The sequence below is a fragment of the Microcoleus sp. K5-D4 genome (assembly GCF_036704575.1).
GTDB lineage: Bacteria > Cyanobacteriota > Cyanobacteriia > Cyanobacteriales > Microcoleaceae > Microcoleus.
Genome location: NZ_JAUBSD010000006.1, coordinates 1 through 109,524 on the forward strand (window position 1 = coordinate 1; position 109,524 = coordinate 109,524).

General features: G+C 45.1%; 97 protein-coding genes. 54 read left to right on the forward strand and 43 right to left on the reverse strand.

The features are described from left to right. The 3 genes from QUA77_RS03375 to QUA77_RS03385 all read left to right on the forward strand — a co-directional run. A partial coding sequence (locus QUA77_RS03375) for a hypothetical protein (protein ID WP_333449268.1) occupies positions 1–265 on the forward strand: 265 nt, incomplete at its 5' end. Positions 266–556: 291 nt separating this feature from the next. Further along, positions 557–1,912, forward strand: coding sequence for an ATP-binding protein (locus QUA77_RS03380; protein WP_333449269.1), 1,356 nt, complete (start codon positions 557–559; stop codon positions 1,910–1,912). Between the two features lie 108 nt (positions 1,913–2,020). Continuing rightward, the gene (locus tag QUA77_RS03385) at positions 2,021–3,397 is read left to right on the forward strand and encodes an ATP-binding protein (protein ID WP_333034730.1); all 1,377 of its coding nucleotides are present in this window, start codon (positions 2,021–2,023) and stop codon (positions 3,395–3,397) included. Between the two features lie 191 nt (positions 3,398–3,588). On the opposite strand, the gene QUA77_RS03390 is transcribed toward QUA77_RS03385, so the two are convergent. Next, positions 3,589–4,389 carry an ion transporter gene (locus tag QUA77_RS03390; RefSeq protein ID WP_333034732.1) on the reverse strand — a complete coding sequence of 267 codons (801 nt, stop codon included), beginning with the start codon at positions 4,387–4,389 and terminating at the stop codon, positions 3,589–3,591. 25 nt (positions 4,390–4,414) lie between these two features. On the opposite strand from QUA77_RS03390, the gene QUA77_RS03395 reads away from it, so the two are divergent. The 3 genes from QUA77_RS03395 to QUA77_RS03405 all read left to right on the forward strand — a co-directional run bounded on the left by QUA77_RS03395 (position 4,415) and on the right by QUA77_RS03405 (position 7,538). Next, complete coding sequence (locus QUA77_RS03395; protein ID WP_333449270.1) at positions 4,415–6,319, forward strand: pentapeptide repeat-containing protein; 1,905 nt, start codon at positions 4,415–4,417, stop codon at positions 6,317–6,319. Between the two features lie 241 nt (positions 6,320–6,560). Further along, complete coding sequence (locus tag QUA77_RS03400) at positions 6,561–7,118, forward strand: hypothetical protein (RefSeq protein WP_333449271.1); 558 nt, start codon at positions 6,561–6,563, stop codon at positions 7,116–7,118. Positions 7,119–7,193: 75 nt separating this feature from the next. Then, positions 7,194–7,538 carry an NAD(P)H-quinone oxidoreductase subunit M gene (locus tag QUA77_RS03405; protein WP_333068257.1) on the forward strand — a complete coding sequence of 115 codons (345 nt, stop codon included), beginning with the start codon at positions 7,194–7,196 and terminating at the stop codon, positions 7,536–7,538. Between the two features lie 205 nt (positions 7,539–7,743). Here the strand turns inward: QUA77_RS03405 and QUA77_RS03410 are convergent, their stop codons facing one another. Continuing rightward, a complete protein-coding gene (locus tag QUA77_RS03410) occupies positions 7,744–8,100 on the reverse strand; it encodes a hypothetical protein (protein WP_333059072.1) in 357 nt (118 codons plus the stop codon). Between the two features lie 923 nt (positions 8,101–9,023). Here QUA77_RS03410 and QUA77_RS03415 point away from each other — a divergent pair. Further along, positions 9,024–11,315 carry a protein phosphatase 2C domain-containing protein gene (locus QUA77_RS03415; protein WP_333449272.1) on the forward strand — a complete coding sequence of 764 codons (2,292 nt, stop codon included), beginning with the start codon at positions 9,024–9,026 and terminating at the stop codon, positions 11,313–11,315. A gap of 179 nt (positions 11,316–11,494) precedes the next feature. Continuing rightward, entirely contained in the window at positions 11,495–12,220 is a 726-nt protein-coding gene (locus QUA77_RS03420; RefSeq protein ID WP_333034743.1) for a glycosyltransferase family 25 protein, read from the forward strand. A 249-nt stretch (positions 12,221–12,469) separates the two neighbouring features. On the opposite strand, the gene QUA77_RS03425 is transcribed toward QUA77_RS03420, so the two are convergent. The 12 genes from QUA77_RS03425 to QUA77_RS03480 form a co-directional block, all read right to left on the reverse strand. Further along, on the reverse strand, positions 12,470–13,165 hold the full coding sequence (locus QUA77_RS03425; protein ID WP_333034744.1) for an LPS assembly lipoprotein LptE: 696 nt from the start codon (positions 13,163–13,165) through the stop codon (positions 12,470–12,472). A 292-nt stretch (positions 13,166–13,457) separates the two neighbouring features. Further along, complete coding sequence (locus tag QUA77_RS03430) at positions 13,458–13,823, reverse strand: DUF1823 family protein (protein ID WP_333449273.1); 366 nt, start codon at positions 13,821–13,823, stop codon at positions 13,458–13,460. A gap of 149 nt (positions 13,824–13,972) precedes the next feature. Continuing rightward, positions 13,973–15,004, reverse strand: coding sequence for a type I glyceraldehyde-3-phosphate dehydrogenase (gap, locus tag QUA77_RS03435; protein ID WP_333449274.1), 1,032 nt, complete (start codon positions 15,002–15,004; stop codon positions 13,973–13,975). A gap of 451 nt (positions 15,005–15,455) precedes the next feature. Then, positions 15,456–15,767 carry a P-II family nitrogen regulator gene (locus QUA77_RS03440; protein WP_223300725.1) on the reverse strand — a complete coding sequence of 104 codons (312 nt, stop codon included), beginning with the start codon at positions 15,765–15,767 and terminating at the stop codon, positions 15,456–15,458. A gap of 1 nt (position 15,768) precedes the next feature. Then, positions 15,769–16,740, reverse strand: a complete 972-nt coding sequence (locus QUA77_RS03445) for a sodium-dependent bicarbonate transport family permease (protein WP_333034751.1) — start codon at positions 16,738–16,740, stop codon at positions 15,769–15,771. Between the two features lie 209 nt (positions 16,741–16,949). After that, a complete protein-coding gene (locus QUA77_RS03450) occupies positions 16,950–17,684 on the reverse strand; it encodes a glutathione peroxidase (RefSeq protein WP_333034753.1) in 735 nt (244 codons plus the stop codon). 230 nt (positions 17,685–17,914) lie between these two features. Beyond that, on the reverse strand, positions 17,915–18,556 hold the full coding sequence (locus QUA77_RS03455) for a Uma2 family endonuclease (RefSeq protein ID WP_333449275.1): 642 nt from the start codon (positions 18,554–18,556) through the stop codon (positions 17,915–17,917). A 42-nt stretch (positions 18,557–18,598) separates the two neighbouring features. Next, positions 18,599–20,461 (reverse strand): tetratricopeptide repeat protein, encoded by a 1,863-nt coding sequence (locus tag QUA77_RS03460; RefSeq protein WP_333449276.1) that lies wholly within the window; start codon positions 20,459–20,461, stop codon positions 18,599–18,601. After that, the gene (locus tag QUA77_RS03465; protein WP_333449277.1) at positions 20,451–24,545 is read right to left on the reverse strand and encodes a tetratricopeptide repeat protein; all 4,095 of its coding nucleotides are present in this window, start codon (positions 24,543–24,545) and stop codon (positions 20,451–20,453) included. Before QUA77_RS03465 ends, QUA77_RS03460 begins: the two co-directional genes overlap by 11 nt. Positions 24,546–24,569: 24 nt before the next feature. Next, complete coding sequence (locus tag QUA77_RS03470) at positions 24,570–27,374, reverse strand: tetratricopeptide repeat protein (RefSeq protein WP_333449278.1); 2,805 nt, start codon at positions 27,372–27,374, stop codon at positions 24,570–24,572. Between the two features lie 276 nt (positions 27,375–27,650). Next, positions 27,651–28,514 carry a calcium-binding protein gene (locus QUA77_RS03475; protein ID WP_333034760.1) on the reverse strand — a complete coding sequence of 288 codons (864 nt, stop codon included), beginning with the start codon at positions 28,512–28,514 and terminating at the stop codon, positions 27,651–27,653. A 255-nt stretch (positions 28,515–28,769) separates the two neighbouring features. Then, the gene (locus tag QUA77_RS03480; protein ID WP_333449279.1) at positions 28,770–28,976 is read right to left on the reverse strand and encodes a hypothetical protein; all 207 of its coding nucleotides are present in this window, start codon (positions 28,974–28,976) and stop codon (positions 28,770–28,772) included. Positions 28,977–29,378: 402 nt separating this feature from the next. Here QUA77_RS03480 and QUA77_RS29260 point away from each other — a divergent pair, with 402 nt between their 5' ends. Further along, positions 29,379–29,507, forward strand: a complete 129-nt coding sequence (locus QUA77_RS29260) for a transposase (RefSeq protein WP_445242180.1) — start codon at positions 29,379–29,381, stop codon at positions 29,505–29,507. A 323-nt stretch (positions 29,508–29,830) separates the two neighbouring features. Here QUA77_RS29260 and QUA77_RS03485 read toward each other — a convergent pair whose 3' ends face one another. Beyond that, entirely contained in the window at positions 29,831–30,010 is a 180-nt protein-coding gene (locus QUA77_RS03485) for a hypothetical protein (RefSeq protein ID WP_333034761.1), read from the reverse strand. A 1,651-nt stretch (positions 30,011–31,661) separates the two neighbouring features. On the opposite strand from QUA77_RS03485, the gene QUA77_RS03490 reads away from it, so the two are divergent. After that, on the forward strand, positions 31,662–31,859 hold the full coding sequence (locus QUA77_RS03490) for a hypothetical protein (RefSeq protein ID WP_242724634.1): 198 nt from the start codon (positions 31,662–31,664) through the stop codon (positions 31,857–31,859). A 702-nt stretch (positions 31,860–32,561) separates the two neighbouring features. Beyond that, positions 32,562–32,762: a hypothetical protein gene (locus QUA77_RS03495; protein WP_333056545.1), complete on the forward strand. Its 201-nt coding sequence runs from the start codon at positions 32,562–32,564 to the stop codon at positions 32,760–32,762. A gap of 148 nt (positions 32,763–32,910) precedes the next feature. On the opposite strand, the gene QUA77_RS03500 is transcribed toward QUA77_RS03495, so the two are convergent. Beyond that, positions 32,911–33,660: a pentapeptide repeat-containing protein gene (locus QUA77_RS03500; protein ID WP_333449280.1), complete on the reverse strand. Its 750-nt coding sequence runs from the start codon at positions 33,658–33,660 to the stop codon at positions 32,911–32,913. A 54-nt stretch (positions 33,661–33,714) separates the two neighbouring features. Between QUA77_RS03500 and QUA77_RS03505 the strand changes: the two genes are divergently transcribed. Continuing rightward, positions 33,715–34,227 carry a phosphoribosyltransferase family protein gene (locus QUA77_RS03505; protein WP_333449281.1) on the forward strand — a complete coding sequence of 171 codons (513 nt, stop codon included), beginning with the start codon at positions 33,715–33,717 and terminating at the stop codon, positions 34,225–34,227. A gap of 229 nt (positions 34,228–34,456) precedes the next feature. On the opposite strand, the gene dxr is transcribed toward QUA77_RS03505, so the two are convergent. Continuing rightward, positions 34,457–35,647 (reverse strand): 1-deoxy-D-xylulose-5-phosphate reductoisomerase, encoded by a 1,191-nt coding sequence (gene dxr, locus QUA77_RS03510; protein ID WP_333449282.1) that lies wholly within the window; start codon positions 35,645–35,647, stop codon positions 34,457–34,459. 127 nt (positions 35,648–35,774) lie between these two features. Here dxr and QUA77_RS03515 point away from each other — a divergent pair, with 127 nt between their 5' ends. Both QUA77_RS03515 and QUA77_RS03520 read left to right on the forward strand, forming a co-directional pair. After that, the gene (locus tag QUA77_RS03515) at positions 35,775–37,358 is read left to right on the forward strand and encodes a DUF2079 domain-containing protein (protein ID WP_333449311.1); all 1,584 of its coding nucleotides are present in this window, start codon (positions 35,775–35,777) and stop codon (positions 37,356–37,358) included. A gap of 9 nt (positions 37,359–37,367) precedes the next feature. After that, the gene (locus tag QUA77_RS03520; RefSeq protein ID WP_333449283.1) at positions 37,368–38,804 is read left to right on the forward strand and encodes a DUF2079 domain-containing protein; all 1,437 of its coding nucleotides are present in this window, start codon (positions 37,368–37,370) and stop codon (positions 38,802–38,804) included. A 49-nt stretch (positions 38,805–38,853) separates the two neighbouring features. Here the strand turns inward: QUA77_RS03520 and cas6 are convergent, their stop codons facing one another. Beyond that, complete coding sequence (gene cas6 / locus QUA77_RS03525; RefSeq protein WP_333449284.1) at positions 38,854–39,978, reverse strand: CRISPR-associated endoribonuclease Cas6; 1,125 nt, start codon at positions 39,976–39,978, stop codon at positions 38,854–38,856. 311 nt (positions 39,979–40,289) lie between these two features. Here cas6 and QUA77_RS03530 point away from each other — a divergent pair, with 311 nt between their 5' ends. From QUA77_RS03530 to QUA77_RS03565, 8 genes are all read left to right on the forward strand, one after another. Further along, positions 40,290–40,652: a ferredoxin-thioredoxin reductase catalytic domain-containing protein gene (locus QUA77_RS03530; protein WP_172186333.1), complete on the forward strand. Its 363-nt coding sequence runs from the start codon at positions 40,290–40,292 to the stop codon at positions 40,650–40,652. A gap of 147 nt (positions 40,653–40,799) precedes the next feature. Beyond that, entirely contained in the window at positions 40,800–41,213 is a 414-nt protein-coding gene (locus QUA77_RS03535) for a DUF309 domain-containing protein (RefSeq protein WP_333449285.1), read from the forward strand. A 276-nt stretch (positions 41,214–41,489) separates the two neighbouring features. Then, on the forward strand, positions 41,490–42,020 hold the full coding sequence (locus tag QUA77_RS03540; RefSeq protein WP_333449286.1) for a hypothetical protein: 531 nt from the start codon (positions 41,490–41,492) through the stop codon (positions 42,018–42,020). After that, positions 42,021–42,158: a DUF433 domain-containing protein gene (locus QUA77_RS03545; protein WP_445302056.1), complete on the forward strand. Its 138-nt coding sequence runs from the start codon at positions 42,021–42,023 to the stop codon at positions 42,156–42,158. Further along, a complete protein-coding gene (locus tag QUA77_RS03550) occupies positions 42,155–42,298 on the forward strand; it encodes a hypothetical protein (protein ID WP_333034778.1) in 144 nt (47 codons plus the stop codon). Before QUA77_RS03545 ends, QUA77_RS03550 begins: the two co-directional genes overlap by 4 nt. Positions 42,299–42,419: 121 nt before the next feature. Then, positions 42,420–42,890 carry an LptA/OstA family protein gene (locus QUA77_RS03555; protein ID WP_333034780.1) on the forward strand — a complete coding sequence of 157 codons (471 nt, stop codon included), beginning with the start codon at positions 42,420–42,422 and terminating at the stop codon, positions 42,888–42,890. A 173-nt stretch (positions 42,891–43,063) separates the two neighbouring features. Further along, positions 43,064–43,792: an LPS export ABC transporter ATP-binding protein gene (gene lptB / locus QUA77_RS03560; RefSeq protein WP_333034782.1), complete on the forward strand. Its 729-nt coding sequence runs from the start codon at positions 43,064–43,066 to the stop codon at positions 43,790–43,792. Positions 43,793–43,873: 81 nt separating this feature from the next. Next, positions 43,874–45,040: an LptF/LptG family permease gene (locus QUA77_RS03565; protein ID WP_333059050.1), complete on the forward strand. Its 1,167-nt coding sequence runs from the start codon at positions 43,874–43,876 to the stop codon at positions 45,038–45,040. 177 nt (positions 45,041–45,217) lie between these two features. Here the strand turns inward: QUA77_RS03565 and QUA77_RS03570 are convergent, their stop codons facing one another. Next, the gene (locus tag QUA77_RS03570; protein WP_333449287.1) at positions 45,218–46,585 is read right to left on the reverse strand and encodes a hypothetical protein; all 1,368 of its coding nucleotides are present in this window, start codon (positions 46,583–46,585) and stop codon (positions 45,218–45,220) included. A 463-nt stretch (positions 46,586–47,048) separates the two neighbouring features. Between QUA77_RS03570 and pgl the strand changes: the two genes are divergently transcribed. From pgl to QUA77_RS03600, 6 genes are all read left to right on the forward strand, one after another. Then, complete coding sequence (gene pgl, locus QUA77_RS03575; protein ID WP_333449288.1) at positions 47,049–47,768, forward strand: 6-phosphogluconolactonase; 720 nt, start codon at positions 47,049–47,051, stop codon at positions 47,766–47,768. Between the two features lie 206 nt (positions 47,769–47,974). Further along, positions 47,975–48,763 carry an FHA domain-containing protein gene (locus tag QUA77_RS03580; RefSeq protein WP_333034786.1) on the forward strand — a complete coding sequence of 263 codons (789 nt, stop codon included), beginning with the start codon at positions 47,975–47,977 and terminating at the stop codon, positions 48,761–48,763. 82 nt (positions 48,764–48,845) lie between these two features. Continuing rightward, on the forward strand, positions 48,846–49,337 hold the full coding sequence (locus QUA77_RS03585) for an FHA domain-containing protein (protein WP_333034787.1): 492 nt from the start codon (positions 48,846–48,848) through the stop codon (positions 49,335–49,337). Between the two features lie 55 nt (positions 49,338–49,392). After that, positions 49,393–50,130: a PRC-barrel domain-containing protein gene (locus tag QUA77_RS03590; protein WP_333034788.1), complete on the forward strand. Its 738-nt coding sequence runs from the start codon at positions 49,393–49,395 to the stop codon at positions 50,128–50,130. A 280-nt stretch (positions 50,131–50,410) separates the two neighbouring features. Continuing rightward, a complete protein-coding gene (locus QUA77_RS03595) occupies positions 50,411–50,860 on the forward strand; it encodes a hypothetical protein (RefSeq protein WP_333449289.1) in 450 nt (149 codons plus the stop codon). Then, positions 50,857–51,309 (forward strand): FHA domain-containing protein, encoded by a 453-nt coding sequence (locus QUA77_RS03600; RefSeq protein ID WP_333034790.1) that lies wholly within the window; start codon positions 50,857–50,859, stop codon positions 51,307–51,309. Before QUA77_RS03595 ends, QUA77_RS03600 begins: the two co-directional genes overlap by 4 nt. Before the next feature lie 141 nt (positions 51,310–51,450). Here the strand turns inward: QUA77_RS03600 and QUA77_RS03605 are convergent, their stop codons facing one another. Beyond that, entirely contained in the window at positions 51,451–52,029 is a 579-nt protein-coding gene (locus QUA77_RS03605) for a DUF1997 domain-containing protein (protein ID WP_333034791.1), read from the reverse strand. 208 nt (positions 52,030–52,237) lie between these two features. On the opposite strand from QUA77_RS03605, the gene pheA reads away from it, so the two are divergent. Both pheA and QUA77_RS03615 read left to right on the forward strand, forming a co-directional pair. Beyond that, the gene (gene pheA / locus QUA77_RS03610; RefSeq protein ID WP_333034793.1) at positions 52,238–53,164 is read left to right on the forward strand and encodes a prephenate dehydratase; all 927 of its coding nucleotides are present in this window, start codon (positions 52,238–52,240) and stop codon (positions 53,162–53,164) included. 50 nt (positions 53,165–53,214) lie between these two features. Then, complete coding sequence (locus QUA77_RS03615; RefSeq protein ID WP_333034794.1) at positions 53,215–53,856, forward strand: pentapeptide repeat-containing protein; 642 nt, start codon at positions 53,215–53,217, stop codon at positions 53,854–53,856. A 33-nt stretch (positions 53,857–53,889) separates the two neighbouring features. Here QUA77_RS03615 and QUA77_RS03620 read toward each other — a convergent pair whose 3' ends face one another. From QUA77_RS03620 to rpsL, 7 genes are all read right to left on the reverse strand, one after another. After that, a complete protein-coding gene (locus QUA77_RS03620) occupies positions 53,890–54,828 on the reverse strand; it encodes a PspA/IM30 family protein (protein WP_333034795.1) in 939 nt (312 codons plus the stop codon). A 213-nt stretch (positions 54,829–55,041) separates the two neighbouring features. After that, entirely contained in the window at positions 55,042–55,683 is a 642-nt protein-coding gene (locus QUA77_RS03625; protein WP_006632192.1) for an LON peptidase substrate-binding domain-containing protein, read from the reverse strand. A 408-nt stretch (positions 55,684–56,091) separates the two neighbouring features. Beyond that, positions 56,092–56,409 (reverse strand): 30S ribosomal protein S10, encoded by a 318-nt coding sequence (gene rpsJ, locus QUA77_RS03630; RefSeq protein ID WP_006632193.1) that lies wholly within the window; start codon positions 56,407–56,409, stop codon positions 56,092–56,094. A 189-nt stretch (positions 56,410–56,598) separates the two neighbouring features. After that, on the reverse strand, positions 56,599–57,828 hold the full coding sequence (gene tuf / locus QUA77_RS03635) for an elongation factor Tu (protein WP_333034796.1): 1,230 nt from the start codon (positions 57,826–57,828) through the stop codon (positions 56,599–56,601). Between the two features lie 101 nt (positions 57,829–57,929). Further along, positions 57,930–60,002: an elongation factor G gene (gene fusA, locus QUA77_RS03640; RefSeq protein WP_333034798.1), complete on the reverse strand. Its 2,073-nt coding sequence runs from the start codon at positions 60,000–60,002 to the stop codon at positions 57,930–57,932. A 345-nt stretch (positions 60,003–60,347) separates the two neighbouring features. Next, on the reverse strand, positions 60,348–60,818 hold the full coding sequence (gene rpsG, locus QUA77_RS03645; RefSeq protein ID WP_006632196.1) for a 30S ribosomal protein S7: 471 nt from the start codon (positions 60,816–60,818) through the stop codon (positions 60,348–60,350). A 145-nt stretch (positions 60,819–60,963) separates the two neighbouring features. Beyond that, positions 60,964–61,344 carry a 30S ribosomal protein S12 gene (rpsL, locus tag QUA77_RS03650; RefSeq protein ID WP_006632197.1) on the reverse strand — a complete coding sequence of 127 codons (381 nt, stop codon included), beginning with the start codon at positions 61,342–61,344 and terminating at the stop codon, positions 60,964–60,966. A 455-nt stretch (positions 61,345–61,799) separates the two neighbouring features. Here rpsL and QUA77_RS03655 point away from each other — a divergent pair, with 455 nt between their 5' ends. Both QUA77_RS03655 and QUA77_RS03660 read left to right on the forward strand, forming a co-directional pair. Beyond that, positions 61,800–62,003: a hypothetical protein gene (locus QUA77_RS03655; RefSeq protein WP_333449290.1), complete on the forward strand. Its 204-nt coding sequence runs from the start codon at positions 61,800–61,802 to the stop codon at positions 62,001–62,003. 218 nt (positions 62,004–62,221) lie between these two features. Next, a complete protein-coding gene (locus QUA77_RS03660; RefSeq protein ID WP_333034801.1) occupies positions 62,222–63,076 on the forward strand; it encodes an Npun_R2479 family HD domain-containing metalloprotein in 855 nt (284 codons plus the stop codon). Between the two features lie 156 nt (positions 63,077–63,232). On the opposite strand, the gene QUA77_RS03665 is transcribed toward QUA77_RS03660, so the two are convergent. The 6 genes from QUA77_RS03665 to QUA77_RS03690 all read right to left on the reverse strand — a co-directional run bounded on the left by QUA77_RS03665 (position 63,233) and on the right by QUA77_RS03690 (position 68,097). Then, positions 63,233–63,748 carry a transcriptional repressor gene (locus QUA77_RS03665; RefSeq protein ID WP_333034803.1) on the reverse strand — a complete coding sequence of 172 codons (516 nt, stop codon included), beginning with the start codon at positions 63,746–63,748 and terminating at the stop codon, positions 63,233–63,235. 142 nt (positions 63,749–63,890) lie between these two features. Continuing rightward, positions 63,891–64,160, reverse strand: coding sequence for a hypothetical protein (locus QUA77_RS03670; RefSeq protein WP_333034805.1), 270 nt, complete (start codon positions 64,158–64,160; stop codon positions 63,891–63,893). A gap of 63 nt (positions 64,161–64,223) precedes the next feature. Further along, complete coding sequence (locus QUA77_RS03675; RefSeq protein ID WP_445302055.1) at positions 64,224–64,676, reverse strand: hypothetical protein; 453 nt, start codon at positions 64,674–64,676, stop codon at positions 64,224–64,226. A 593-nt stretch (positions 64,677–65,269) separates the two neighbouring features. Continuing rightward, complete coding sequence (locus QUA77_RS03680) at positions 65,270–66,007, reverse strand: response regulator transcription factor (RefSeq protein WP_333034951.1); 738 nt, start codon at positions 66,005–66,007, stop codon at positions 65,270–65,272. Positions 66,008–66,603: 596 nt separating this feature from the next. After that, positions 66,604–67,566, reverse strand: a complete 963-nt coding sequence (locus QUA77_RS03685) for an FTR1 family protein (RefSeq protein ID WP_333449291.1) — start codon at positions 67,564–67,566, stop codon at positions 66,604–66,606. Between the two features lie 96 nt (positions 67,567–67,662). Next, entirely contained in the window at positions 67,663–68,097 is a 435-nt protein-coding gene (locus QUA77_RS03690; protein ID WP_333034807.1) for a ferritin-like domain-containing protein, read from the reverse strand. A 703-nt stretch (positions 68,098–68,800) separates the two neighbouring features. On the opposite strand from QUA77_RS03690, the gene QUA77_RS03695 reads away from it, so the two are divergent. From QUA77_RS03695 to QUA77_RS03715, 5 genes are all read left to right on the forward strand, one after another. Beyond that, a complete protein-coding gene (locus tag QUA77_RS03695) occupies positions 68,801–68,959 on the forward strand; it encodes a hypothetical protein (protein WP_333449292.1) in 159 nt (52 codons plus the stop codon). A 330-nt stretch (positions 68,960–69,289) separates the two neighbouring features. Further along, positions 69,290–69,439: a hypothetical protein gene (locus tag QUA77_RS03700; RefSeq protein WP_333034808.1), complete on the forward strand. Its 150-nt coding sequence runs from the start codon at positions 69,290–69,292 to the stop codon at positions 69,437–69,439. Between the two features lie 79 nt (positions 69,440–69,518). Beyond that, positions 69,519–70,448: an energy-coupling factor ABC transporter permease gene (locus QUA77_RS03705; RefSeq protein WP_333034810.1), complete on the forward strand. Its 930-nt coding sequence runs from the start codon at positions 69,519–69,521 to the stop codon at positions 70,446–70,448. Then, positions 70,441–71,097, forward strand: coding sequence for an energy-coupling factor transporter transmembrane component T (locus QUA77_RS03710; protein ID WP_333059027.1), 657 nt, complete (start codon positions 70,441–70,443; stop codon positions 71,095–71,097). The genes QUA77_RS03705 and QUA77_RS03710 overlap by 8 nt, the downstream gene beginning before the upstream one ends. A gap of 181 nt (positions 71,098–71,278) precedes the next feature. Next, positions 71,279–72,013, forward strand: a complete 735-nt coding sequence (locus QUA77_RS03715) for an ABC transporter ATP-binding protein (RefSeq protein ID WP_333449293.1) — start codon at positions 71,279–71,281, stop codon at positions 72,011–72,013. Positions 72,014–72,110: 97 nt separating this feature from the next. On the opposite strand, the gene QUA77_RS03720 is transcribed toward QUA77_RS03715, so the two are convergent. Further along, complete coding sequence (locus QUA77_RS03720) at positions 72,111–73,115, reverse strand: ion transporter (protein WP_333449294.1); 1,005 nt, start codon at positions 73,113–73,115, stop codon at positions 72,111–72,113. Between the two features lie 241 nt (positions 73,116–73,356). Between QUA77_RS03720 and QUA77_RS03725 the strand changes: the two genes are divergently transcribed. Further along, entirely contained in the window at positions 73,357–74,364 is a 1,008-nt protein-coding gene (locus QUA77_RS03725) for a 2-hydroxyacid dehydrogenase (RefSeq protein ID WP_333034818.1), read from the forward strand. A 196-nt stretch (positions 74,365–74,560) separates the two neighbouring features. Then, a complete protein-coding gene (locus tag QUA77_RS03730; RefSeq protein ID WP_333034820.1) occupies positions 74,561–74,998 on the forward strand; it encodes a CAAD domain-containing protein in 438 nt (145 codons plus the stop codon). Between the two features lie 161 nt (positions 74,999–75,159). On the opposite strand, the gene aroA is transcribed toward QUA77_RS03730, so the two are convergent. Beyond that, entirely contained in the window at positions 75,160–76,515 is a 1,356-nt protein-coding gene (aroA, locus tag QUA77_RS03735) for a 3-phosphoshikimate 1-carboxyvinyltransferase (RefSeq protein ID WP_333034821.1), read from the reverse strand. A gap of 427 nt (positions 76,516–76,942) precedes the next feature. On the opposite strand from aroA, the gene QUA77_RS03740 reads away from it, so the two are divergent. Then, on the forward strand, positions 76,943–77,446 hold the full coding sequence (locus tag QUA77_RS03740; RefSeq protein ID WP_333034823.1) for a hypothetical protein: 504 nt from the start codon (positions 76,943–76,945) through the stop codon (positions 77,444–77,446). A 118-nt stretch (positions 77,447–77,564) separates the two neighbouring features. Here the strand turns inward: QUA77_RS03740 and QUA77_RS03745 are convergent, their stop codons facing one another. Next, positions 77,565–78,044 (reverse strand): hypothetical protein, encoded by a 480-nt coding sequence (locus QUA77_RS03745; RefSeq protein WP_333327756.1) that lies wholly within the window; start codon positions 78,042–78,044, stop codon positions 77,565–77,567. Between the two features lie 142 nt (positions 78,045–78,186). Between QUA77_RS03745 and QUA77_RS03750 the strand changes: the two genes are divergently transcribed. The 3 genes from QUA77_RS03750 to QUA77_RS03760 all read left to right on the forward strand — a co-directional run bounded on the left by QUA77_RS03750 (position 78,187) and on the right by QUA77_RS03760 (position 80,324). Next, positions 78,187–78,864, forward strand: a complete 678-nt coding sequence (locus QUA77_RS03750; RefSeq protein WP_333449295.1) for a hypothetical protein — start codon at positions 78,187–78,189, stop codon at positions 78,862–78,864. Positions 78,865–79,101: 237 nt separating this feature from the next. Further along, positions 79,102–79,401 (forward strand): putative quinol monooxygenase, encoded by a 300-nt coding sequence (locus QUA77_RS03755; protein ID WP_333181891.1) that lies wholly within the window; start codon positions 79,102–79,104, stop codon positions 79,399–79,401. Between the two features lie 116 nt (positions 79,402–79,517). Further along, positions 79,518–80,324: an MOSC domain-containing protein gene (locus tag QUA77_RS03760; RefSeq protein WP_333449296.1), complete on the forward strand. Its 807-nt coding sequence runs from the start codon at positions 79,518–79,520 to the stop codon at positions 80,322–80,324. A 12-nt stretch (positions 80,325–80,336) separates the two neighbouring features. Here the strand turns inward: QUA77_RS03760 and QUA77_RS03765 are convergent, their stop codons facing one another. From QUA77_RS03765 to QUA77_RS03775, 3 genes are all read right to left on the reverse strand, one after another. Beyond that, positions 80,337–81,164 (reverse strand): Uma2 family endonuclease, encoded by an 828-nt coding sequence (locus QUA77_RS03765; RefSeq protein ID WP_333449297.1) that lies wholly within the window; start codon positions 81,162–81,164, stop codon positions 80,337–80,339. Positions 81,165–81,204: 40 nt separating this feature from the next. Next, positions 81,205–82,074: a calcium-binding protein gene (locus tag QUA77_RS03770; RefSeq protein WP_333449298.1), complete on the reverse strand. Its 870-nt coding sequence runs from the start codon at positions 82,072–82,074 to the stop codon at positions 81,205–81,207. A gap of 74 nt (positions 82,075–82,148) precedes the next feature. Next, a complete protein-coding gene (locus QUA77_RS03775; RefSeq protein ID WP_333449299.1) occupies positions 82,149–83,822 on the reverse strand; it encodes a methyltransferase domain-containing protein in 1,674 nt (557 codons plus the stop codon). 50 nt (positions 83,823–83,872) lie between these two features. On the opposite strand from QUA77_RS03775, the gene QUA77_RS03780 reads away from it, so the two are divergent. The 7 genes from QUA77_RS03780 (at position 83,873) to QUA77_RS03810 (ending at position 98,828) form a co-directional block, all read left to right on the forward strand. Then, positions 83,873–88,690 (forward strand): glycosyltransferase, encoded by a 4,818-nt coding sequence (locus QUA77_RS03780; protein ID WP_333449300.1) that lies wholly within the window; start codon positions 83,873–83,875, stop codon positions 88,688–88,690. Positions 88,691–88,985: 295 nt separating this feature from the next. Continuing rightward, positions 88,986–89,735 carry a peptidylprolyl isomerase gene (locus QUA77_RS03785; RefSeq protein WP_333034840.1) on the forward strand — a complete coding sequence of 250 codons (750 nt, stop codon included), beginning with the start codon at positions 88,986–88,988 and terminating at the stop codon, positions 89,733–89,735. A gap of 132 nt (positions 89,736–89,867) precedes the next feature. Continuing rightward, complete coding sequence (locus QUA77_RS03790; protein ID WP_333449301.1) at positions 89,868–92,876, forward strand: peptidase domain-containing ABC transporter; 3,009 nt, start codon at positions 89,868–89,870, stop codon at positions 92,874–92,876. A 52-nt stretch (positions 92,877–92,928) separates the two neighbouring features. Next, positions 92,929–94,935, forward strand: a complete 2,007-nt coding sequence (locus tag QUA77_RS03795) for a chromosome partitioning protein ParA (protein WP_333059008.1) — start codon at positions 92,929–92,931, stop codon at positions 94,933–94,935. Positions 94,936–95,188: 253 nt separating this feature from the next. After that, positions 95,189–97,006 carry a hypothetical protein gene (locus QUA77_RS03800; protein ID WP_333449302.1) on the forward strand — a complete coding sequence of 606 codons (1,818 nt, stop codon included), beginning with the start codon at positions 95,189–95,191 and terminating at the stop codon, positions 97,004–97,006. A 15-nt stretch (positions 97,007–97,021) separates the two neighbouring features. After that, positions 97,022–97,771 (forward strand): glycosyltransferase family 2 protein, encoded by a 750-nt coding sequence (locus QUA77_RS03805; protein WP_333449303.1) that lies wholly within the window; start codon positions 97,022–97,024, stop codon positions 97,769–97,771. Beyond that, a complete protein-coding gene (locus tag QUA77_RS03810) occupies positions 97,764–98,828 on the forward strand; it encodes an NAD-dependent epimerase/dehydratase family protein (protein WP_333034848.1) in 1,065 nt (354 codons plus the stop codon). The genes QUA77_RS03805 and QUA77_RS03810 overlap by 8 nt, the downstream gene beginning before the upstream one ends. An 84-nt stretch (positions 98,829–98,912) precedes the next feature. Here QUA77_RS03810 and QUA77_RS03815 read toward each other — a convergent pair whose 3' ends face one another. Next, positions 98,913–99,602: a methyltransferase domain-containing protein gene (locus QUA77_RS03815; protein WP_333449304.1), complete on the reverse strand. Its 690-nt coding sequence runs from the start codon at positions 99,600–99,602 to the stop codon at positions 98,913–98,915. Between the two features lie 49 nt (positions 99,603–99,651). On the opposite strand from QUA77_RS03815, the gene rfbC reads away from it, so the two are divergent. The 4 genes from rfbC to QUA77_RS03835 all read left to right on the forward strand — a co-directional run bounded on the left by rfbC (position 99,652) and on the right by QUA77_RS03835 (position 104,158). Further along, positions 99,652–100,197, forward strand: a complete 546-nt coding sequence (gene rfbC, locus QUA77_RS03820; RefSeq protein WP_333449305.1) for a dTDP-4-dehydrorhamnose 3,5-epimerase — start codon at positions 99,652–99,654, stop codon at positions 100,195–100,197. A gap of 2 nt (positions 100,198–100,199) precedes the next feature. Continuing rightward, positions 100,200–101,072, forward strand: a complete 873-nt coding sequence (gene rfbD, locus QUA77_RS03825; protein WP_333034852.1) for a dTDP-4-dehydrorhamnose reductase — start codon at positions 100,200–100,202, stop codon at positions 101,070–101,072. Positions 101,073–101,294: 222 nt separating this feature from the next. After that, positions 101,295–103,091: a hypothetical protein gene (locus QUA77_RS03830; RefSeq protein ID WP_333449306.1), complete on the forward strand. Its 1,797-nt coding sequence runs from the start codon at positions 101,295–101,297 to the stop codon at positions 103,089–103,091. A gap of 92 nt (positions 103,092–103,183) precedes the next feature. Next, complete coding sequence (locus QUA77_RS03835; protein ID WP_333449307.1) at positions 103,184–104,158, forward strand: glycosyltransferase family 2 protein; 975 nt, start codon at positions 103,184–103,186, stop codon at positions 104,156–104,158. Positions 104,159–104,308: 150 nt separating this feature from the next. On the opposite strand, the gene QUA77_RS03840 is transcribed toward QUA77_RS03835, so the two are convergent. From QUA77_RS03840 to QUA77_RS03850, 3 genes are all read right to left on the reverse strand, one after another. Next, positions 104,309–106,141 (reverse strand): DUF6798 domain-containing protein, encoded by a 1,833-nt coding sequence (locus QUA77_RS03840; protein WP_333449308.1) that lies wholly within the window; start codon positions 106,139–106,141, stop codon positions 104,309–104,311. 12 nt (positions 106,142–106,153) lie between these two features. Then, the gene (locus tag QUA77_RS03845) at positions 106,154–108,304 is read right to left on the reverse strand and encodes a hypothetical protein (protein WP_333449309.1); all 2,151 of its coding nucleotides are present in this window, start codon (positions 108,302–108,304) and stop codon (positions 106,154–106,156) included. 111 nt (positions 108,305–108,415) lie between these two features. Further along, entirely contained in the window at positions 108,416–109,438 is a 1,023-nt protein-coding gene (locus QUA77_RS03850; protein ID WP_333449310.1) for an SGNH/GDSL hydrolase family protein, read from the reverse strand. Positions 109,439–109,524: the final 86 nt, after the last annotated feature.

Sequence of the window (109,524 nt, forward strand, 5' to 3'; positions counted from 1 at the left end):
TCTGGCTTTTCGCTCATCTGACTACATTACCATATTTTTCGGCTCTCTGCGGAACTATTTTTTACCTGAATCCTTACCATCCGAAGAAAGCGAATCGGTTGCCGAACTTTCTTTGGCCTGGGCCCTAGTCTTGACAATTGGAGGCTGCAAGCCTCTTGGACGATGGCTAATCCGAACCCTCGAACCCTCGAAGGAGGCCCGTATATTCACTTATAACCTACTCGCGGTTCTCCAATTCCCTTCTATCACTAGAACAATGGTATAATTTATCACAATAATTCGTTATAAATATTAAACATTTTCCGAAAACACGCGATCGCAGGTATATCATGGTAAAAAGTTTACAGCAGAGTTCAGTAAGTTCCACAAAAGCTTCGATCGTTTAATATTGACTTAGAAACAAAATCTTTAGCAGACAATGCTACTGCGATCGGGTTTTCCCATGGGGTGCTGTTGTAATTTCACAAATGAGCAACTACCCGCTACAAATAACCCGTTACGAATTAATAGCAACTTAAGTTGTTCATGAATACAATTTTTAACAGGGGTTTCATCTATGTTTGCTGTGCGTGAGATTAGCTCGGAGTTATCAGTGTTGCATATAGCTGAAATTTGTACTTGGAACATCTCCTTAGAATCAACTCTCCTAGACCTGCCACTCTACAACTGCCAAATTGAATTAACTCAACAGGCAAAAGAAGTAGCCCAGGCTTTTGAACAAAATTCCATGCTTCCCGGCGTCATTTTGACAGAGGGGGGTAATTTTGTTGGCATAATATCCAGGCGTCTATTTTTTGAAAAAGTTAACCGCCGCTACGGATTAGAAATGTTTTTCAAGCGACCCATAGAGGTATTGTACAAGTTTTCCAAGCCAGAACCGCTGGTACTTCCCGGCAGTAAATTAATAGTAGAAGCCGCCCAGGAATCGCTTTACAGGTCAGGAGAATTAATTTACGAACCCGTAGTAGTGGAAATAGCCCCTCAGACCTACAAGCTGTTAGACGTACACCAATTAATGGTCGCTCAATCAAGAATCCACCAATTAACAAATAAGTTACTCCACAAACAAACCCAAGCCAAACTCATCCAAACAGAAAAAATGGCGAGTTTGGGGAGGATTGTAGCAGAAGTAGCCCACGAAATCAGAAATCCGCTGAACTGTATTTGGGGAAATTTAACTTTTCTGCTGTCCTATTTTGAACACTTGCTCCAGCTAATGTCGCTTTATGAAGAAGAATATTCGGCACCGTGTGCCCGAATTGATGCCCTTAAAAAAGAAATTGAATTTGATTTTTTACAAGAAGATTTGCCGATCACCTTAGAAGGGATGGAGTTGGGAGCCTCGCAATTGCTAAAAATAGTTAACGGGCTGCACCACTTCTCTCACATGGACGAGACAAAACCAGCCGAGACAGACATTCACGAATGCGTGGAGATGACGCTGTTAATTTTGAAAAACCGCTTTAAAAACAGCATAGAAGTGGTTAAAAATTACGGCGAACTGCCGCTAGTTAGTGGCTACTCCGGTCAGTTGAGTCAGGTATTTTTGAATTTGTTAGTTAATGCTCTAGACGCCCTGACAGACTACGCAGCCGATCGAGAAATACACACCCAGTGCGGGGACAACTGGCAGCCCCAAATCGAAATTACCACTAAAGTTATAGAAACCGAACACGGCAAGAGGGCCGCAATTTGCATTGCCGATAACGGGCCCGGCATTGCCCCAGAAAATCACAAGCAGATATTTGAAACCTTTTTTACCACTAAACCAGCAGGCAAAGGCACCGGTATGGGGCTGGCTATCTGCAATCAAATCGTCACAGAAAAGCACGGCGGCCAACTGAGAATGCGATCGCAACCAGGTAAGAACACTGAATTTGAAATTCTCCTGCCTATAGTTGGCACAACATGATTAACTCAAGAATATTCTCGGTTGTTCGCTCCTGCGGTGAAATGATAGGGTAGCTTAGTAGTAGGTTCTCATTTCACTTTCCCAGCGTTTCGGCAACTAAAAGTTCCAGTGGCAAATAAATTCAGTTCCAAACTCCTTGGCCCTTCACTCTCCGAAGGCAGCCATCAAGACCTTTCCCTAGAGTCTACCCTCTGGGATTTGCCCCTGTATGACTTTCAGGTAAAATCGAGCTGCTTGGCCGTGGCAGTTGCCGAAATGTTTGAACAGCATCCCCTAGTGCCGGGGGTCGTCTTGATGGAAGCAGGAGAGTTTGCTGGCATGATATCCCGCAGGCAACTGCTGGAATATTTGCTTAAACCCCAAGGCCCAGAGCTCTTTTTGCACCTGCCGCTGAAAGTTCTCTACAGTTACGCTCGCGTCGAAATATTATTAGTCGCAGAGAGTACAACGATTTTGGCAGCAGCCCCGCAAGCTCTGCGTCGATCGCCCGAATTGCAGGCAGAACCGATCGTCGTCCAAATAGACTCCCAATCTTACCGACTCTTAGACCCTAACGCACTAAACATCGCGTACTGGCAAATTCGTGGCATCGAAACTCAAGTCCGCTACGAAAGAGCCCAAACTCAAATGATTCAAAGCGAAAAAATGGCTAGTTTAGGGCGTTTAGTCAACGGAGTAGCCCACGAAATTTTAGATCCGGTAGGCTTTATTTGGGGGAATTTAACCTACGTCACCGACTACAGCAAAAACTTGATGGAGTTGCTCTCAGCTTACGACGCATACTGTACTGACCCCCCACCGGAAATAGCACGGCTCAAGGAAGAGATAGACTATGACTTTTTGCAAAACGATTTCCTCCGAACTGTTGCCAGCATTAAAGCCGGAGCCGAACGGTTGAGCAAGTTGGCAAGCAGTTTGCAAAACTTCTGCCACATCGACGATATTTATCCCAAACCCACCGACTTGCACGCCAACATAGACAGCATACTTTTGCTGCTCAAAAGTCGTTTGACCCGGGAAATCCAAGTAGTGAAAAACTACGGCTACCTGCCACCAGTGCCATGCTATGCAGGACAGCTAAACCAAGTATTTATGAATATCTTGACCAATTCTATTCATACGTTAATTAACGAAGCAGTCGGTCAAGAATTGGCCAAAGAGTTTAAAGGTGGAGGACTCAAAGACTTCGATCGCCAGCCTAAAATTGAAATCACCACTCAAGTCTGCTGTCCCGAACCTGCGGCGGATTTAGACAAACTTCATGTTCGCTGGGTGTCGATTTGCATATCAGATAACGGGCCAGGAATGTCACCTAGCAAGTACAAAAAAATCATTGAATCATTCTCTACGGAAAAACGCGCCCTCAAAGAAACGAGTTTAGCAGTTAGCTATCAAATTGTGACGGGCAAACACGGCGGTGCGTTCAGAATGCGATCGGAGTTAGGCAGAGGCACTGAATTTGAAATTTTGTTACCCTTGGCTTAAAGAAGGAAGAGGGAAGTTCGGCAACGGATTCTGTAACGGATTCTGTAACGGATGTAACGGATGTAACGGATCTCAGGAAGAAGGAAGAGGGAAGAAGTTACAGTGTATTCCTGATTTATGAAGTATAGGACACGGCAATGCCGTCTCCCTACCCATTATCTGTACTGCACTCAACAGTCAACACTCAACAGTCAACCATTCTCTAATTGACTGCCGCACATTTTACAAAATCTAGCATTAGCATCGTGTACAGACCAACCGCAACCTTTACAAACAGCTTCTCCGTGATTAGCACTTTTAACTAAGTGTTTAATCAAATCCCCCAATTGCCAAGGAATTAGAGCAATTCCCGTCAAAATCATCAAAATAGTCAGAAAACGACCGGATTCCGAAATCGGAGTAACATCGCCAAATCCCACGGTGGTCATGGTGACAACCGAGAAATAAACAGCATCCAAAAAAGTTCCAAAACTTTCGGGATTAGCCGGATGTTCGACTTGATAAATTAAACCAGAATAAACAAAAATTATTGCCAGCAAAGTAAACAAAATTCGAGCAAAAATCACCCCATCTTCGCTGCTGATGCGGAAAATAGAAATTTTTAATTCCAGAAAGCGGATGAGTCGGAGAATCCTAAACCAGCGGAAAATTCGGATAAAACTAACGTTGACAAATCCCAGTAAAAATGGTAATATTGCCAGCAAATCAATAATTGAAAAAAAACTAAAAATAAATTTAACTCGATTTTCGGCACACCATAGTCGCAATAAATACTCAAACACAAAAACAACTAAAAGCGCTGTATCGAGAGTTTGCAAATTAATTCTAACAGTTTCCGAAATCGGGTAAGTTTCGGCGATGAAGCTGGTCGAAGATAAGAGAATTAGTCCGGTAAGAGTTAAATTGACGGTTCTGCCAATTGGGGTTTCGATGTCTTCGAGATAAAATCCAATTTGCGATCGGGTTAACATAGATGAGATAATTAATACCATTTATGAGGTAAGGGAATTATCGCATATGAGTATCGAATTAACTAAGGGTGAAAGGTTCAATCTTTCTAAAGAAACTCCTAATTTCAGTAAAATTGCGATCGCCCTGGGGTGGCAAGTCAGCCAGACAGCCCAAAACTGCGACATTGACGCATCTGTTTTTATGTTAGCGGCGGACGGTCGCATTCCCGATGAAAAGTATTTTGTATTTTACAACAATCTGACATCGCCGGACGGTTCGGTGCGGCATTCGGGAGACAGCAGGAATGGACAAATTGAGGGAGATGATGAGACGGTTTATCTGGATTTGAGCAAAATTAATTCGGCGATTCAGGAAATTGTGTTTGTGGTGACTATTCACGACGGACAGGAAAAAAATCAAAGTTTTAGTCAAGTTGAAAATGCTTTTATCCGGCTTTACAATTCAGAGACTCTTAGCGAATTGGTTCGGTACAATTTAAATCAGATATTTTCGCAAGAAACGGCTTTAGAATTTGGACGTTTGTATAAGAAGAATGGCGAATGGAGGTTTCAGGCCGTAGGACAGGGATATAATGCTGGGTTGCAAAGTTTTGTAGATAAGTATTATGTTGAAAATGCGGTTGAGAAAAGCTCGAATGCTGATGAGAAGGTTGATGATGCTGAGGTTGTGAGGCGGTTTAGCGATCGGGTCGATCGGTTATTGCGCGAAGAGGCGATCGAGGAGACAGCGATTCCAGCATCTAGCGAAGCGGTAGAACAGTCGGCTGCTACTGCTGCGAATGCGGATACTGCGGAATCTGAGGAAGAGGCAAAAATAGATGATTCTGCACTAGAAAATCTGGAACCAGCGATCACTGCTGAAGATTTTTGGCAGCGGTATAATAACAAAGAACGAAATTTTACTGGAGTTAATCTAGCAGGAGTAAATCTGAGCAGAACAGTCCTGAGTCAGGTCAACTTTAGTAGGGCTAATCTAAGCGGTGCAGAACTTTCTGAAACAAACTTATACTTTTCTAACCTGAGTGAGGCAAATTTATGTCATGCAAACCTTCACCAAGCCAATCTCAGTTCAGTCAACTTAGAAAAAACACAATTACTAAATGCAAATTTAAGTGAAGTAAATCTGTCTAATTCAAACCTAAGTGAAGCTAATCTGAGTGGGGTAAATCTCAGTAAAGTTCATTTGTTATTGGGGACAAACTTCAGCAGGGCAAACCTCAGTAAAGCAAACTTAACAGGGTTGAATTTGAGGGAAGCAAAATTGATGAAGGCTGATTTGAGTAATGCAAACCTAAGTGATACTAACCTATTAAAGGCAAACCTTGAAGGGGCAAACCTTGAAGGAGCAAAACTTCAACAAGCACTTTACAACGCACAGACTGTCTTCCCCAGAGGCTTTGACCCTGTTAAAGCAGGTGCTTGCTTAATTGATTCTAATGCTTCACTGCAAAGAGCCAACCTAGCTGGTGTTGACTTGAGTTATGTCAACCTGAGTCAAGCTAACTTGAGCGGTGCAAATCTAAGTAATGCCAATTTGGATCGTGCAAACCTCCTGCAAGCTAATTTGAGTAACACCAACTTAAGCAGAGCAATTCTGAGTAGCGCCAACCTCATTGCGGCAGACTTGCACGGGGCGAATCTGAAAAGTGCACGAACAGATTCTGCAAATTTTAGTGGTGCTAATCTGACTAAAATTAATTTGGTTGGTGGAGAGCTTCACTGTAATCTAAGCGGGGCAATATTAAGTGAAGGAAATCTCTGTGGAGCTAATCTTAGTTACGGCAATTTTAGTGGAGCCGACTTAACTTCGGCAGACTTGCGCGGGGCAAATTTGCAGAATACAAACCTAGAAAAAGCCAACCTAAAGGGAGCGAACCTAAGTGGGGTGGTAAATCTGGAAACGGCAAAACTCGCAGGCGCAATTATGCCAGATGGCACAATTCACGAATAAATTCGATCGCCAATATTAAACAGCAAGATGGACAATGTATTTGTTTCAATTTAACCGAAAGTCCGCCAGGGAATGAATTCCCATGCTAATAGTAAAAGTCTTCTGAAGAGGACTAATGAGTTCTTCAGTCATCATAGCGAGGACTTTTGCTATGAGGCAGGGGTTTAAACCCCTGCCGGACTGAGGGAAATAGCGTTAAATTGACACCAATGGTGTGCATCGCCTTCCATAAAAATAAAGTATGATGAGTGTGAAATATCAAATACATAGATTGTCGATGAATGAATCGGACACAGAAATAATAGCATCTACCCTCAGATGGATGACGGAGTTTGTCGAGTTACCGCATCCAGTTTTCAGCGATTTACCGATTTGTCCCTTCGCTAAAAAGGCACGCTTGACCAATCAAATTTTATTCAAAATCGAGCGGTTTTCAGCCCTGACTGAGTTCGATCGCGATTCTGCCATAATGAAATCCATTTATGAATTTTACAATTCGGAATTTGAAATCATGGTAGTAATTAATCCCGAAAAAACAGCAATTAGTGCGCCAGAAACTAAAGAATTGATAGACAAACTCAATAATCAGATTTCAGAATTGGGCTTGCTGGCTTTTCACATCCATCCCGAAGAAGATTTTAATATTGACGGGCTTCATACTAGGAGGATGCCGTATCCGGGCTTCACGGTTCAAGTAAATTCTAAGCTGAAGCCAGCTTCCGATGCTTTAGAGAAAACTGAATATTACAAAAATTGGACTGCCGAACAACTAAAATATTTCGGGATTCCGAGAAATTGACGATCGCCCGCCCTCCCCGCGCATCTCTGTGCCATTACAATAAACTCAGCAAAAAATCTTTACACATAAGAACTCATGCAGCTTAAGTCAACAACCCGGCATATTCGCATATACACCGCCATCCTCGAAGATAACGAACTCGTACCCAGCAACGACCTTTTGACCCTCGACATTGACCCAGATAACGAACTTAACTGGAACGACGAGTCAGTCAAACAGGTATATGCCAAATTCGACCAACTCGTAGACGCATACGAGGGCGAAGACTTGACCGAGTACAACCTCCGCCGTATCGGTTCGGAGTTGGAACACTTGGTACGATCGCTCCTCCAAAAAGGCCAAATCAGCTACAATCTCAACAGCCGCGCTGTCAACTACAGCATGGGATTGCCTCAAGTTGATTCCAAAGTTCACCTGTAAGGGCGATCGGGCGATCGGCATTTATGTCAACTTAAGATTGAAACCCATAATAAATGTCGCTTGTAGCTGAGTTTCGATCCCTCCTACTTCTCTTAATCAGGGGAGTACGGGGGGAAAAGAGGGTTCTGTTTTGTCTCTCGCTTTGGGGATTTAGACTTGGATATAGAGGAAAGGTGGAGATGGGGAGAATTGGGAAAATCTGCTTTTATTCTTCTTCCTGCTTGTTTCTGACTCCTGACTCCTGACTCCCGGCTTCTTCCTTCTTCCGACTGCGATCGGACTTCTCCCCCGCCTCCCCAGCATCAACCGGAGAATTTGGAACGCGATCGCGTTCCAAAAACTGTTTAACTGCAAGTTGGCGGTTGGTCATAAACTGACCCCAAGCGCCGGGAAACAGCCCATCCAAGGTTTCCACCAGCGCCCAAACCTCAAGATTCATCACTTTGTAATAAAAACTGTGAGAATGTTGAATGCTAGTGAGTATTTCGTCTATTTCAACAGCAGGCGGCAGCTTCGGATCGGGCAAATTCTTGGGAAAGGCGCTGGGCTCATGTGGGGGCATGGTTAAATACTCAACAGCTTGCAGAGGCCGGTCAGTCGATTTTAGATTTTAGATTTTAGATGGACTCCACAGATGAATCTGGGGGCTTGAACTAATATCTAATTTTTTTTGCTCTCCACGACTCCTGTCGGGGGCTTGCGTCCCTCAGTAGATGTGAGATGTGAGATTGTCGATTTTATACTTTAGATGGACTCCACAGATGAATCTGCGGGCTGGAACTAATATCTAATTTTTTTTGCTGTCCACGATTCGTGTCGGGGGCTGGCATCCGTCAGTCGATTTTAGATTTTAGATTTTAGATTGACTCGACAGATGAATCTGCGGGCTTGTATCCGTCTTTGGGTAGGGTTAAATTTAACTTCTGTTGCGAAACTAGGGTGCGAGGCACAGATGACCCTTCGCGAGAAAACCGACAATTGATATTTATTTATACCTGTCGGCTCAGGTGATTTCTACCTAGCAGCATCATACCATTATAGTTAGTCTAAAATGTCAATTCCCTTGAGTGCTGCGATTTCTTCGGAAATGGCCACTATCAGGAATATGCTGAAAACAGCGTGATTTCAAGCCGAGGACTTGGGCCTCGCGCGATCGTCTAACTCTGAAAGCTCCTAGCAAAATTCATCGGCGGGTTAACAAAATGGTAGACTATTTGTGTCAGTACAAGACATTAAAACCTACCCCTGGACTGGGGGAAAGTCACGCCTAAAACATTGTCAGGAGATATCACTACGCACACAACAGTGGAAACGTGGTGAGCCCGGGAACCTGAAAAATCAGGATATTAGGACTGCGAAGTCTTAAGAATCTCCGTCTGTTGAGAAAGCGGGGGTGTCAAATAATCGCCACGTATCAACCCGTCGAGGTTCAATCGCTAAAATAGTTCAGATCAGCACGCTTGCCCAAAGGCGTCAGGAACCCTTATGCAAAACTCTGTGGCAAAACACTACTTATGGGCTTTAGGTGAAGGGATCAAAGGGTGTAAGCCAGGCGATCTGATCGCTGGTCGCTACTTGGTCAAGCGCGATCGACTTCTTGTCGATACTCAACCCGAACACTTGCCAGAACTGCCCGATGAGATTCCGAGTGTTGTCACTCCTTATCTGAGACTGTTTGCCTATCAGTTGCACGTACCTCAAGTATACGGCCTGGTATCGTCCAAGATGAGCAAGCTATCGGGAGATATCTGGCTGCTGGAAAACGGGCCTATTTTGAAGGTGACGGAATCTTTAATGCCGGAATTGGCCGACTCCTGGAAAGGAGCGGCAGCGATGCGCCAGCTCAATTGGCTGTGGCAAATGGCCCAGTTGTGGCAGCCGTGTATCGCTCAGGGCGTGGCTTCGACGCTGCTGACTCCGGAACTGCTGCGGGTGGAAGGGCAATTGGTGCGGTTTCTGGAATTGCAGCCCGATCGCAAACCGCCTCATTTGTCGCAGTTGGGCAAATTGTGGCAGCAGTGGCTCGAAGATGCTCACCCAACTATTGCCAATTTTTTGAGGCAACTTTGCCAGCAAATGGTTGCCGGTCAAGTGCGCCACGGCGAACAACTGATGGGCCAATTGGATAAAGCTTTGGCAAAATGTGGCAAATTGTACGATCGTCACGTTGAAATTGCCACGGGCACGGATGTAGGCAGATCCCGCGCTCACAACGAAGATGCTTGCTATCCGCCCAGCGGTACGCTGTTCGCAGGAAAGCCTGGTGCGGAAGCTTGCGCGATCGTCTGCGACGGTATCGGTGGACAAGACGGCGGCGAAGTCGCTTCGGAAGAAGCAATTGGTGTGCTGCGCGATAAGTTGCAGCAAATGCCCCTACATCAAGCTAATTGGGACCCGTTGAGCCTGACTTCCAAGTTGGAACGGGCGGCTTGTGCTGCTAACGACAAGATAGCCAGTCGCAACGACAGCGAACACCGCCAAGGCCGGCAGCGGATGGGAACTACCCTAGTTATGGGTTTAGCCCACATTCACGAACTCTACGTCGCCCACGTCGGAGACAGTCGGGCTTACTGGATTACCCGCACCGGCTGCTATCAAGTTACTCTCGATGATAATGTGGCTTGCCGCGAGGTGCGTTTGGGCTACTCTCTCTACCGGGATGCTTTGGAACAAGTGGCCGCCGGAGCTCTGATTCAAGCTTTGGGGATTACTTCGTCCAACACTTTGCACCCGACTGTGCAGCGTTTTCCCGTGGATGAAGACTGCGTTTTGCTGCTTTGTTCCGACGGTTTGAGTGATAAAGACCGGGTTGAGGAATGTTGGGAAGCGGAGATTTTGCCAATTCTCGACGGTAGCATTAATTTGGGTAAGGCGCGCGATCGACTGATTGATATTGCTAATACTAGAAACGGTCACGATAACGTCACTGTTGCTTTAATTCACTGTCAAGCACATTTGAGGGAAGACGGCAATACTTTTACAGAACTGTCTGTCGCACCTTTAGATACGCCGATCGAACTAATTTCCGACAGCGAGGATTTGCCAACGGATTTGAATGAGCCGACAAGCCCTGGCGATGGGAATTCTGAAGGAAAAACGCAGTTGTTACAGCCGGAAAAAAGCAAAAGTTTATTTTCGCTGCTGCTGAAAATTTTATTTTTATTAGGATTAGGGGGTGTATTTGCTTATTTTTTCATCCCTCCGGTGGGTCGCGCGATCGATACTGCCGGGGAGTCGATTTTCGGGAAACGGGGTTTAATTAATGCTGGAAGGACGCCGGAGAAAACAGTTGAATCTGTAGCTTCTCCTGTCCAATCTTTAGAAACAGGAGCGTTTATAGAGATTAAAAGTTCTGCGGCTGGGGAAGTGGGAAAAGAGGGCGATCGCTTGGATTTGCGAGGTGCAATCGGTGAGTTGACTGTCAAAGGAACAGTCCCAGCCGGCAGCGTTTTGCAGGTGACAAACAAACAGCTTACGCCTCAAGGCAATTGGCTGGAATTGAAAGTTTGTTCGCTTCCTGAAATAGTGCGATCGAACTCTCCGAAACCCGAGTCAAATAAAGATTTTTCTACTGTTTCAAAACCGACACTGAATCCATCTCCCGCTGTGGCAACTCTCTCGCCTTCCCCGGCAGTTAAGCCAACAGTTGAAGTAGAAAGCGCCAAGCTGCAACCGGGGGAAATCGGATGGATTCAAGAACAAGCTGCTGTTTCTAAAGTAGTCTCTAACCTAGTATTAAACCCAACTCAACAGGGGAAATGCGTTGCTTCTGACTGAAATCCAAATGCTAATTAAACTCTCATTGCTAGATTTTGCAGAGGGGATTTGAGTAAGTTTGAGAAAAAGGAAGATACCTCTTGCTAAAGATGGAGGAATTTAAGGCAGACAGAGACTTAAATTGAAATCGGAGTCCAGCCAGCCGAAGATTTATCAAATTCTTGATGCCAGAGCGAACTATGACGAAAATCACAGACTATTTCCAGGGAGTTTATGCGGTAAATCTACCTGAGAGGAAAGATCGACGCCAGCTCATAGTCAACGAATTAGAGGAAGCAGGAATGCCCCTCACGCCCCATAAAATTGAGATATTTCCCGCAATCCGCCCCGACGAAGCTGGAGGTTTCCCCAGCATTGGGGCGAGGGGATGCTTTTACAGTCACTTAGCTATCCTCAAGCAGGCAAAACAGCAGGGATTGAGCAATATCCTGATTGTAGAAGACGACCTAGAAATTTCACCAAAGTTAAGAGCACACCAAGCTGTTATCGTCGAACAACTGTGTCAGCAAGATTGGGATTTCGTCTACTTCGGACACGTCGAAGAGATTGAACAAAAGCCTCCTGTCGCCCTCGTGCCCTTTTCTGAGGAGGTGATGACAACTCATTTTTACGCTGTAAATGGCAGGATTTTCGATCGCCTCCTGCGGTTTCTGGAAGAACTGCAACAGCGACCTCCGGGACATCCCGACGGCGGCCCGATGCACCTCGACGGAGCTTATTCTACTTTCCGAGCTCAAAATCCTGATGTTGTCACCTTGATTGCTTCTCCAAACCTGGGGTGGCAAAGGAGTTCTCGTAGCGACATCTCTCCTAATGCCTGGTTTGACCGTGTACCTGGGGTCTGGCAATTGGCAGGTGCAGCAAGAACAACCAAAACATGGCTGAAGCGTAGCCTTTCTACTTAATTGAGTTCGAGTTTAAAATAGTTTACTCAGCTCGAATCTGTGAGCACAATTGTCCGGAAAATAATTAATACCAAATCCGGGTTTATTACTCCCTTGATGAAGGAGGGGGTTGAAACCTTTTAACCTCAAACTATACAAATAAAGTCTGCCGGAGTTTACGCGACACGACGTAGGCTCGGACAGAGTAAGAGATCCAGGAAATATTTATGCCGGATTTGGTATCAGCATATTTGATAGGATGCTTGATTGCTAACCTAATTTCTTAGATACCTCTGCAAGTTTAGTCACCATTTGTGAGACGGCTTTGTCAACTGCCGCGCTCAAAAGTGACTCTTCATTGCTGCTGCCAGAATTGCCGCTGACACCTCTGACAGAAATATTAGAATCGCTTTGATCGGCTTCTCCTACTGCTTTGGCAGTGGCAAGAATATCTCCCGAAGCTGTACCGATTAACCGCACATCTATTTGAACGGTAGCTTTGGTTTTTTGTGAACCAGCGCCGATTCCCATGAAACTGCCGCCGCCGGATTGTTTGTCGATATTAAACTTGGTAATGGTGCCGATGAGCACGGCGTCAACTCCTAATTGTTTGCCAATTTCGGCTGCTGTGCCGGCATCCATCGCACCGCTGCGGTTTTGCTGTTTGAGCACTTGTTCGAGTTTGCTGCGATCGACTACTGTATAAGTGCCGTTGTTGACGAGTTCGTTGATTAGCAGTTCGCTGATGCCTTTGGCGGCGCCGACTCCCCGGTAGGAAGTGTAATAGCTGTTGGTGGTGCCGTAGTCGAAGTCCATGACGACTAGGCGCTTTTTGGCAGTAGCTTGGGCGAGTTGGGTTGCGGGTTGGGTGGTGGCTGGTGTGGCGATCGCATTGACTGAAACGCCTGCTAGCATTAGGGTAACGAGGGAAATGCTGGTTAAGCGAGATATGGTGGTTGTTTTCATAAAGCTTACCTCACAGTAGTTTTGTGCCGACTCTAGGATACTTTACGGAACAGCCCGATGTCAGGGTTGGGGGTGAGGATGTTGAAATTGGAGGTTTTTAGTGTTTTTTGACTTTCAACAGGCTTAATTTTGGTTAATTAACCGCAGAGGACGCAGAGAACTCAGAGAAAGAAAGGAAGAGTTTAATCAAGGTTCCAATCCTTAATAGGGATTTAGGCGTTTTCCTGCCAAAAAATCTCATATCTCTGTACTGTAACGGTGGCAACAACCGCACAGCCATCCAAAATTCCTCTTACACCCCAGATTCGATAAAACCCATCAACCAATTAGCCATCGTCGCCCTGCGAGTCTGTCTCGGCCCAAATTCCCCAATTTTATAGCCTTTAAAGCCCAATTTTTCCTTCAGCAACTGCTTGTTTTCTGGAGGGGTCGATCGAGTCAATTTCACTGTCGCGGGCCTAGAATCGATAAAATCGGGCGGTTCCGGGTACTCTTGCCGCCACTCGGCTGCAACACCTGCACTTTTCCACTTGCCAGTCTCGGCATCCCAGCGGTAGCCCAGATACTGCCAAACTAATCGGTTGACGGCAGCATCGTCGATTTCTTCGTTGAGAATAGCCCAAATAGTTTCGTTATTCAGCGGTGGTAATTCAGACATGAGCGCGATCGAATCGGAAATAAAAAAAGTTTAACTCACATTAAATAATATTATCAGAAACGGGCAAGATGCCCGTTCCACAAAAAATCATAGGAATTTGTTTGTGGGGTGGACACGCCAGCCCGCCCAAAATGCCACACCCCAAAAAATTAATTATTCAAAATTCCGTCTTTCTCGGCCATAGACAGCATTAAGTCAATCACCCGACTAGAATAACCCCACTCGTTGTCGTACCAGGAAACCACTTTGAAAAACTTTGAATTCAGTTCAATTCCCGCACCTGCATCGAAAATGCTCGATCGCGCGTCGCCCTGAAAATCTGTCGAAACCACTGCATCCTCAGTATATCCAAGAATGTTTTTGAGTTCGCCCTCTGAAGCTTTTTTCATTGCCTCGCAAATTTCTTTATAGCTAGTTTCCTTCGCCGTTTTGAAAGTAAGGTCAACTACAGACACGTCGGGAGTTGGCACGCGCAAAGCCATTCCCGTCAATTTTCCTTTCAATTCTGGCAAAACCAAAGTAACAGCTTTTGCTGCACCGGTCGAAGATGGAATAATATTTTGAGCCGCACCGCGTCCTCCCCGCCAATCTTTTTGGCTGGGGCCGTCTACAGTTGGTTGAGTAGCTGTCATTGCATGAACTGTAGTCATTAAACCTTCTTCCAAACCGAAGTTATCGTTGATAACTTTGGCAATTGGTGCTAAACAATTTGTCGTACAGCTAGCATTAGAAACAACCGTATCTTTTGTCGGGTCAAATTTGTGGTGGTTGACGCCGACTAGAAAAGTTGGAACTTTTTCCGGGTCTTTTGTCGGTGCTGAAAGTATTACTCGTTTTGCTCCCGCCGTCAAGTGTTTTGATGCGCCTTCAAAATCTGTAAACAATCCGGTAGATTCTACAACATAATCTGCGCCGGATTTACCCCAGGGCAATTCGGCAGGATTTCTAATCGCTGTACATGGGATAAAATTGCCGTCAACAACAATCCCATCTGGTTTGCTTTCAACTTCGCCGTCGTAAATGCCGTGGGTGGAGTCGTATTTGAAAAGATAAGCCAGGTTTTCTGGCGAAACTAAGTCGTTAATGCCGACAAATTCGATGTTGGGGTTTTTGATGCCGGCACGCATGACTAGCCGTCCGATGCGACCAAATCCGTTGATGCCAACTTTTAATGCAGCCATGTTTAAACTCCTATTGAAAATCTCGTTAGTCGATCGGGCGATCGCCTGTTGTGGCTTAGAATTTACCACGCTAACGGATTTTGGCAACTGATTCTTTTCTATCTCTTAAGAATTCTGAATTCTGCCCTGGCTGGGAAGGGCAATTAATCCTGAAATGACCGCTGACTAATGGCTAATGGCTGCTTTTTGTCAAATTGTAAAAGTGCTACAATAGACAGAAATTATTTTCAAAATTGCCTTTTTAAAATCACGCTAAAGTAATAATAAAAAACTTATCCAAAAGCCGAAACGGATTGGCCTTATCACCAGTGGCGATTGTCGGAACCAAAGCCTAGGATTAAAGTCGCAGATACGCGCAAGGACACGGCAATGCCGTGTCCCTAAACATATGGTGTAGAATCTATGTGTAGCTCAATTTTTCCGCATTGGTATAATCACCAATAACTAATGACTACCCGACGCACCTAGTAATTAGCAATTCCACCGCATCTGAAATAAAACACGACCCACCAAATTTATTGAGCACGGGTCTAATGTTTTCTGCAACTGCTGAAACTTGAGCTGGGGAACAAAAAGCAAGCACATAAATGTTATCCAGCGCCGTCATTGATGAATCACGGGAAACGTGATCCCTAGTGCTTTTTCCAGCGACATCACGAATCACCGAATAACCGGGTACGCCTGCTTTATCTAAACCGTCTAAAATCTTGCCGAGTTCTACTGAGTGGGCTATGATTTCTACTCTTTTGACTGACTCCATCATCTCACCTCCAAAACATATTGATTCCGTATAGATACAGGGGAATGCCTACAATGATATTAAATGGAAATGTCACTGCTAAGGCAGTTGAAATGTAAAGACTTGGATTCGCTTCGGGAACAGTTAGGCGCATGGCTGCTGGTACTGCTATATAAGAAGCACTCGCGCACAATACGGCAAACAGCAAAGTGTCTCCCTGCGGCATTCCGATTAATTTGGCTATTACCAAAGCAATTACTGCATTGACTATCGGAATTAGGATTGCAAAGCCGATCAGAAAAATTCCTGCTTCTTGCAAATCTTTAATTCTGCTAGCGGCAACCAGCCCCATGTCTAGCAAGAAAAAAGTCAGAACTCCGTAAAACAAGTCTTGAGTAAACGGACTCATAACTTCCCAACCATGTTCTCCTGTCAGTACGCCCATAATTAGGCTGCCAATCAGCAGAAAAACTGAACTGTTTAGGAATGCTTCTTGCAACACTTCGGGCCAAACTATTTCGCGTTTTCCTTCTTCCCCGCCAAATATACTGACTAGAATCAGACCAACTATAATTGCTGGGGATTCCATTAATGCTAGCGCGGCTACCATGTAACCGTCAAAGTCGATCCCCTGTGCTGTGAGGAAGGAGGTTGCGGTGATAAATGTGACGGCGCTGATGGAACCGTAGGTGGCTGCGATCGCCGCGGCATTGTAAGAGTCGAGTTTTATCCTCAGTATGAAAAAAGTATAAATTGGTACTAGCATTGACATCAGCATCGCTGCCAAAATTGTCAGGGCGATTTGCTGGTCAATTCCGCTTTTGGACAGTTCGACGCCACCTTTAAATCCGATCGCAAACAGCAGGTACAGCGAAAACAGTTTGGGGATGGGCGCTGGAATTTCTAAATCAGATTTGAGAAAAATTGCCAGCATTCCCATGAAAAAAGCTAATATTGGGGGATTTAAGATATTTGACGATACTAAACTCAAATCCACGATCGGTCACTCCCTTTTCTTGCGTTTTTAATATTACTTCCCCAGTAATTGTTGCACGAGAATGGATCAATAGACCGATCGAACTTTTTGACTCCGAAGCTTGATTACGCTAAATACCCTCAAATACGGCAAAGCCGCACAGTACGCACCGTACAACGAGTAAGGTGTGCACTGTGCGCCCGCAGGCTAAGTATTGTTGTTTAACTTAACTAAGCAACTGCCAAATAAGACTCTAGCGCTTCGGAACCACCGATCAACTTGCCGTCGATAAATACTTGCGGCACAGTTGTAGCCCCAGTTACAGCCCGGAGCGATCGAGTTGTGATATCTCGACCCAAGACGATTTCTTCATAATCCAAGCCCTTTTGACTCAGCATTGCCTTAGCCTTAGCGCAGAAGGGACAGCCCATTTTTGTAAACAGCGAAACTACCTTCGGCTTGGCTGCTGCAGAGTTGATGTAGTTGAGCATCGTCTCGGCATCGGACACTTTGAAAGGGTCGCCCGGTTCCTCTGGCTCAATAAACATTTTTTCAACCACGCCATCTTTTACCAGCATCGAATAACGCCAAGACCGCTTCCCAAAGCCTAAATCTGTTTTGTCTACCAGCATTCCCATGCCTTGAGTAAACTCGCCGTTACCGTCGGGAATTAACGTCACATTGTCTGATTCTTGGTCTTTGGCCCACTCGTTCATCACAAAGGTGTCGTTGACGGAAATACAAACGATTTCATCTACGCCGTTTTCTTTGAAAACTTTGGCCAATTCGTTGTAACCGGGGAGGTGCGTGGACGAACAAGTGGGAGTAAAAGCTCCTGGCAGCGAGAAGACTACTACGGTTTTACCTGCAAATATATCATCGGTGGTGACATCGACCCACTGGTTGTCTTTGCGAGTGCGAAAGGTGACTTTGGGTACTCTTTGACCTTCTTGGTTCGTCAGCATGATTTTAAATTTTTGGGTACTTGGGTTCAATTCCTTTGCTTATTATAGCGTACTCATAACGAGTATGAGTTGTCAAGGGGAGGCGAGTTTTTTTCTCGGACTGGGGCGCGCGCGAGCTCAGTTCATTGTCTTTGCGACGATAGTTTGAATCATAGTCCGAATCAATCTCGCGGCGCGCGCGAGCTCAGTTCATTGTCTTTGCGACAGCTAGCAGATTTAAAACTTGCTGTTTAAGTAGGTCGGCAATTCTGTCTCCATTCCTTTGCTGCTGCTAACGGGTGAGGATTTTTTACACATTCTGTCAACATATCGATATTAATTCCCGGTAGCAATTCGCTTTGTGTGATTAATTCATAACCGCAGTTGGACACGAATTCAACCGGATTTTCTTCTCGCAAATGGTAGATAGAAAATCGGTCATTTCGCCAGAACCAAACCTCTCGCACATTCAACCTTCTATACAGTTCTAGTTTATTGATGCTGCCACTGGTAACAATCACTTCAATTACCAAATCTGGAAATTCTTTATCTGTGCCAATACAGTAAGCTTCATCCGGTTCCGTACCGCCACTTTTTTCCTCTTGTCGCAGAGTTGTAGACCCAAAAGGAAAATATTCGATGTCAGCTTCTACAAAGTAAATTTCCAGCAGATTTCCAATGCCAGTTTTGCGACTTTCATGGCGGCGAGAAGGCGACATAATTTCCAAAACTCCATCTAAATAAGTCACTCGATATCCCGCCGCATCTCCTATTCGATTTAGCAGTGTTTCGTATTGTTCCCAGTTGGCGCTATCGGTAATATAGCGATCTTCAGGATCTTGGCGTTGGAGTGCTTGTTCCTTAAGTAGCGTATCTAGCTCGCTCGTCAGCATCGGTATTACCTCCTTACAAGTTGTTCTAATCTTAGCTCAACTTTATTCCCAATCAAACTGCCTTCCCAAATATTCCTCTAATTCCTGATTGTAAGGTCGGAAATAATCGCTCAACCTGTCGCAAACCGATTCATTTACCCGCTGATAAGAACCAGGATTAGCATTTTGGTACTCAGACAATTGATATTCCGGCAAATCTAAAAATTCTAAAACCTGCTGGACTATAGCCGCCGCACCTGCATAAAAATCTTCACTTTTCAAAATTAACAACTGTTCTCTAGGAAAGAAAGCCAGCCAGTTTTTAATAAATTCTATGTACCTACCGCGAGCTAAATAATTCCCCGGTTCCTCGCCGATGATGTATTCTGGATTTTGACTCAACCGTTCAATTTCATCGCTAATTACCCGATCGAGCGATCGCGCTTCCCAGTTTAAGCCAGTCAAGCGGTAAAATTGAGAAATCGCCCGATCGACCGGATTTCGCAACAGTACAATCAGTTTAGCCTCTGGAAACAGCCTGTAGAGCCGTTCCGGTGCTTCCCGAGAGTCAAAATAGCTCGGACTTGCTTCGCCCGTCAAAAATTGCTCTCCCGGAGGCATTGGCGGAAAATGAGCCAAATACCAATCAATTCCTCTGTCAAAGTGCCACGAAAAAAAATCCATCTCCTTTTTAATCGGAGTCAAAATTTGCGGGTGTTTGGATAAATAAGTATACAGAGAAGTCGTCCCGCACCGCTGAGAACCAATAATTATAAAGTTAGGAACTTTGACTGATTTTAAGTTCCAATTTTGTATAACAGGCATCTTGCCTGTATCTGCTTGTGGAACAGGTATCTTGCCTGTTCTCTTACTAATAAGAGATGCAAAACTTTGTTTGTAACTGACAGTTCGATAAAAATCAATCGCCTCTGGAACTTTACCTTGCCTCGTTAAAGCTTCTCCCAAATTCAGATAAGGCCAAAAAGCCTCCGGTTGAGCTGCAACAACTTCGCGGCACAAGTTCTCAACTTCATCTAGCTTGTTTTGCCTAACAAAAACTTCCCACAAATTGTAATAAAACCACCAAGGAATATCGGGATTTATTTCTATAGCTTGGAAAAATGCCGCCGCCGCTTCCTCCCAATATTTTTGGTGGCTCAGAACAGCACCTAAATTATAATAAGACCAGCAATCATCGGGTTTTTGGGCGACAGTTGCGCGAGATGAGGCTAATGCGCGATCCTCTTCGATGGCTGCGCTAACGCACTTTTCTTGCTGCTGCAACAAATCCTCTAATTTCGCGGAACTTATTGCACAACTCGGTATATTTGTCAATAGCAACTTGTAAAGAATTATTGCGCTCTTTGGGCGATCGTACTTGGCTAAATTCTTTCCTAACTGCAAATAAAACTCCCAATTTTCCGGTGTAATTTGCAATTGAGATTGTTCTAACACTAAATTTAAATCCGACTCTGTTTGTCCGAGAGCGTATCCCAACTTCTCGTAAATTCCCGGCAAATCTCCGTCAATTTCAATAGCTTTTAAATACGTAGCGATAGCTTCATCCCACTGTTTTAGCTTAGTTAAAGCATCGCCTAAATTGCAAAAAGACCAAGCAAAATCCGAGTTGAGTGCAATCTCGCAGCGGTAAGCAACAGCAGCCTCTTCCCATTGCTGAAGTTTCAGCAAAGCATCGCCCAGGTTGTGATAAGACCAAGAAAAATCTGGATTTAACTCAACAGCTTTTTTGTAAGCAGCGACAGCTTCCTCCCATTTTTCAAGTTTCTGCAAAACATCGCCCAAACTGTGATAAGACCAAGAAAAATTAGGATTTAATTCAATAGCTTGTTTGTAAGCAGCAACAGCCTCATCGAACTGACCGCTTTCTTGCAGGGAATTACCCAAATCGTGGTAGTCATTGTCCATGCAAAACTCCTGCAACAGTCATTAATTTTTCCAGCGAGTTCAAATTCAACTGCATATCTTTATGTAAGGGTTTGATCGGAGTTCCATCATCAACCAAATCGCCAATTAAATAGTAATGTTCCAAACCGCATAAATTGCTAATCATCCAATAACAATACGGAACGTAAAGGGGAGAAAAAATCTCAATTACCTTAGTTCCTGGACTGCAAAAAACTAGATTAGTCAATCCCCCTCCGTGAGGTGCGACAACGACTTTAGCAGCAGCCAAACATGATGCTTGTTCCGCTACAGACATTGTTTCCAATTTGACACTGCGAAACCCAAATTTTTCTAAGTATTTAATTACTTCCTCATCGTTGACGATTCGCCTATATGATGCTTGTTGGCGGCTGATATAAATTCGCTCTGAATAGTCTGTGTTTAGTGGCTGTTGTTCCTTTAAAAATGTCTGTTTGAGGTATTCACACTTCCATTTAGAAACAGCTCCCGATCCGTTATAAGATATTGAGGGAACTATTAATCTATCTGCTGTAATGTGTAAATTGCAGCGACTTTCTAAAAGTTTATCTTGAGAAATTCCTAAAGTATTTAAAGTTTCTGCTTGATAGGAAGAATCCGAGGCATTGACAACAAACTTATCTATAGTTTCTATCAATCCGCTCCGCTGCAAAAGGTCAAATCGCGTAATCACATCAAACATCCAATGAAAATAAGCAGCTCCCCCCCAGCGAGCAGATAAAAAAGCTACATTTCCATCGACGTGTTCAGCGGGAGGCAATTTGTCGGAAGTGATTACCAATTCCGCACAACCCATTGAAATGTCAGCAACAAGTTTATTTTCTGAAGTAATGACGGCGCTAGTCACAACATCTGCCCAAGCTCTTCCTTTTGGCAATACGGCAACAAAAGCTTTTCTTGAATGACTTTGATGTTCCCAGAATCTACGGCTGCTATCGATTGTTTTGGAATCAGATAAATTGATTTGACTCGCAGGATGGATGTCAATGCAGGTGAGGTTAGGATTGGATTCTGCTGCAACGGTCAAATCTTCTGTAAATCCACAGTATTTTTTGAGAATACTTAAGGGTAAATTTTGATTACTGCATTTTGCCCGATCGCTCTCATCGCCTTCTCCTTGTTGTTCCAGAGCATAACCTATATTATCGTAAGCTTCAAACAAATCGGGTTTAATTTGCAGGGCTTGAACTAAATTAGTGATTGCAAATTCCCACTGCTGTTTTGCAAGGAAACTCAAACCCAATCCTTCGTAACACCAGCAGGATTTGGGTTCAAGATTGATGCCTTTTTCGTAAATGGCGATCGCCCTTTCTAATTCCCCTTGATTCCGCAGTGCATCACCCAACTTTTTGTACAGCCAACTATGATCGGGTTCTAGCTCAATAGCACGCTCAAAAGCCCCTGCTGCTTCAAACCAATTTTCTTGTAATTCCAGAACTTCCCCCAAACTATTGTACAGCCAACAATCATTGGGGTTTAATTCAATAGCTTTGCGGTAAGCCGCCGCCGCTTCTTCCCAATTTTCCCGTGCAACCAAAGCCCTACCTAATCTCTCGTAGGACCAACAGAAATCGGGATTGAGTTCAACTAACTTGTGGTAAACAACAGCAGCTTCCTCACACTCAGAAAGCTCCATCAGCACATCGCCTAAATTGTTGTAAGTCCAACAAAAATCTGGATTTAACTCAATAGCTTTGCGGTAAGCAGAAGCGGCTTCCTCGTGTTGCTCAATCGCCTGCAAAGTTTCCCCCAAAAAGTGGTAAGCCCAACTAAAATGAGGGTTGAGTGCGATCGCCTGTTGGTAAGCTGCCCTAGCTTCGTCAAATAGTTCTTTCTTTTGCAAACTTTTACCCAACTTTTGGTAAGTTAAGTAGTTGCCAGACTTTATTTTAATAGCTGTTTGATAGCGGGCTATCGCCTCATCCAAATAACCGGAGTTCGTCGCAATATCCCCCAACTTTTCCCAACCCAGAGACAACAGAGTTTGCTCTTCGCCCAAACTTTGATTGCCGATTTTTTTGACAATCAGTTGATAGCCTTTATGTACAACTTCTAACTGACTTCCAAACATCTCCAAAAAAACATCTATCCCAATTTTAGTATCTTGCTCCGGGCTGTCGGGAAACGTAAACTCGTAATCATCAAAAATCATCAATCCCCCAACTTTCACCAACCTCCAAGATAAAATCGCATCTTGCAGAGCACTGGTAGGTTTGTGACAGCCGTCAATGTAAGCAACATCGTAATATTCCGAAGCCAAATTAATTAACAAATCTTGAGAGTAACCTTCTAATTCAATTACCCGATCTGCTGCTCCCGTTTTAACAATATTGCCCTTAAAATGTTGTTGAAAATACAAATCAATACAAGTAATCTTTGCCGTCGGATGAGTTAAAATATTATCCAGCAGCCAGCAAGCAGACATTCCCTGAAAACTGCCGATTTCCACAACTTGAAAATCCGCAATTCCGGTAAATTGCTGCAAATGCCGTTGCCAAATAGGAATATTGTGGGTAAACCAATCTTGGGTAAATTGATAATCTTTCGCGGCACACTCAGGCCAACCCCTCAATTCGCTCGCTTTTTGGTGGCAAATAATTGCTTCTTCTAATTCCCCTAATTGCGGTAAAATATTTCCTAAATCGTTGTAAGGCTTAGAATTTGTCGGCTCGATTTCTATTTGGCGGCGGTAAGCGGCAATTTGTGCGTACAACTCCTGTTGTTTCGCCCGAACATCATTGAGTTGGGCGACAACTTCTGCAGCATTGGGTTCAATTTGCAGTGCCATGCTATAAAATACGATCGCACCTTCCAACTGCTTCTGTTTTGCTAAACTATTGCCTAAATTTATATAAAATTCTGCTCCATCTAACTCAATTCCCAGCAATTTGTGGTAATTTTTCCCGCTTGCAAGTACCTCAATAGATTGACAATAAGTTGCGATTGTGCTGTCTAAACCCGATTCGCTCCGCTTCCGCAAAACATATCCCAACCGCTGATTAATTCCCGTCAAATTCGGCTCCATCTGAACCGCGTGCAGGAAAGCAGCCACAGCTTCATCCCAGGATTGTTCGCAGGTGAAGGCTATTCCCAAATTGACATAAAACCAAGGAATATTTGGATTTATTTCAATAGCTTTGCGGTAGCAACTAATAGCTTCGGGCCACAGTTGTTTTTGAGCCAAAGCGTCCCCTAAGCAATTGTATGCCCAGTAAGAATTATCATTGATTTCCAGAGTCTGACGGTAACATTTAATGGCTGCATCAAAATCCTGTTTTTGCGCGAAAACATTACCTAAACCCACGTAAGCACGAGCGTATTTTGGGTTGAGTTCGAGGCTTTTGTTGTAACAGGCGATCGCCAGATCGAATTCTCCTCGCTCCGCCCAAGTTTTACCCAAACTGTGGTAAGATTCAAACGAATTTGGATTGATGGCAATGGCTTGTCGGTAATTGGCGATCGCCTCATCCCACCGCTTCTGACCAACCAGCATTTCTCCCAAATTGTGATAAGCTGTTGCTAGGTTGGGATTTAACGCAATTGCTCGCGAATAACATTCAATAGCGCGATCGAACTTTCCCAATTCAACCAAACTATTTCCCAGAGTGACGTTTTCCTCAGCAGTTGCCCAATTCGGCTCGATATTAAAAGCTTGATACCAACAGTCTGCCGCCTCTTCTCGCTTCTCTAACTGCGTCCAAATTCTCGCCAACTGCCGATAAACAGCAGCAAAATTCGGCGCTAGTGAAATTGCTTTTTCACAATTGGCGATCGCCTTTTCCCACTGTTTCCCCTGAGAATACAAACTGCCGAGATTAGCATAAACTTCCGGCAAATTTGGATTGCGATCGATCGCCGATTCATACCACTGCTTAGCTTGCTCGATTTCACCTCGAACCTGCATCACCTTTCCCAGCGTCTGGCAAGCTGCAGCCAAATTCGGTTCAATTTTCAACGCTGACTCGCAAGCAGCAACTGCCTCATTCAACTTTCCTTCGGCTAAATAAACTTCTGCTTGCCGACTCAAATCAACCGCTGCCTTTTCCATCTTCTCAATCGAGGGCATAATTAAACTTACTCCAGACACCAACTAACCCAAACCCACCACTTCAACCATCCTTTTCAGCGAACTCAAGTTCACTAAAATATCCTCAGTCAGCGAATTCTGATACATCAACTGTCTAATAGGATAGCATTCAAAAGCCTCCCCCGCTAAAAAGTAATGTTCCAACTGCAAATATTGACTGATTCCCCAGTAATAATGGCTGATATAGTGAGGCGACACTAACTCAATTACTTTAGTTCCCTGGCGACTAAAAATCGTATTTGTCAAGCCGCTGCCGTGGGCTGCCACTATCACCTCAGCGTGGTAAAAATGAGCTATTTGCTCTGCCAAAGACAGGGACTCAGGTAAAATAGAAACAAAGCCAAAGTTCTCCAAAACCTCAACCACATCTTCTTCGTTCAAAACTCGTCGATATCTTGCTTTGCTGCGGCTGATATAAATCCGTTTTGGATAGCTAGAACTAGGTATAATTCCCTGGAGAAACTCGCGCCTCAAAAAATCCATCGCCCACCCAGAAGGCCAGCCCAAATATCCCGGAAAAGACGGCACAATTAACTCTGTTGCTTGTATGTGAGGCAAGCGATCGCTCTCCAAGACTTTCTCTTCGGGAATGCCCAAAATTCTCAGACTTTCCCGCTGAAATTGGTGCTGACAACTATTCACCAAAAACCAATCAATTTCCGCCAAATCCCTACCGCTGTGCCGCAGCAATTCTATCCTCGGCAAAACGTCAACCATCCAGTGAAAATAGACATTTCCAGACAAACCAGAAAGCACCGCGACTCTGCCGTCAATTTGCTTGAGAGGCGGGAATGATTCTAAATTAAAAACGCTGTGTTTTCTAATATCATGCTTTTCGCATCCAGGTAAAAACCCCGGATAATCTCTCGACACATCACCCAACAAATAATTGTCAGGAGTAATTACAGCGATCGCCTTGCAAATCAGCCAATAATTTTCCTGCGGCACAATCCAAACTCGCCCGTTGGGAATTGCAGCCACAAAAGTCTTGGGCGACTGCACAGGTATCGGTTGCGCGTTGGACAAACGGCAAACTCCCCAACCCAAATGCACCGGATCGAACCACTTAGAAAGTCGCTGCAAACACAGCCCGCAAGTTAACCCGGTACAATCGGAATTTGCCAATTTGGAATTGGAGCTCGCAAATTGGGAATTCGGAATATTTTCGGGACTTGCTTCTGGTACAGATTTCCAAACTATTTCCACATAATTATCTGCATCCAACTTAGCCTTAACCAGCCAATCCCAACTCGATAAATAAATACCGTGAGGATGTTTTATAGAAGTGCTATCTGGCAATATAAAACTCTGTTTTTTCCACTCTTTCTGGTCTCCATACCCATGCAATTGCAACTCTAAAACTTTTTGATAATAATCGAGCGCCCGTTCCCAGCGCCCCTGTTTTTCCAGCAGTTTTGCCAACTCAAAATAAACCTGCGGTAAAGCAGGTTGAATCGTCAAAGCCATGTGGTAAACTGCAATTGCTGCACTGAACCGCTTTTGCTGGGCTAATGAATTTCCCACCCGCCAGTAAATCTCTGCATTGTGTGGCTGAATTTGCAAAGCTTTTTGATAATAAACGGCGGCAGATTCGTGTCCGCCGTACTCTGTTAAAGCATTTCCCAAATGCAAGTAAATTTCGGCTAAGTTATCGCAAATTTCAGCAATTGGTAATTGGGCATTTGGCATTGGGCATTTGGCATTGGGCATTTGGCATTGGGCATTGGGAATAGTTTCTTTTTCTTCCTTCTTCCCTCTTCCTTCTTCCTTCTTCCTTCCAGTTAGTGCTGTGAGAAATCGATCGCACGCAGCGATCGCCCTTGACAATTCATCATCTTCTACCGCCGCCACTCTCCGCCTTTGTGCCAAGCGGCAGTAAGCCTCAACAAAATCAGGCTTCAGAGCTATTGCCTTCTCAAAATAAGGCATGGCTTCCGCCACTTGACCCAAAACCATCAAAGAAAATCCGGCATCTGTATAGGCCGAAATATAGTCGGAATTGAGATCGATCGCGCGATCGAAACAAGCAAGCGCCGCCGAATGTTCCCCCTGTAATTGCCACGCTTTCCCTAGATTGTAGTGAGCCAAAACCATGTCCGGCTCCAACTCAATAGCTGTGAGGTAAGATGCGATCGCCCGATCGGGACTTTTGTCCAGCAAGGCTTGACCCAAATTATTGTGCAGCGTCGCCCAATCCGGCTTAATCTCGATCGCCCGCTGGTAAACTTCGATCGCCTCAGCAGCCCGATCGTCCTTGAGCAAAATCACACCCAGATTGCTGTAAGCTTCCACGTAATCCGGCTTCAGAGCAATCACCTGTCGGTAGGTATCCATTGCCGCTTCGAGCTGACTATTTTCATCTAAAACCACAGCCAGATTGTAGAAAGCATTGAGATAATCGGGTTTTTTGCCGATCGCATTTCGGTAACAGTTGATCGCCCCCAACAAATTACCCTGATTGTGAAAAATATTTCCCAAGTTATAATGAAGTTCCGCCCAATCTGGTTTCAAATCCAGAGCTTTTCGGTAGTGAAAAACCGCCTCATCCAGCCACGCATAGTCGCTATAAAGTTGACCCAAATAAGCATGAGCCAGAAAAAACTGCGGCGAAATCTCCAAAGCTTGCACAAAAGCGTCTCTTGCGGCCGTCGGATCGCCTTGAGCTTCGAGAATTTCGCCTAAAGTCGTGTAAGCCGAGGGCGAAAACGGTTGAAGTTCGATCGCCTTTTTGCAAAACTCGATCGCCTCAGTTAACTTCCCCCGGTTCAAATAAATTTGGGCTTGCCGGATATATTCTTCAGTGCTCATTGCTAGCCAGCAGTTGCGGTTTCTTTACCGCTTCAGTAAAACCTAGAAATTCTAATTTAAAAACTTTGTATTTATATTTTGCCCCATCGGGCGATCGATTAATTTTATCAATAACTGTCGATCAATTTTTTTTACGGCCCCTGCTTTAGTTCCTGCATTGAATATTTCAACCTCACCCCGCTTGTAGCAGAGTGAGGTTGAAATCCTTTAAAACTACCGGCTTTGTGATAACCGCCCCGAATCTTATCCGGTGCCGCCCCACAACAGCCAGTTGTTTTAGAACAACTCGAAGTTGTTCGAGGTAATCGTCAGGCCAGGCTGCAACTGAGCAATAGTTAGCACTCCGCTGGTGCCGTTGAAGTACAACGCACCGCTTGTTGGGTCGTAGACTAACTTGTTCGTCGTGCCTGTTCCTGGAGTAGCTGCGTTGAAACCCGAAACGACGACAAACTCGCTTGCCTCGAGGCCGCTACCCAAACCAGCGAACACACCGCCCTGTTTCAAGCGGATCTTATCTTCGCCTGGGGTAAAGTCAGTGATCGTGTCTACGCCATAATCGCCACCGCTGGAGAAGAAGTAGAACGTATCGCTGCCAGCACCGCCGGTGAGGACATCAGCGCCTCTGTCGCCAGAGATAAAGTCATTGCCCGATCCGCCATTGACAGTATCGTTTTCTTTACCGCCGAACAGGCTGTCGTTGCCGTCGTCGCCGCTGACAATATCGTTGCCTCGGCCACCAAAGACTGTATCGTTGCCACCGCCACCGAGTACGGTGTCGTTGCCGTTGTCGCCAGAAACCAAGTCATTGCCATCACCGCCGTCTACGAGGTCATCCCCTTTACCAGCAAAGATCCGGTCGTCGCCGCTGCCACCAGCTACAACATCGGCGCCGCTGCCTGAAAAGATATTATCGTTGCCGCCGCCGCCGCCGATACTGTCATTTCCGCCTCCGGAAATAATCAGGTCGTCGCCACCGCCACCAGCGACGGCATCAGCGCCCGCAAAAGTCAGGATGATATCGCTGCCTTCGCTGCCGTTCAACCTGTTGCCGCTGGCGATGCCGATAACGGTTGAGCCAGTGCCACCAATACCACCTGATAGTGAACTTGCTGGCTGTGTTGGATTAGTTACCTGTGTCATTTACACTCCTCCTAAAAGATCAATCATTTTTCTACAATACACTTTTCCCTCCAAAGGGATTCAATAAATGAAACCGGACATCGGTTGAGACCCTAATTGACCCGGCTGCTATAAGCTGTCATGTAATTTAATTTGTCAGCAGCGAGCCTCGGAGCGCGAGTTGAATCCTGTATTCGTTGAGCAGCAAATCTCGGTTGTTTCCTGCTTTTGACTCTCGACTCCACCACTGCCTCCTCTAACACGAAAATATTCCACTTAAACGTTTGCGAGTTTACCATAATGACCGTCGATATGGCTAGTCATTATTAAAACAATACCCGGAAGATACACAGAGACCATTTTTAATCGGAGTATGCTCTCAAGATTGAGAAGTTGCACCGGGTCTTTGGCACTGTCGATCGCCGGAGAGTTCGATCGCCCGCAATGGGGCTGGAACTGAGCGGCGATTTCTTTTAAGTACACTGTAGTTGACCAGACTTTTGATTTTCGCCAATAGTTCCCCAGAAATCAAAATTTTTTAACTGGCTTTGAAAGCAAGCCCGCGCACGCTGGAGGCCGTATTTAATCAAAAGTGCGTCCCAACACAGTCCCGGACGGGCTTTTGAGCCTCAGCACCTGGATGTTTCCAGCCAAATCCCTCACGATTAATGCAGGATTAGGGCTAAAAAACCCAGTTTTTCAACCCTAATCCGTCATTTCAACCATGAGCCGCATCCATCCGGACAACAGACAATGCAGCGATCGTCTTTTGGTGAAGTTGGAATCAACGGTGAGCTGGTAGATTTGTGACGGTACTGTCACTAGATTTTAGATTTTAGATTTTAGATTTAGTCCACAGATGAATCGCAGTTATCGGTTGGCGCAATTGTAGTGATGGATACTTTACCTGTTCATAATGCTGAAGCCGTCATTTTTTTGATGGTATCTATCGTCGGCTCCCAAGTAAAGTTATTACCTCCATACTCGCCGGATTTATCTCCCATCGAGTTGTAGTGGGCAAAAATCAAAGCGATTTTCCGTTCTGAAGCATATCCACCTTCAAATCTTCTTGATGAAGCGATTACTAAAGCTATTAATGCTCTTACTGATGAAAATGCTTGACGATCCTTTCATCACTCTGGTCTCTTTTGAGAACCAATTAATATAGTTAATTTTTGTGGTACATTCGATGGCTAATACCTGTGATTGAAAATATTAAGTTTTTAGCAAAGAGTTTTTTACTAATTGTGGTTAACTTCGAGCTGAGCATTAACGAGCAGCAAATTTCCAGAAATTTGGTTCGGCATTCATTCAGAGAAAATATCTACAATTTATTCCTAGCGGTGTGCTTCTAGTTGCGCTGGTGAGGCGTTGGAATTACTATGGCTGTCGTACTTGTAGATGTGAGCGTCACTCTCGAAAATATAATTGATGGAAGTAGCTGCATAGTATGTCAGCGCTAGCAGCGACAATAGATTAAGAACTCTATAAATTGGTTTCTCAGATACTTCGTTCATTTTGACTCCTACTTTCTATGCAAATAACGAATTTGGATACCGTGACGGCACTTTTTTTTAGAAGTTCCCAAACATCTCGTACCTCTAAAAACTTAGCTGGCTCCCGTTATACACTCCTGATGCCCGATCGCCAAAAATAAGTCGTACTTGAGATTTGAAAGAGTTTTTGTTGCCTATTTCATATTGCAGTCTCTGCCTTGAATTGTCTATCTAACTGCGGTAAGAGTTAGGCATTTTGGACGCAAACGAACTCTACAATTTCCTGTTTAGAGCTACTAAGATTTGAAGAAAGGGAGCTCGAAAAGCTTAAAGGGCAAAGAGCCTAGCTGTTTTTCCACGCCTGGCCAGGATTTTCCCACCTTCGATGAATGGTACGCAGCGGCCAGAAGTAATCAAAATTCTTAAGTTGGTCAGCGGCAGGCGAAAATATGTCTGAAGTTATATTTTTGCAAACAACAGGCCATGTTACATTACATATTAATTTTGAGCTTGGTTGAGGTGGCAGATAATTTTTGAATAAAAAAATATTGTGGTCGCTGTCCGACAATTTCGGTCTGACAGTTGTGCCTGAACAATTTTGACTGAGTCGCACCATTAATTCACAATGTCACCGAAGAAAATTAGGTATCAGTCGATTGGATACTTCTGCGTGAGACGTTCGGCGAGCCCTGAGTTAATCTCGCTCAGTTGAACGATTTTAGATTTGAGATTTATTCAACAGAGGAATCGGAGAGCTTGAAGAAAAGCCTAAAATTAAGGGCTGCTGCCGACTGCTGTAGGAAACTTGTATCCGTTTTTGGGCGGGATCAAAAAGCAGAAGGCAGAATTTGATAGCGGTAAAAAAATACTGTTTTAGGATTCAGATTTTTTATTGGATTCTACCTTCTAGCTGCATTTTTTTTACAATTAAAAAGATAAATTACTCGCTGCCAGGAGCGATGGACGCAGAATAATTTAGGACGAGATAAGCGACTTTGTTGAAGCTAGTTACTTCCACAATTTATTAGAATTCTTGCTCGCATTGAGCTGTTTTTACCACAGACTTTTTGCTGGTAATTTGCAAAAGGGATAGGGGCAGAACAACAGGCCAAAACAGAGGCCCCATTATTAAGGCTATCCAAGATATCACGTCTTTTTTAGATGTGGCTGTATCATTCCAAAAACTTTTGAACCAAACAAGAAAAACGATTAAGGCAATCGAAAAGTAGCTAATCATTATCATTTTTTTACCTGCCTGTCTGTCTATAGATGGGATAGAAGTATTTATAATTATTATATCTCAGGGTGTGGCTCGCCGATCGCAACTTTATGCCCTGAGCTGCAACCTGCAAGTGTCTAAAACCCAAAGTTTCACAGCTATCCAAGTCCAGAGCCTGCGATGTAGAGCGGACTTACTCCCGCTGCGCGGCGGTTTTGGGTTCTCAAAGCCTTGCGTTCAGAGCTTTTCGAGGTTTTGTCAAACCTTGAGGATACCACCCAAATTATAGCTTATGCGATCGAGATCTGTGGTTTTATGTGATTTAAATCACTTATAATGGCAGACTTTGGTCACAAATCGAGCCGAGAACGATCACACAGCTTAGCCGACTGCAATCACCCTACTCTTTTCTCAAATGCTCGATATTATAATAGTCGAGTTCAACGAGATTTCATGCAAGCTCTGACTTTAAAATCTGATCGAGCGATCGCTGAACTGTTCTATCAAGTCACCCATTCAGGCAATCTGACTCGCACTCAAAGCCACGGATTGCGGGAACTCTGCCAAAGCGCTCTCAGCGAAGACGCCAGAGATGCAGTCAACCGCCTGCTGCACGCCATCCGCCGCGGATGGGTCAGGATTTCCGATTAGTCTCCTCACACAAGAAGTTGAGATTAGTATTTCTACTTTCTCTCCTGTCAAGCTTTGCCAACAATAAGATTTTCGTGAGTAGGTCGCTCCATTAACACTCTCCCAAAAAAATTGTACTGCGATCAAAAAGCTCGACCCGGTTTCTTGAAGAAGCCGGGATTTTTGATTTGAAGCAGCCAGTCGATTTGAGATTTGAGATTAGAGATTTGAGATTGACTTCACAGATGAATCTGGGAGCTTGAACTAGAGCTTAAAATTGGGGGCGGATGGCCCCTCCTGTCGGAAACTTGTATCGGTTTTTTAGCGGGTTATTAAGTATATCCACGGAACAAAGACCACACCAAGAAACTAGGTAAATCTAGGTAAAAGCGGGTTTATAAACACCGTCAAAGTTTTACGTTGAATTAAGCCAAGCGATTTAGCTAGCAGTCATTAGTAATCTATTAATAGACAAATATTAACAAATTTGTCACAGTCTCTTGACAAAAAGTAGAGATTTCGGAGTTGCCAAAAGCGAGGACTCGGGACAGAGTTGGTGTTTCAAGTAGCAGGGCTATCGAGGACATATCCAATTCCCTAGTCCGGCTGACACAAATCACTCATCAAGAGCCAATGGATCACATTTACTCCCGTAGTTGAATCACATAAAAATTGGGAAAATCAGTCAATACTGTCAAGAGTGAGTTCAAAAAAAAACACATGATGACAACCCAAACGCTTTTACCTCAATTTACTATTGCAGAGCTAGTCTTTCAGGTATATCACTCCGGTCTGCTGACTCCCACTCACCGACAACAGCTCAAGACAGCCCTGTTAAATGACTGTCTTACCGAAGAAGATCAAACAGCCATCAACCGCTTGCTCCACGCCGTTCGCCGTGGCTGGCTGAAAGTTGTAGATTAAAGTCGGTTCTAAATTTTTTGCCACTACTCTTTAAATGCACTGTCACTTAAAGGCAGAATTAAATCCCCTTAAAAAAATCAGGCATTAGCCTAAATGTAGGGTGCGCCACAGGCACCCTGCCGTTTTAACTTCTATTTTCTCAGCTTATTTAGTCAGAGATTGTGCCGTCAGGCATCATCGCCTCTCTCAGATTGGCTTCATCCAAATTTGTCCCGCGCAAAGAAGCTTGATGCAAGTTTGCTCCCCGGAGATTTGCTCCCTTAAGGGAAACTCCGCTCAAATCTGCTTTATGAAGATTTGCACAGCTCAAGTTAGCTCCGCTCAAATCGGCTCCCTTCAAATCAGCTTTTTCCAGATTTGCTTCCGTCAAATTAGCCCAACTCAGATTTGCTTGAGTTAGGTTAGCACGGCTGAGGTCAGCTTGTGTTAAGTTCGCATCCGTTAAATTTGCTTTGCTCAGGTTGATTCCGCAAAGCTTTACTTCTGTCAAGTTTGCACCTTGCAAGTTAGCGTTAACTGCATAAACTTGAATCAAAATTGCCCCCTGAAGGTTTGCATCTCTCATGTCTGCACCCCTGAGACTCGCCCCCGTTAAATCGGCCCCGCTGAAGACGACACTCCGCAAGATGGCTCCGCTCAAGTTCGCTCCCACCGCCTCGCATTCGCCAAAATTAGCGGACATGAGGTTGGCTTGGGAGAGGTTGGCTTGGCTGATATCTGCTTGATACAGATTGGCTCTGTAGAGGGTGAGACCGATCGAATTTGCACCTTTTAAATTAGCGTGACTCAGGTCAATATCGCGCAAATTTGTCCTTGACATATGGGCACCGCTCAGGTCTACTTTGTGAAAAACCCGTTCTCCGGCTGCATACCGTCTGAGAAGTTCATCTGCATCCATGTCATTTTCCCCAAAATAATTAATAATACCTTTGATATTTCAATAATATTAGGAATGAGTGACCTTTACGTTTCTTGGCCTGAGTACCATCGGAAAATTGAGGATTTGGCTGTAAAAATTGAGGAATCTCAGTGGAAATTCGATCGAATTGTCTGTCTGGCGAGGGGAGGGCTGCGGGTTGGAGATACTCTGTCACGGATTTTCGACAAACCTCTGGCGATTTTAGCGGCCTCGTCCTATGGTGGGGCAGAGGGAAATGTCCGGGGTGCGATCGAGTTTGCCCGCGATTTGACAATGGTGGGCGATAATTTGGGCAGCCACATTCTTCTGATTGACGATTTGGTGGATTCGGGAATTAGTTTAGAGCAAGGTATCGCTTGGCTCAAGAGTCGCTACGGCGAGAATATTCAGGAAATTCGGACTGCTGTGCTTTGGTACAAAGCTTGTTCTGTTGCAAAGCCGGATTATTATGTAGATTATTTGGCTGAGAATCCTTGGATTCACCAACCGTTTGAAATGTACGAAAAAATGAGTGCGGCTGATTTGGTGGCGAAAGTTGGGAGTTAGTCAATAAAAGACTAAAATCAGGTCAAATTTTTATAGGATTTTGCCGATATCTTGCACTTTTTGGCATAGTCCGCCAGGGGTTTTTAACCCCTGTCTCATAGCTAAAGTCCTCTGAAAGAGGACTGGATATTTATCAAGGTTGGGCAGTCGGTTTCAACCGACTTTAGCTATGAGACGGGGAATTAATTCCTCGGCGGGCTTGTGGCTAAGTGCAAGTCTGCTGATACAATTAGCGAATCGAAAGAATACGATCGCCCAATTCCATACTATCTGCCAAAACTTCCTGCCGCGCCCACCTATCCGCGGCCAAAATATCCTCTAAACCAGGACTTTCACAGTTATCGGTTTGATGTTTGTCGCACGCCTTCTCAATCAACTTTGGAATATCCAAAAACTGAATCTTCTCCTGCAAAAATAGCGCTACTGCCTGTTCGTTTGCCGCATTCAGCACCGCCGGCATCGAACCGCCCGCACGTCCAGCCGCATAAGCCAACTGCATACAAGGATACTTTTCGTGGTCTGGTTCTCGGAAAGTCAAATCCCCAGCTTTTACCAAATCCAGCCGTTCCCAATCTGTATGAATTCGCTCCGGCCAAGACAAAGCGTAAAGCAGCGGCAAGCGCATATCCGGCCATCCCAATTGCGCCAAAACTGAGGTATCTTGCAGCTCAATTAACGAGTGAATTATGCTCTGGGGATGAATGACAATATCAATGTCGTCATAATCCATTCCGAATAAGTAATGAGCCTCAATGACTTCTAATCCTTTATTCATCAAAGTAGCAGAATCGATCGTGATTTTCTGCCCCATAGACCAATTCGGATGTTTCAAGGCATCGGCTACTGTTACTGCGGCTAATTTGTCGATCGGCAAATCTCGAAAAGAACCGCCCGAAGCAGTGAGAATAATTCGCCGCAACCCGCCAACCATCACACCTTGCAGGCATTGAAAAATTGCTGAATGTTCCGAGTCAGCAGGCAATATTTTAACACCGTATTTTTCGATTAAGGGGTTGACAACGGGGCCCCCTGCGATTAATGTTTCTTTATTTGCTAAGGCGATATCTTTGCCTGCTTTGATAGCCGCAATTGTTGGCAGCAAACCGGCACAGCCAACTATGCCCGTGACGACGGCTTGAGCGTCACCGTATTGAGCAACTTCGACAACGCCTGACTCGCCAGCAAGTAAAATAGGTTGAGGGTCGAGATCTGCGATCGCCTCCTTCAATTCCAGTAATTTATCTTCGTCGCAAACCGCGACAATTTCCGGTCGAAACTGACGAATTTGCTGGGCGAGCAACGTTACATTTCGTCCGGCGGTTAACCCGACAATCCGAAATTGATCGGGGTATTGAGCTACAATATCCAGAGTCTGAGTGCCGATGGAGCCTGTGGAGCCGAGAAGAGTTATTGCTTTCACAATTTTTTAATGTTTTGTGGATTATTCTAATATTACGATTGCGGGGATAAAAATTAGTGGTTAACTATTGCGTGGAAAGCACATTCGATGGAATCATATTTTGAGTGACCACCTAGTGCCAGATTTCATGCAGAATAGGGAAAATTTTGCTGATGACCGTGAGGACATCAGTGTCTCGATCGCCGAAAATATAGAGGAAGGTCGATCGCAGCTACCGTCGAGTTTGGTTTGGGCGATGGCTACTGCTGCGGCAATTTTCTTTTTGTGTAGCAGTTTACGGCACGCTTTATTCCAATCAACTGCTTTCGATTTGGGAATTTTTGACCAAGCAATTTACTTGATCAGCCAAAACCAAACGCCTTTTTCTTCTTTAATGAGGATGCATATTTTGGGCGATCACGCAGCGGTAATCTATTATCCGCTAGCTTGGCTGTACAAAATTTACCCGAATGTGCATTGGCTGCTGTTGGTACAAGCAGTTGCATTATCCCTGGGGGCTTGGCCTACGTGGAGTTTAGCGCGTTTGGCAGGTTTAAATCAAGAACAATCGCGTGCGATCGCATTGATTTATTTGCTCTATCCCGTGGTATTTAACATCAATTTATTTGATTTTCACCCGGAAGTAATCGCTTTACCCGCACTTTTGGCAGCAATTTTGCCAGCGCGTTTAAATAAAATTGTGTGGTTTTGTACCGCTATTGTGTTAGTTCTCAGTTGCAAGGCGGTTTTGTCCCTAACCGTTGTTGCTATGGGTTTCTGGCTGTTTTTTTGCGAAAAAAAGCAACGGTACGGGGCGATCGCACTTTTGCTAGGTGCAGCTTGGTTTTTGATAGCTTCCCAGAAAATCATCCCCTTCTTTAGCGGTAGCGAAGTCGCTGGAGTCGGGCGCTACAGCTATTTAGGCAAATCCGTACTAGAAATTATCATCAATCTCATATTAAAACCACAGTTAGTATTAGGAAAAATCCTTTCATTCGATACATTCAAATATTTATTTCTCCTCACCTTACCTGTGATTTGGCTGCTATTGCCATTTTCCGGCAAACTACGCCTAAAATATTTAACCGCCCTAATTCCTGCCATCCCTACCCTGCTGATAAATATCCTCTCTGACTTGTCATTTCAACGCAGTTTAGCCTATCAGTATTCAGTGCCTGTAATTCCATTTTTATTTTTAGCAGTAATCGCGAAGGAAGAAACAAGGAACAGGGAAGAAATAAAAGGCAATCAGGAAGAGGATAAAGCAAATAAGCAACATTTTTTAACATGGGTCAATCTGCCACAATTTAAAAACTTCCGAATTTCTCAACTTTGGCAGGGAATTCAACTGCCGAGAATCATGATAATTTGGTCATTACTAATTTTCCTATGTGTGGGCGAATATAAAGATTTTTATCTGTACATAAATCGACTGGATACCTGGCAAGCTACACGCGAAGCAGTCGCACAAGTTCAACCGCAAAGCAGTATTTTAACAGATAATAGACTTGCCCCTCACTTTACCCACCGACCCATAGTAAAATTGCTGTCACAAATTTCGCCCCAAACAAATTTAGCTGAATTTCAATACATATTATTAAACCTGCGCCATCCCTGGCCTGATACTGAAAAACTTGGTGCTACGTTAGCAAATAAACTTAAAACTTCTCCCGATTTTAAATTAACTTATCAAAAAAACGAAGTCCTGCTATTTAAACGAAGGGCTGATTAAACCAATAAAATGCTAACTTTAAAATCCCTAAAATCTCATCCAGTATTTTTAATGATTGTCGTGACAACGATAGTCTTATTTGCCGCCAGCAGCGCGCGGCACGCTTTGTTTCAGTCAACTGCATTCGACTTAGCAATTTTTGACCAAGCAATTTATTTAATCTCCCAAAATCAAACGCCATTTTCCTCTTTAATGGCAATAAATATTTGGGGGGATCACGCTGCTTTTATTTTCTATCCCCTAGCTTTACTTTACAAAATATATCCAGATGTTCACTGGCTTTTTTTAGTGCAAGCTGTTGCCCTAGCTTTAGGCGCTTGGCCGAGTTGGAGTTTGGCACGTCAAGCCGGATTAAATAATAGCATATCTTGGGCGATCGCCTGTACTTACCTCCTCTATCCATTAGTATTTAATGTCAATCTCTTCGACTTCCACCCAGAAGTCATTGCTTTACCAGCACTGCTAGCAGCAATCTTAGCCGCGAGGCTCAATCAAACCTTGTGGTTTTGTGCTGCTATTGTATTAGTTTTGAGCTGCAAAGCCGTCCTATCTTTAACTGTGGCTGCGATGGGTTTGTGGCTGTTGTGTTTTGACAAAAAACGTAATTGTGGGTTCATAGCTCTCTTTCTAGGCGCGGGTTGGTTCCTAGTAGTTACTCAGGCAGTTATACCGTATTTTAATCAGGGAAGAGAACACGCGGCAATTGGGCGATATCAATATTTGGGCAACTCAGTTTTGGAAATTGCTATTAATTTAATAGTGAAACCAAATCTAGTTTTAGGGCGTTTATTTTGTTTAGAAACTTTGGAATATTTAGCCTTATTGCTATTACCAGTAATTTGGTGGCTGTCCCCGCGTCATCTGTCATCTTTAATTAGTGCTGTGCCGATGTTGGCGATGAATATTCTTTCCGATCGCCCCGCTCAGCGGGATTTAGTTCATCAATATTCTGTGCCGATATTGCCGTTTTTGTTGGTTGCCGTAATTTCCAGTTTAGCAGCTAGCAATCAGCAAAAGGGAAAGACAATATTTGATAGATTGCCAATTCCTAATTATCCATTGCCTAGAGTCATTGTAATTTGGTCGTTGATTTCTTTCTTAGCTTTAGCGAAATACGGCTATTTTTGGACTATTTATTTAAATGGGATCGACACTTTGCCAGCTACCAGAGAGGCAATTTCTCTTGTTGAAACCAAAGGCAGTGTTTTAACAAATGTTCAGATTGCTCCGCATTTAGCGCACCGCCCTGTAGTAAGATTAACTCAGGCTAACGCGCCGCCTGCAAATCTCGCAGAATTTGATTATGTATTGCTGAACCTCAGATATCCTGGCTGGATGAGCGATCGAGCTTTTGTGGAAAACCTCATAACTCAACTAAAAAACAACCCTCAATTTCAACTAAAATATCAGCGAGACGACATATACCTATTTACTAAGAGTCATTAGTCAGCAGTCATCAGTCAACAGTCAACAGTCAACAGTCAACAAGTTCCCGCTAATCCTCCACTTTCAAAGCCCTTCTTGCCAACTTCACGTAAGTTTTCACAGTTTCATAAGGCATTTCCAAATCAGCAGCAATATCAAACAAAGATTCCCCCAATTCCCGGCGCCCCAAAATCGTCGCCCAAGTTTCCGCAATCTCAGCAGCGCGACTTCCACCTTTACGCTTTCTCAGTGCCATAAACTTCTTTGTCAATTCATCTATTCGCGCCCCCAAGACGCTTTGTATTGACACTTCAGGTAGGGCTTCTGTCAACCATTGTGTTCGCGTTTGTCCCAATCCAAAAGTTGTTTTGTGGCCAGTGCCGCAGTAAGGCGCTAACCGCCCCAAAGCATAAAATAATTGTACAAAATCAGGACGATTGTGAGCCGATCGCCCTAGCCCAAATTCCACAGCCCCAGTGAACCCAGTTACCATGCCTTTTTTGCCCGCCGCTACCTTTTGCGACTCCAAGTTGTGGCGGCTAATAATTGCATTTTCATCAATCCAATTCAAAAATTCTGTTTGGTCAAATTTTACCCCCGAAAAATTATTCCAGTTACGCAAATAGCTGTGAAAAACATTTTCGGGAACTGGCAGAGGGAAGTGATGGCCTTTGCTACGAAAGCTTGTAGGAGTCACAAAACTAAGTTTAATGGTTGGGAAAAATGGGGGTTCTGCTGTTAATAATTGCTCATAAGTTGTGGGTGCAAAAGCAATATCCCAAGACCGAATTAGCAGCGGAGCATTTCGCAAATTTATCTCTTTGGGCAAATTTTGCAGCCACTGACTCAGCCACTGCACTACGGGCTTTGAAAGTCCTGTTACGTACCAGCGATAAATGCGATCGCCCAAAAGCTGAAATTCTTTGCCACCAGGGAGCAAATCACCTTCCAATCCCGAAATAGTAAAGGCTTTTTCTGACTGTTCATCGTGCAAAAGTTGTGATAAATCCGGGTCAGTTTGCTGTACTTGACCTAAAAACCAAGCGTGCAAACCTATAGCATACTGCGCGTACAGATAGCTAGCAGCGCGGGGAGTCAATTCCAACACTAATCCGACTAACTCAGTGTCAGCCGGCCAAATCAGCCCAGAAAGAGGAGATTTTTTGCTGTGGGTGCGGTTCGGGGAAGTTGCCATCAGATGCCGTGCCTATAGCCGTCACAGAAAGAGTGCCGTGCTATCTTATCCGATTTTAATCCCCTTTGGGGGATGATAGTTGAGGGCGAGCGATCGCCCAAATCTTTTGGCAGCTCCAAAAACCAGGTCTGCCGCAAGTTTGCCGCACCCTCCGGGATAGACAAAAACCACTAAAAAACCAACAACCTAAAACTCAATCTTTGTCAAGGTTTTCTTCCTTGTAACTAAACAGAAATATACCAGTGTTTAAAATCACATTCTGCGCTACAATTGTCAAAAGCTCGTAGCATCCTCAACTCCGATCCTAAACTATGAACACAACAGAAAAATCTAAACTCTCCAACGAAAAAACTTTGGAGGCGATGAAGAATTTCTCCGAAACCTACGCCAAGCGCACGGGAACTTACTTTTGTTCTGAACCTTCCGTCACTGCTGTCGTGATAGAAGGACTAGCAAAACACAAGGATGAACTAGGCGCTCCCTTATGCCCTTGTCGCCATTACGAAGATAAAGAAGCCGAAGTAAAAGCCGCCTACTGGAACTGTCCCTGCATTCCCATGCGCGAGCGCAAAGAGTGTCACTGTATGTTATTTTTGACGCCAGATAACGATTTCGCTGGAACTAATCAGGAAATTGGAATGGATCAAATTCAAGCTGTGAGAGATACTATGTAATCGGTTAAGTAGGCGGTCGTGAAATGGCAGTAGTTTTGAAAATAAGTCGGAATTTTTCCTGTTTTTAAGACTTAGCTATTAAAAAACAATCGATCGCCGCCTACTCAAACACACATCCGCCATCGAAAATACCCAATCTCCAATCGAATGACAGAGGAAATGCCGAGCGAGTTTTGGCAAGGTATCGAACAGTTTAATAGTCAAGACTTTTATGATTGTCACGACACACTAGAGGCTTTGTGGATGGAAGCTGGCGACCCAGAAAAAAGATTTTATCAGGGAATATTACAAATTGCCGTCGCGCTTTATCACTTAGGAAATCACAACTGGCGCGGTGCAGTAATCTTGCTGGGAGAAGGAATAAATCGGCTCAGTTATTATCAGCCTAGTTATGCTGGAATTGCTGTTGAAGACTTGCTCGGACAAAGTGCTAAACTTTTGATCGCTTTGCAACAAGCAGGGCCGGAAAAAGTTGCTGAATTTGTACCTTTATTAACAGGTGCAGAAGTTGCAGGCTTGCAATTGCCACGAATTATTAAACTAAAACCAACTTCAATATGAGCAGGCTGGGGGAGCGAATTCGATCGAGAAAAGGAGATTCCGATCGGAGTAAGAAGGGGTTGACATACATGAGCAACCTGCCGTATTTTTAGGTCATTTTATGTATTTACCGCATTTGCTAGACAATTATAAGTTATATCATGTCCGGTTGAATAGTTATCATACTTTTGTCCGACCAGGCCAGTACAGGATTTATTAGTAATTAACCTGACTTGATATTAGACCTCGATTCTTCGGTGATGTGGTAAGTCCAGAGAAACATATAGGAGTGTTTTCATGAGTGGTGTGAGAAAGCAAGCTTGCGCGATCACCCTGTCCATTTTGGTTTTGTGGGGCGTAACATCAATTGTGACTAAATTTTCTGCTCAATCCGAAATGGCGGTACCTGCTTTAGCTTCAAACATTATAAGAATCGAAGACGTAAACGATAAAAAAACAAGGAGGCAAAACCAAATTCCTGAACTGCCGAATATTGATGCAGTTGATGTACTTGAGGCAGGATACTTTCCTTCAAAGTCAGGTGATTTGATAACATCAAGCCGCACCGTCACACTTAAAGGAGAGCTAGCACAGCAAGTAGCACATCTATGGCGACAACTAATACCGGGTGACTCGGCACGTTGCCACACACCAGCATTTGGGTTGCGTTTTTACTTCAAAGAAAAGTCTGTACTACAGGCATCGATGTGCTGGCACTGTAACAATATGTATCTATGGGAAAAGAGCAGCAAATCTCTCTATGGTGTAGATATGGACCAGCCTTCTGCTCAGAAACTGTTTTCTTTGTTAGAAAAAATTATGAAATAAATTTTAGAGGATCTTGCAGGTGGTATGACAGAAGCAGAAATTCTAGAGGATTTTTCAGAGCTTACATTTGAAGATATTAAAGCCTGTCTTGCTTTTGCTGCCGATCGTGAGAAAAAGTTATTTGTGGCATCGCTGTGAAACTACCAGCTTATGCGTTGTACATTGAGAGGCTGCCCGAAACTTCCCGATCGCCGAAACCGTCAAAAAACTTGCAAATCCAGCAAATTAGCTTTCGCAGGCAAACAGGCAAAGAAAGTGCTGCTGTCTTGCTAGGATAATTGGTTGAGACTCTCAGGTAAGTCGATCGACCTCACGGGAATCTTTCTGGCCGTTAAGATAAAATACCTAACTGGAGATAATACCCTTCAGCAATTTCACAAATATTGAGGCTCCAAGCTTATGATGCCCTCCGCTAAACTACTCAATTCCCGACTATTCAAAGGATTATCGCTGCTTTTGCCCCTGACTCTGGCAGGCGCGATCGCCTCTCCCACCTACCCGCAAGCCGGGCCGCCCCGCACTCTGAGTGTGCGATCGGACATTCAAGAAGCCGACTCCAAAACCGGCATCGTGACAGCCCGCGGCAACGTCCAAATCAACTATCCAGCCCGCCAAATACAAGCAACCGCAGCTCAAGCTCAATATTTCAGCCGCGAGCGCCGGATCATTCTCAGCGGAGATGTTTACGTATTGCAGCAGGGCAACAGCCTGCGCGGCGAAACCATAACATACCTCATCGACGAAGGGCGGTTTATTGCCCTGCCAGACAACCCAGGACAGGTAGAATCTGTCTATCTGGTTGCCCCGGAACAAGATGCGGCAGCCCAAAATGCAGTGGGCTCCCCACGTCCAACTACAGCCCCCCGGTAACAGTGGCTTGCAGCAGCGAAATTTCGCCTCAGCCAAAACATACTACTTGGGATAGATGCGAAATTTCGTCTTTATAAAACTCACAAACTTGAAAAGGTAAAATTTAAATTAGAGACTCGATCGCACAAAGCCGCAGTCTGAAATTTAGCTTGTAGAGGTTGCCGGGAGCGAAAATGAAAATTGTACTCGAAAATATTCACAAATCCTACGGAAAACGCAATGTAGTTAGTCGCGTCAACCTGTCAGTAGCCCAAGGAGAAATCGTAGGATTGCTAGGCCCCAACGGTGCAGGCAAAACCACAACATTTTACATAGCAACCGGATTAGAAAAACCCAATCAAGGCACCGTTTGGCTAAACGATTTAGACATCACTAAATTGGCGATGCACCAGCGAGCACATTTGGGAATTGGCTATCTCGCTCAAGAAGCAAGCATTTTCCGAAACATGAGCGTGCGGGACAACATTTTGTTAGTTTTAGAACAAACTCAAGTGCCGCGCTGGGAATGGCGCGAGCGAGTCGATTTCCTATTGCAAGAATTTCGCTTAGAAAAAATAGCATCTAGTTTGGGAATTCAAATATCCGGGGGAGAAAGACGGCGGACTGAACTAGCCAGAGCATTAGCTGCAGGGCGAGACGGGCCCATGTTCCTATTTTTAGACGAACCGTTTGCAGGCGTCGATCCAATCGCCGTAGACGAAATTCAAACCATTATTGCTAAACTGCGCGATCGTAAAATCGGCATCCTCATCACCGATCACAACGTCCGAGAAACCCTCGAAATTACCGATCGAGCATACATCATGCGAGACGGCCAAATTTTAGCCTCCGGGGCTGAAGAAGAACTCTACAGCAACCCTTTAGTGCGACAGTATTACTTAGGTGACAACTTCGTGCGATAGTCTTTTGAAGGCATTCCGCATCCGCCATAATTTTAGATTTGAGATGTTAGATTGAGGAGCCAACTGCAAAAATCCCAAAGTATGAAAATAGCAATATCCAATTCTTTGAATCCCATCAACTGGCTGCCGAGAATTTCAGTAATGGACTGGTACATTACCAAAGAACTAATCGGCCCCTTTTTATTTGGCGTCGGACTCTTTACATCCGTCGCCGTCACAGTTGGAGCTTTATTTGAATTAGTCCGCAGAGTAGCAGAATCCGGCCTCCCCTACGGCGCAGCCATAGAAATTTTTCTCCTGCAAATTCCCTACTTCGTAGTATTGGCTTTCCCCATGTCAATGCTGCTAGCAACCTTAATGGCCTACAGCCGAATGTCAAGCGACAGCGAACTCATCGCCCTCCGCAGTTGCGGAGTTAGCGTTTACCGATTGATACTGCCTGCAGTGGTTATGAGTTTAATTGTTGCCGGCTTCACCTTTGGTTTGCAAGAGTTAGTTGTACCCGCCGCTAGCTACAGAGCTACTCTGACTTTAGACAGAGCCCTGAAGCGAGAAAAACCCACATTTCAAGATAGAAATATTATCTACACAGAATTTCGCAAACCAGAAAAAGGCGGCGACGAAATCCTCGCCCGCTTTTTTTATGCAGAACAGTTTGACGGCCAGCAAATGAAAGGTTTAACAATTATCGATCGCTCCACCCCAGGCCTCAATCAAATCGTTTCTTCAGAATCCGCTACTTGGAATCCCTCAGAAAATACCTGGGATTTTTTCAACGGAACCGCTTATATAGTAGCTCCTGATGGCTCTTACCGCAATATAGTTAGGTTTCAACACCAGCAATTGCAACTCCCCCGCACGCCCTTAGATTTAGCTGCGAGAGCCCGGGATTTTAAGGAAATGAACATTGCCCAAGCTTTAGAGCGTTTGGATATCCTTAAAAACAGTGGCGACGAACCGCAAATTCGCAAATTAAAGGTGCGAATTCAAGAAAAATATGCTTTTCCTTTCGTGTGCATGGTATTTGGTTTAGTGGGAGCGGCTTTGGGAACTCAACCGCGCCGCTCCGGCCGAGGAACGAGTTTTGGTATTAGCGTAGTTGTGATTTTTACTTACTACGTATTTTCTTTCATCACCAGTTCTATGGGCGTGAAAGCTGTTTTGACTCCGATTCTGTCGGCTTGGCTGCCGATCATGTTTGGCTTGGGAATCGGAGGATTGTTGTTGGTGCGGGCCGCCGCTAGGTAAGTTTTACCACTACACTAACATTGGGAATGGCGAATTCGGAACTTGTACTGCAATTCGACTGCCTTCGGCTCCCTTCCCTCCGACTATGCTGAGGAAAACCCAAGTCGAAGCCCAGGAACAGCGTAGCCTAAGTATTGGGAATTGATAATATCGTTTTCGTGGCCGAACTTCCTTCATTTAAGGATTAGAAAAAGTATTGATTTCGCCACCGCCAATGTAGCGTCCCGGAGCCAGGGAGCGGGGTGTAGCAAAAGTTTGAGGTTGAATGGGCTGCACGCCCTGACTTGTATTTTGGGGAACAACTCCAAAGTTAGGTGGCTCCGGCAAATTAAGCTGACTCGGTGGAGGTGTTTGAAATTGAGAATTAGCTGAATTAGGAGAGAATTGAGGGCTAATTATCTTGCTTCCGCCAATCCCATTCGGAAAGGGAGATGGACCGACATTTGGAAGTAGAGGTGTTGGCGAAGGTATGGTTACTGGAGGTAACACAGGTTGAACTTCAGGTGCGAAGCCTGAGCCAGATAAATTAGTTTGGTAGGGATTTTTCGGCAAAGCCACCGTTGCAGCCCCTGCATTAATTTCGGGAAGGCTGGGTACTCGGGAAGTTAACCCAGCCAATGATTCAGGGACTGTAGCTGTCGGTTGTAAGAATTCTTGAGATTCCTTGCTCACAGTATTTGTCGGAGCCACAAGTGGGAGAAGTGCTGTGGGAACATTCACAGGATTTGCTCCACTTTGAGCTGTAGCGGTTGTTGGGAGTAAATTTGTCGCATTTCCTGCCGCCGGATCGGAAGCCGGTCGATCGAGCAATTTAGCCGAGTCTGCTCTTTTCTGAGCCGAAGCCGCCGTTGCCGAAGTGTTAGCAACGACGTATTTTTTCATAGCTGCTTGCAGCGGACTCAAAGGCAGAGAATTTTCGTTTTGTTTACCTGAATTAGCATCACTCGACGCCTGGGATAAAGTGGCTGTCGCTGTACCCCCAGACTCAGGCTCGATCGTTTTTATCCCGGAAGTCAGTCTCCCACTGCCAGATAAACTCAACCCTGATGTGGCGTTTGAACTTGGCAAGCTGGAATTTTGGGGGTTATTGTTTCCGCCCTCGACAGCAGGATCTGCTAAATTTGGCAAGGATAAAAATCCACTGCTTCCTACCCGCTTGGGGGCTGAAGATGGCTGAGGAGTTTCTAAGTCCCGATCTCGAAGTTCCTCGAATAAACCTTTGCTTTTTACTACTGATGAATTTAACAAGTTTAGTTCAGAAGCAGTAGAGCCATTAAACTGATTGACTAGCACTGGTAAGCTGTCGATTTCAGCCGCAATGGCGGTATCTTCAGCAGATAGCCCCGATAGCGAAGCTGGAGTGTTTGAGGCTGGTTCTTCTTCGCCATCTATGCTCAACCTTTCTGGATTTACCGAGACCTCCCAGATAAATAACCCCCCCGCACACAGCACGGCTAAGGGAGCCCAAACTGCGGGTTGCGTCCAGTGGCGCAACCGCGCTATTAGATAGCGGACAGATGTAGGAAATCGCTTAAAAATTGACATAGTTTTGCTTCCATCCGAGCGTGCGGATTTAAAACTATTTTTCCTAGTCTACCACATCAATCTTGATTATTTTTGCTATGCCGGGATAAGTGCGATCGGGAGCATCTCGGTTTGGCTTTTACTGTCGGTGTGCGATCGTCCGGCTGGCTATATTTATAGATTTTGCTGTGCGGGACGGAGCAAAGTCCCAAAAAACGCTTTTTACTTTCTGCAGAGATGCTCCGAGTACGATCAAACTTTTGATTGAAAGTTGCGAAAGCTCAATGCAACCGATGAAAATCAATAAAGCATTGGTAGAAATATGTCTTGCTTTCCTTAAATCAAGGGGCATAAGATGATAAAATATTATGGGGTGCTGTGGCCGGTCTGCCGGGTATGTCAGCAGATCGACCTCAAACCAAAATGTCAAGGTAAAATTGGCAATTGCTGAGAATAACACCCAAGGAAAGTTGAGAGGAAATTAATGAAAAAAGTAGTTGAAGTATTAGCAAATCGGGAACAACTAATAGATCGATCGCTGGAGATTGTGCTGTCGAAAATCTCAGAAGCCATAGCCGAACGCGGACTTTGTACGATCGCCGCAGCGGGCGGAAGCACACCCGAACCCCTCTACAGAGCGATCGCAGCCCAAGACCTGCCTTGGGAGAAAATTCACGTTTTCTGGGGCGACGAACGCTACGTTCCCCCAGAACATCCAGACAGCAATCAAAAAATGGCGCGCCTCGCGTGGCTCGATCGAGTGAATATCCCCGCCAGCAACATCCACCCCATGCCCACAGGCGCCGGCGACCCCGCAGCCGACGCTGCGGCGCACCAAACCGAATTGCAGCAGTTCTTCAAAGTATCCGAGGGCGAGTTTCCTGCCTTCGACATCATTTTATTGGGCATAGGAGACGACGCCCACACAGCCTCTCTATTTCCCGGCACAGCAGCCTTGGAAGTCCGCGATGCCCTAGTAACTGTCGGCAACAAAGACGGTCAACCGCGCATTACCTTTACAGTCCCCTTAATCAACCGGGCCCGGTGCGTCATCTTCATGGTCGCAGGAGCCAGCAAACAACCCGCCCTTGCTCAAATTTTTGCCCCCGCAGCCGACGACATGACTTATCCAGCCAGACTCGTTCAACCAGAAGGCGAGCTTTGGTGGCTGCTCGATGCGGCGGCTGGCGAAGCAGTAAAATAGCCGACAGAGCCGCAAGCGTGCCAACACAGTCAGCATTATCACTAACTCAATCTTGCCCATCACAGCTAACGTCACGGCGTCAGCTCAGTTGCTAGTATTAGCGAAGCAATATAAGAATTGTGGCGGTTAAAGTTAAAATTTGACCATATACACGAGTATTTTTATGAGGCTGATTTGAAAATCTGGCCGATAGCAAGGAGAAATCGATGATTGTCTGTCCCAATTGCAATCACCAGAACCCCGACGGGGCCAGCCAGTGTGAGGCTTGCTACACGCCTTTACCTGTTACCGCAAGTTGCTCGAACTGCGGTGCAGCAGTTCAGACAGATGCAGCATTTTGCGGCCAGTGTGGCTTTAACTTGCGTCCGGGTTCCATAGTTCCAGAAGTTGAGGTGACAGTACCGTCCCCCTCACCTGTAGGCCCCACAGTGGTATCGTCACCGGCGCCGGATTTAGTCCCACCCGATCCCCTGATGGCGGAACCTCTAGTTACCCTGAATAAGGGCCTTAACTTGGAAAAAACTCCCGCCAGCATTCCGACGATTCCCGATCCCCCGCCATCGCCCTCGGTTCCTGTTACAACTGAATCGGTGGCAACACCAGTAAATATCTCTCCTACGGTTCCGGGCCCACAGCCAGCAGGTGTAGCTAAAACTCAACTGCAACAGCAGTCGGCCCGCCTGCTACACGTTCAGACAAATACGCCGATGGAATTGCCTCACAGTCTGTCTGTGGTTCACATAGGCAAGCCAAATGACTTAGTACCGCCGGATATTGATGTTTCGGGATTTGCTAATTCTGAGATAGTTTCTCGGGTACACGCAAATCTCCGGGTGGAGGGAGATGCTTGCTACCTAGAAGATGTAGGCAGTTCCAACGGCACTTACGTCAACAATACTCCGCTACCCAAGGGAAACCGCCACCGGTTGCGACCGGGAGACCGCATCTCTCTGGGCAAAGGAGACCTGGTTACGTTTTTATTTCAAATCTCTTAGAGCGAGTTTGGATTGGGCGATCGAAAGTCTAAAATCTAAAATCGCATATTAAGGCGCTCTACCAAAACTCAATGCTGCCAATGTGATTAAGCTGACCTTGCTACATCCACTCCAGTCTATACCCGTCCGCAGTTGGATCTTTGAAGACGAGCAGGTCGTCCGGATCGGGCGCTCGACGGAAAACCACGTCGTTCTTTTTAGCGCTGTGGTTTCTCGTCGCCACATCGAATTGCGGCGCAGCGGCATAACTTGGGAACTGATCAATTTAGGTACCAACGGCACTTACCTCGATGGTAAGCCGATCGCTAAGGTTCCCATTGTGGACGGTCTGATCGTTCACTTGGCTCGCTCAGGGCCGAAAATTCAAATCAACGTAGGCCCGAATCAGTCCTCAGTCCAGTTAGGACAAATTAGCGTCAAGCCCAGGGAGGCTAAGGAAATTAACGCTCCCTCGGGCGGCGTGCACATTAGCACGATTCCTGTTCCCGACCAAAAAGAAGTTGGCACTTCCAGGGAAGAGGAGGAGTTAACCGAGGCAGATAATAATCGCCATTATTCGGAAGAAGAATATTAAATCGGCTTCTTTGGACGATCGACATTTTTCAAAGGCGGCACTCAGGAGTTTATTTATGAGTACATCACCACAGATTGTTAGGCGCAGCGAACTGCTCAACCGACGCACGATCGACCGCAGAACGGCGGAAGAGGTCGGCAGGGTAGATCGAGTTTGGCTCGATGCTCACTCCCAGCGAGCGATCGGCTTTACTTGCAAGTCGGGACTTTTGGGCAGCAAAAAAACTTGGTTCGCTTGGGCGCAAGTTGATACGGTGGGGGAAAATGTTTTTGTCACCATTAACCCGGAACTGCCGGAATTGCATCAGCCGGAACAAGCTGTTTGTCCGATCGGCCTTGAGGTGCTCACGGACGCTGGGAATAAGGCAGGTGCAGTGGTTGACTACCTATTTGATGTCCGCACGGGTTCAGTCACCCACTACCTATTTAAATCGAGCGGCTGGCGCGGTGTTTTAGACGACATTTACTTGTTACCTGTGGCAGCTATTTCGACTATCGGCAGCAAGCGGGCGATCGTCTCTGAAGCTGCTGTATCGGAGCCAGTGCAGTACGCGGAGGGACTGCACAAAAAAGTCGGTCTGGTAGCAGAGTTTTTACATGAAGATTTCGACAGAACTCTCAAAAATGTGGCAGGTGTGAAGCGGGGCGCTCAAAGTCTGGCGGAAAAATTCCAAGATAAAGCTCTCGAAGTCAGGGATGTAGCTCAAGAAAAAGTTGCAGAGTTGAAGCGGCAAAGGCAAGAATCTGTCCGACCAGAGCCGAACCCGGAGCCGCCCGACTTAGATTTGAGCTGAACTTTGGCCTTCCCGCTCGCCGGGGGACTAATTGCCGCTCACATTTTGGGGCCGCGCGCGCGAGGAAGGTCGATCGGTATTTTCGCTATGAGAGATTGATGCGTTGTCGCTCAAAATTCCAGTGCTGCTCAAAGCATTGTATTTTAAAGGTATCGCATCAATAAGGAAAATGTTAGCAACTCAAAAAGACCTATGCTGTTGGATACAATCAACAAGTATTTTATCTAGAGACCCCAGGATTAATAATTGGTTAACTTCTTGCTTTATAAACAGCGAGTCGTTGAGCAGTGACTGTCGCCCCATCGAGAACTTGAATCAGCGGTGCAGCCCGCACGGGTCTGAGTTAAATTCTCTGGTTCATCAGCGGGAAAAGGATTATTTAGCCGATCGAATTGAGCGGCTCACCCATCGGCACAATCGCGTCCTCACAGACCAAATTAATCAAGCGGTTTTAACCACTGTCCATCACTGGGAAGTTCACCCGATTAATAACATCGTGTGTGGTTGTTACCGAGGACAGCAAAAATTTGCGCCTGCCCCAAAAGCTAACCCTCAAAAGTTGGTTGAAATGCCTCAAGCCGCCAAAAGTTTGACTTTTACGGCAGATAGAGGGAATAGTGGCGCACTGACGACGCCTTTAAAAAGCAAATTTTTTGCAGTTTTCTCCCAAAAAATCTCTCTGGAAGTATCCCCGTTTCTGTCTGGCGGTGGAGTGTCAAAACATCAGTGATTACCTTAACTCTGTTACATCCTATCCAGTCTGTCCCAGTTCAAAGTTGGTGTTTTGAATCAGAACCGGTGGTTCGGATCGGTCGATCGAACGACAATGATGTAATTATTTACAGCGCTGTAGTTTCCCGCCACCACGTAGAGCTGTGGAATCACGCCAATGGCTGGGAAATTATTAATTTTGGTGCTAACGGCACTTATGTAGATGATAGACCGATCGCTCAGGTGTCCGTTGTGGACGGGATGACAATTCGCTTGGGCAATTCCGGGCCAAAAATCAGGATTCGGGTGGCCGCCACGAATCAACCGGGCAAAATAATCAAGCCACCGCAGCGCGAACTCCGCCAAAAGGACGAAGTTTCAAAAGACATGTCAACAGTTTGGCCTGGGGGCGTGGGAATCATCGAAGACGATGAACATGGGGGGCTGACTCACATCGATCTTGACTGACCAGCAGCTATCTCTCCCTGCTGGCTAGTTCCAACAAAGAGACCGATGCCCAATTCGAGCGTCTAACTAATATTGTGGTAAGTGGCCTGATTTGTGCCTAAATATCCCTATACATTAATTAACAGGTTCTGTAGTAGAATGTCAGCCTTCTAAAGATAAGATTGGGGGGAGATCGATCGATATTAGCTCACTTTCGCTGTTTGCCCAGCGGCGGTAATCTAAGAGCAACTGGTACATCAACCGCTGTTTCACGCTCAGCAGTACGCTCTTGAGCAAAGCATTCCCCGTTGCTTCTAAAATGGGTTTGGGCGTCAGCCAAAACGGCGGCGGTAATTCTACTTGCACTTCCAAATCCGCTTTTCCCTTCAAGTATGCTACCCCGCTGCTTTGGTGTACACAAAGCTTTCCTTTGAGATTGAGAGCAAAGCGATCATTTATATAACCTACGCCACGAATGTCGCAGGCGACGGACTCCAAATTGATTGTGCCATCCGACTCAGCCCACACCCTCATGTCTACTGTGGGTTGAATGCTCAGCATCATAAATTGTAACGGTCGCATTTTTAGGCGGAAACAGTCATCGCTTAGCTGCTCTGTGCGACTTCGATCGACAAGGGCGTTCACCAGTCGCCTCGGCTGGCGCAGATAATGTTGAATGGGAACCCGTTCCTCTGGTACGGCGAGTTCAACGGATTGGGAAGAATTAAAGCGGATATACATGAGAAAATATCAAAATAAAGGATTCCTAAGCATATCTTAATAAAGTATCACCTTTTTTAAGGTGACATAAGTCGCGCACTAAGTCGCGAACCCAGCAATGTCATCCGAGAAATCACTGATAAAACCTTTCGCGACATCGCTAATTTTTCATCATACTTCCTAGCTGATGAGAGTAAAGCAAACATTTGTAACCTAAAATTGCCTCTAAATGAAAATTTCTATCGCACATCTCGGCCCTGTTGGTACAAATGCAGAAACAGCGGCTCTAGCTTATGTCAATTGGTTGAGCTTGGAAACTAACTTGGAATGCACCCTATGTCCTTATTCCACCATTTCCCAAGCGCTAGAGGCATCTGCCGTAGGGCAGGTTGACTATTCAGTTGTACCCGTCGAAAATTCGATCGAAGGCAGCGTGACTGTCACCTTAGATACACTGTGGCGACTCGATCAACTCCGCATTCAACACGCCTTAGTTTTGCCAATTTCCCACGCCCTGGTGTCTAATGCCAAAAATTTTAACGAGATTCAAAAAGTTTACTCTCACCCGCAAGCGCTAGCTCAGTGTCAGGTATGGTTGGGGCAGTTTATTCCCTCAGCTCAATTAATTCCGGCGAATTCTACCACGGAAGCATTGCAATATCTGGAAGATAGAAATGTAGCAGCGATATCTTCCCCAAGAGCTGCTGAACTTTACCATTTGCCAGTGTTAGCTCACCCCATTAATGATTATCCCGATAATTACACTCGCTTTTGGGTACTCAGCAGGAGTGGTGGAGAAATCGGAAACGTAGAATCAGGGGCTCGCTCATCCATTAAATCCATTACACAATCTGCTCCTGAGTTGATCCTTGATGCTTCACCGTCTAATTGCACCCATACCTCACTAGCTTTTAGCGTACCTGCCAATATGCCGGGAGCACTGGTAAAACCTTTGCAAGTATTTGCCAGTCGGGGTATTAATTTAAGTCGGATTGAATCTAGACCGACTAAAAGATCCCTCGGAGAATATATTTTCTTTATGGACGTTGAGGCTAACGCCTGCCAAGCATTTGTTCGCTCTGCACTCGAAGAATTAAAAAATCACACAGAAACTTTAAAAATCTTTGGTTGCTACAATGTACTGTCAGTAGTATAATTTTCTTTTATGTAGTATACTTTTTAAGTCAAGCTTAGGAGGCTGGTGAGATGAATGCTGATGAACTTCTCAAACGATACGCAGCCGGAGAAAGAAATTTTCATGAAACAAACTTGAAAGAGGCTTCTTTGCGAGAAGCTTTCCTAACTCATATTAATCTAGCCTGCGCGAATCTCAAAGAAATAAATTTTGCTTTGGCAAACTTAAGGGGTGCAAACTTAATAGCTGCCAAGCTCAAGAATGCTTGCCTGGTCATGACAAAACTCAATGGAGCTAACCTGAGCCGAGCCGATCTAAGTTTCGCACGATTAACAGGAGCCGACATGATTGAGGCAAACTTGGAAAACGCCAACTTGAGCGACACCAAAATGATTGGTGTTAATTTGAGCGGAGCATCCTTGTACGCCGCAAACCTGATGGAAGCGAATCTCCTAGATGCTTGCTTGGACAATACCAATCTCGAAAAAGCCAATTTAAGCGAGGCTAAACTGCGGGGAGCGAGCCTCAGAAAAGCCAACTTGAAAAACGCTTTTTTGTGTGAAAGTAACCTTGAGGGCGCAGATTTGAGAGAAGCTGATTTGAGCGGTGCTAATTTGAGCGGCGCATTTTTATGCGGTGCTAATCTTGAGGGAGCTAAGCTAGATGAAGCAATTTTAAGTGGGGCTATACATTTTTGCGTCAGACAAGTTTGATCTCACGGAATATATAACCGGAGAATCCGACAACTAAGGACTAAAAAATATACTATTGACTTGGCTGAAAGTGAAGTCTATTTGCTGCTGTACCTTAGCAAAATGAAGCTGCATCTTGAGGATCTCTTTCTTGGAATTAGCTTGAGCAATCTTACTTTCCAAAGCCAGCAAGTTGCGGTTGAGATTTTCTACTCGCACAGTTTGGTAGTCTAAGTCAATTTTTAGTTCTGCTGCCTGATCGAATTGAACCTGCTTGCGAACCACGGCGAGGCGGACTGAATTTTCATCCTGTGTCTGAAGAGCTAGCAAAGCTCGCTGCTGCCACTGGTTGGCTTGAGATTCAGCTTGATTGTACAGCCACTGAATCCGCAGTTGGGCGGAAATCGCAATGCCAACAGCCTGACGCAGTTCTTTGAGAGGTTCCTGAATTTCTAAGATTAATAGTTCCCAAAGATTCATCAATTCAGTAGTAAATTCTTCGCGTTCTACAGAGGCTACCAGTGCTTCTAATAGCAACAAATTTGGTTGCATCTGCTGCGAAATTGTCTCAAATATTAACTGTGCTTCGGACATTTGCCGATCGTAATTTTTTTCTGAGACTGCACCGGATGAGTGCTTTAATATTTTTTCCGTGCTGTCTAACTCTGCTTCTGAATCTGAACTTGAAGCTACAAAAGCCTGTAATTTTTCGCGGGCGATCGAATTCAGCCTTTGTCGAAGCAAATCGCAGGCTGCCCGCTGCACTGGCCCTGTTTCGCTTTGACAAATCTTGATGACTATTTTTAAGCCTGCATCGCCGTAATTCAATGTCTCTCTCAGGGCGGCCATTCGATGTTCGTTGACAGAACTAGACAGCCGATGTTTAACTCCTGCTAGTCCGCCGAGCACTACACCGCCCACAGGAGGTGGCAGTTGACCGCCTCTAACTGCATCGTATGGTTTCGGTTGGTCGTGATTGTCTAACACAAGCATTTACTGCTATAAGGAACCTATCCGAACCTGTTTGAAGTTAAGAATTAAACAGATACCAGTTCCAAAAAAGAATGGAACTGTAGGCCATCTCCAAACCCTTAGTTCATAACTCATTCCCAATCGAAAATTGAAAATCGAAAATGGTATGATTTGTGTGTAATTCTTTCTTCAATGCAGGTCAAACCGATCGTACTTTTTTCCTGCGCCCATTGGCTACTTGAGCGTATCTTTAAGTACAGTCCTCGCTGCCAAATGATTGCGAGTAGAAGTCAAAATTTCGGTTTCGCGTTCCAATCTCGCAGCAGTATCTTGCAATTCTAAAAGAGTTTGCTGTTCTGTCGCTGCGCCGTAAAGGTAGCTGGCTACCCAGTAGGACAATTCTGTAGGCAAACTGGGAATGTCTTCGGGCAGGTCGATCGGCTGATCCATCAATTTGCTGGAGAGGCGAACTACATCTCTCAGCAGTTGTTCGACATCTTTTCCCAAAGGTCTGAGGTCTTTTTGCGGCGGTTCGTCTTCGATCCATTCTACTAGACCGACTAAATAGGGTTTTTCCCGAACGGCGTCGAGCACTCGGAACCGCTGCTGCCCGAGAGTCATAATTTTCATGCGATCGTCGGGCAGGCGTTGGCAGTGAATCACTTCGGCGCAACAGCCAACGGCAGAGACTTTGTTTTGGTTGGGGTCCCACATGAGTACACCGAAACGCCGATCGCCCTCCAGAATCGTATTCATCATGATTCGATAGCGAAACTCGAAGATTTGCAGTGGGAGTGGCCTACCTGGAAATAGAACCACTTCCGGCAACGGAAATAAGGGGAGTTCGCGAACTGCTACAGAGGAAGAGGATGCCATTGTCGCTCAAAAGTGACGGTACTTGCGCTTATTTTTCTTACTTTAACTGATTAAAGGCAATTCCGGGGCAGGAGCGATCGGGCTTTTTCGCTCGCAACGGAAGCGACGGCGAGCTATCTCCGGTGCTGGCAGCTTGACAAAGGCGTTATTTCGTCAAAATGTTAAATATACCTTTTTGGTAAACTAAGTGAGTCCAAAGGCGATGATAGCGACTGCTAAAGGAGCATTTTTGTAGTGATCGCGCCTTAATTAAGAATAATTATTTAAGTTCGTGTCGGAGCAGAAATTTTTGCTAATTATTAACTAATAACTAATACCTAATAACTAATGACTAGGAAAATTTCAACAAAAAGAAGGAACAATTTATTTAATCTTTGTTCCTTCTTTCCGAGTTTTCGATAACTCAATCTACAGCTTGACTTCGATATCTACGCCGGCTGGCAAATCCAATTTCATCAAAGCGTCAATTGTTTTGGCCGATGGCTGGTGAATGTCGATAATCCGGCGGTGCGTGCGGGTTTCAAAGTGTTCGCGAGAATCTTTGTCTACGTGGGGCGATCGCAGCAAGCAGTAAATCCGCCGTTTTGTGGGTAGGGGAATCGGGCCGATCGCTGTGGCTGCTGTCCGATTTGCTGTATCTACAATCTTTTCGCATGATGCGTCTAGAATCCTGCGATCGAAAGCTTTGAGGCGAATGCGAATTTTTTGCTGTTGAATTGTTGCCATTTTTGTTTCTTGAATTTTCGAGGTTCAGTTTGTTGTTTGTTGTCTGTTGTCTGTCGTCTGTCGTCTATTTGCAGTTGTTTTTGAGCTAACTGCTAACTTCGGAATCTTGACTAATGACTAATCACTAAATAGCAGAAAAGCCTGATTAAATTTGGTGGCTTTTCTGCTATTTAAGCTGTTATCGGATTCCTACTTAAGGATTTTGGAAACAACGCCGGCGCCGACGGTGCGGCCGCCTTCGCGGATAGCGAAGCGCATTCCTTGTTCGATCGCGATCGGGTGAATCAACTCAACAGTCATTTTGATCCGGTCACCGGGCATCACCATTTCTGCTTCACTACCGTCATCAGCGGTGAATTGTGCGATCGTGCCGGTCACGTCAGTGGTACGGACGTAGAATTGAGGGCGATATCCAGAGAAAAAGGGCGTGTGCCGACCGCCTTCTTCCTTCTTCAGGATGTACACTTCAGATTCAAACTGAGTGTGAGGCATGATGCTTTTCGGCTTGGCAATCACCATTCCGCGTTCAATATCCGCCTTTAAAATCCCCCGTAGCAGTAGACCCACGTTGTCGCCGGCCAAACCTTCATCCAACTGCTTGGTGAACATTTCCACACCAGTCACCGTAGTGCTGCGAGTGTCCTTAAGACCCACCAATTCGACTGTTTCGCCGACTTTGATTGTGCCGCGCTCAATCCGACCAGTAGCAACAGTACCGCGACCCGTAATCGAGAATACATCTTCTACAGCCATCAAGAAAGGCTTGTCAATTTCGCGCTCTGGCGTGGGGATGTAAGCATCTACTTCTTCCATCAGCTTGTAGATTTTGTCAACCCACTCATTTTCGCCCTTGACAGTCTTGGGATTAGCAAGCATCGCTTCGAGAGCTTTCAATCCCGAACCTGTGACGATGGGGATGTCATCGCCCGGAAAATCGTAAGAGCTCAAAAGTTCGCGAACTTCCAGTTCTACCAATTCCAAAAGTTCAGCATCATCCACCATGTCTTCTTTGTTCAAGAACACAACCAAGCTGGGAACGCCAACTTGCTTAGCTAGCAGGATGTGTTCGCGAGTTTGAGGCATGGGGCCGTCTGCTGCTGACACTACTAGGATGCCGCCGTCCATTTGAGCAGCACCGGTGATCATGTTTTTCACATAGTCAGCGTGTCCGGGGCAATCTACGTGGGCATAGTGCCGACCTGTGGTTTCGTATTCCACGTGAGCAGTATTAATCGTAATACCCCGTGCTTTTTCTTCTGGCGCAGCGTCGATGTCGGCGTAGTTCTTAGCCTTTGCTTGACCTAGTGCAGAGAGAGTCATCGTAATCGCGGCGGTCAAAGTTGTTTTGCCGTGGTCAACGTGACCGATCGTGCCGATGTTTACGTGGGGTTTATTCCGTTCAAATTTTGCGCGTGCCATTCTTGATCTGTTCCTTGTTTCTTTTAGCGATTTTAGACTTTAGATTTTAGATTCTAGACTTTGGATTTAATCCAAAATCCAAAATCTAAAATCTAAAATCATTAGTTTCCTTTGTTCTTAGCGATAATGGCTTCAGCCACGTTTCGCGGCACTTCTTCGTAATGGCTGAATTCCATTGTGAAGATGCCTCGACCTTGGGTTTTCGAGCGGATGTCGGTGGCGTAACCAAACATTTCTGCTAGTGGAACTTTTACAGAAACTTTGGCTATCCCCTGATCCGTCTCTTGACCTTCGATCTGACCCCGACGCGAGTTGAGGTCTCCGATGACGTTCCCGATGTAATCTTCGGGAACTTCAACCTCTACTTTCATCATAGGCTCTAGCAGCACTGGCGACGCCTTCATGACGGCTTCTTTGATCGCCATTGAACCGGCGATCTTAAATGCCATTTCTGAGGAGTCTACGTCGTGGAAAGACCCGTCTACCATAGTAGCTTTGAGGTCAATCACGGGATACCCTGCTACAATACCTGATTCGCAGGCTTCTTTCATCCCTTGTTCTGCCGGGCCGATGTACTCTTTGGGTACAGTGCCACCAACAATTTTGGAGACAAATTCAAAGCCGCTTCCGACTTCGGTGGGTTCTAGTTCGATCACAACGTGACCGTACTGACCTTTACCGCCACTTTGGCGGATAAATTTACCTTCGGCGCGGACGGATTTGCGAATGGTTTCACGGTAGGCTACTTGTGGCTGACCCACGTTGGCTTCTACTTTGAATTCCCGCAGCATCCTGTCTACCAGGATTTCCAGGTGCAGTTCGCCCATGCCGGCGATGACTGTCTGGTTGGTTTCTGGGTCAACGTTGACTCGGAAGGTGGGGTCTTCTTCCGAGAGTGACTGGAGGGCTTTGGATAGCTTCTCCATGTCTTGTTTGGTTTTGGGTTCGACAGCCACCGAGATGACTGGCTCTGGAATAAACAGAGATTCCAGAATCACTGGCGCTCCTTCTTCGCAGAGGGTGTCGCCGGTGAAGGTGTCTTTCAAACCCAAGGCTGCTCCCAAGTCTCCTGCCCGCAGTTCCTCAACTTCTATCCGATCGTCCGCTTTGAGTACAATTAGGCGAGAAACCCGCTCTTTTTTGTCTTTGGTGGAGTTCAGGACGTAGGTTCCTTTTTTGAGGATACCGGAGTAGACGCGAACAAAGGTCAGCCGACCGTAGGGATCAGCCATGATTTTGAATGCCAGGGCTGACAGGGGCGCGCCGTCGTCTGCAAATCGTTCTGCGGTGTCGCCGTTGGGCAGGAGCCCTTGAATTGGGGGAACTTCCAATGGCGACGGCAGGTAGTCGATGACTGCATCCAACAACAACTGAACGCCTTTGTTTTTGAAGGCCGAACCGCACAACATGGGGACGATCGTACCTTCGACAGTGCCGTGACGCAGGGCCAAGCGGATTTCGTCTTCCGTTAACTCTTCGCCTTCGAGGTATTTCTCCGTCAGGGCGTCGCTGGTTTCTGCTACCGACTCGATCAGCTTGGTGCGGTATTCTACGGCTAGATCCTTTACTTCATCGGGGATTTCTACTTCCTCGATGTCGGTTCCCATGTCGTTGTTGTAGATATAGGCTTTCATTTGCACTAAGTCTACAATTCCCCGGAAGTTTTCTTCACTGCCGATCGGGATTTGGATGGGTACGGCGTTCGCTCTCATTCGATCGCGAATTTGGCCGTAGACTTTGTAGAAGTTTGCCCCCATCCGATCCATTTTGTTGACGAACACGATCCTCGGTACTTTGTACCTATCGGCCTGTCGCCAAACTGTTTCGGATTGCGGCTGCACTCCCCCTACCGAGCAGAACACTGCGATCACTCCGTCGAGCACTCGCATCGAGCGTTCGACTTCGATCGTGAAGTCTACGTGTCCGGGAGTGTCGATGATGTTGATTTTGTAATCTTTCCAACTGGTGGTGATAGCAGCGGCAGTAATCGTAATTCCCCGCTCCCGCTCTTGCTCCATCCAGTCAGTGACTGCTGTTCCCTCGTGCACTTCACCCATTTTGTGAACCATGCCTGAATAGAACAGAATTCTTTCAGTTGTTGTTGTTTTGCCCGCGTCTATGTGGGCTGCGATGCCGATGTTGCGAGTTTTTTCTAGCGGGACGGTACGTGCCACAGCTACCTCCTTAATCTTGTGTTGCTGTTATAATACTATTATACTACACAGTAACCCTATTTTGCACTCCCCAGTGACTTACAAAAGTCTCTGGAGCTTATTGTTACATTTTAATATTTTTTGCAAGATTTGTTTACAAAAATATTAAGGATGCGACATGGAGGATTCAGAGAGTGCATAAATTTTGAGTGCATGAGTTTTGATTTTGAGAGTTTTGAGTTTGCTTCACGAATCGCAAGTGCGCCAAGAGAAGCAATCTCAACACTCAAAACTTACACTTTCCAATTTCTCACCCGATGCTTTTATACCGCACGATCGCGCTCTTCTCCATGCCCGGTGTTGCAGTTAGTAGCGGTAGTGAGCAAAAGCCTTGTTAGCTTCAGCCATGCGGTGAGTTTCTTCGCGCTTGCGAATAGCACTCCCTGTTTCGTTAGCTGCATCCATCAGTTCGTTGGCTAGCTTGGCTGCCATCGAGCGGCCAGTGCGGGCGCGGGCAAATCTGATCAGCCAGCGGAGGGCGAGTGTTGTACCGCGATCGGAACGCACTTCCATCGGTACTTGGTAGGTGGCGCCACCTACCCGGCGGGCTTTGACTTCTACCAGGGGTGTCGCGTTTTTGACTGCTTTTTCAAACAAGTCTAACGGTTCAGCCCCTGTGCGTTCTTGGATGGTTTTGAGGGCGTCGTAGACGATGCTGGAGGCAACGGATTTTTTGCCGTGCTGCATGATCCGTCTCACCATCATGCTTACCAACCGGCTGTTGTAGGTTGGATCTGGTGGAACTGGACGTTTTTGAATAACTGTGCGGCGAGACATAGTTCTATTTGGGATTTTTGATTTTGAATGATTGAGTTTGGGGTTTTGGGATCACATCTCGATTTATGACGATCGAGCGTGCAATTGAGCGGCGCGATCGGATTTATTTTTGCTTCCCTACCCCGACGATCGGGCGAGTTCCGTGTTATTTTTTCTCTTTAGGACGCTTGGCCCCGTATTTGGAACGACCCTGCTTGCGGTCTTTCACCCCAGCGGTGTCTAATGTACCCCGAATGATGTGGTATCTAACTCCGGGCAAATCTTTTACCCGACCGCCCCGGATCATTACTACCGAGTGTTCTTGCAAGTTGTGACCGATCCCAGGGATGTAGGCGGTGACTTCAAAACCAGAGGTCAGCCGTACCCGAGCCACCTTCCGCAGCGCCGAGTTGGGTTTTTTCGGGGTGGTCGTGTACACTCTGGTGCAAACTCCGCGGCGCTGGGGGCAACTCTTGAGAGCTGGCGATTTGGTTTTTTTCTGCGTTTGTTCCCGTGCTGAACGGATGAGTTGCTGAATAGTGGGCATGAGTTACGGCATTTCTAGCTTTTTGCTGAATATAGTGATTTGGCTGTATCCGCACTGAAAGTCCCTTCCCCTCTGGGGGGACGGGATGAATGAAAATAATTATGGGTAAGTGAGGATACCAGACTCTATATTGTACACGACGGGTGTTTCTTTGGCAAGAAATTTGCGCGACCCGCGATCAAACTTCCTTCCTTGCTGCAAGTTGTCCAGGGGCGAGCGCAACGGGAGAATGGTATGTGACATCTTATAATTTAGGCGCAACTATGATGATTTTCAGAGCCGTCAGCAAAATTTATGACGATCGCAATATCGCGCTTTTTCGATCAAATTACGATTGTGAGGAGAAGTGCATTAACTCCTGCCTGGGATCGCATCACAGTCTATAGCCGATCTACATCACATAAAATTATCTAAAACTGCCGGACAATAAGAAATATACATTGAGTTGACTGCAGATGACAACCAAAGCTTATATTCCTGAATATAAAATTTCCGAACTTTACTTCAATATTTGGAAATCCGGTAAGATCGATCGGACTGTCTTCCAGCAAATCCAATACGCAATTAATTCTCACAGTTTAAAAAGTTCAGAGGATCGAAAAATTGTCAGCAGGCTGCTGTATGCAGTACGGCGGGGATGGGTGTCAGTGATGGACTGAGTTACTTGGGAATTTTGACTCAGGGCGCGAGATTGCTTGGTAACTCCCCGGGCCTAGCTGCGTCAATGAGTTTTGAGATTGCCACCCACCTGCCACCCACAGAGCATAACGCACACGGGGTGCATGAGTTGTGAGCTAAAATCTCCTCCATAAAATTAGAGGACTCCCAAATAGATGCACCGCTCTTAAAAGGAAATATTAAGGTAAAAGGACATGGTATGTTTAATTCTACAGAACTGCTGATCGAGGCTTTCATCGAACAACTTCAGAACGGGTACAGCCGCACTTACGGAGGCTACAAATCAGACTATGCTGACATTATTGCCTGGGTGGGGGCAATGGCGTTAGAAAACATCGCCAACAGCGACGCTCTTTATCACAATGTAGAACACGCCATTTGCATTAGCTTAGTCGGTCAAGAAATCTTGCGGGGAAAACACATTCGCAAGGGCGGAGTTTCCTGCGAAGATTGGCTGCACTTCATCATTTCTTTGCTGTGCCAAGACATCGGATATGTCAAAGGAGTTTGCCGGCAAGACCAAGAATCAGAAGGATTGTATGCTACTGGAAAAGATGGCATGAGAATTGCACTTGCTCCCGGTGCAACAGCGGCTAGCTTAGCTCCTTACCGAGTTGACAGAGCTAAATTGTTCATTGACGAGCGCTTCGGCAACCACAAGCTAATAAATGCGGAGATAATTAAGCAGAACATAGAACAGACTCGTTTCTCCGTGCTTGACGGCAACACGGACGAGGATGCAGTTAATTACTCTAGTTTAGTGCGCGGTGCTGACTTGATAGGTCAGCTCAGCAACCCGCAATATTTGCAGAAAATTGGCGCGCTGTTTTACGAGTTGGAAGAAAGCGGGGCTACTAAACTTTTGGGCTATCGACATCCGGGGGACCTGCTGCAAAGCTACTCTAAGTTTTACTGGAGCGGCATTTATCCTCACATCAGTGAATCTCTCGGTTACTTGCAGTTGACGCAGGAAGGCAAACAGATTATTGCTAGTTTGTACGCTAACATATTTCGGATGGAACACCAACGTTGCGATTCTTCTGAGGTTGCTTGATTGCAAAAGTGAATTCACCCGTCAGCAGTTAGCAGTCTGTTGTCAGTTGTCATTGGGTATTTGTAGGTGCTAATAACTAACAGCTCATAACGAATAACAAAGCACAAATTACCAATGACCACCAATTCCCGATTACCGAAGTGTATTTCATCCCTATCAACTACTTTCTTCCTCCATTTCCGAATGATATCTGGGACACAACCAATTGCTGGGTACCAAAGAAGGCCATCCCTCCCGTAGCGCTTCCAAACAAACAGCTCGCACAGTTAATTGACAGTCAAGCAGTTCTACCCCAGCTTTTTCAACTTGCTTTTTGCCAATTCTTAAAATAGATTCATCGCTAAATTCAAAGGTTTTGTGACACTGAATGCAAACCAGGTGGTGGTGGTGGTGCAATTCGGGAAAATTCAGTTCGTAATGTTTGTGTCCTTCTGCTAATTCTAGTTCACGCAAAATTCCTATCCTTGCTAATAAATGCAGCGTTCTGTAGACAGTAGACAAGCCTATTCGTTCTCCTTGATTCTGCAAAGTCTTGTATAATTCTTCCGCACTTAAATGATTGCCTTGTGGCAGATTTTGAAAAACACTCAAAATAGTTTCTCGCTGGGGAGTCAGGCGGCAGCCTCTTTGGTTGAGTTCGACCTTGAGTGAGTTAGCACTGTATAAATTCATGTCGGAAAAAATAAATAAGTTGAGCGATGATTGTCATGGATTATCTGTTATTTATTCGTGCTATTTTTTAGAGGCTCCTAAAGTATATTTTCCGTGATAATCCATATAAATCTAGACTCCCCCTTTAGTCCAGGGTAAGCTGCTAGCCACCTATCCCCCTTGCTAAAAGTGGAATTAAAAAAGTTGTTTTCGGTATTTCTTCGTAATTTTTGTGAAGTTGAGAGCAATGTTGCGGATAAGCATTGGTAAAACAAGTCTTAGGTTCAAAGTCAGTGCAACCGATCGCATCTTCAGTACAAGCAACGCACGGGCGCACTGTAAATGTGAGGCGGTAGTCCTTAGTAAAAAAATCCCAATAACAAGGAAAAGGAATTGGATACAAGCGCTTGATTTGATGGACTCCTTCTGGCAATGTTACGGACAGACTCCACAAAAATAATCAAAGTGGCAATACATAACTATTAGAAAAAGACAGTCATAAACCACCCAAATACATAGCTTTGGCCACCAACAAGAAGGTAGCGACACCCAGCAAAACTAGGCGGATGCCCAAGATGGTGGTCATTTTGTCTGCGTCTTCCCATGTGTAGCCAAAAAAATAAGTTCTTGCTTCGAGGGTTGCTGGCGCTTTGAGCGAGTGAAAGATGTCGCCGAAGCAGAGAAAGGCTGAGCTGATTAGCTGAATCGCCCTAACGGCGAAGTACGGATCAGTATCGCCAATTTTGCCTCCTGCACCGCCGCCCCAGCCGAGTCTGGCTAGGTTTGGCAACAGGATTAAGCCTTGTTCGTACATGGGCAATTCTGGGTTAAAGCGGGAAAGCTCTAATAGGGTATAGGCTCCCGCCCAGAAGACGATGAGGCCGGCGTGGGCGACGTGGGTACCTAGCAAACGGCCGGAAGGTTGATTAAGCGGGCGTTGCCGACCCACGAGGGAAATGATTTTCCTTCGGCTGGGAAGGATTTTTTTGCCATGCTGGTCACGGCGATTTACCTCTTGAGAAAGATGCCAGGGGAGTTTTAAGCGATCGCAGGTTATTGATATAGATAATCAACAATTTTAGTAGTTTCGTCAAGGGGTATTTGAGAAAAATTTTCACTGATTTGAGTTCAGGTATGTAAATCAGTAGGAAAAAAGCTCGTTATATGACGGTTATGACTGTTTTTGGCGCTTGAGCGGAGTTTGGCTTCTAGTTAGCAAAAATAGCAGCTCAAGGAATATCTCAAAATTTATTGATAAATAATATTATTAAAGAGTATTATGGCTAGAGTATTGTTTAAGTAGGTATCCCATCCTCTCGGAAAAGACAAGGTGGAAAAAGAAATCCGGTACTTTCCTATGGACAAGCTTCTCTAAAAGTATGGTTAGAGGGGGGCGCGGGATTGTTTTTTTCCGAATCAAGAGAGTTAATGCCTACTTGTTGACATATTCATCTCAAACTCCAAACAACCAAGCCTGAGAGCATTTGCTCTCAGGCTTTTCTAGCGGGATTTTTAACTGCTTGTTGCATTTGGCGCGCTAGCTCACGCAGAGGATTTGGTTTCTTCAGCTACTTGCTCGTTGTTGGGCAACTCCAGGCAATAACCAGCCCCGTATACGGTTTTGATGTACCGAGGATGTCGGGGATCGGGTTCCATCTTGGTTCTCAGGTGTCTGATGTGTACACGAATAGTTTCGATGTCGTCGTCGGGGTCGTAACCCCACACTTCTTTGAGAATTTCGCTGGGAGAGACTGTCTGACCGTGGCGCTGAAGCAAGCAGTGCAGCAACTCAAACTCTAGGTGGGTCAGTTTGACGGTCATATCGTACCAAACAGCTTCAAACCTTTCGGGGACAAGGGTCAGCGGGCCGTAATTCAGGATTTCGGAGTGTTTGGCAGCTTGGGGGATGCGGTCTGTGCGCCTTAGTAGAGCTCGCACTCGGGCTAGCATCTCTTCTAGTTCAAAGGGTTTGGTCAGGTAGTCATCGGCGCCGGAGTTGAAGCCTTCTACTTTGTCTTGAGTTTGACTTAAGGCGGTCAACATCAAGACGGGAATGTCTGAGGTGCGCTCGTCACGCCGCAAACGCTGACATACGGTGAATCCGTCTACTCTAGGCAGCATGAGGTCTAGCATGATCAGGTCGGGGAGCAGTTGTATTGCTAGTGCCTGACCTTTGATGCCGTCTTCTGCCTGGGTGACTTCGTAGCCAGCCATTTCTAGGTTGACTGCTACGAGTTCGGCGATCGCCGCGTCATCATCAATAACAAGTATCCGAGGCATCATTATTTATCTCACCGCTAACCGAATGGCAGATCCTACAGCCTTCTGGGGGTTCCAGGTAACTTTAACGAACAATTTTTTAATTTTAAGCTTCATTAAGGATGATAAGGTTGATTAAGAACTCTCGGGGCTCTGTAAATATTCTTGTACTTATTATAAGCCCTAAGAGCGCATATCAGAAAACTGTTTGTCCCAAATCTTGCTGGGGGCAGATTCTTGGTCGGGAAGAACAGCCTTAACTTTTGCAGCCTGCGCGTGGGGCTTCACAGGATCGCCCTAACGGTAGTCCGCGTTTTCCATAACCCTGTTAACCGTTAACTGTAAATTTTTTAAGTTAGTTAATTTTGCTGATAAAATTTTGGTGTTTTTTGAGGGTGTATGGCTTGCTTTTTTGGGGAATTGACGGTATTATTAAATAATATCAATACAAATATTTATAAAAAAATAAACTAGATTAACATCTTTAAATCATATGATATAAAAGTCAAATAATCAATCCCGCAACCTGACAATTTTTGGGCAATTTTTTGCCTGGTTGGCTAATTTTTTTCTCGGCCTGGAATCAGCAAAACAATCGATAACAACTGCTTGCATACCTACTGAGGGCGAGTTTCCGATCGAGCTGGCTGAGTATTTTGCTTGGGAAGAGTGGCCTTAGAGGCTAATTTTTGGAAATAAAGACTGCCGATGGTGGCTAAAAATATTGTGTAAGCGGCTGCTTGGACGAGATAAAGTCGATCTCTGTATCCAAAAAGTGCTTTGAGAATCACTCCTGGAAATTGTCGATCGGGCAAAATTTCTGCTGCATTCCACACCATAGGCCCTAAAATACAAGAGTGGAGTGGTGCCAGGCGATCGTAATAAAAACAAATCCCTGCGTACTTGCTATTCATCTGCGACAAAATGCCTGCGGCTTGGTCAAAATGTTTGAGTGCAGATACTGCCAAACCTGCCACGATTAACAGCAACAAAATCCCCATAAACTTGAAAAACAGGCGGATATCAATTTTGACGCCCCACTTGAACAGTAGCGCGCCAATGATTGCCGCCCCAGTCAAACCGCCCAAAGCACCCAAAGCAGGAGTGAAACCTTGTTGAAACTGAGCGCTGACAAATATAACTGTTTCAAAACCTTCACGCAGTACCGCAATAAAAATTAAGCCAAATACGCCCCAGCCGGCATTGCTATTTTCTGTTAAAGCTGCTGTAACCGCTCCTTCAACTTCTGCTTTGAGAAAGCGAGCTTGCTGAGTCATCCAAATTAGCATCCAGCTTAGCATTGCGATCGCCACAATGCCCAACACGCCCTCTAATAGCTGTTTAATTACTGGTGCGTAAGGCTGCTCGGATGTTGATAGTGCTGCGAGCAATCCATTGAATAAAATACCCACAAAACCGCTAGCACCAATGCCGGCTGCAACACCTGCATAAACCCAAGAATTGAGGTGACTTTGCTCGGCTTTTTTGAGGCAAGCTAGTACAATTCCGATGACTAAGGCGGCCTCTACGCCTTCGCGCAAGGTAATTACAAAAGTTGGTATGGCTTCACTAAAATTCATTTTTTATAATCATGGCGCATGGGTATGGGGGATTGGTCATTGGTGATTGGAAATAACCAATAACCAATAACCCATAACAATTAACTAATGATTTAATCAACTATAATCCCGCAGCATTTTTTTCAGTTCTACTTGGTGCAATTCTTCTTGTCCAATTAGATTGCGGGCATATTCTTCCAAATAAACGCTGGAGTTTGTCACGACTTCAAGTAAAGATTTATACTTTTTGAGGGCTTTTTTCTCGTGATTTAAACTTTCTTCTAACAAGTCTTTCACCGAGTGTTTGTAGGTTTCTTCGATGGGAGCAATTTTCTGACTGGGATGCCCCTCTAAACCGGTGAGAATTTCTCCTGCTTGTTGGGCGTGGAGTAGAGATTCCGTTGCTTGTGCTTTAAAAAACTGCACGATGGGAATCCGGTTTGGCCCTGTCACCATTAGTGAATAGTGGGTATAGCGCACGACACCTGCAAGTTCCCATTCCATGATGGTGCATAGCAGTTCCTGGGTTTTTTTCTCGTCAAGTTCTTTCATTTGTTGTTTTAGAGGTAGAATGCCTTAGAGGGCGCTGTTTATAATATCACATTTAAGTTAAAAATGAAAAGTAAGGTGCGGATGGCGCACCTTGCCGGATATAGATGTTATATGTGAGTTAGGGGTTAACTTCTAAGGTTCCAGTAGGAGCAAACACTACAGTAAACTTAGCGACTGGTGCTGCATTGTTGCTGCTAGTTTCGGGAGATTGGAGGAGATTTGGCAAAGGAGTTTCTTGGGTGTAATCCTTGGCTGGTTGATTGAGTGGCTCGAAATTGCCGATCGCCCCATCTTGACTTGTACTGACTCGATAGACTAGATTTTGATTGAACGTAGGGCTAGTTTGCCAACTTCGATCGATGCGATCGTAGACTTTTAGAGCTAACTCATCTAGTTTTACGGCAGCCGTAATTTCTGCTGTCTGATTTGTTCCATCTACCCCCTAAACTTTCTGCTGGGCTGCTGATACAGGTACAGCTTGGACAGTCTTATCTGTAGGGCTACTCGCAATAGCCGTTTCAGTAGACGTATTAGTGAAACGTACAACGTATGGACACTTGTCAGGCAAATTTTTGGGGTTGTCAACAGCTACACTGGAATTATTTGCAGCCGGAAGCGGACTGTTAGTCGCAATAGCTGGTTAGGCCACCCCCTTAGCAACAGCATTAGCGGGATCTTGCTCCTCGATTGTCAAAGACTTGACATGAAAACCGCGAAACTTTTCTTTTTGGCTAACGCGCCGCAGCATCTCACTTTTGCAGCCAAGCTAAAAATTGGAGTTTTGATGCAGGAGGCAGGAGGGAGGATGCAGGAGGGAAGAGGAAGAAGAAAGGAGCCAGAAGAAGTGTTTTTACAAATATGATATGCTCCCTAACGCGCCACATTGCGATGGGAAAAGTCAATCGATTTTTGATTTTTGATTATAGCATTGACCCCACGGATAAATTCTGGGGGCAAGTTTCATCGGACACAGGTTTTTTATTTCTCCACGGATGAATCCGGGGGCTTGTATCCTGGATGCTTTCGGTCACAAATTTAATGTAAGTTATTCTCAAGAGTGGGAATAAAACCAATTAGGGATTTTCAGTTTTTTCTTGATATTTTTTTTAAATTCTTGCTTGAGCTTGGTGGTAAATACATTTGGCAGATGAATCTGTAAACAAACATTGATCGTTCTTATCAAAAAGCTTGAATGTGGGGGTGTTCGGTAAAATATCCGAATAATTCTTCAGGATTATTTAATGTTGCATTTTTCATCCTCAAAACTTTGGCTGTGAAGCCCGAATCTATGTCAAATCAGCGATCGACCGCCGCAAATCCCCCGATCGCTCGATCGCATTAATGCCCCCAGAGGGGGTTTTAAATTTTTGTAAAAAATAGTTGACTAAAGAGTTGGAAGTTCTCTCGTTTGGGATAGATCGATGCACATACCTGATGGTTTCCTTTCACCGCCAGTAGCCATTGCCACCGGCATAGCAAGCGCAGCAGTAATTGCAGTTGCCCTAAATCGAACCCGCGCCAGTCTTGGACTTCGACAAGCCCCAATCATGGGCTTAACCACAGCTTTCGTGTTTGCAGCTCAGATGATCAACTTTCCCGTAGCCGGGGGCACCAGCGGCCACTTGTTGGGAGGAGCGCTCGCATCCGTCGTTTTGGGGAACCCTTGGGCGGCAACTTTAGCGATGAGCACAGTTTTTATAATTCAGAGCGTCTTGTTTGCCGACGGGGGCATCACCGCCTTGGGAGCCAATATTTTTAACATGGGGCTAGTTGGCATTTGGGTTGGCTGGTGGCTGTTGCAGCCATTGCAGCAACTTTTGGGAGGTTCCAGAAATCGTTTGCCCCTAGCCGCGGGCATCGCCGCTGGCCTCAGCGTCGTGGCTGCTTCGATTAGTGTGGCGATCCAATTGGCAATTTCTGGTACAGTAGGGCTCAATATCGCATTGCCAGCAATGGTAGGCGTACATATTTTAATTGGGATTGGCGAAGGGGTAATTACAGGCGGCGTTTTAACTTATCTCGTCAAAGTGCGGCCGGATTTACTGCCGGGACAACAGCCACAATTGCAGAAATGGGTAGTGCCAGTAATCGGAGTTTTATTAATTTCCGGGGTGCTTTCACTGTTCGCTTCAAGTTGGCCTGACGGGTTAGAAGCGGTAGCCGAAAAATACGGATTTAAAGATAAAGAAGCTGTGGCGATCGAAAATCCCACTCCTTTAGCAGATTACACAGTTAAAGGATTAGAAGAACAGCCTATTGGTACTAGCATTGCTGGACTTTTAGGGTCTGCCTTCAGCTTCGGCGCGGCTTTTGGGATTGCTCAGTTGGTGGTAAAACCTAAAGATGTCTAAACTCTCCATACCTTTTCGATTGCGAGTGTCTCTCACAATTGTGATTGGCATGGGTTTTCTGAAGACAGGCGCTTGGCTGTGGCTGGGAATTTATGGGGCGATCGCACTTTTTTGGTCGTTTTGGCTCCGGGCTCCGGTGCGAACCCTAGCGCAACTGTTGGGAGCAGAATTGCTTTTTCTCTCCTTATTAGTGCTGCCCCAAGGTTGGGAACGCGCCAGTTTTTTGTTGCTGCGTTCCCTAATTTGCCTGCTAATTATGAACAGTTTTCTGCTAACTTTGCCACCCCACAGTTTCGGAATCGCCCTCAAAGGATTACCCCTACCAGCAGGTTTGCAAGAGATTGTACTTTTAACAGGACAATACTTAGAAATCCTGCTGGCCGAAGTCAACCGCATGAAAATATCTGCCCAACTCCGGGGCTTGTCCGGTACGGGAGGATGGCTGCGTTACGCCAGTGCTTCCATGATCGGAGCGCTTTATTTGCGAAGTCTCGATCGGGCCGAAAGAGTACACGCAGCCATGCTAATTCGCGGCTATAAAGGAAGTTTGCCCTCCGACTCAAAATCGACACCTAAAGAGCGACTCTGGCTGACATTAGCAATTTTAATAGCAGCCGGATTAACAATAGCTTCTTACGGTTATTCGTAATTGGGCATTGGGCATTTAACTGGTTCCCGGCTCGGCCTGGGAATCGATATCCAGAGGCTCTGCCTCGCTTCTTGCGGAGGAAAAATGGAGGCAGAGCCGACCGATCTGCATTACCAGGCTCTGCCTGGTAACGAGTTAAAATTATTCAATCTAAAATCTAACATCTAACATCTAAAATCGGATGACTAATCTCAAATCCGCACCAACAATCGAAGTGCAAGACTTAGTATTTGGCTATCCCGATCAAAAGCCAGTATTGCGGGGAATTTCTTTTAGTTTGCAACCGGGAGAAAGAGTTGCTCTACTCGGTCTGACCGGTGCTGGTAAAAGCACTTTGCTCGAAAACTTGATCGGATTAAAAAGGCCTCAATCAGGCGAGATTAGAGTGCAGGGAAAAAAGTTGGAAGAGGCGACTCTATCGCAGGCGCGCAGGCAGATTGGATTTTGCTTTCAAGATGCTAACGACCAGCTATTTATGCCGACTATTTTAGAGGATGTCATGTTCGGACCGCGCAATTACGGAGTGCCGCCGGGAGTTGTGCGCGATCGAGCTTTAGCCCTATTAGACGAATTTGGTTTAGTAGAATTTGCCAACCGTTCGGCCCACGAACTTTCGGGAGGTCAAAGAAGATTAGCAGCCTTGGCAGCAATTTTAGCATTAGAGCCGACAATTTTAATCTTAGACGAGCCGACGAACGGACTCGATCCCTCGTGGCGGCGTCATTTGGCTAAGGTTTTGTCCCAATTGCCGATCGAGGTAATTTTGATCGCTTCTCACAATTTGAATTGGATCGGGAAAACAACTCAAAGGGCTTTAGTTTTGGCGGATGGTGAGATTAAAATTGACAGAAAAACCCAAGATTTGCTGGCAGATAAATCAACTCTCGAATATTACAATTTGCCACCAGATTGGTAAGTAACTATTGACACTTACTCATTAAATAAAGCAATCATTACTAATTACAAGCGATGGTAACAATGGGGTGGCAATCACAGGCAATGTATATCTGTAATTAAAGCTCGAACTTACGGACTGCTTCATTGTACAAATGAATAGCTAAATCGCGCAAAATTTGCTCATCTTGGAACTCACTTCCTAACTTCTGTTTTGCCATTTGAACACACATTTTCATCAACTCTGACGAACTTTCGATGTGAAGTGCGATCGCACTTTGGTTTTGTTGAAACCCGACCTCGATTTCCGCCAGCATTTTGATCGATTGATAATTAGCAGATTGTTGTAAATTGGCCGCCATTTTTTCCTGCTTTTTTCTTTGGACTTCCTCGGAAAAACCCGCAGCAATGAGCCCCGCAGGTAACGCAAAAATTCCGATTCCCAAAAATGCTAATATTGCGCCTAAAAATTTACCTAAAGGAGTGATTGGATAAATATCACCGTAACCGACAGTAGTTAATGTCACCACTCCCCACCACATTGCATCGAGGATGCTCGCAAAAGTTTCTGGATGCGCCTCGTTTTCAACAAAATACATGACGCTAGAGGCAAATATTAACAGAATAAAAACTGCAAATGCAGTGGCAATTAACTCCTCTTTTTTAGCGTACAATACTGCTCCCAGAGTTCTGAGCGATTCTGAATAACGGCTCATTTTTAGCAACCGCAATAAGCGCAGTAGGCGAATCAAATTAACGAAGCTTAAATTAGGAAATAACAGCAATGAGTAAAAGGGTAGGATTGAAATTAAATCGATCAGACTTAGCGGTGTAAGACCGTATCTCAATCTTCCCCAAAGCGCGTGGCTGTATCTGCTATCGACTGTACAAACCCACAGCCTCAAAAGATATTCAATTGTAAATACTAAGGATGAAACAATTTCGATATTTTCCAAGATTAACTTTTGTTCTAGCGACAATGTGGGCGAAGTAGAAGCAATAAAAGCTGCGACGTTAATCACAATTAAACAAGTTATAAAAATATCGTCTCCTAAACTGTATAAATTGCCCACCTCGGATTTTTCTAAGATTTCATAAATTTGAGTTTTGATTTTTTTTTGCATCTGATTTTTAAAAAAAATTAGCAAGTAGCGCTCGATCTTTACTACAGTATAAGCAATTATATTCAAAACAATAAGCAAGACTTGCCTTACGGCTAAAAATCTGGTTTCTTGAGAGAGGCCTCGTTGCGAAACTCAATATTGATCGTGGAAACTGGGTTGTTTGGGGCAACGGCGTTCTACTAAAATTTAGAGTTAATCTGAAAATAATTTCCAACTATTACTGGGTTTGCAGGCAAAAATCATGAAGGTAGCCGTATTCAGCACCAAATCCTACGATCGCACATTCCTGGAAGCAGCGAATGTCGGCGGCAAACACGATTTAGTTTTTTTTGAACCCCGTCTGAACCTGGAAACCAGCGTTTTGGCTGCGGGATTTCCGGCAGTCTGCGCGTTCGTGAACGACTCCTTGGACGCGAAAACGCTGCTTAGCATTGCCGAAAAAGGCGTCCGCTTGCTGGCCCTGAGATCCGCAGGATTCAATCACGTCGATTTAGCAGCAGCGAAGGATTTAAATCTAACTCTCCTCCGAGTTCCTGCTTATTCTCCCTACGCCGTCGCCGAACACGCAGTCGCTTTGATTTTGTCTCTAAACCGCAGAATCCACCGGGCCTACAACCGCGTCCGCGAAGGCAATTTCGCCCTAGACGGCCTGTTGGGTTTTGACCTCCACGGCAAAACGGTGGGAATCGTCGGAACAGGCAGAATTGGCGCAATTACTGCCCAAATTCTGCACGGATTCGGGTGTCGCCTGCTGGGATACGATGTTTACCAAAACCCAGATTGCCTCGCCATAGGCATGGAATACGTCGCACTCCCGGAACTATTCGCCGCCTCTGATATTGTCAGTCTCCACTGTCCGCTGATACCGGAAACTTACCATTTGATCGGTGCAGAGGCGATCGAGCAAATGAAACCGGGGATGATGCTGATCAATACCAGCCGCGGTCAGTTGATTGACACTAAAGCTGTCACCAAAGCACTGAAGTCTGGTATAATTGGCTACCTCGGCTTAGATGTTTACGAACAAGAGACGGATCTGTTTTTTGAGGATTTATCCAATCACGTTATTCAAGACGACGTTTTTCAGCGTTTGCTGACTTTTCCCAACGTCCTGATTACCGGACACCAAGCTTTTTTCACCGAGGAAGCTTTGAAAAATATCGCCGAAACCACGATCAGCAATATCACCGACTTTGAACAAGGACGCCCTTGCCCGAATCAAATCGACCTCGATCAAGTGAAAAAATGAGTCAAAAGACCGATTTGGCAGCGAAGGCAATTGTTTAAAATCAAGTCATATCGTTATTTTTGCTTGCAATTTGTGAAACTCTGCCTTAGTCTCATCAATTAGTCCCTGCAGCGCGGATGCTGTGCTAATTGCCGGAGAATTATACTGGCAGCAATTCACAGCCTGCAATTTTACCTGACAACGGAGGAAGTATTCAATGACACAAGCTAACTTTTCGGACGAGACACAAACAATCACTGAAGTCGTGACAGTAGATCTGGTTGAGGACAAACCGGGGGTCATGACTACAGTGACAACCACAGAAACAACGGCCAGCCAGTTCCAAGATATTAAAGACCAAGTTATTACAATTTTGTCGGAACTTCCAGCCTATCTATCCAATTTTTTTGCTGACTACCAAAAGCCCCTCATAACAGTTGGTTTAATCCTGGCAGGCGGTATTAGTATTAAGGTAATGCTGGGAGTTTTAGGTGCTCTTAATGATGTCCCTTTGGTAGCTCCAATTTTTGAGTTGATTGGCATGGGATATACGGGTTGGTTTGTTTACCGCTATCTGCTCAAGGCTTCTAACCGCCAAGAGTTGTTAACGGAAATTGATTCTTTAAAAGAACAAGTTGTAGGTAAAGATTCTTAAAGAGATGTTGAAGGAAGAGGGAAGTTCGGCAACGGATTCGATCGACGGATGTAACGGATGTCAGGAAAAAGGAAGAAAGAGGGTTTTTCCCACTCTCCCATCTCCTTCCTAATCTCCACTCCTCCCTCTCCTCCCTCTCCGTCTCTCCAACTCTCCCGCTCTCAATTTGGATGGCAAACTTGTTGTAAAGTGGCGGTAAAGTCGGGGTAGGAAATAGCAGCAGCTTCTGCCCGGTGAATGTTAGTAATACCTGTGGCGTTGAGGGCTGCGATCGCCAAACTCATCGCTATTCTGTGGTCGGTGTAGCTGTCAACATCCGCGCCGGTCAAAGGAGTTCCCCCGGTAATTTCTAAACCGTCGGGTAACTCGGAAATTTGGGCTCCCATGCGGTTGAGTTCTGCAGCAGTCACGGCTAGCCGATCGCTCTCTTTGACCCGCAACTCGGCCGCATCTCGAATTATTGTAGTACCCGACGCAAAGATCGCCGCTACTGCCAAAATCGGGATTTCGTCAATCAGTCGGGGAATTAAGTCGCCCGCAATGGTGCATCCCCGCAATTGGCCGGAACTGCGAACCAAAATATCCGCTACCGGTTCCCCGGCCGCCTCTCGCTGATTTTGCAGTTCAATGTCGGCCCCCATCATTTCCAAAGCTTCCAAAATGCCTGTACGAGTTGGGTTGACGCCGACATTTTCGACTACGAGCTCCGAACCCGGGACGATCGCCCCAGCAACTAGCCAAAATGCCGCCGAACTAATATCTCCCGGTACAATCACATTCTGCCCTTGCAGTTGTGTCGGCCCAGTGACTGTCACGCTACAAGTTTCTGGATCGACGCTCAATTGGGCTCCAAACGCTCGCAGCATCCGCTCGCTGTGATCCCGCGACAGAGCGGGTTCTGTGACTGTAGTTTCTCCGCTTGCCATCAAACCGGCGAGCAAAATGCAAGATTTAACTTGAGCCGAGGCGATCGGAGAATGGTAGTGAATCGGTTTTAACTGCTGTCCGAGTATCGCTAAGGGAGCTAAAGAATTACTTTTTCGGCCCCAAATTTGCGCTCCCATTTGTTGCAGCGGTTTAATGACGCGCGACATCGGGCGCGATCGCAGAGAACTGTCACCCGTTACCGCATAAAAACGCCCCGGATGAGAAGCTAAAATTCCCAACATCAGCCGCATCGTCGTGCCGGAATTGCCAGCGTCCAAGACTTCTACAGGCTCCTCTAACTCGCCAATTCCGACGCCCCTGACTGTCACCCGTTCCGCGTTGAGTTCAGAAACTTTGGCTCCCAGGAGCGAGAAACATTTAGCCGTGCTGCGGGGGTCTTCCCCTAGGAGTAGTCCCTCAATAGTAGTTTCACCTTGGGCGATCGCACCCAACATCAAAGCTCGGTGAGAAATCGACTTATCGCCCGGAACTCTAATCCTCCCCACCAGTGATAAGCCCGAAGCAGGTTTTTGAATGCTTAAAGTTTGGCTTTTGTCAAGAAGCGTAGTAGTTATAATGTCAGCTTGCATTGAGATAAACTAGGATTGGATGGCGTTAGCTATCCTACCTTTTTCCCAGCCCTAAGTCAGTCGTCTTTTGTACGGCCTGCGGGTTTTTTCCCAATGTGTCCGGTTAACTTAAAAGCTGATAAAACTCGCCCGGAGACTCCGCTGTCAGTTCTCGATGACACGGGAGTACGGACGCAACGGCACGGATTTTACATTAATTTCACCAATATTATCCGTGTATCTGCTTAGATTTCATTTCCAGCTCTGAGTTATCGACCAGATGATTGAATTGTGACTAAACAATTTTAGATTTTCGATTGCGAGTTGTAGATTTTTCATTTTGTTAAGCAAAAGCTCCGGAATTTGGAACCCAGCCAATCTAAAGTCTAAAGTCTAAAATCTCAAATCTCAAACTGCCCGATCCACAACAACTCCTAAACTTTTATTTATGCTGACCCATCACCGCAAGCCTGTAAGTTTATCCCTGGTATCCACAGATTTACCTTTGTGGTCAGTTGTTGAAACCGCTGCTACGCTTTATCAAAAAGACCGGGAGCGTTTTCACTTGTTGTTGCACGAACCAGCAATAATCGATCGCGAATTTTCCGACGGTTCCGACAAATCTGCCGAGCAAGTTACAATCTTACCCCCAACTACAAAACCCCGGTTGCTCTGGCTAGAAGTTTCGCCCTATCGAGTCATTATGACGATGCAAGGAAACGGCAAATACAGTTACCGCCACTGCTGGGAACGAGGAATGTACGGGCTGAGCCGTTATTGGCTTCAGGGCGAATCGCTGGCGACTCCCGAACAGTTGCGACTCCGTAACTTCACTCGCAACTTGACGCTGACAGGAAAGCCGGAACCGGATCACCTGCGGTTAGAATACGAGTTGTGGTCGGAGAAAGTACAACTCGGTCGCTATATTTTGAATCTAGAAATTCATCACTAAATTAGGTAATTGCAAAGGGGTAGATAGTAGGTGAAGGCGACGCATTCCTCCAATTCATTCACCCCCCGTGGGTTGTTGGAGTTCGCGTGGCCATCTCATAACTCAAAATTATTAGCCTTTAGCGATCGCCCTTACAATAATTAATCAGTTTGCTAGTCAAAGCGTCTTGATTTGCGGCTGCTTGATTCGCCTGTTGGCCGGCTCTAATGATATCTGCTTGAGCGGTTTGGATTTGCTCTCGACCTTCTATACTTGTAGAAGCGAGATTTCCAGCCTGAAGGCTTTTGCTTATGTCGCCGAGTGCTTGACTAATTTCCTGGAAGGATTTAACCGATGGCTGCTGAATTTCTTTGAGGGTTGGATCTGTGATTCGCAGATCTTCAAGTTCATTCGCTATCAGGTTCAAATTTTTAGCTAAATTGTCGGTCGTTGCAGCATCGTTGCTGTCTTTATCAACATCAATGAGAGCGTTGCCTTTGTTGACAATTTCAGTAAATTTAGTACACTGGACAGCTCGGCTATCGCTGCAACTAATCGTCAGCGTACAGCAAGCAACAACTATCAGCAGGATGGCAATCTGTTTGCGAAAAAAGTACATGAACCCTCGGTTGCAAAAAAAGTAGATTCTGGGATTTTGTCGTAGAGTGCGTCAGCGATTAGCCGATATATCGACTGTCGAAAAACTTTTCCGGCATTCAGACACGCTCTACTAAGCTAAACTACGTACCTGTTTAGGAACTATGGTCAAAAACAGCAATAACCTAAAGAAGGGAAGCATTTGGGGATATCTTACCCTGCTTTTGCCTATTTCCTTGACGGCGGTTGCCAGTTTCGAGTCGGGAACGATGTTTTGGGCGATCGCCACCACAGCGGGCATTGCTTGGGCTTGGAGGCTCTACCAGCAGCAACAAAAACACAAACTCGCTCATTTAGACTCGGTTTTCTACAAGTTAATCAAGGAAAATCAAGGGCGAGTTACGGCTTTGGATTTGGCGATGAATGCAAAACTCCCCGGAGAAAAGGTTCAAGAGTATCTCGACGAACGAGCCTCTGAGTTTGCAGCGGATTTTGAAGTGACAGAACAAGGCGGAATTTTGTACTATTTTCAAATAGCTCCACCTGTCACTCCAAGCGAAACACTTAATGCGGCAATAGCTGTTCAAGAGCCTCCCATAAATCGGGAAAAAGCACAAGATAAAAAACCAAATTTATTCCCCATTACTCAAACCAAGACTCCTCAAAAGCCCAAAATCTCTTTTACCCAAACGGAACTCTCCCGCAGATTCAAAGTTCACGCAACTACGATCGGCAAGTGGAAACTTAAGCCGGAGTTTGCTCAGTGGAGTCGCGAAAAAGACCCGGAGGCCATCGCCTGGGAATATTCTACAGAAAACAAGCGATTTTATCCCAAAGATTGAGTTTCTCCGGTATTGACCAAAATATATCAATAAACCGGGTTTATACAACGCTCTGCGGTTGCTAACGAAGAATTTGGGAAGAAAGGGGATTTCTGAGCTATGAGGGCGTCATGGACTAATTTTAGTGCCGTTGACCGATCGGCCTCTTTAGGTTATTTTAAGTGAAATCGTGTTTTGCTGAGTTTGCTAAGTAAAAATCGGTAAATTCGATCGTCCTATCTGTGACTTTTGTGTCCTATGTCCAAAACAACCTTGCGAGTAGTTGCCCGCCTCGCTGCCTTTCCTGAAAAAGTAGCAGAACTTAAATCTCTGCTGCTGAGCATTATGGAACCCACTCGCAAAGAAAAAGGCTGCATCAAATACGAGCTCCTGCAAAATCAAGCCGATCCCACAGATTTTACTTTCGTTGAAGAGTGGGAAAGTGCAGATTTGCTCGAACTACACCTCGGTTCAACTCACATTCAAGACGCCGTGCAGAAATTAGACGGTTTAGCCGTTGGGCCTCCAGATATCCGTCGCTATGAATTGCTAGCTTAATCCGGTTTTTATAGCAATTTGATTAAGGGTTTGTGAAATAGCTTCTACCCCCCTAGCGCCCCTTAGTAAGGGGGGATAAGATTGAGATTTAAAAGTGTAGTAACTTCCTAAAATTCATGATATCTGCAACAATAAAACAGTTATTTATTTATCCAATTAAAGGGCTGACGCCGCAAGAAATGTCGGAGTTTGCTTTAACAGCGGGACACGGAATTAAGGGCGATCGAGCTTTTGCCCTCATGTTTGCAGATAATATTGAAGCTGCAAAGATGCCCGCAGATAATGTGCCTTGGATGAGCAAAAAACATTTTGCAGTTCAAAATGATTGGCCTCTGTTAGCAGCTTTGGAATGCGATTATCAACCGGAAACGACGCTTTTAACAGTCAAGCGTCAAGGAGTTGAAGTGTTATCCGCAGAAACGAACACAGCAGCGGGGCGCGATCGCATCGGCGCTTTTTTCACCGAATATCTGGCGGCTATTGAACCCACAAAAGAAGCGAGACACCCGCAGTTTGCACCTTTGCAATTAGTGGGCGACACCAGCGGCGAAACTCGCTATCCCGATCGAGAACCCGTACACATCTCTTTACTCAGTCAAGCCACATTAGACCAATTAACAGAAATCGCTCTTCAAAACATTGACGTGGGCCGATTTCGCCCGAACATTGTGCTAGAAGGTATGGCAGCTTGGTCAGAATTTGAGTTGATCGGAAAACAGTTTCAATTAGGCACGGCGCGCATAGAAGTTACAGCACGAATCGGTCGCTGTGTCAATATAGAAGTGAATCCCGAAACAGGCGATCGGGATATTTCCCTACTCAGTTTACTCCAAAAGGAATTCGGTCACGCACAAACTGGAGTTTTAGCCAAAATTATCAACAGCGGCACAGTTAAAATCGGCGATGTTTTGACTTCTTATTAATAAAAACCAACCTTAAGATTGTGAATGCTGCCTAACTTCCTCTACTGATAAACCGAGTGCTTCTGCCACTTGCTCTGTATTCAATCCCATTGCCAACAACCGAGGGATGGCATCCCGCCGCGCTTGGGCTTCTGCACTCAAAGCCTGCTCTGCTAAGGAAGCTCGTTCTGTACCTGTCAGCAGCAAATTGCCCTCACTATCCCACCACCGCAGCCACAGCATTGTCTGGTTTTGATAACTGCCTTCCCACAGTCCTAATTCTACGCCCATTGGCGCGATCGGATAATGACCGCGATCGTTCGGAAGCAACTGCTGGTAAAACCCGTTGTTCAGGTTGTAAACCTCCAGTCTGCCACTATTGATCTCATAGATGCCATAAAACGGAATCCGCATGATCCGCTCATATACCCAAAACTTCCCAGGTCTTTGCGCCGCTCCAACTTCCGAGTACGATAGTGGGGTTGTGTCCCGCTCTTCTGAACCATCTCCTGATGCGAACTCCAAAGCAATCATCGGAGCCATGAATTCCCGCCACAGCACGTAAGAGCGACGAATCTGATTTCCTAGTGTTGGTGGCACATTCGGCACGTAGAACCAGTCTGGAGCTTCTGCTCCCTTTTCAAGCGGGTCAGTTTCTCGCCAGTAGATGCCACAGTCTTGCCCTATAGCATATTGCCCATCGGGATGAAGCTCTTGCAACACCGACCCAATCGAATCAGTCAAAATAATACTCTGGGGATGCTCCTGAAAATTCTTCACAAAAGTGCCATCTTCCTCTGGCAGTTGAGTGTGGTCGGGGAAGGGAGAGGGAAGGACAATCTTTTCGGTTGCCGGGGTCATGCTACCTCTCAAGTATTGCAGCTTACCTAAATATCTTAACTTATCCTGCTTCCGGCACCCTCACCTTATTACCAATCAAGTTCAGAAAACTCGTGCCAAAATGTTGAACCTCCAAAAAATTAGCATAAGCAGGAGTTGATTTGTAAACTCTAAAAGTCCGCATAATTCCTAAAGTTGCCGCACTTTCCAGCGGGCCGATAAAGCTAGTATCCCTATCCAAAAAATGAGACTGCTTAGCCCAGTGTGCCATCTGTTCCGCATTCAAAAAATAGCAGCCGGAATGAGGATTCAACGCTCGCTCAAAAGCGACTGTTTGTTCCATGATTTTTCCCATTAACTGTCGCTGCTCCTCTACATTTTGAAACGGAGAAGTCGCTGAGTCGGCTAAATCACCATCAACATATGCTTTAAAAACCGCGCCTTTAGGCGCTATTTCATAGCGATTAGGTTGCAGCAAATTCCCATTTCCCCCGTGATGCGTAAACCACTTTAATTTACTAAAAAACCACGGGTCGTGCAGAACTAAATCATCTTCCAAATAACAGAAATAATCGTATTTGTCTAGACACGCTCGCAAAACTGCTTGACACTCAAACCCTAAAAGCAGCGGTTCGCATTTGGTAGCGTGGTGCATAAAACATCTGGGCTGCACGGGCAGTTGAGGCAACAGATGATAACCTTGAGTAGTGCAAATAACAATGTCAATTTCGTGCTGTTGAGATTGATTTGCTGGGATAGTTGCACATTCGCTAATGTCAATCATGGACTGAGATTTGCCGTACAAAGCTTGCAGCGCTGTCACGCAAGCGGTTAAAGCATTCAGTCGCGGTTGCGGATCATTTCGCTGGGAAGCGTGTTTCCCCTCGCCGCTGGGATTGTAAAAGTGAGCAATAGTGAATAGAATTCGCATTGGTGTGGAGTAACAATTAGAAATTAAACAATAAAACAGTAAGATCGCACAATAGCCTATAAATCTTACCGCACTTAGTCACCAAATAACTCCGGCAGGCGATCGCGCAACTCAGCATTTAAACGTGGCAACTCGTCTCGCATCTGTAAGTACCAATCTCGCCGCTGCCGGTAGTGCCCGCACAGCAAGCGGTTGTCGCGCACCCATTCGTAAGCATTCGCGGCTATTTCCCGACGCCGAGAAGTGTCTGAAATCAGCGAGTTTAGTTTAGTTTCAAACTCTTTTTCATATCTATAAATCAATCCTGTTTTACCTTCGACAATCGAATGTTCGTACACGGTGGGACTTGCCAGCACCGCTACTCCCCGCGCTGCACATTCAATAAATTTTAAGTCGGATTTCGTTTCGTTAACCGGGTTGGAAACAAGCGGCAGCAAAGCTATATCGCAACTATACATAATTTCTTGATACCGTTCGTAACTGCAAAATGGTTCAAATTCTTTTTGCTGTATTTTCAAGGATTCAAAAAATTTTCTGTCGTGGATTACTTTAACTCGAATCCGGTGCTTGTGTGCGAATAAAACTCGATTGAGTGCTGCCATAATCGGCTGCCAATCTTTTTCGCGGTTGAGTGCACCAAAAAAAATTGTGACTGTATCTTCTGTCTGATAAATTCGCGGCGGAGGTAGATAAGCTAAGTGATTGGGAAATACAGCCACATTTGGATTGTATTGGCGCAAAATTTTTGCGAGGGGTTCGGTAGAAGTTTGCACGCAGTGACAGCCGCGATAGCTGAGGTAATTATTATCTGCATATTCGCGGCGGCGGATGGGATTGTCGTCAATTTCAGCTACTATTAAATAGCCTTGTTGCAACAGTTCTTTGAGTTGGGGAATATAGGCAGGATATTGCATGATTGTCCGCTGCCAGATGAAAACTTTTTCTTCTTCCGGCAAAGGGGGAATTAAGCCTGCTGTTTTCACGCCGGATACGGTGCGGACACCGGGAATTGTGGCGCTAAATTTGTCCGGTTCCAAAACTCGCACGCGATCGCACCCTGTAGGAGCCATAATGATAGTCTGAATCAGCAGCCTGCGCGCAGGTACGGTCGATTTGGTTGATCGCACGATATAATGTTCAGCACCTGTTTCCGTAGCAAAGCTGCTCGATGTGAGCTCTAAAGCCTTGACCATTGGATGCAGTAATTCCTGAAAGTGGACAAAATTTTCGGTTTTGTGTCCCTTCCCTTGAAATTCATAAACCTGCAATCCGGCTTGAGCAAATAGTGATTTAATACTTTCTAGGGTAAACCAGTGCTGCATCTTGTTGTCGGGATTCTCCCACTGTCCCCGCAACAGATTGACAATTCGCCGCCAGTATTGAACATTAGGGATTCTGGCGAGAATTTGCCCCTCTGGATTCAGCAAACCACTGTACTGCTTGAGCACTTCCCAAGGGTTTTTGAGATAGGGTAGCAAGTCGCCAAAAATTAAGCAATCGACGGTTCCTGGAGCGATTTCGAGACTTTCGAGGGCAATTTCTTCAATATCGGCTACCGTCACCCAGTTTAGCCGATCGACTGCAATTTTAGCTTTTTCTCGATCGCATTCAATGCCAATATACTGACAATGGGGATTGATCAGCTTGTACTGTTCGCCCGTCGAACCCGTACCGCAGCCAATTTCGACAATGACTTTAGCATCCGGCGGTAGCAGCTTCAAGAGGTCGTGGTTGACGCGATCGATCACTTTCTCTAAAATTCCTGATTTGTTTATCGTAAAATAAAACAGAGCCACCCATGCCGACAGACAACCAGCCGAAGGTTAGCATTGCGATGCCAGTATACAATGGCGATCGCTATCTTTGTCAAGCACTAGATTCGCTGTTAGCCCAAGATTACCCGAATTTTGAGCTGTTAATTTCCGACAACGCCTCTACAGACTCTACACCAGAAATCTGTCAGGAATATGCAGCCAAAAACCATAAAATTCGCTATTTTCGCAACTCTACCAATATCGGCGCCATCTCTAATTTTAACCAAGTATTTAAACTATCTACTGGCGAATACTTCATGTGGGCGGCCCACGACGATTTGTGGGCTCCTAGTTATGTTAGCAAATGTTTAGCACAGTTACAATCGCACCCAAATGCGGTACTCTGTTTTAGTGAAATTCAGTTTATTGATGAATTGGGATTTCCGAAAAATCTTGAATACAACGATTTGCTAGAAACAGTGGGCAAAGATATTCCCGAGCGAATTCGCAGACTTACATATAAACTTAATTGGTACGACGCCATTTACGGGCTGATGCGTGCAGATGCGTTGAAAAAAACTAATTTAATGTCAGGCAAATACGGCAGTGATGTTATTCTCTTGATGGAACTGATGTTATTGGGCGAATTTGCCAAAGTTCCCGAAAATTTATTTGCTTATCGAGTGTTGCCCAACAACCACGAAGAAAATTTTCCCCAGCCTTATTCCAGTTTAGCCCAAGAACTGATGAGTGTAAGCTGGCACTCAAATTTAACTCCCGATTTAAAGTCTCAAATTCACCGAGATTTTGTTAACACTTTATGCTCGCTCAATACCTCGTGGCTATCCCTGATCCTGATGGAAAACTCGAAGACTTTCAAGGACTTTTCATCAGAGGAACACTTGCGAGAATTTGTTGCCAAGACAATTTCACCAGAAGCGCAATTACCCGCTGAAAGTTCCCCGATTTTGCTAGAAAGTGATTTCTACCCCGAAGTGCCTAAACCGAAGCTATCCTGCGGGGAATCGCCCGAGCTATCTCAAAATATCATAGTAAAAAATCCGCACCCAAACATCGGCATCAACATCGCCGGCTACATCAACGGCGAATTTGGCATAGGAGAAGGTGTCCGAGCAAATATCAGGGCTGCAGAAGCCGCCGGGATTCCCTTCGCCATCAACAATTTTACCCGCAGTCCCCACCGCAAAAAAGACACCACCTATCAAAATTTTAGCCAAGATAATCCCTATCCCGTAAACTTAATTCAAGTCAACGCAGATGAAGTTGCAACCTTTATCAAACATATAGGTTCCAGTTATTTTGACAAAAAATACAACATCGGCTTTTGGGCTTGGGAACTTCCCGCATTTCCCCCAGAATGGCAGCCAGCATTTAATCACTTTCAGGAAATATGGACTTACAGCAACTATTGCGCCGAGGCAATTTCCGCAGTCTCGCCAATTCCCGTTATCAAAATCATGCCCAGTATTGCTCTCCCCGCACCTTCCCTGAACAGAGAAGCACTGAATTTACCGAAAAATAAATTTATTTTCTTGTTTGCCTTCGACTTTTCTAGCCGCATTGAGCGCAAAAATACTTTAGCGACAATTCAAGCATTTCAACAAGCTTTTGGCGAAAATGACAGCCTCTTGTTGGTTATCAAATCTTCTAATTCAAACAAATTCCCAGAGGCTCAAGCATCCTTAAACTCAGCCATAGAAAATAATTCCAATATCAAACATCTAGACGGGTATTTGTCCAAAAATAAACTTAATGGTTTGCTCTACAATTGCGACTGTTATGTATCCCTGCACCGCTGCGAAGGATTTGGCTTAACAATGGCTGAAGCCATGTTTTACGGCAAACCCGTAATTGCCACAGGCTATTCATCAAATACAGAATTTATGAATGTGGGCAATAGCTATTTAGTCAAGTATAAGTTAATCCCAATTGAGAAAGATTGCGGCCCTTACAAAAAAGGCAATGTTTGGGCCCAAGCGGATGTCGAACACGCTGCTGACTTAATGCGTCATGTCTTCAACAATTACCGGGAAGCTCAGCAAGTTGGAAGAAGAGCTGCTGAGGAAATTAAGACTTTACTGAATCCGCAAGGTGTCGGGATAAAAATTCAAAACCGTCTCGAATATATTGCCGAAATTACAGATAATTTCAAAAGCTTGGAGGGCGGAATACGGAAAAAGTCCTCTCAGGGGGCGACAGTAAAAAATGCACGACCTTTAGTTAGTATTTGTATTCCGACATACAACGGAGCGGCATTTATTGGCGAAGCGATTCAAAGTGCTTTGGCCCAAACATACCCTAACATAGAGCTGATTATATCCGATGACGGCTCCACAGACGAAACAGTTGCGATCGCCCAATCATTCCAATCACAAACCTCAGTCGATTTCCGCATTGTACTGCACCGCAACTACGGCTTATCACAAAACTGGAACTTTTGCATATCCCAAGCAAAAGGTCAATACATTAAGTTTTTGTTTCAAGACGACTTGCTCGCACCCGAATGTATTGAAAAAATGGTCGCCGTCGCCCAACAAAACCCAGAAATAGGTATGGTTTTCTCCCCGCGCGGCATCACCATAGCTGAAAATGAATCTAACCCGATTTTGCGGAAAGCTTCCCAATCAATTAAAGATTTGCATAAAAGTTGGTCGAATTTAAAATCTATTCAGCCCGGAAAAGAATTACTGGCAGATACTAACTGCTTGAGCAACCCCATAAACAAAATTGGCGAACCTAGTACAGTCTTAATTGCCGCCAGAGTCTTTGAAGAAATAGGATTATTTGATTCGGGATTATCTCAGTATGTAGACTTAGATATGTGGTGGCGAATCATGGGGAACTATCATATCGGATTTGTAGACGAAAAACTGTCGTCACTGCGGATTCATCCCGAACAACAAACTTGGAAAAACTTCGCGGCTGGGGAAAATCATAAAGATGTAGTCAGATTTTACAAAAAACTACTAAATAGTCCTGATTACAGTTTCCTGGATCAACAAATCCAACAGAAAATCCGCCAAAAGTTGGCATTGAGAACCCAGCCGAGTTTATCGGAATTGTCAGCAATGCTTGAGCAATACAATAAATTCCCCTCAAAACAGCCTCTTCTCGTGCTGCGCCAATACCGCCAACAGCTAGCTGAATATTGGCTGAATTTGCCAGCGAGAAAATTAGAAAATTTTTACTTGAAAGACATGGGCAAAGCTCATAAATTGCTCCTAAATAGCGCCCTAAAAAATGAAACTTTAACTGAGCAAGAACAAAGTTTTTTCCAGCAGTTATCCTCCAAACTTGCTGAAGTAGGGGAAATTGCCGAGAAGATGCAATATCTCCTCGCAGCGATGCTGTACCGCGACGCTTATCAGTTGCCACTTGAGTATAAAAATGCAGCAATTCCCCAGTGGTTTTTTGAGGACTTTTTGAAATTTATATTTCAGTCTCCCGGTTATTTTAAACAAAACTGGGAAATTGAAAGGTACTCTGAATATTTCCAGCAGTTAATCAAGTATGTCGCTGCTAATATCGCCAGTTTTCCCGATTCAGAAGTGTGGCGTTATTTGGCGGCTTTTATTGCGAAAACAGTTAGCTTCCAAGCTTTGTATTTGAGCGAAGCAAATCAGCTTAATGTATTGAGTCATCGAGCTGATATTCTGGAATTTTATTTGAAAAATATCGGCTGTCAAATAGAATGGAATTTTCCTCCCAAAGAACCAGAAAAAACTAAAATCCGAGTTGGCTTTTTGCTTGATAAAATTAGTGATGAATGCGAGACTCGTGCTGCAATTCCGAGTTTTGAATATTTAGACAGAAGCAAATTTGAAATTATCGTGTACTATTTCCAGGTACAAGACGAGCGACTGGGGAAATATTGCGAAAATTGCGCCGACAAACTGGTGCAACTGTCAGAAGATTTGCCCAATCAAGTCCGAGAAATGCGATCGCACGATTTAGATATTCTGCTAATCTGCACCAATACTACCAACACTTCTCAACCAAGCGCGCTGCTGTGCCTGCACCGACTAGCGCGAGTGCAAATAGCTACCGGTGCATCAACCCCCGCCACCACGGGCGCCCGAAATATCGATTATTTCATTGCCGGAGATTTGGCATTGCCCGCAGGTGCAGCAGCAGAGTATCGCGAAAAATTAATTAGTTTAGAAGGGTCGGGAGTTTGTTTAAGCTATACTGTAGGCTCGGCACCTGCCACAGTTGAACCGACTCGCAGCAGTTGGGGAGCCACCGACGAATCTGTAGTGTTCATGTCCGGCGCTCAAGCTTTTACAATTATCCCAGAATTGAGAGAAACTTGGGCAAAAATTATTGCTGCCGTACCAAATTCTATTTTAGTTTTGTATCCCTTTAGTTCCCGCTCAGAAAACTATCCGACGGTGCCTTTTTACAACCAAATTCGATCGCTCTTTGCCGAATTTGGGGTTGACAAAAAGCGCTTAGTTGTGATTAAAGCGCTGCCATCTCGCGCAGATTACATAAAATGTCTGGAATTGGCTGATATATATTTAGACTGCTATCCATACAGCAGTGCCTGCTATGCGGCAGAAGCGCTGTTGGTGGGGTTGCCTGTAGTTGTAAGAAAAGGGCAAACAACTCGATCGCGACAATCAGCCGCCCTGCTCGAAGAACTGCTACTTCCGGAACTGGTAGCAAACAGCGAGAACTCTTATTTAGAGCTGAGTACAACACTGGGAACCAACCCAGAACTGCGCCAGCAGTACCGCAAGCGAATCCAGCAAAAAATGGCGGCAAACCCCAAATATCTCGACAGTCGTGCTTGCTCGACCAAACTGGGAACACTCTTTGAAAGACTATTCCCAGAGTGAAGGAAGAAGGAAGTTCAGCAACTAAGGAGTGTACGGGATTTAACGGATGGATGTTGAGGGAAGAAGGAAGATGGCAGAAGTAAAGATTTTCCCACTCTCCCACTCTCGCATCCCGTTACCATTATGAGACCCGCGGGGAACCCCTCGCTAGGCAGAGCGTCAAGAAATAGACAGCAATAGCGCTAGCCCACTGACGGTCTGCTATCATCGGGGAATCGAGGGGTTAGTGGTTGTCGCTCTTTTCCTGCCACAGCTAAATTAAAAGGGGAAGCGCAAGTCAGTTGGAGATAAAAAAATGACAGGACTTTTTCAAATAGGCGATAAATTACTGCAAGCTCAGGATATGCCATCGCTCCTGAAGCGGTATCAGTTAATGCCGCAATTCTTGCGCGGTGTAATAGTAGACCAAGCGATCGCATCCTTTAGTTGCAGCGACGAAGAACGCCAATCCGCCGTCGAGAACTTTCTGGCACAACACCAACTGACAGCCCCGGAAGCCAAAGAAGCTTGGCTGCGCGGCCAAAATATGACGGAAGAAGAACTTCAAGAGATGGCCGTTAGGCCCTTGCTGATCGAAAAATTTAAGCAAGCCACTTGGAGACCTAAAGTAGATAATTATTTTTTAACCCGCAAAGCCAGCCTAGACCACGTAGTCTATTCCCTGGTACGCACCAAAAATCCAGCACTGGCAAACGAACTTTACTTTCGCATCCTGGAAGGGGAACAAACCTTTGCTGAAGTGGCCCGCGACTATTCCGAAGGGCCCGAGTCCAAGTCAGGCGGCTTGTTGGGCCCAGTACCCCTCAGCCAGCCCCACCCGGCAATCAGCAAACTTTTGTCCGTCAGCCAGCCAAATCAACTCTGGACGCCGCGTCCTCTGGCAGAATGGATGGTAATTATTCGACTAGAAAAGTTCATGCCGGCCCAGCTCGATGAATCAATGCGGCTGCACTTGATTAACGAACTCTTTGAAAGCTGGCTCGCCGAACAGATATCGCAAATAGGCCCGCTACAGCCCCTCTCCTCCGTGTCTTCAATATCATGACAGTCAAGCATTTTGGTCAGGGGCCCCCGGATTTATCCGTGGAGACTTGAAAAAGCGTAGCATCCTGACAAAAACCCCCTGGATTCATCTGTGGATTCAATCTAAAATCTAAAATCTAAAATCTAAAATTGGATGACTTCTTCCGCTGTTTCCCTCTCCCAAATTCAGGATTTCCTAGCTCAAACACCTCCCTTTGACCGACTGTCAGAGACGGCTCTGACAGCCTTGGTGGCTAAATGCCAACTCCTTGGCTACCGGACGGGGCAACCCCTGTTTGAACGGGAAAAAATGCCGACTCAGGTGGCAATTATCTATCAAGGCCAGGCCCGGCTGCTGGGCTTTGACCAGCGCTCGCAGCGCCACGTAAGTTTACGCTTGGTGCAGTCGAAGGAAATCCTGGGCTGGGCTGGCTTGCTCAGGGGAGTTCCCTGCGAAACGGCGATTGCCTCTACAGATGTGATCGCCATCGTCCTACCTGCCGAAGATTTCCTGAGCGTACTGGAAAAACAGCCGACATTTGGAGAAGCCTTTCGCGAACACTGTTCCTTGAGCGAAGTATTTGAACTGTTGAGCCTGGAATTGCAGCGCCAAGCCGACGGCACTTCCAATCTCAAGGAACTCACCCTGCAAGCTTGGCAAGATGCGACAGTTGTCAACGTGCCAAACGGCAACAAAAAAACTCAAGACATCGCCAAAGAGCTAGATGCCGATCGAGTTTGGCTCGTCAGCAGCGGCGTCTTGGGCGACTTTCCCACCGGCAGCCGCTTCTCTGTGGAAAACGCAGCCAAATCCTTAAAAGTAGAAGGCCGCCTCGGCGCTCGCTTGGTCGGCTTCCGGGAACCCCCAGAACCCCAACCCGAAACAGACTCATTAAATGGCACGCCAGATACAGTAGGCCCAGGGCAGAATCCGCCCGGCGGAACATCGATCACGGTTAGAGACGCCCCCGATCGCCCCCCAGAACCCAAAACCGACCAACCAAAGGATGCGGGGAGATACCCAGTTTTCCGCGCCAAAGGGCAGATTGAGGCCCCGCTTGCTTGCTTCCAAATGTTGAGCAAGTATTTCGGTCTAAAATTTCGTCGAGATATCATCCGCAAAGTTCTAGAAAATCAGTTAAAAACCGCTGGTTCTATCAGTATGCAAGCCTGCGGGGCGATCGCCCAAAGCATCGGCCTCACGCCCCAATTGGCGCAAGTGCCAGCAGAAGCCATCAACCGCATCAAAGCCCCCGTAATGATTAAATGGCAAGATACCTTTGCCATTATTTACAGCATCACCGAGCAAGAATTGGTGATCGCCACGCCCGAACAGGGGCTGATGCGGAAGCGGATACCTCAGTTTAAAGAAATCTGGGGCGAATCAGGAGAAGTCCTGCTGCTGCAAGCTCCGCAAGTTGAGCAAAAAGAGCAGTTCAGCTTCTGGTGGTTTGTGCCGGCCCTCATGGAACACAAGACAGTGTTTTTTGAGGTGTTGCTTGCTTCGTTTTTTGTACAGTTATTTGGTCTTGCAAACCCATTAATCAGCCAAATAATTATTGATAAAGTCTTAGGTCAGCGCAGCATTGACACCTTGGATATTTTGGGAGCATTTCTGTTAGGTGTTGCCCTGTTTGAAGGACTGCTCAACGGTTTGCGTACCTTTTTGTTTATAGATACCTCAAACCGCATCGATGTCAAATTGAGTGCGGAGGTAATCGACCACTTGCTCCGGCTGCCCCAGAATTACTTTGACAACAGGCGCGTGGGAGATCTGGTTTACAAATTCAGCATGATGGGCCAGATTCGGGAATTCATGACGAGTACAGCTCTGACAGTGGTTCTCGATGCGGTATTTTCGGTGGTTTACGTCGCCGTTATGCTCTCTTACAGTGTGCAGCTAACGTTTGTATCTTTGGCAGTGGTACCGATACTGGGGCTGATGATTATTCTAATCAATCCGCTGGTGCTGCGCCTGATAAAACAGAGAAATATGCGTTTTTCTGACTCTCAATCTTATTTAGTGGAAGTAGTCGGCGGGATTCAAACTGTTAAGGCTCAAAATATTGAATTGAAATCCCGGTGGGAGTGGTCGAGCCGCTACGCAAAATACATTACAGCCAGTTTTAAAACAATTATCACGGGGACTGCGGCGGGTACGATTAGCAGCTTTTTAAACCAGGTGGGTAACTTAGCTCAGTTGTGGGTGGGAGCTTATTTGGTACTGGGAAATGAGATTACTTTGGGTCAGTTGATTGCTTTCCGAATTATTTCCGGGAACGTGACTGGTTCGCTGCTGCGTTTTGTGAGCGTCTGGCAGAGTTTCCAAGAAGTCTCGATGTCGATCGATATGCTTAAGGATGTGGTGGATACGCCGACGGAAACCAGCGATGAAGACCGGAACAATATCCCGCTGCCGGCAATTCAAGGGCAGGTTACCTATGAGGAGGTTTCCTTCCGATTTCTGGAGAGCGGCCCACTGCAATTGGCTAATGTGAATTTGGAATTTCCCGCTGGCAGTTTTGTGGGAATTGTGGGTGGAAGCGGTTCCGGTAAAAGTACAGCGATGAAGCTGTTGCAGCGTCTTTATCCGCCGCTGTCGGGCCGGATTTTTATTGACGGATACGACATTTCTAAGGTGGAACTGTACTCGCTCCGCAGCCAACTTGGGGTGGTGTTGCAAGATACTTTGCTGTTTAACTGTACTGTGCAGGAAAATATTGCTCTGAGTAATCCCGATGCGAGTACGGATGAGATTGTGCGAGCTGCAAAATTAGCGGTAGCTCACGATTTTATTATGGGCTTGCCTGCTGGCTACAATACGATAGTCGGAGAGCGGGGTGCGTCGCTTTCTGGGGGTCAAAGGCAGCGTTTGGCGATCGCCCGCACGATTTTGCAAAACCCGAAACTGCTGATTTTGGACGAAGCTACAAGCGCCCTCGACTACCATTCCGAACGCCAAGTTTGCAATAACTTAGCAGAAGCTTTCGCGGGGCGCACGGTGTTTTTCATTACTCACCGCCTGACTACAATCCAAAACGCTGATGTAATTATTATGATGGATCAAGGTTCTGTAGTCGAGCGGGGAACTCATAAAGAATTAATGGCTCTTAAAGGGCGTTACTACTGCCTCTTCCAGCAACAAGAGTCATCGAATACCTGATATCTAACAACTCACAACTGATCACTAACGCTTAACAACTGAGAACTAACAAATGGCAATGAAATCGTTAATACTTTCTGAGCAACCAGTCATTCTCGAAAAACCAGCGATTTGGTCGCACTTGTTTTTGTGGATGATCATGCTGATGACCACTTCTGCTGTAGTGTGGGCTTATTTTGCTAGCGTAGAGCAAGCTGTCCCCGCTGTCGGCCAATTGGAGCTCAAAGATGGTGCTAGAGACATCCAAGCACCTGCTACGGGAGCTGTGGTGAGACTTCACGTTGAAAATGGCGATCGTGTGGAAAAGAACCAGCCTCTGCTAACTTTCAACCCCCTTGCACCCAGTGCTGATTTAACATCGATACAGAAAACTAAAGAAGCTCTGGAAAAGGAAAATAAATTTTACGAAGATGTTGTCAACGGCAAAATTCAAGGCGCTGTTCCTTCTAACCTAGAATCAACAATCAAGGACAGACAGAGCCTCACGGCACAAAATCAAGTGCTGCAAGCTTTGATTGACGAACTGTACCTCAATCGGGGAGCTAGCGGAAATTTTGATGCAGCCCAGCAAGGACTTTATGTTAATTATCGATCGGAATTTCTGTCTCGCGTCGCTGCTGCTCAAGGCCAAGTTCAGGAGTTAGAAAAACAACTGAAGCAAGCTCAGGATGCTGAGAAAGCAGCCGGCGATCAAATGACAGTGGCACAGCAACAATTGGGTTTTGCCCAGAACCAATTAAATTATGCTCAGCAGCAGTTAGCTTCTTCGCAAGAGCAAGTAAAATCAGCCCTGGCTCAGAGAGATTTGGCCCAAGAACAGTTAGCGAAATCCCAACAAGTATTGAAGTCGAACCAAAACATTCTAGGCAGACTCGCCCCCCTTGTGGAGGAAGGAGCTATTGCTGAACTGCAAAAAGAACGTCAAGAACAAGATGTTTTCAGGGGTCAAAGCGACGTTCTCAAACAGCAAGATCAAATCAAGCAGCGCGAAGGTGAAATCAACTCTCGCAAAGGCGAAATTAACACACGCCTCGGTGAAATCAATACGCGCCGAGGCGAAATTAACGCGCGTCAAGGTGACATCCAAAAAATTAGTGCTGACATACAGCGCCAGCAAGGAGAGCAAGCACGCATTCAGGAGTCCATCGCCCGCGCCCAAGAACAGTTAAAAAACACCAAGGATTCCTGGGCAAAAGAACTTTACAGCAAAATTGCTGAAAACGAGAAACAAATTGCCAGCAGCGATTCTCAGCTAAGTCGCTTCAAAGTGGAAAACCTGAAAAAGCTGTCTGAGGTGAACGCTCAGCTAGAAAAGGCTCAACAAAACCGCGACACTCAAGTGATGAAAGCTCCCGTATCGGGTGTAATCTTTGATTTGAAGCCTTCTACCAAGGAGAAAGCTAAGTTGGATATGGCGAAAGATCCGATATGCCAATCCATTATTAATACGGTGCTGAAACCGGGCGAACCGCGCCCAGCACGCTGCGAAGAAGCTTATTACGAAGCGCAGCAAACTGAAAAGCTGCTCAAAGTTTTGGATGACGAAAACGGTCTGGAAGCAGTGGTTTACCTCGAAAACAGCAATGTGGCTCTGGTATTGGATGCTTTGAGACAGAAGCGGGCAAAATTGGAGGCGTATCACGGCAAGCAATTAGATGGAGAAAAAATTGACTGCGAAACAGGTAAAAGTTGCGTTTGTCCAGAGAAGGAAGTTAACAGAGAGAAACTGGGTTTGACGAAATACCAATGCGTGCCTGTGGAAGTGAATGTAGAAGCTTTCCCGGCGATGGAGTTTGGTACTGCGGAGGGTGAGGTGATAGAGATTAGCAGCGATGCTGAGCCTCCTACTGAACTGCGGAAATACTACGCTTTCAAAACCAAAATAAAGCTCAAAAATCAGAAGTTTGTTTTGAACAAGGGCAAGGCAAATGAAGTGGAGGTTAACTTGCAGTCGGGAATGTCCGTGAGCTCTAATATCAATATCGGCAAGCGGACTGTTTTGCAGATGTTTATCAACCGATTTACTGGCAAAATGGATACGTTCAAGACTATTAAGTAGCGAACAGTTGACGGTTGACTCTTGACTGTTGACAGCCGGTGACTGTTGAGAGTTGAGAGTTGATTGTCAGTCGAAAAGCTGATGATATCATGTCCGGTCGAGCGACCGGGATTTTTGTAGGGGCGGGTTCACCCACAGTACCTGCGAATAATTCACCCTCTCAAAAACCCGCCCCGACCGGGATATTATGGTTAATCGATCGGGCATGATATGACTAGATTTTACAATTCCGATGCTACCGGATTGGATATTAATGAAAAAAATCATATTATTTACTTTATATCTAATTCCTGTCCTCTTATTAATCGGATTTGTAGCGAATTTTAGCGTTAACGTTCCCGTTGATGACGAGTGGAGGTTAGCTAGCCTTTTTGAAAAATTAGCTGCGGGAAATGTAACTTTTAAGGATTTTTGGGGTTTGCACAGCAACCACCGCATACTTTTCCCTAAAATAATTATTGCGGTGCTGGCTTTTGCTTCGCGATGGAATATTAATTATCAGTTGTGTGTCAGCATAGGTTTGGCTGGGATAACTTTTATCGCTATGTACAAGTTATCCTCAATGCAAGTTAAGAATGTCGCGGATGATTTGTGGCATTTAGCTAATATTTTAACTTGTATTTTGCTTTTCTCTCTAGTTCAGCACGAAAACTGGCTTTGGGGATTTCAATTAGCGTGGTTTTTTGTAAATTTATGTTTTGTAGCTGCGGTTTATGCGCTGGTTTCAAATCACAAATTATTGCCTAATATTAGAATCTCTATTGCTGCTGTATTCTGCTTTATTGCTAGTTTTTCGCTGGCTCAAGGCTTGCTGTCTTGGTTGGCTGCGATTCCGGCTGTGGCGGCTTTGGAGGGAAATGCAGCGCAGAAACGAAAAAGAGCGATCGCATGGATGCTGCTGTTTGCGACAACTTGTGCTGTTTACTCAATTGATTATAATCCTAGTCGCAAAGCAAGTATTATTTCATTGTTGAATAAGCCGTTTGTGGTGATTGATTACTTTTTAAGTTTGCTGGGTTCGCCAATTGTGCGCTCGCCGGGAATTTCGGCATTTGTAGGATTGGTAATTTTGGGAAATTTTATATTTTTTGTAGTTTATTTTGCAAAAAACATTGTATCAAGTTCGATAGCTTCATCTGTGAGCGAGCACTCTGAAAAGCCACCTCAAGTCCCGGGGATTGCTTCCTCCCTCGCAATGACAGATAGGAATGATATTGCTGAGAATTATGAGGCTTTACCTTGGCTGTCAATAGGTTTATTTTCGGTTTTATCCGCTCTGTTTATTACGGCTGGTAGGGCGGAATTTGGGGCAATTCAGGCGATTGGATCGTCGAGATATACGACTAATTCGATTTTACTATTAATTGCTTGGGTTCAGCTAGGGCAATTGTTTGTTCGAGGTAATTATAAAGAAACAAAAGCAACGTTAAAGCTTAATTATAAATTTATTTGTCGGGTAGTGGCAGGGCTGTTAATTGCTACAATAATTGTTAACTCTGAACAGGCGATCGCCCAAACTAGATCGGCACTTCTTTACAAACAAGGCGCTCAAGATTGTTTGCAGTTAATTAACTATCTGGAATCCTCTGCTTTTTTCAATAATTCGCCGGAAAGCTGTTTGAGGGTGCTGAGCAAAAAAACTTGGCTGGTGAGAGAAGGCGCTGCAATAATCGACAAAATAGGTTGGATCAAGCTCGCGAAAAATGTAGAGTTTATTTCTAATACCGAGAAAGTTTACGGTTATTTAGACAAACCTCAAACTAGCGATAAATCCTTGACTGTTAAGCCAAATGATGCTGTCAAGGCTGCTGGTTGGGCGGTTTTGCCAGAAAAATTGCAACAGCCGAATATTGTACTGCTATCTGTCGGCGATAAACAATCTTTTTTTGCTAACGCTTATGTAAATTTGGACAGTCCCGACATTGCTGAGAATTTAAAATCTGAGTTATACAATAATGCAAGGTGGGCGGTTGATTTGTCAGGTAATAATTTGCCGATCGCCCAAACTGAAATTAAGGCTTGGGTGTATAATCCTGTTGACAACCAGTTTGTCCAGTTGCGCGGAGGATGAGGAGTGAAAATTTCTGTGATAATACCAGCTCACAATGAGGAGGGCTGTTTGTACGGTACTGTGCGGGCGATCGCCCAGACGCTCGATTTAGAAGGCATTCCGCACGAAATTTTGATTGTGAATGACAACAGTGTCGATCGAACTCTTGATATTTGCCAGGAGTTGTCAGAGACTTTTCCCACAGTTAGATACATCAACAATCAACCTCCCAACGGTTTCGGATTTGCCGTGCGCCGTGGTTTGGCCGAATTTGACGGAGATGCTGCGGCAATTGTGATGGCGGATGCTTCCGACGATCCCATAGATTTGGTAGCAGGATACCGCAAGTTGCAAGAAGGATATGATTGCGTTTTCGGTTCCCGCTTTATCAAAGGCGGCTTTATAGTTGATTATCCAATTCACAAGTTAGCAATTAACCGCTTAGCAAACTGGTTTGTCAAAAGTATTTTCGGCTTGCGGTACAGCGATGTCACCAATGCTTTTAAAATTTACCGCAGAGAAGTAATTGAAGGCGTACAACCGATTTTGAGTCATCATTTTAATTTGACAGTCGAACTGCCTTTAAAAGCAATCGTTAGGGGTTTTTCCTATACGGTAATACCTCTGAGGTGGTACAATAGGACGGCTGGTATTTCTAAGCTGAAAATCAAAGAGATGGGCAGTCGATATTTGTTTATTGTCTTATATGTCTGGCTGGAAAAACATCTGTCTCGCGGCGACTACCACCGGACTAGAAAGATAGCAAAGTTGAAAGTGAATGCCTGAAAGAATTTTAATTGTTGGTGGTGCCGGTTTCATCGGCAGTTGTTTGGCAATTGGCCTGAAGAAACTGCACCCGGAATGGCAAATAATTTGTTTAGATAACCTGCGTCGCCGCGGCTCGGAATTGAATCTTCCTCGGCTTAAAAGTTGCGGGATTCAGTTTGTTTACGGGGATATTCGCACCGCGGCAGATTTAGATCCAGTTGCACTCAATGCTGACTGCATTATAGATTGTGCTGCGGAGCCTTCTGTGCTGGCTGGTTTTAGTTCGCCTCAGTACGTTTTGCAGACGAATTTACTGGGCACTGTGAATGTTTTGGAGTTGGCGAGACAAACGGGTGCGAGTTTGCTGTTTTTGTCTACGAGTCGGGTTTATCCGATCGCCAGTGTCAAGTCTGTTAAACTGTTAGAGTTGCCGAATAGATTTGCGATCGCCCCCGAGCAAACTTTACCCGGTATATCCGAGTTGGGCATATCAGAAGACTTCCCTTTAAAAGGACACCGTTCGCTTTATGGAGCAACTAAATTAGCTTCAGAATTGCTGATTGAGGAGTACAGGGAAGCATACAATGTGCCGGCAATTATTAACCGCTGCGGGTTGATTACCGGGGCTTGGCAAATGGGTAAAGTCGATCAGGGAGTTTGCGGTTTGTGGGTGGCGGCTCACTATTTTCAAAAGTCGCTGAGTTATATCGGTTTTGGTGGCAGCGGCAAGCAGGTTAGGGATTTACTGCACGTTGAAGATTTGTTGAGGTTAGTTAATTATCAGTTAGAAAACTTTTCCAAATTAGATGGTGAAGTTTTTAATGTTGGCGGCGGTTTGAGCAACAGTCTTTCTTTGGTTGAGACAACTGATTTGTGCCAAAAGATTACGGGTAAATCGATTCCGATTCCTCCTGTTTTGGAGGAACGCGCGGGGGATATTCCGATTTTTATTACTGATTCTTCGAGGGTGATGGAGAAAACTGGATGGCAGCCTGTGATTGGGTCGGAAGCGGCTTTGCAGGATATTTATGATTGGATTGCTGCTAATGAGGCGGTTTTAAGTTCGATTTTGTAGGGATTTTTTAACCGCAGATGCAGTCGGATAAACGCGGATAAACGCAGATGTATCGCTCTGCGTGGAGCTGACTGCATCTGCGAGTCATGAGTCTCTACCTCTCGGGTTTTGTTTCGATGCTTTAACAAACATTTGACCTCCCAAAAATCGCCACAAAAAAGGCAATTTTAAGTAAACTTTTAAAAGCCAGGGCGAGGCAGGTCTGCCTTTTGTCGAAAATGGTAAAAATCTGGGTATAATTAGGTCTATTTTAAAGCCGACGGTTTGTAAAAGTTCTTGCAGCGATAAGTGGGTAATGGGTAATTGATGATCGATAAAATCGTAGTATTCTTTAAAAGAATATTTAAAATTTGGTTGGACAACCAAGAGAGAACCCCCAGGCTTAAGCCCCTCAAAGCAAAATGAAATAATTTGTATGAGTTCTTCCTTATTGCGGAGATGTTCAAAAAAATTAGAGATAAATATCCGGTCAAATTGTTCGCTAAGAGCTGATTTATCGTCAAAAGTTAAAACATCTATGTTCAGCACTTTAACATCAGGATGAGCCAATAACTTGGAATCGGGATTGAGATCAATTAAATATTTTTTTTTAGCCCGAATTTGATTTATAAACTCGCAGTAACCGCCACCAATATCTAAAACAGTTGATTCGGGAGGAACATACTCTTGTAAAAACTCGTCAATTAAAACTTTCCATAGTGCCACCTTGGCTTGCAGTTGTCGGGAATCAAATCGATTGGCGTACAATTTTTTGAGATATGCGTCGGCTTTCATAGTAAAATAGCAGAGACTGAGTATGAGTTTATCACTTTCACAGCTAACTATGAATGTTATATCTACCGAAATACCGGAAGTTCTGATCATTGAGCCGAAAATTTTCGGAGACGATCGCGGTTTCTTTTTTGAGAGTTTCAATCACAAAGCTTTTATCGATAAAACAGGCGTGACGGTCGAATTTGTTCAAGACAATCATTCCAAATCTTCTAAAAATGTGTTGCGCGGTTTGCACTACCAACTGCAGCAGCCTCAAGGCAAATTGCTGCGGGTAGTTGCTGGCGAAATCTTTGATGTAGCGGTGGATATTAGAAAAAGTTCGCCGACTTTTGGGCAGTGGGTTGGGTGTTTGCTGAGTTCAGAAAATAAACGGCAATTTTGGGTTCCGGCGGGATTTGCTCACGGTTTTTTAGTGGTTTCCCAGACGGCTGAAGTTTTGTACAAAACTACAGATTATTACGCACCGGCACACGAGCGGTGTATCCTGTGGAATGACCCCGATTTGGCGATCGACTGGCCGCTAGATGGTGTCCAACCAATCTTATCAGCTAAAGACCAAGCTGGACAAACGTTGAAAACAGCTCAAGTTTTTTGATTATGAAAATTTTACTCGCAGGTGGCAGCGGACAGCTAGCTCAAGAATTGCAGCCGATTTTATTATCTTCGGGAGAGGTAATTGCGGTCGATCGCACTCGCCTCGACTTATCCCAACCGGAAAGCATCCGTCAAGCAATGGCTGAAATTCAACCGGATTTAGTCGTCAATGCGGGTGCTTACACTGCGGTAGACAAAGCGGAAAGCGAACCGGAATTAGCAAACGCCATCAACGGCATTGCACCCGGAATTCTCGCAGAAGAATGCGAAAAACTGGGAGCAAGTTTGATTCACTTTTCTACGGATTATGTATTTGACGGCAGCCACGGTTCTGCTTATCTGGAAACAGATTCTACGAACCCGCTGGGAACTTACGGCCAATCTAAATTAGCAGGCGAGGAAGCAATTCGGAAAGCAGGAAACCGACATATTATTATTAGAACCGCGTGGGTTTACGGCAACGGCGGCAAAGGTAATTTTGTGAAAACCATGTTGAGGTTAGGGAAGGAAAGGGAAGAAATTCGAGTAGTAGCAGATCAGATCGGAAGTCCTACTTGGACGGGGGATTTAGCGGAGGCAATTTCGCAAATTATTCCTCTGCTTGGGCAAGAAAGTTTTGGGACTTACCAGTACACTAACAGCGGAGTTTGTAGTTGGTACGATTTTGCGATCGCCATTTTTGAGGAAGCAGCACAACTCGGCTTACCTCTAAAAGTTCAGCGCGTAATTCCCATCACCACCGCAGAATATCCAACACCCGCAAAACGCCCCGCTTTTTCTGTCCTCTCTACAGTAAAAATATCAGGACTTCTAGGCACGTATCCTCCCCACTGGCGGCAAGGACTCAGACAAATGCTGGCAAGAGAAGTGAAATAAAAAATTGAGAAAAACTCAAAACGCGAGGGCGGGTTTTGTTCAGAAATCATCTGTTATAAGCTGTCCCGCATCTAAGTTGTATTTTTCGGGCGGGCGGGACGCCCACCCCACAAGAATTTCATCAAACTTGACTGTAAAATTTAGATGTGCCTGGGCTTATGCAAAGTTTCTCACCTAAACTCGCCCCTACCAATTAATAAAAATATCCCCCTGTCTGAATCCATGAAAGTCAAGCAACAATATATTTTAATTGCCGCATCCGTTCTCGGCATTCTAATACCAGCCTCATATATTTTGTACTTGATATCGCAAGCGGGAGACTTGTCTAATTTTGATTATTGGTGGATGACCTGGAATTTTTATTCAGTAGACGGTTTCTCTACAAATCCTTTTAATTGGATATTTCGGGCGAACGAGCATTTTGTCTTGATTCCGGCAATTATTTATGGCTTGAATATAGCTGTCACCAAAGGTTCAAATATTGGTTTATGTTTAGTTGCCTGGTTCTTGGCTTGGATTCAGTGCCACGTATTAATTGCTCTGCTGCCGTTAAAATTGAGGCGTTTTCCGCTGCAATTTATCTCGCTACTCCTTTGTATTTCTATTTTTAATTTTACTCCGGCGGCGGCTCACAATTGGATGCGGGGATTCAGCGGTGTTCACTGGATAATTGCTAATTTATTTGTGATTTGTTCGATATTTTGTTTGCAATCCTATGTGACAGTTTTGTTAAATAAAAGGGAGGCAGAGCCTCCTGATATTCATTCCCAGGCAGAGCCTGGTAACGAGTTTGTAGGGGCTGCGCCCCCCCATTTACAAAATAAGTGGATAATTGGCAGCATTGTTTTTGGCGTTTTAGGCTGTATTAGTTACAGCACTCCTTTAGCTTTGTGGCCGATATTGTGTGCTGCTGCTGTTGTGCTGCGGTTTCCTCGGCGAGTAACTTATTTGTATTTCATTGCTTCGATTGCAGTGATTGGCATTTATTTTTTAACTTATAAAACTCCCTCTCATCACCCTTCTTTAACTAAAATTAACCCGCTCAAAACTCTCGAATATATTCCTACTTATCTCGGCGGAATTTTTAGCGAAAATATTATTGTTGCTTCAATTATTGGTATAATTGGCTTGATGGCAGCGACTGGTTTTGTGGGTTATTGGCTATTTGTAAAAAAGGTCGATCGCCCGGATTGGCTGCCTTGGCTATCAATCCAACTTTACACGCTGCAAACGGCGTTAATGGCTGCGGTTAGTCGATCGGGATTTGGCGTCGAACAGGCCACCGCTTCCCGCTACGCCACACTTCCAGCCTTGTTTTGGATGAGCACAATTGTGCTGACAGTATTGTGGGTGCGCGAGTTGCAGCCAACACCAAGAATTCAAGGGCGTTGGCTGACACCGCTGTTTGCAGTCGCCACAGTTGCGATTATTTTAATGTACGGGGTGGGAGGCGAAACTGCAATGGCGATCGCCCGCAGAGCCACCTATCAACCCTTAGTAGCATTATCACTGCAATTAGGCATCACCGACGTAACGTTAATTAAAGACCGCGTAGGCAACAAACCCGCCGCTTTTATCGGGTTAATCGACGCATTAAAAACTAACAACTTAGTGCCATTTAACCGAGACATCAAAAAACACAATTTCTGTGCAGCATTAGACACCAAAATAGACGCAAATTTACTGTCAGCGCCCAAAGACGGAGTACCCGGATATTTTGATACAGCCACCACACTGGCACCAACAGCAGCGAGAGTAATTGGCTGGGTAGGAGACCCCGAAAACAATGTAAAATGTATTGCCATTCTCAACCAAGAAAATGTCGTTCGAGGTTTTGCCATGTCAGGATTTCCGCGCCCCGATTTAGTTAAATTGTTTGGCCATTCCTACGAATTCGCAGCTTGGAGAGGATACATTCAAACATCACCAACAGATAAATTATTGACAGCCTATGCCTCCTTTAAAAACCGCAAAGGTTGGGTAGCCTTGCGAAACTCCCAAGTTATCAATAAAAACTAAAAAACCTCTCTTTCTCCTCCTCTGCGTCCTCTGCGCCCTCTGCGGTTAATAAAAAACTCTCATTGACAACACAAATGAAATAGAATAGCCCTATGTCAAAACATTTCAGCTTCGTAATCCCAGTTCACAACGAAGAAGCTACCCTAAAATTACTGTTTGAAAAAATCCAACTTGTCATGTTCCAAACAGAAATTGACAGTTACGAAGTCATTTTCATAGATGACGGTAGCCGCGATTATTCCTGGCAAGAAATCACAGATTTAGCCAGCCAACATCCCAAACTAATTAAAGCGATTAAAATGCGCCGCAACTTTGGCAAATCCGCCGCACTTTCAGCAGGATTTCGCAATGCAGCAGGGATAATTATCTTTACTCTCGATGCTGACCTTCAGGATGACCCCGCTGAAATTCCCAAATTTTTACATCATTTAGAATCGGGATTTGATTTAGTTTCCGGTTGGCGAAAACAGCGGAACGACCCCCTTTCTAAAACTTTACCTTCCAAGCTGTTTAATGCCGTTGCGTGTTTGCTGACTGGGGTGCAAATGCACGATATGAATTGCGGTTTTAAAGCTTATCGTAGGGAAGTTTTGCAGTCGATTAAATTGTACGGGGAATTGCACCGCTACATTCCGGCTTTAGCAAACAATTTAGGGTTTAAAATTGGGGAAGTAGTTGTCGAACATCATCCGCGAAAGCACGGAAAATCAAATTACGGCTGGGAACGTTATGCGCGGGGATTTATTGATTTGTTGACGGTGTTAGCCACGACGCAATATTTGCACAAACCGGGTCATTTGTTTGGGGGTTTGGGTTTGTGTTTTGGCTTGGTGGGAACTGTTTCGCTGAGTTATTTGATAGTTATTTGGTTTCTGAATTTGGCGGGGATGAATTTTGGGCCTATCGGCAATCGACCTTTGTTATTTTTTGGGATTTTGTGTACAATTCTGTCGGTGCAATTGATTTCTTTGGGGATTTTAGCTGAGTTGATGGCGCGGAATGTGGATGCTGATTATGTGGACAAGCAAATTAGCGAAATTATTGATGATTCGGGTTTTGATATTTAACCGCAGATTAAGGCGGATTAACACTGATTAACGCAGATAAAGCGAATCTTGAAATTGCTTACAGACAAGCAAAGTCTGTCTCTGCAGACTAAGATAAAAGTCATATTTGGCTTTAACAAGTTTTACCAATTATCTATTAGCAATTACTTATTACCTAATTTTATACAGTATCCATTTGCCTTGTTTGTCGGCGATTTCTCCTGGAATATTTGGATGCCAGTCAGTACGAGTCAGGATATAATCGGCATGATAGTTTCTGGCTACTTTGACTAAATCCGCACTGCTGCGTCGGATAAAAAAGTCATTTCCTCCCCAAATCATTTGCGGGTTTAAGGGAACCCCTAAAACGGTTTCCATGCGATTTTGCCATTCTTTAATGCCTTTTTCGGTAAATGGAAAGTTCTTGAAGTTCACGACAATTGCTCTTTCGGAGAAAAACTGAAAGCTGGTAACTGAGGGGGGAACTAATACGAGTACATCGCGGCTGCTAATTTGCGAAAAACGCACAGCTAATCTGCTTAAGTCGTCCCTGGGAACGGCATTGATATTAACTCTTGTTTGAAATACATTTAATATAGGTTTGGGCAGAATTCCTGCTATTCCAAAAACTAAGGTGGCGGTAGTTATTAAGGCTAAGGTGTGAGTTAGAGTCTGTTTTATAGATGTAGCTAGGGATGTTTCTTCTAAAATGAATGGGAAGGCGAGGATTGAGAAAAGGACGGGGATGCTAATTATTCGATCGCCTATTATTTCCCATGAATCAGCCAGCGGATATATCAAGCTGAAAATTACCGTTCCTGCTGCTAAAATCCACAACAATATATTATATCGTTTGGGAAATACGTAATTTTTTGTTGGCCAAACTGAGAATCCTAAGAAAATGAGTCCCCGAAAAGGCAAAGTTAGTACAGCTAACATCAACAAGCTAACAGCTATTTGTTTGTCTCTGTAAAGTCGCTCTACCGTCAAAGCCACAGCAATAAATATAATTAATTGAGCAAAAGGTACGGTTCTAGCTAACTGTAGTTTGGCAATAAAAGCCAAAGGGTAAACTTCGACAAATATGTAATTTAGAAACAGCCCAAAAATGGATGTACCAACAATTATATAAAAATTAACCTTGTCTTCTTTTGGCAATAAATCGGATTTTTTGATGCACAGCAAGCCACCCATTATGAAACATATAAAGTTGAACCAATTCCCGACATCCCAATTTGACGGGAGGATGTGGTGGGGGTTGCGAACTTTCGCGTGAATGTAGACAAACTCGGCGTTGTCGATAGTGTGAGTGCTGGTAGTACCTGTTAATAACATCGGTACGTAAACGATACTTGCCATTGCTGCTAAAAGTGCGATCGCCAAAATCAATGTTTTAAACTTCCGCTGTCTTACAGATTCAATAACTAAAACGGGAACCATCATCAATCCCGGCAATAAACCAACTAAAAATTGCAACAGACAAGCCAGTCCAAAACAGAAATATCCGGTCAGCCATTTCTGGCGCAAACTAAAGTAAATTCCCCAGATTGCGAAACCCATTGCGAAGGTACTGGGTACTGATTTGGTGGAAAATATTAGGGTGTTACCAACATCTGTAAATGAAGCCGCTATACATAAAAAAGCCATCGCTGCGGCAGGCAGTTTGGAATTAGTATAGATATTGATAATTGCGTAGCAAGCTAGGATAAATGAACCGAAGGCTAGGAATTGATAAATAAAGTGCGCTAGGGGAATGCTTGTTCCTAAGTTGGCGATCAAATAGATAATATAATAATAGTAATATCTCGGATTAAACTTAACCATTTCCTGAACGTAATAGTCATTTTTGTACAGTTCAGAATTTAACATAAATTGAATTGGCGGCACTTCGGGAAAGTTGCCTCCTATCGGGAAAATATACCCACTGGCCATCAGGGAGCCGATGATGACAAAAATATAGAGAGATAGATTAAAATACCAGCGGGATTTTTGATGTTTTTGCATTGACGGTTCAATTTACCTACTGACAGCTAAATTGTTAATCTCCAGGTGGCATTGCTTTGTTAAATCCTGTTGGCTGCTACTCAATACCTCAAGCAGCAGATAAATGGGATTTTTGCCCTCAACTAATAGATTTAAGCCGATCGCACTTTTTTGACTATAAGCCATCTCTGCTGAGTCTATTAATTTACCTTGCTTGTCCCACAAAGTCAAGCGCAGGGCAACTCCCGGACATTGCTTGTTAAGTAAATTGAGTTTGCCGGTAACTTTTACTGGGTCTGAAATGGAACCTAAATACAGGAAAGATGTATCGAGTTTCTTGCTGTTTTTAATTGAATGAGTTACAATGTTATATAGGTTATCGGATTCTTGAATGACTGAATAATTGGCACTTGTGTAGATTGATTGATGCAAACTAATCCAATCTAACTGCGTGCCTGGTCGATCGACTATTTGCCGCTGCATCGCCTCCAGAGTCCTAACTGCCGTTGCTGTATCAGTCGGCCGCACCCTCCGGTAAACGCTGACAGTCACGCCGTTTTCTAGCTTAAACTGTTCCGGTAGCAATTGGAAATCGCGGGCAATTTCCCAGTTTTGAGTAAAGGCATCGTACACAACTTTAACAACATCTTGTTCGTGCGATCGCAAAACTTGTTCGTCAGTCGGTAACACCTGCTGAAAAGGCACTGCAACCACCGCATATTGTGACTGCAACAACTCCGGTAGCGGGTAAGTATCGCGCGAGTCAATTTGCGGTCTACCGATTGTATTTAATTTCCACCAACCCTCCGGCGGGTTTAATTTGCGGTTGGCTTGTCTGAGGATATTAGCATTAAAACTGTTAGAAGCACCGGCAATATAAATCGGTTCTTCATTCGGTGTTAATTTTCGCAGAAACTCTACTAATTTTACAACTTCGTCGTAGTCCGATCGCACTAACGGCGGAAAATTAGCCACAAACACTCTTGACAAATCAATTTTGAGAGGAATTAACCCGACTGCGGCATTCAAAACCAGGTACAAACCTGCCGCGCCCAGCAGGAAATACCGGACTTTTCCCTTGAGTGTCAGCCAAGTTGTCCAGAAAAATGTGGATAGTCCTAAAAGTGCGATCGGTGTAAGATGAATTGTATAGTGCAAGTAGCCGTAACGCAAAACTAACAGCCATTCAATCAGCGACAAAACCCCAAACAACGACACAAAAATAGCCGCCACCGGAACCAGCTTTCGAGTGATAATTCCCGCCGAAAAACCAATCAGTACCAGCAGCCAAGTTCCCAAACCGTAAAAATCCGCATAACGAGTTAAAATATCATTTACAGGCAAACTCCAAGCGACATACAAATTGCGGTAGTCAACCGTCAGAGCACTGCGAGTAAAATCTCCCGCTACCAACATTAAAATAGTCAAGCTAGTTGCAGCTATCAAGCTCAATTTTACAGCGGATTCAAACAAGCATCTGTAGGGAAACGGCACTGCCACGTCCTTGTCTTTTGAAGACGACAACGCCGTTTCCCTACGGTATATTAGTACAATAAACTCGATGAAAGCCTGTATAGTCGCTGCACCCAAAAATGCGATCGCACTATAAGCAAAATGGCGTCTCAACAGAATCGCCGCCGCCAGCAAAAACCCAATCAACGGGATTTTCCACCAAGATTTCAGCTTAACATCCTGCAAATAAACCCAAATTGCCAAGGCTAGAAACACACAGCCACCAGTATCCAGATATCCCCGCAGAGTCGGTATCCAACTCATCGGAATTAATAAACTCAGCAGCACCGTTGACCAAAACACCCGGCGGGGATAAACTGGAATTAGCGTTGCAGAAATTGCCCCCAGCAACAGGCGAAACGGCAGCACATAAATCAGGGATACGCTGAGAATGTAACTCAGCCGAGACTCGCCAAATAAGAGAATAAACGGCACTAACGGCAGAGAGATTAATAGATTTTTTTCCTTAGATAGCGATTCTATAACTCCGCGCCATGCTTTATCTGGCGAGTCTCGAAATAAATTTGCCGTATTGACTGTAGCAGTGTTGTAGCCCGCGTAATCCCACCAATAAAAAGTATGTTCGCTGGATACATAGATTGATGTTACTGCAACTGTTACGAGAACAAGTAAAAACAGGATAAACCCATCAATTAGAAATTTTCGAGGCAATTTAAAAGAAACAAAATCAAATACTCCCATCACTCTAGCAACCCTAAATAACTTCTAAACTTCCTCTTTCTCTATTCCTTCGCGCCCTTTGCGCCTTCGCGGTTCGTTAACTTACTTTAAAACAGTACGTTGCAAAAAGCCTTCCAACTTTTCTGCATATTGCCGATTGGCGATCGCACTTGGATGAAGGTCATGAGGTAAATTATTATTGGCAGGTATTTTCAAATCAACCGAAATATCCGCCGTAGCAATTCCCTCCTGACTTAACTCCTGCAGCATTTTAGCAGAACCGGCATTAATTCCCGCCACAACTAACTTAACACCATTAGCCTCAGCCACACGGTTAAACTCTTCAATAATTGCCTTAGAAACCTCGTGACTTTTGTACAATCCCTCTTCAAATTGATTGTAATTAACCTCTAAAAAATGGCTTAATGCAGAAACCCGCATCAGCGGGAACTCGTGATATTCAAGTTTTGCCATTTTGTAGGTAAAATTATTTTCTCCATTCAGCCTAGCATCGGGCTGGAATAAAATACCCAGTTTATTCCAAGCAGCCATTTGCTTTCTTCTCGCCCTTAACAAAGTATTGCGGCGGTCGTGAAATCCCGCATAAGCAATCACCGCAATTTTTGGTTTATTTCCTTGTTTGAGTGCTTCTTTGAATTGAATCAACGAGTGCAGCGTGCCGTAGCCGTTAACGCCAAAATTTACTATTTCATACTTGGGTAATTTCTCTTGCAGCAACCAAGAATAAGTTTCGCTATCATTCAATGACCAACCGTAGGTAAAAGAACAGCCAAATATCCAAATTTCTGGCTTTTTTGAAGATAAATTGTAAGTATTGAGGGGATGAGTTATTCTTAAACTATTATTGAGATGAGTTGCATTAAATGAGTAATTGCTGTTAAGTATTACCTTGAATTTTCCCGGCAAATGTTTGTAGCCGAGTTCCGAGTCTTTGGTAAAAAAGTTACCTTTTGGTTCGACGGCAACATCAACATTTTCTATTTGCCAGGGTTTGTATCCCGCAACTCGCAAGACAATTTCAGCCGTGGTGGTAGATAAAAAAACGGGAAAAATTAGATAAGTTATTAATCTGAAAATAGAGGTTTTAATAATTTTTTTTTTCATAATTTAGCGTAGATACTGTCTTGACCTGTCAAGGGGTAGCAGTCAAATAATTGGGGTCGAAAGGCTTTTGGGATTTTAAAATCCCA

What these genes read in the sequence shown, in the direction of transcription:
- QUA77_RS03380 (WP_333449269.1), top strand. Translation starts at nt 557, where the DNA reads ATGTTTGCTGTGCGTGAGATTAGCTCGGAGTTATCAGTGTTGCATATA.
- QUA77_RS03390 (WP_333034732.1), bottom strand. Translation starts at nt 4,389, where the DNA reads ATGGTATTAATTATCTCATCTATGTTAACCCGATCGCAAATTGGATTT.
- QUA77_RS03395 (WP_333449270.1), top strand. Translation starts at nt 4,415, where the DNA reads ATGAGTATCGAATTAACTAAGGGTGAAAGGTTCAATCTTTCTAAAGAA.
- QUA77_RS03400 (WP_333449271.1), top strand. Translation starts at nt 6,561, where the DNA reads ATGATGAGTGTGAAATATCAAATACATAGATTGTCGATGAATGAATCG.
- QUA77_RS03405 (WP_333068257.1), top strand. Translation starts at nt 7,194, where the DNA reads ATGCAGCTTAAGTCAACAACCCGGCATATTCGCATATACACCGCCATC.
- QUA77_RS03410 (WP_333059072.1), bottom strand. Translation starts at nt 8,100, where the DNA reads ATGCCCCCACATGAGCCCAGCGCCTTTCCCAAGAATTTGCCCGATCCG.
- QUA77_RS03415 (WP_333449272.1), top strand. Translation starts at nt 9,024, where the DNA reads ATGCAAAACTCTGTGGCAAAACACTACTTATGGGCTTTAGGTGAAGGG.
- QUA77_RS03420 (WP_333034743.1), top strand. Translation starts at nt 11,495, where the DNA reads ATGACGAAAATCACAGACTATTTCCAGGGAGTTTATGCGGTAAATCTA.
- QUA77_RS03425 (WP_333034744.1), bottom strand. Translation starts at nt 13,165, where the DNA reads ATGAAAACAACCACCATATCTCGCTTAACCAGCATTTCCCTCGTTACC.
- QUA77_RS03430 (WP_333449273.1), bottom strand. Translation starts at nt 13,823, where the DNA reads ATGTCTGAATTACCACCGCTGAATAACGAAACTATTTGGGCTATTCTC.
- gap (WP_333449274.1), bottom strand. Translation starts at nt 15,004, where the DNA reads ATGGCTGCATTAAAAGTTGGCATCAACGGATTTGGTCGCATCGGACGG.
- QUA77_RS03440 (WP_223300725.1), bottom strand. Translation starts at nt 15,767, where the DNA reads ATGATGGAGTCAGTCAAAAGAGTAGAAATCATAGCCCACTCAGTAGAA.
- QUA77_RS03450 (WP_333034753.1), bottom strand. Translation starts at nt 17,684, where the DNA reads ATGCTGACGAACCAAGAAGGTCAAAGAGTACCCAAAGTCACCTTTCGC.
- QUA77_RS03455 (WP_333449275.1), bottom strand. Translation starts at nt 18,556, where the DNA reads ATGCTGACGAGCGAGCTAGATACGCTACTTAAGGAACAAGCACTCCAA.
- QUA77_RS03460 (WP_333449276.1), bottom strand. Translation starts at nt 20,461, where the DNA reads ATGGACAATGACTACCACGATTTGGGTAATTCCCTGCAAGAAAGCGGT.
- QUA77_RS03465 (WP_333449277.1), bottom strand. Translation starts at nt 24,545, where the DNA reads ATGCCCTCGATTGAGAAGATGGAAAAGGCAGCGGTTGATTTGAGTCGG.
- QUA77_RS03470 (WP_333449278.1), bottom strand. Translation starts at nt 27,374, where the DNA reads ATGAGCACTGAAGAATATATCCGGCAAGCCCAAATTTATTTGAACCGG.
- QUA77_RS03475 (WP_333034760.1), bottom strand. Translation starts at nt 28,514, where the DNA reads ATGACACAGGTAACTAATCCAACACAGCCAGCAAGTTCACTATCAGGT.
- QUA77_RS03485 (WP_333034761.1), bottom strand. Translation starts at nt 30,010, where the DNA reads ATGAACGAAGTATCTGAGAAACCAATTTATAGAGTTCTTAATCTATTG.
- QUA77_RS03490 (WP_242724634.1), top strand. Translation starts at nt 31,662, where the DNA reads ATGCAAGCTCTGACTTTAAAATCTGATCGAGCGATCGCTGAACTGTTC.
- QUA77_RS03495 (WP_333056545.1), top strand. Translation starts at nt 32,562, where the DNA reads ATGACAACCCAAACGCTTTTACCTCAATTTACTATTGCAGAGCTAGTC.
- QUA77_RS03500 (WP_333449280.1), bottom strand. Translation starts at nt 33,660, where the DNA reads ATGGATGCAGATGAACTTCTCAGACGGTATGCAGCCGGAGAACGGGTT.
- QUA77_RS03505 (WP_333449281.1), top strand. Translation starts at nt 33,715, where the DNA reads ATGAGTGACCTTTACGTTTCTTGGCCTGAGTACCATCGGAAAATTGAG.
- QUA77_RS03515 (WP_333449311.1), top strand. Translation starts at nt 35,775, where the DNA reads ATGCAGAATAGGGAAAATTTTGCTGATGACCGTGAGGACATCAGTGTC.
- QUA77_RS03520 (WP_333449283.1), top strand. Translation starts at nt 37,368, where the DNA reads ATGCTAACTTTAAAATCCCTAAAATCTCATCCAGTATTTTTAATGATT.
- cas6 (WP_333449284.1), bottom strand. Translation starts at nt 39,978, where the DNA reads ATGGCAACTTCCCCGAACCGCACCCACAGCAAAAAATCTCCTCTTTCT.
- QUA77_RS03530 (WP_172186333.1), top strand. Translation starts at nt 40,290, where the DNA reads ATGAACACAACAGAAAAATCTAAACTCTCCAACGAAAAAACTTTGGAG.
- QUA77_RS03535 (WP_333449285.1), top strand. Translation starts at nt 40,800, where the DNA reads ATGACAGAGGAAATGCCGAGCGAGTTTTGGCAAGGTATCGAACAGTTT.
- QUA77_RS03540 (WP_333449286.1), top strand. Translation starts at nt 41,490, where the DNA reads ATGAGTGGTGTGAGAAAGCAAGCTTGCGCGATCACCCTGTCCATTTTG.
- QUA77_RS03555 (WP_333034780.1), top strand. Translation starts at nt 42,420, where the DNA reads ATGATGCCCTCCGCTAAACTACTCAATTCCCGACTATTCAAAGGATTA.
- lptB (WP_333034782.1), top strand. Translation starts at nt 43,064, where the DNA reads ATGAAAATTGTACTCGAAAATATTCACAAATCCTACGGAAAACGCAAT.
- QUA77_RS03565 (WP_333059050.1), top strand. Translation starts at nt 43,874, where the DNA reads ATGAAAATAGCAATATCCAATTCTTTGAATCCCATCAACTGGCTGCCG.
- QUA77_RS03570 (WP_333449287.1), bottom strand. Translation starts at nt 46,585, where the DNA reads ATGTCAATTTTTAAGCGATTTCCTACATCTGTCCGCTATCTAATAGCG.
- pgl (WP_333449288.1), top strand. Translation starts at nt 47,049, where the DNA reads ATGAAAAAAGTAGTTGAAGTATTAGCAAATCGGGAACAACTAATAGAT.
- QUA77_RS03580 (WP_333034786.1), top strand. Translation starts at nt 47,975, where the DNA reads ATGATTGTCTGTCCCAATTGCAATCACCAGAACCCCGACGGGGCCAGC.
- QUA77_RS03590 (WP_333034788.1), top strand. Translation starts at nt 49,393, where the DNA reads ATGAGTACATCACCACAGATTGTTAGGCGCAGCGAACTGCTCAACCGA.
- QUA77_RS03605 (WP_333034791.1), bottom strand. Translation starts at nt 52,029, where the DNA reads ATGTATATCCGCTTTAATTCTTCCCAATCCGTTGAACTCGCCGTACCA.
- pheA (WP_333034793.1), top strand. Translation starts at nt 52,238, where the DNA reads ATGAAAATTTCTATCGCACATCTCGGCCCTGTTGGTACAAATGCAGAA.
- QUA77_RS03615 (WP_333034794.1), top strand. Translation starts at nt 53,215, where the DNA reads ATGAATGCTGATGAACTTCTCAAACGATACGCAGCCGGAGAAAGAAAT.
- QUA77_RS03620 (WP_333034795.1), bottom strand. Translation starts at nt 54,828, where the DNA reads ATGCTTGTGTTAGACAATCACGACCAACCGAAACCATACGATGCAGTT.
- QUA77_RS03625 (WP_006632192.1), bottom strand. Translation starts at nt 55,683, where the DNA reads ATGGCATCCTCTTCCTCTGTAGCAGTTCGCGAACTCCCCTTATTTCCG.
- rpsJ (WP_006632193.1), bottom strand. Translation starts at nt 56,409, where the DNA reads ATGGCAACAATTCAACAGCAAAAAATTCGCATTCGCCTCAAAGCTTTC.
- tuf (WP_333034796.1), bottom strand. Translation starts at nt 57,828, where the DNA reads ATGGCACGCGCAAAATTTGAACGGAATAAACCCCACGTAAACATCGGC.
- rpsG (WP_006632196.1), bottom strand. Translation starts at nt 60,818, where the DNA reads ATGTCTCGCCGCACAGTTATTCAAAAACGTCCAGTTCCACCAGATCCA.
- rpsL (WP_006632197.1), bottom strand. Translation starts at nt 61,344, where the DNA reads ATGCCCACTATTCAGCAACTCATCCGTTCAGCACGGGAACAAACGCAG.
- QUA77_RS03655 (WP_333449290.1), top strand. Translation starts at nt 61,800, where the DNA reads ATGACAACCAAAGCTTATATTCCTGAATATAAAATTTCCGAACTTTAC.
- QUA77_RS03660 (WP_333034801.1), top strand. Translation starts at nt 62,222, where the DNA reads ATGTTTAATTCTACAGAACTGCTGATCGAGGCTTTCATCGAACAACTT.
- QUA77_RS03665 (WP_333034803.1), bottom strand. Translation starts at nt 63,748, where the DNA reads ATGAATTTATACAGTGCTAACTCACTCAAGGTCGAACTCAACCAAAGA.
- QUA77_RS03680 (WP_333034951.1), bottom strand. Translation starts at nt 66,007, where the DNA reads ATGCCTCGGATACTTGTTATTGATGATGACGCGGCGATCGCCGAACTC.
- QUA77_RS03685 (WP_333449291.1), bottom strand. Translation starts at nt 67,566, where the DNA reads ATGAATTTTAGTGAAGCCATACCAACTTTTGTAATTACCTTGCGCGAA.
- QUA77_RS03690 (WP_333034807.1), bottom strand. Translation starts at nt 68,097, where the DNA reads ATGAAAGAACTTGACGAGAAAAAAACCCAGGAACTGCTATGCACCATC.
- QUA77_RS03695 (WP_333449292.1), top strand. Translation starts at nt 68,801, where the DNA reads ATGAAAACCGCGAAACTTTTCTTTTTGGCTAACGCGCCGCAGCATCTC.
- QUA77_RS03700 (WP_333034808.1), top strand. Translation starts at nt 69,290, where the DNA reads ATGTGGGGGTGTTCGGTAAAATATCCGAATAATTCTTCAGGATTATTT.
- QUA77_RS03705 (WP_333034810.1), top strand. Translation starts at nt 69,519, where the DNA reads ATGCACATACCTGATGGTTTCCTTTCACCGCCAGTAGCCATTGCCACC.
- QUA77_RS03710 (WP_333059027.1), top strand. Translation starts at nt 70,441, where the DNA reads ATGTCTAAACTCTCCATACCTTTTCGATTGCGAGTGTCTCTCACAATT.
- QUA77_RS03715 (WP_333449293.1), top strand. Translation starts at nt 71,279, where the DNA reads ATGACTAATCTCAAATCCGCACCAACAATCGAAGTGCAAGACTTAGTA.
- QUA77_RS03720 (WP_333449294.1), bottom strand. Translation starts at nt 73,115, where the DNA reads ATGCAAAAAAAAATCAAAACTCAAATTTATGAAATCTTAGAAAAATCC.
- QUA77_RS03725 (WP_333034818.1), top strand. Translation starts at nt 73,357, where the DNA reads ATGAAGGTAGCCGTATTCAGCACCAAATCCTACGATCGCACATTCCTG.
- QUA77_RS03730 (WP_333034820.1), top strand. Translation starts at nt 74,561, where the DNA reads ATGACACAAGCTAACTTTTCGGACGAGACACAAACAATCACTGAAGTC.
- aroA (WP_333034821.1), bottom strand. Translation starts at nt 76,515, where the DNA reads ATGCAAGCTGACATTATAACTACTACGCTTCTTGACAAAAGCCAAACT.
- QUA77_RS03740 (WP_333034823.1), top strand. Translation starts at nt 76,943, where the DNA reads ATGCTGACCCATCACCGCAAGCCTGTAAGTTTATCCCTGGTATCCACA.
- QUA77_RS03745 (WP_333327756.1), bottom strand. Translation starts at nt 78,044, where the DNA reads ATGTACTTTTTTCGCAAACAGATTGCCATCCTGCTGATAGTTGTTGCT.
- QUA77_RS03750 (WP_333449295.1), top strand. Translation starts at nt 78,187, where the DNA reads ATGGTCAAAAACAGCAATAACCTAAAGAAGGGAAGCATTTGGGGATAT.
- QUA77_RS03755 (WP_333181891.1), top strand. Translation starts at nt 79,102, where the DNA reads ATGTCCAAAACAACCTTGCGAGTAGTTGCCCGCCTCGCTGCCTTTCCT.
- QUA77_RS03760 (WP_333449296.1), top strand. Translation starts at nt 79,518, where the DNA reads ATGATATCTGCAACAATAAAACAGTTATTTATTTATCCAATTAAAGGG.
- QUA77_RS03765 (WP_333449297.1), bottom strand. Translation starts at nt 81,164, where the DNA reads ATGACCCCGGCAACCGAAAAGATTGTCCTTCCCTCTCCCTTCCCCGAC.
- QUA77_RS03770 (WP_333449298.1), bottom strand. Translation starts at nt 82,074, where the DNA reads ATGCGAATTCTATTCACTATTGCTCACTTTTACAATCCCAGCGGCGAG.
- QUA77_RS03780 (WP_333449300.1), top strand. Translation starts at nt 83,873, where the DNA reads ATGCCGACAGACAACCAGCCGAAGGTTAGCATTGCGATGCCAGTATAC.
- QUA77_RS03785 (WP_333034840.1), top strand. Translation starts at nt 88,986, where the DNA reads ATGACAGGACTTTTTCAAATAGGCGATAAATTACTGCAAGCTCAGGAT.
- QUA77_RS03790 (WP_333449301.1), top strand. Translation starts at nt 89,868, where the DNA reads ATGACTTCTTCCGCTGTTTCCCTCTCCCAAATTCAGGATTTCCTAGCT.
- QUA77_RS03795 (WP_333059008.1), top strand. Translation starts at nt 92,929, where the DNA reads ATGGCAATGAAATCGTTAATACTTTCTGAGCAACCAGTCATTCTCGAA.
- QUA77_RS03800 (WP_333449302.1), top strand. Translation starts at nt 95,189, where the DNA reads ATGAAAAAAATCATATTATTTACTTTATATCTAATTCCTGTCCTCTTA.
- QUA77_RS03810 (WP_333034848.1), top strand. Translation starts at nt 97,764, where the DNA reads ATGCCTGAAAGAATTTTAATTGTTGGTGGTGCCGGTTTCATCGGCAGT.
- QUA77_RS03815 (WP_333449304.1), bottom strand. Translation starts at nt 99,602, where the DNA reads ATGAAAGCCGACGCATATCTCAAAAAATTGTACGCCAATCGATTTGAT.
- rfbC (WP_333449305.1), top strand. Translation starts at nt 99,652, where the DNA reads ATGAATGTTATATCTACCGAAATACCGGAAGTTCTGATCATTGAGCCG.
- rfbD (WP_333034852.1), top strand. Translation starts at nt 100,200, where the DNA reads ATGAAAATTTTACTCGCAGGTGGCAGCGGACAGCTAGCTCAAGAATTG.
- QUA77_RS03830 (WP_333449306.1), top strand. Translation starts at nt 101,295, where the DNA reads ATGAAAGTCAAGCAACAATATATTTTAATTGCCGCATCCGTTCTCGGC.
- QUA77_RS03835 (WP_333449307.1), top strand. Translation starts at nt 103,184, where the DNA reads ATGTCAAAACATTTCAGCTTCGTAATCCCAGTTCACAACGAAGAAGCT.
- QUA77_RS03840 (WP_333449308.1), bottom strand. Translation starts at nt 106,141, where the DNA reads ATGCAAAAACATCAAAAATCCCGCTGGTATTTTAATCTATCTCTCTAT.
- QUA77_RS03850 (WP_333449310.1), bottom strand. Translation starts at nt 109,438, where the DNA reads ATGAAAAAAAAAATTATTAAAACCTCTATTTTCAGATTAATAACTTAT.